At 74.1% G+C, this 94,292-nt stretch carries 98 protein-coding genes, 1 tRNA gene, 1 pseudogene and 1 riboswitch (1 of these 101 only partly in view); of the genes and pseudogenes, 48 read left to right on the top strand and 52 right to left on the bottom strand.

Translation table 11 applies throughout. From position 1 onward, the window contains the following. Positions 1–1,055 (top strand): ATP-binding protein (locus ACFPK1_RS20770; RefSeq protein WP_378022840.1); only part of this gene is annotated, 1,055 nt, incomplete at its 5' end. Positions 1,056–1,131: 76 nt separating this feature from the next. On the opposite strand, the gene ACFPK1_RS20765 is transcribed toward ACFPK1_RS20770, so the two are convergent. The 3 genes from ACFPK1_RS20765 to ACFPK1_RS20755 are packed head-to-tail and all read right to left on the bottom strand — an operon-like array spanning position 1,132 to position 3,214. After that, positions 1,132–1,626: a DnaJ family domain-containing protein gene (locus tag ACFPK1_RS20765; protein ID WP_378022839.1), complete on the bottom strand. Its 495-nt coding sequence runs from the start codon at positions 1,624–1,626 to the stop codon at positions 1,132–1,134. After that, positions 1,626–2,294 (bottom strand): 4'-phosphopantetheinyl transferase family protein, encoded by a 669-nt coding sequence (locus ACFPK1_RS20760; RefSeq protein ID WP_378022838.1) that lies wholly within the window; start codon positions 2,292–2,294, stop codon positions 1,626–1,628. Before ACFPK1_RS20760 ends, ACFPK1_RS20765 begins: the two co-directional genes overlap by 1 nt. Before the next feature lie 8 nt (positions 2,295–2,302). Further along, the gene (locus ACFPK1_RS20755) at positions 2,303–3,214 is read right to left on the bottom strand and encodes a metallophosphoesterase family protein (protein ID WP_378022837.1); all 912 of its coding nucleotides are present in this window, start codon (positions 3,212–3,214) and stop codon (positions 2,303–2,305) included. A 99-nt stretch (positions 3,215–3,313) separates the two neighbouring features. Here ACFPK1_RS20755 and ACFPK1_RS20750 point away from each other — a divergent pair, with 99 nt between their 5' ends. The 4 genes from ACFPK1_RS20750 (at position 3,314) to ACFPK1_RS20735 (ending at position 6,151) form a co-directional block, all read left to right on the top strand. Continuing rightward, positions 3,314–4,564 (top strand): adenylate/guanylate cyclase domain-containing protein, encoded by a 1,251-nt coding sequence (locus ACFPK1_RS20750; protein ID WP_378022836.1) that lies wholly within the window; start codon positions 3,314–3,316, stop codon positions 4,562–4,564. 67 nt (positions 4,565–4,631) lie between these two features. Next, the gene (locus tag ACFPK1_RS20745; protein WP_378022835.1) at positions 4,632–5,090 is read left to right on the top strand and encodes a hypothetical protein; all 459 of its coding nucleotides are present in this window, start codon (positions 4,632–4,634) and stop codon (positions 5,088–5,090) included. Positions 5,091–5,093: 3 nt separating this feature from the next. Beyond that, positions 5,094–5,621 carry a hypothetical protein gene (locus ACFPK1_RS20740; RefSeq protein WP_378022834.1) on the top strand — a complete coding sequence of 176 codons (528 nt, stop codon included), beginning with the start codon at positions 5,094–5,096 and terminating at the stop codon, positions 5,619–5,621. After that, the gene (locus tag ACFPK1_RS20735; protein ID WP_378022833.1) at positions 5,567–6,151 is read left to right on the top strand and encodes a hypothetical protein; all 585 of its coding nucleotides are present in this window, start codon (positions 5,567–5,569) and stop codon (positions 6,149–6,151) included. The genes ACFPK1_RS20740 and ACFPK1_RS20735 overlap by 55 nt, the downstream gene beginning before the upstream one ends. Before the next feature lie 186 nt (positions 6,152–6,337). Here the strand turns inward: ACFPK1_RS20735 and ACFPK1_RS20730 are convergent, their stop codons facing one another. Then, positions 6,338–6,559 (bottom strand): hypothetical protein, encoded by a 222-nt coding sequence (locus ACFPK1_RS20730; RefSeq protein WP_378022832.1) that lies wholly within the window; start codon positions 6,557–6,559, stop codon positions 6,338–6,340. Between the two features lie 60 nt (positions 6,560–6,619). Further along, positions 6,620–6,692 (bottom strand) — tRNA-Asn (locus ACFPK1_RS20725). A gap of 118 nt (positions 6,693–6,810) precedes the next feature. Between ACFPK1_RS20725 and ACFPK1_RS20720 the strand changes: the two genes are divergently transcribed. Beyond that, complete coding sequence (locus ACFPK1_RS20720; protein WP_378022831.1) at positions 6,811–7,086, top strand: hypothetical protein; 276 nt, start codon at positions 6,811–6,813, stop codon at positions 7,084–7,086. Here ACFPK1_RS20720 and ACFPK1_RS20715 read toward each other — a convergent pair whose 3' ends face one another. Genes ACFPK1_RS20715 through dnaG form a run of 3 tightly spaced genes read right to left on the bottom strand, consistent with a single transcriptional unit; the run spans position 7,087 to position 10,300 of the window. Then, positions 7,087–7,857, bottom strand: a complete 771-nt coding sequence (locus tag ACFPK1_RS20715) for a trans-aconitate 2-methyltransferase (protein WP_378022830.1) — start codon at positions 7,855–7,857, stop codon at positions 7,087–7,089. Beyond that, positions 7,854–8,399 (bottom strand): hypothetical protein, encoded by a 546-nt coding sequence (locus ACFPK1_RS20710; RefSeq protein ID WP_378022829.1) that lies wholly within the window; start codon positions 8,397–8,399, stop codon positions 7,854–7,856. Before ACFPK1_RS20710 ends, ACFPK1_RS20715 begins: the two co-directional genes overlap by 4 nt. Next, on the bottom strand, positions 8,396–10,300 hold the full coding sequence (dnaG, locus tag ACFPK1_RS20705) for a DNA primase (RefSeq protein WP_378022828.1): 1,905 nt from the start codon (positions 10,298–10,300) through the stop codon (positions 8,396–8,398). Before dnaG ends, ACFPK1_RS20710 begins: the two co-directional genes overlap by 4 nt. Before the next feature lie 103 nt (positions 10,301–10,403). Here dnaG and ACFPK1_RS20700 point away from each other — a divergent pair, with 103 nt between their 5' ends. The 3 genes from ACFPK1_RS20700 (at position 10,404) to ACFPK1_RS20690 (ending at position 11,802) form a co-directional block, all read left to right on the top strand. Continuing rightward, positions 10,404–11,195, top strand: coding sequence for an SDR family NAD(P)-dependent oxidoreductase (locus ACFPK1_RS20700; protein ID WP_378022827.1), 792 nt, complete (start codon positions 10,404–10,406; stop codon positions 11,193–11,195). Positions 11,196–11,235: 40 nt separating this feature from the next. Continuing rightward, complete coding sequence (locus ACFPK1_RS20695; protein WP_378022826.1) at positions 11,236–11,556, top strand: DUF6247 family protein; 321 nt, start codon at positions 11,236–11,238, stop codon at positions 11,554–11,556. A gap of 78 nt (positions 11,557–11,634) precedes the next feature. Further along, complete coding sequence (locus ACFPK1_RS20690) at positions 11,635–11,802, top strand: hypothetical protein (RefSeq protein ID WP_378022825.1); 168 nt, start codon at positions 11,635–11,637, stop codon at positions 11,800–11,802. 221 nt (positions 11,803–12,023) lie between these two features. Here the strand turns inward: ACFPK1_RS20690 and ACFPK1_RS20685 are convergent, their stop codons facing one another. The 6 genes from ACFPK1_RS20685 to ACFPK1_RS20660 form a co-directional block, all read right to left on the bottom strand. Continuing rightward, positions 12,024–12,359 carry a thioesterase family protein gene (locus ACFPK1_RS20685; RefSeq protein ID WP_378022824.1) on the bottom strand — a complete coding sequence of 112 codons (336 nt, stop codon included), beginning with the start codon at positions 12,357–12,359 and terminating at the stop codon, positions 12,024–12,026. Then, on the bottom strand, positions 12,356–13,693 hold the full coding sequence (locus ACFPK1_RS20680; protein ID WP_378022823.1) for an MFS transporter: 1,338 nt from the start codon (positions 13,691–13,693) through the stop codon (positions 12,356–12,358). The genes ACFPK1_RS20685 and ACFPK1_RS20680 overlap by 4 nt, the downstream gene beginning before the upstream one ends. A gap of 84 nt (positions 13,694–13,777) precedes the next feature. Beyond that, positions 13,778–15,430, bottom strand: coding sequence for a GMC family oxidoreductase (locus tag ACFPK1_RS20675; RefSeq protein WP_378022822.1), 1,653 nt, complete (start codon positions 15,428–15,430; stop codon positions 13,778–13,780). Between the two features lie 7 nt (positions 15,431–15,437). After that, positions 15,438–16,079, bottom strand: a complete 642-nt coding sequence (locus tag ACFPK1_RS20670) for a gluconate 2-dehydrogenase subunit 3 family protein (protein ID WP_378022821.1) — start codon at positions 16,077–16,079, stop codon at positions 15,438–15,440. Positions 16,080–16,170: 91 nt separating this feature from the next. After that, a complete protein-coding gene (locus ACFPK1_RS20665) occupies positions 16,171–17,571 on the bottom strand; it encodes a phenylacetate--CoA ligase family protein (RefSeq protein ID WP_378022820.1) in 1,401 nt (466 codons plus the stop codon). A gap of 1 nt (position 17,572) precedes the next feature. Continuing rightward, positions 17,573–19,300, bottom strand: a complete 1,728-nt coding sequence (locus tag ACFPK1_RS20660) for a thiamine pyrophosphate-binding protein (RefSeq protein ID WP_378022819.1) — start codon at positions 19,298–19,300, stop codon at positions 17,573–17,575. A 268-nt stretch (positions 19,301–19,568) separates the two neighbouring features. On the opposite strand from ACFPK1_RS20660, the gene ACFPK1_RS20655 reads away from it, so the two are divergent. From ACFPK1_RS20655 to ACFPK1_RS20640, 4 genes are all read left to right on the top strand, one after another. Then, the gene (locus tag ACFPK1_RS20655) at positions 19,569–20,252 is read left to right on the top strand and encodes a GntR family transcriptional regulator (RefSeq protein ID WP_378022818.1); all 684 of its coding nucleotides are present in this window, start codon (positions 19,569–19,571) and stop codon (positions 20,250–20,252) included. Between the two features lie 86 nt (positions 20,253–20,338). Then, the gene (locus ACFPK1_RS20650) at positions 20,339–21,103 is read left to right on the top strand and encodes a CPBP family intramembrane glutamic endopeptidase (RefSeq protein ID WP_378022817.1); all 765 of its coding nucleotides are present in this window, start codon (positions 20,339–20,341) and stop codon (positions 21,101–21,103) included. 1 nt (position 21,104) lies between these two features. After that, complete coding sequence (locus tag ACFPK1_RS20645) at positions 21,105–21,587, top strand: hypothetical protein (RefSeq protein WP_378022816.1); 483 nt, start codon at positions 21,105–21,107, stop codon at positions 21,585–21,587. Positions 21,588–21,604: 17 nt separating this feature from the next. Then, positions 21,605–23,062 (top strand): FAD-dependent monooxygenase, encoded by a 1,458-nt coding sequence (locus ACFPK1_RS20640; protein ID WP_378022815.1) that lies wholly within the window; start codon positions 21,605–21,607, stop codon positions 23,060–23,062. A 3-nt stretch (positions 23,063–23,065) separates the two neighbouring features. On the opposite strand, the gene ACFPK1_RS20635 is transcribed toward ACFPK1_RS20640, so the two are convergent. From ACFPK1_RS20635 to ACFPK1_RS20610, 6 genes and pseudogenes are all read right to left on the bottom strand, one after another. Next, on the bottom strand, positions 23,066–23,581 hold the full coding sequence (locus ACFPK1_RS20635; protein ID WP_378022814.1) for a gamma carbonic anhydrase family protein: 516 nt from the start codon (positions 23,579–23,581) through the stop codon (positions 23,066–23,068). An 18-nt stretch (positions 23,582–23,599) separates the two neighbouring features. Then, positions 23,600–24,860, bottom strand: a pseudogene (locus ACFPK1_RS20630) (deoxyguanosinetriphosphate triphosphohydrolase). Next, entirely contained in the window at positions 24,857–25,513 is a 657-nt protein-coding gene (locus tag ACFPK1_RS20625; protein WP_378022813.1) for a YdcF family protein, read from the bottom strand. Before ACFPK1_RS20625 ends, ACFPK1_RS20630 begins: the two are co-directional and overlap by 4 nt. Further along, entirely contained in the window at positions 25,510–26,508 is a 999-nt protein-coding gene (locus tag ACFPK1_RS20620; RefSeq protein ID WP_378022812.1) for an XdhC family protein, read from the bottom strand. Before ACFPK1_RS20620 ends, ACFPK1_RS20625 begins: the two co-directional genes overlap by 4 nt. Before the next feature lie 197 nt (positions 26,509–26,705). Continuing rightward, positions 26,706–28,133, bottom strand: coding sequence for a glycine--tRNA ligase (locus ACFPK1_RS20615; RefSeq protein ID WP_378022811.1), 1,428 nt, complete (start codon positions 28,131–28,133; stop codon positions 26,706–26,708). A gap of 106 nt (positions 28,134–28,239) precedes the next feature. Next, positions 28,240–28,572 carry an antibiotic biosynthesis monooxygenase gene (locus ACFPK1_RS20610; RefSeq protein ID WP_378022810.1) on the bottom strand — a complete coding sequence of 111 codons (333 nt, stop codon included), beginning with the start codon at positions 28,570–28,572 and terminating at the stop codon, positions 28,240–28,242. Positions 28,573–28,677: 105 nt separating this feature from the next. On the opposite strand from ACFPK1_RS20610, the gene ACFPK1_RS20605 reads away from it, so the two are divergent. From ACFPK1_RS20605 to ACFPK1_RS20595, 3 genes are all read left to right on the top strand, one after another. Continuing rightward, positions 28,678–28,983, top strand: coding sequence for a DUF6703 family protein (locus ACFPK1_RS20605; protein WP_378022809.1), 306 nt, complete (start codon positions 28,678–28,680; stop codon positions 28,981–28,983). Between the two features lie 68 nt (positions 28,984–29,051). Beyond that, positions 29,052–29,363, top strand: a complete 312-nt coding sequence (locus ACFPK1_RS20600) for an ArsR/SmtB family transcription factor (RefSeq protein ID WP_378022850.1) — start codon at positions 29,052–29,054, stop codon at positions 29,361–29,363. Continuing rightward, on the top strand, positions 29,360–29,779 hold the full coding sequence (locus ACFPK1_RS20595) for a Fur family transcriptional regulator (RefSeq protein WP_378022808.1): 420 nt from the start codon (positions 29,360–29,362) through the stop codon (positions 29,777–29,779). Before ACFPK1_RS20600 ends, ACFPK1_RS20595 begins: the two co-directional genes overlap by 4 nt. Before the next feature lie 71 nt (positions 29,780–29,850). Here the strand turns inward: ACFPK1_RS20595 and ACFPK1_RS20590 are convergent, their stop codons facing one another. From ACFPK1_RS20590 to ACFPK1_RS20560, 7 genes are all read right to left on the bottom strand, one after another. After that, positions 29,851–31,788 carry a BCCT family transporter gene (locus tag ACFPK1_RS20590; protein WP_378022807.1) on the bottom strand — a complete coding sequence of 646 codons (1,938 nt, stop codon included), beginning with the start codon at positions 31,786–31,788 and terminating at the stop codon, positions 29,851–29,853. A gap of 134 nt (positions 31,789–31,922) precedes the next feature. Beyond that, on the bottom strand, positions 31,923–32,675 hold the full coding sequence (locus ACFPK1_RS20585) for a TIGR03943 family putative permease subunit (RefSeq protein ID WP_378022806.1): 753 nt from the start codon (positions 32,673–32,675) through the stop codon (positions 31,923–31,925). Beyond that, complete coding sequence (locus ACFPK1_RS20580; RefSeq protein WP_378022805.1) at positions 32,672–33,667, bottom strand: permease; 996 nt, start codon at positions 33,665–33,667, stop codon at positions 32,672–32,674. The genes ACFPK1_RS20585 and ACFPK1_RS20580 overlap by 4 nt, the downstream gene beginning before the upstream one ends. A 101-nt stretch (positions 33,668–33,768) precedes the next feature. After that, positions 33,769–34,179: a hypothetical protein gene (locus tag ACFPK1_RS20575; protein ID WP_378022804.1), complete on the bottom strand. Its 411-nt coding sequence runs from the start codon at positions 34,177–34,179 to the stop codon at positions 33,769–33,771. Beyond that, a complete protein-coding gene (locus ACFPK1_RS20570) occupies positions 34,176–34,955 on the bottom strand; it encodes an isoprenyl transferase (protein WP_378022849.1) in 780 nt (259 codons plus the stop codon). Before ACFPK1_RS20570 ends, ACFPK1_RS20575 begins: the two co-directional genes overlap by 4 nt. A gap of 71 nt (positions 34,956–35,026) precedes the next feature. Then, complete coding sequence (gene recO, locus ACFPK1_RS20565; RefSeq protein WP_378022803.1) at positions 35,027–35,893, bottom strand: DNA repair protein RecO; 867 nt, start codon at positions 35,891–35,893, stop codon at positions 35,027–35,029. Positions 35,894–35,911: 18 nt separating this feature from the next. After that, positions 35,912–36,676: an SDR family NAD(P)-dependent oxidoreductase gene (locus ACFPK1_RS20560; RefSeq protein WP_378022802.1), complete on the bottom strand. Its 765-nt coding sequence runs from the start codon at positions 36,674–36,676 to the stop codon at positions 35,912–35,914. 25 nt (positions 36,677–36,701) lie between these two features. Here ACFPK1_RS20560 and ACFPK1_RS20555 point away from each other — a divergent pair, with 25 nt between their 5' ends. Then, on the top strand, positions 36,702–37,064 hold the full coding sequence (locus tag ACFPK1_RS20555; RefSeq protein WP_378022801.1) for a nuclear transport factor 2-like protein: 363 nt from the start codon (positions 36,702–36,704) through the stop codon (positions 37,062–37,064). 11 nt (positions 37,065–37,075) lie between these two features. On the opposite strand, the gene era is transcribed toward ACFPK1_RS20555, so the two are convergent. The 11 genes from era to hemW form a co-directional block, all read right to left on the bottom strand. Continuing rightward, positions 37,076–37,969: a GTPase Era gene (gene era / locus ACFPK1_RS20550; RefSeq protein WP_378022800.1), complete on the bottom strand. Its 894-nt coding sequence runs from the start codon at positions 37,967–37,969 to the stop codon at positions 37,076–37,078. Further along, a complete protein-coding gene (lhgO, locus tag ACFPK1_RS20545) occupies positions 37,962–39,215 on the bottom strand; it encodes an L-2-hydroxyglutarate oxidase (protein WP_378022799.1) in 1,254 nt (417 codons plus the stop codon). The genes era and lhgO overlap by 8 nt, the downstream gene beginning before the upstream one ends. After that, on the bottom strand, positions 39,212–39,595 hold the full coding sequence (locus ACFPK1_RS20540; RefSeq protein ID WP_378022798.1) for a cytidine deaminase: 384 nt from the start codon (positions 39,593–39,595) through the stop codon (positions 39,212–39,214). Before ACFPK1_RS20540 ends, lhgO begins: the two co-directional genes overlap by 4 nt. Continuing rightward, positions 39,588–41,021: a hemolysin family protein gene (locus tag ACFPK1_RS20535; RefSeq protein ID WP_378022797.1), complete on the bottom strand. Its 1,434-nt coding sequence runs from the start codon at positions 41,019–41,021 to the stop codon at positions 39,588–39,590. The genes ACFPK1_RS20540 and ACFPK1_RS20535 overlap by 8 nt, the downstream gene beginning before the upstream one ends. Further along, on the bottom strand, positions 41,018–41,566 hold the full coding sequence (gene ybeY / locus ACFPK1_RS20530; protein ID WP_378022796.1) for an rRNA maturation RNase YbeY: 549 nt from the start codon (positions 41,564–41,566) through the stop codon (positions 41,018–41,020). Before ybeY ends, ACFPK1_RS20535 begins: the two co-directional genes overlap by 4 nt. Before the next feature lie 26 nt (positions 41,567–41,592). Beyond that, positions 41,593–42,651, bottom strand: a complete 1,059-nt coding sequence (locus tag ACFPK1_RS20525) for a PhoH family protein (RefSeq protein WP_378022795.1) — start codon at positions 42,649–42,651, stop codon at positions 41,593–41,595. A 92-nt stretch (positions 42,652–42,743) separates the two neighbouring features. After that, entirely contained in the window at positions 42,744–43,631 is an 888-nt protein-coding gene (locus tag ACFPK1_RS20520) for an alpha/beta hydrolase family protein (RefSeq protein WP_378022794.1), read from the bottom strand. Positions 43,632–43,648: 17 nt separating this feature from the next. After that, positions 43,649–44,404: a 16S rRNA (uracil(1498)-N(3))-methyltransferase gene (locus tag ACFPK1_RS20515; RefSeq protein ID WP_378022793.1), complete on the bottom strand. Its 756-nt coding sequence runs from the start codon at positions 44,402–44,404 to the stop codon at positions 43,649–43,651. Further along, a complete protein-coding gene (gene dnaJ / locus ACFPK1_RS20510) occupies positions 44,401–45,558 on the bottom strand; it encodes a molecular chaperone DnaJ (protein ID WP_378022792.1) in 1,158 nt (385 codons plus the stop codon). The genes ACFPK1_RS20515 and dnaJ overlap by 4 nt, the downstream gene beginning before the upstream one ends. Positions 45,559–45,610: 52 nt before the next feature. Beyond that, a complete protein-coding gene (gene hrcA / locus ACFPK1_RS20505; protein WP_378022791.1) occupies positions 45,611–46,630 on the bottom strand; it encodes a heat-inducible transcriptional repressor HrcA in 1,020 nt (339 codons plus the stop codon). A 389-nt stretch (positions 46,631–47,019) separates the two neighbouring features. Next, the gene (gene hemW, locus ACFPK1_RS20500) at positions 47,020–48,255 is read right to left on the bottom strand and encodes a radical SAM family heme chaperone HemW (protein ID WP_378022790.1); all 1,236 of its coding nucleotides are present in this window, start codon (positions 48,253–48,255) and stop codon (positions 47,020–47,022) included. An 87-nt stretch (positions 48,256–48,342) separates the two neighbouring features. On the opposite strand from hemW, the gene ACFPK1_RS20495 reads away from it, so the two are divergent. The 9 genes from ACFPK1_RS20495 to ACFPK1_RS20455 all read left to right on the top strand — a co-directional run bounded on the left by ACFPK1_RS20495 (position 48,343) and on the right by ACFPK1_RS20455 (position 57,146). Next, on the top strand, positions 48,343–49,377 hold the full coding sequence (locus ACFPK1_RS20495) for a hypothetical protein (RefSeq protein ID WP_378022789.1): 1,035 nt from the start codon (positions 48,343–48,345) through the stop codon (positions 49,375–49,377). A gap of 200 nt (positions 49,378–49,577) precedes the next feature. Further along, complete coding sequence (locus ACFPK1_RS20490; RefSeq protein ID WP_378022788.1) at positions 49,578–50,885, top strand: MFS transporter; 1,308 nt, start codon at positions 49,578–49,580, stop codon at positions 50,883–50,885. Positions 50,886–50,893: 8 nt separating this feature from the next. Beyond that, positions 50,894–52,045 carry an LLM class flavin-dependent oxidoreductase gene (locus tag ACFPK1_RS20485; protein WP_378022787.1) on the top strand — a complete coding sequence of 384 codons (1,152 nt, stop codon included), beginning with the start codon at positions 50,894–50,896 and terminating at the stop codon, positions 52,043–52,045. A gap of 49 nt (positions 52,046–52,094) precedes the next feature. Continuing rightward, on the top strand, positions 52,095–52,175 hold the full coding sequence (locus tag ACFPK1_RS20480; RefSeq protein WP_378022848.1) for a putative leader peptide: 81 nt from the start codon (positions 52,095–52,097) through the stop codon (positions 52,173–52,175). A 110-nt stretch (positions 52,176–52,285) separates the two neighbouring features. Next, positions 52,286–54,067 carry a nitrite/sulfite reductase gene (locus ACFPK1_RS20475; RefSeq protein WP_378022786.1) on the top strand — a complete coding sequence of 594 codons (1,782 nt, stop codon included), beginning with the start codon at positions 52,286–52,288 and terminating at the stop codon, positions 54,065–54,067. Further along, positions 54,064–54,204, top strand: a complete 141-nt coding sequence (locus ACFPK1_RS20470) for an Insertion element protein (protein ID WP_378022785.1) — start codon at positions 54,064–54,066, stop codon at positions 54,202–54,204. The genes ACFPK1_RS20475 and ACFPK1_RS20470 overlap by 4 nt, the downstream gene beginning before the upstream one ends. Further along, complete coding sequence (locus tag ACFPK1_RS20465; RefSeq protein ID WP_378022784.1) at positions 54,201–54,962, top strand: phosphoadenylyl-sulfate reductase; 762 nt, start codon at positions 54,201–54,203, stop codon at positions 54,960–54,962. Before ACFPK1_RS20470 ends, ACFPK1_RS20465 begins: the two co-directional genes overlap by 4 nt. Beyond that, positions 54,959–55,870: a sulfate adenylyltransferase subunit CysD gene (cysD, locus tag ACFPK1_RS20460; protein ID WP_378022783.1), complete on the top strand. Its 912-nt coding sequence runs from the start codon at positions 54,959–54,961 to the stop codon at positions 55,868–55,870. Before ACFPK1_RS20465 ends, cysD begins: the two co-directional genes overlap by 4 nt. Before the next feature lies 1 nt (position 55,871). Next, positions 55,872–57,146: a sulfate adenylyltransferase subunit 1 gene (locus ACFPK1_RS20455; RefSeq protein WP_378022782.1), complete on the top strand. Its 1,275-nt coding sequence runs from the start codon at positions 55,872–55,874 to the stop codon at positions 57,144–57,146. A gap of 52 nt (positions 57,147–57,198) precedes the next feature. Here the strand turns inward: ACFPK1_RS20455 and ACFPK1_RS20450 are convergent, their stop codons facing one another. Further along, the gene (locus ACFPK1_RS20450) at positions 57,199–57,687 is read right to left on the bottom strand and encodes a beta-class carbonic anhydrase (RefSeq protein ID WP_378022781.1); all 489 of its coding nucleotides are present in this window, start codon (positions 57,685–57,687) and stop codon (positions 57,199–57,201) included. Between the two features lie 216 nt (positions 57,688–57,903). Further along, positions 57,904–58,689, bottom strand: a complete 786-nt coding sequence (map, locus tag ACFPK1_RS20445; protein ID WP_378022780.1) for a type I methionyl aminopeptidase — start codon at positions 58,687–58,689, stop codon at positions 57,904–57,906. Positions 58,690–58,738: 49 nt separating this feature from the next. On the opposite strand from map, the gene ACFPK1_RS20440 reads away from it, so the two are divergent. The 4 genes from ACFPK1_RS20440 to ACFPK1_RS20425 all read left to right on the top strand — a co-directional run bounded on the left by ACFPK1_RS20440 (position 58,739) and on the right by ACFPK1_RS20425 (position 63,081). After that, positions 58,739–59,008: a helix-turn-helix domain-containing protein gene (locus ACFPK1_RS20440; protein ID WP_378022779.1), complete on the top strand. Its 270-nt coding sequence runs from the start codon at positions 58,739–58,741 to the stop codon at positions 59,006–59,008. 185 nt (positions 59,009–59,193) lie between these two features. Further along, entirely contained in the window at positions 59,194–60,495 is a 1,302-nt protein-coding gene (locus tag ACFPK1_RS20435; RefSeq protein WP_378022778.1) for an MFS transporter, read from the top strand. 10 nt (positions 60,496–60,505) lie between these two features. After that, positions 60,506–61,888 (top strand): LLM class flavin-dependent oxidoreductase, encoded by a 1,383-nt coding sequence (locus tag ACFPK1_RS20430; protein ID WP_378022777.1) that lies wholly within the window; start codon positions 60,506–60,508, stop codon positions 61,886–61,888. Continuing rightward, positions 61,885–63,081, top strand: coding sequence for an acyl-CoA dehydrogenase family protein (locus ACFPK1_RS20425; RefSeq protein ID WP_378022776.1), 1,197 nt, complete (start codon positions 61,885–61,887; stop codon positions 63,079–63,081). Before ACFPK1_RS20430 ends, ACFPK1_RS20425 begins: the two co-directional genes overlap by 4 nt. Before the next feature lie 36 nt (positions 63,082–63,117). Here ACFPK1_RS20425 and ACFPK1_RS20420 read toward each other — a convergent pair whose 3' ends face one another. Both ACFPK1_RS20420 and ACFPK1_RS20415 read right to left on the bottom strand, forming a co-directional pair. Then, positions 63,118–63,459: a cupin domain-containing protein gene (locus ACFPK1_RS20420; protein WP_378022775.1), complete on the bottom strand. Its 342-nt coding sequence runs from the start codon at positions 63,457–63,459 to the stop codon at positions 63,118–63,120. Positions 63,460–63,586: 127 nt separating this feature from the next. Next, entirely contained in the window at positions 63,587–64,297 is a 711-nt protein-coding gene (locus tag ACFPK1_RS20415) for a hypothetical protein (protein WP_378022774.1), read from the bottom strand. A 129-nt stretch (positions 64,298–64,426) separates the two neighbouring features. Between ACFPK1_RS20415 and ACFPK1_RS20410 the strand changes: the two genes are divergently transcribed. From ACFPK1_RS20410 to ACFPK1_RS20390, 5 genes are all read left to right on the top strand, one after another. Continuing rightward, positions 64,427–65,080, top strand: a complete 654-nt coding sequence (locus ACFPK1_RS20410) for a nitroreductase family protein (protein WP_378022773.1) — start codon at positions 64,427–64,429, stop codon at positions 65,078–65,080. Between the two features lie 237 nt (positions 65,081–65,317). After that, positions 65,318–66,019 (top strand): GNAT family N-acetyltransferase, encoded by a 702-nt coding sequence (locus ACFPK1_RS20405; protein ID WP_378022772.1) that lies wholly within the window; start codon positions 65,318–65,320, stop codon positions 66,017–66,019. 13 nt (positions 66,020–66,032) lie between these two features. Further along, positions 66,033–67,184 carry an LLM class flavin-dependent oxidoreductase gene (locus tag ACFPK1_RS20400; protein ID WP_378022771.1) on the top strand — a complete coding sequence of 384 codons (1,152 nt, stop codon included), beginning with the start codon at positions 66,033–66,035 and terminating at the stop codon, positions 67,182–67,184. Between the two features lie 10 nt (positions 67,185–67,194). Continuing rightward, entirely contained in the window at positions 67,195–68,580 is a 1,386-nt protein-coding gene (locus ACFPK1_RS20395) for an NtaA/DmoA family FMN-dependent monooxygenase (RefSeq protein ID WP_378022770.1), read from the top strand. A 75-nt stretch (positions 68,581–68,655) separates the two neighbouring features. Next, positions 68,656–69,936, top strand: coding sequence for a flavin-containing monooxygenase (locus ACFPK1_RS20390; RefSeq protein ID WP_378022769.1), 1,281 nt, complete (start codon positions 68,656–68,658; stop codon positions 69,934–69,936). On the opposite strand, the gene ACFPK1_RS20385 is transcribed toward ACFPK1_RS20390, so the two are convergent. After that, positions 69,923–70,480: an OsmC family protein gene (locus ACFPK1_RS20385; RefSeq protein ID WP_378022768.1), complete on the bottom strand. Its 558-nt coding sequence runs from the start codon at positions 70,478–70,480 to the stop codon at positions 69,923–69,925. The genes ACFPK1_RS20390 and ACFPK1_RS20385 overlap by 14 nt on opposite strands. 437 nt (positions 70,481–70,917) lie before the next feature. Between ACFPK1_RS20385 and ACFPK1_RS20380 the strand changes: the two genes are divergently transcribed. The 8 genes from ACFPK1_RS20380 (at position 70,918) to ACFPK1_RS20345 (ending at position 78,700) form a co-directional block, all read left to right on the top strand. Further along, the gene (locus ACFPK1_RS20380) at positions 70,918–72,873 is read left to right on the top strand and encodes a primary-amine oxidase (protein ID WP_378022767.1); all 1,956 of its coding nucleotides are present in this window, start codon (positions 70,918–70,920) and stop codon (positions 72,871–72,873) included. A 267-nt stretch (positions 72,874–73,140) separates the two neighbouring features. Next, complete coding sequence (locus tag ACFPK1_RS20375) at positions 73,141–73,479, top strand: hypothetical protein (RefSeq protein WP_378022766.1); 339 nt, start codon at positions 73,141–73,143, stop codon at positions 73,477–73,479. A gap of 13 nt (positions 73,480–73,492) precedes the next feature. Then, complete coding sequence (locus tag ACFPK1_RS20370) at positions 73,493–74,695, top strand: trans-sulfuration enzyme family protein (protein ID WP_378022765.1); 1,203 nt, start codon at positions 73,493–73,495, stop codon at positions 74,693–74,695. A 208-nt stretch (positions 74,696–74,903) separates the two neighbouring features. Next, a complete protein-coding gene (locus ACFPK1_RS20365) occupies positions 74,904–75,377 on the top strand; it encodes an OsmC family protein (RefSeq protein WP_378022764.1) in 474 nt (157 codons plus the stop codon). Between the two features lie 284 nt (positions 75,378–75,661). Next, positions 75,662–76,405 carry a dienelactone hydrolase family protein gene (locus ACFPK1_RS20360; RefSeq protein WP_378022763.1) on the top strand — a complete coding sequence of 248 codons (744 nt, stop codon included), beginning with the start codon at positions 75,662–75,664 and terminating at the stop codon, positions 76,403–76,405. A gap of 9 nt (positions 76,406–76,414) precedes the next feature. Continuing rightward, on the top strand, positions 76,415–76,474 hold the full coding sequence (locus ACFPK1_RS20355) for a putative leader peptide (protein ID WP_373695201.1): 60 nt from the start codon (positions 76,415–76,417) through the stop codon (positions 76,472–76,474). A gap of 47 nt (positions 76,475–76,521) precedes the next feature. Beyond that, positions 76,522–77,652 (top strand): LLM class flavin-dependent oxidoreductase, encoded by a 1,131-nt coding sequence (locus ACFPK1_RS20350; RefSeq protein WP_378022762.1) that lies wholly within the window; start codon positions 76,522–76,524, stop codon positions 77,650–77,652. A 43-nt stretch (positions 77,653–77,695) separates the two neighbouring features. After that, positions 77,696–78,700: a zinc-binding alcohol dehydrogenase family protein gene (locus ACFPK1_RS20345; RefSeq protein ID WP_378022847.1), complete on the top strand. Its 1,005-nt coding sequence runs from the start codon at positions 77,696–77,698 to the stop codon at positions 78,698–78,700. 75 nt (positions 78,701–78,775) lie between these two features. On the opposite strand, the gene ACFPK1_RS20340 is transcribed toward ACFPK1_RS20345, so the two are convergent. Together ACFPK1_RS20340 and ACFPK1_RS20335 are read right to left on the bottom strand one after the other, a co-directional pair. After that, positions 78,776–80,002 carry an acyl-CoA dehydrogenase family protein gene (locus ACFPK1_RS20340; protein WP_378022761.1) on the bottom strand — a complete coding sequence of 409 codons (1,227 nt, stop codon included), beginning with the start codon at positions 80,000–80,002 and terminating at the stop codon, positions 78,776–78,778. A 118-nt stretch (positions 80,003–80,120) separates the two neighbouring features. After that, positions 80,121–80,348: a hypothetical protein gene (locus ACFPK1_RS20335; protein ID WP_378022760.1), complete on the bottom strand. Its 228-nt coding sequence runs from the start codon at positions 80,346–80,348 to the stop codon at positions 80,121–80,123. A 359-nt stretch (positions 80,349–80,707) separates the two neighbouring features. Here ACFPK1_RS20335 and ACFPK1_RS20330 point away from each other — a divergent pair, with 359 nt between their 5' ends. Further along, positions 80,708–81,490: an enoyl-CoA hydratase-related protein gene (locus tag ACFPK1_RS20330; RefSeq protein ID WP_378022759.1), complete on the top strand. Its 783-nt coding sequence runs from the start codon at positions 80,708–80,710 to the stop codon at positions 81,488–81,490. A gap of 287 nt (positions 81,491–81,777) precedes the next feature. Here ACFPK1_RS20330 and ACFPK1_RS20325 read toward each other — a convergent pair whose 3' ends face one another. Then, positions 81,778–82,020 (bottom strand): hypothetical protein, encoded by a 243-nt coding sequence (locus tag ACFPK1_RS20325; RefSeq protein ID WP_378022758.1) that lies wholly within the window; start codon positions 82,018–82,020, stop codon positions 81,778–81,780. A gap of 35 nt (positions 82,021–82,055) precedes the next feature. Next, positions 82,056–82,799, bottom strand: coding sequence for an alpha/beta fold hydrolase (locus tag ACFPK1_RS20320; protein ID WP_378022757.1), 744 nt, complete (start codon positions 82,797–82,799; stop codon positions 82,056–82,058). 105 nt (positions 82,800–82,904) lie between these two features. Between ACFPK1_RS20320 and ACFPK1_RS20315 the strand changes: the two genes are divergently transcribed. Next, positions 82,905–83,870: a quinone oxidoreductase family protein gene (locus ACFPK1_RS20315; protein ID WP_378022756.1), complete on the top strand. Its 966-nt coding sequence runs from the start codon at positions 82,905–82,907 to the stop codon at positions 83,868–83,870. Positions 83,871–83,912: 42 nt separating this feature from the next. Here ACFPK1_RS20315 and ACFPK1_RS20310 read toward each other — a convergent pair whose 3' ends face one another. Both ACFPK1_RS20310 and ACFPK1_RS20305 read right to left on the bottom strand, forming a co-directional pair. Further along, positions 83,913–84,749, bottom strand: a complete 837-nt coding sequence (locus ACFPK1_RS20310; protein ID WP_378022755.1) for an alpha/beta fold hydrolase — start codon at positions 84,747–84,749, stop codon at positions 83,913–83,915. Further along, entirely contained in the window at positions 84,746–86,713 is a 1,968-nt protein-coding gene (locus ACFPK1_RS20305; RefSeq protein ID WP_378022754.1) for an FAD/NAD(P)-binding protein, read from the bottom strand. Before ACFPK1_RS20305 ends, ACFPK1_RS20310 begins: the two co-directional genes overlap by 4 nt. Before the next feature lie 125 nt (positions 86,714–86,838). Between ACFPK1_RS20305 and ACFPK1_RS20300 the strand changes: the two genes are divergently transcribed. Then, positions 86,839–87,525 (top strand): gamma-glutamyl-gamma-aminobutyrate hydrolase family protein, encoded by a 687-nt coding sequence (locus ACFPK1_RS20300; RefSeq protein WP_378022753.1) that lies wholly within the window; start codon positions 86,839–86,841, stop codon positions 87,523–87,525. Positions 87,526–87,589: 64 nt separating this feature from the next. Here ACFPK1_RS20300 and ACFPK1_RS20295 read toward each other — a convergent pair whose 3' ends face one another. Both ACFPK1_RS20295 and lepA read right to left on the bottom strand, forming a co-directional pair. Next, positions 87,590–89,482: a DEAD/DEAH box helicase gene (locus ACFPK1_RS20295; RefSeq protein WP_378022752.1), complete on the bottom strand. Its 1,893-nt coding sequence runs from the start codon at positions 89,480–89,482 to the stop codon at positions 87,590–87,592. A gap of 232 nt (positions 89,483–89,714) precedes the next feature. Beyond that, a complete protein-coding gene (gene lepA, locus ACFPK1_RS20290) occupies positions 89,715–91,628 on the bottom strand; it encodes a translation elongation factor 4 (RefSeq protein WP_378022751.1) in 1,914 nt (637 codons plus the stop codon). A gap of 171 nt (positions 91,629–91,799) precedes the next feature. Here lepA and rpsT point away from each other — a divergent pair, with 171 nt between their 5' ends. Continuing rightward, positions 91,800–92,093, top strand: coding sequence for a 30S ribosomal protein S20 (gene rpsT / locus ACFPK1_RS20285; RefSeq protein ID WP_378022750.1), 294 nt, complete (start codon positions 91,800–91,802; stop codon positions 92,091–92,093). A gap of 142 nt (positions 92,094–92,235) precedes the next feature. Here the strand turns inward: rpsT and holA are convergent, their stop codons facing one another. Further along, entirely contained in the window at positions 92,236–93,282 is a 1,047-nt protein-coding gene (holA, locus tag ACFPK1_RS20280; RefSeq protein WP_378022749.1) for a DNA polymerase III subunit delta, read from the bottom strand. Positions 93,283–93,436: 154 nt separating this feature from the next. Then, positions 93,437–93,548: riboswitch (SAM riboswitch) on the top strand. 11 nt (positions 93,549–93,559) lie between these two features. On the opposite strand from holA, the gene thrC reads away from it, so the two are divergent. Next, positions 93,560–94,292: the 5' portion of a threonine synthase gene (thrC, locus tag ACFPK1_RS20275; RefSeq protein WP_378022748.1), read on the top strand. The gene runs 530 nt beyond the window's last position; the window shows 733 of its 1,263 coding nt (coding positions 1–733); it begins with the start codon at positions 93,560–93,562; the stop codon falls past the right edge of the window.

Here is a 94,292-nt window from a genome sequence, read left to right as displayed (position 1 = left end):
CGCGCGAGGCCGCCGACGGGGCGGCCCGGCGCGCCGACGAGGCCGCCGCGGCGCGCCGCGCCGCCGAGGACGCGGTGCACGACGCCGACACCCGGGCCGCGGTGGTCGCCGTGCGCGCCGCCGACGCCCGCCACGCCCGCGCCCGCCGTGCCGAGGAGCTGGCCGCAGCTCGCGAGGCCGAGCCCGACGCCGACCTCGCCGCCGCCGAGGACGAGCGGCTGGCCCGGGCCCGCGACGCGGAGCGCGAGCACGAGGCGATGGCGGCGGCGCTCGCCGACGACGACCCCGACACCGTCGAGGCGCGCGTCGTCAACGCCCGCGCCGTCGACGAGCGGCTCGCCGGCGAGGCCGCGCGCCTGGAGCGCGAGCACGCCGAGACCACCGGGCGCCTGCAGGCCGCCGGCCTCGAGGGCTGGCACGACCAGCACGCCGCCGCGGCCACCGAGCTCGAGTCGGCCGTCCGCGACCACGACGCCGTCGCCCGGCGCGCCGCCGCCGCGCAGCGCCTGCACGACACGCTCGCCCGCCACCGCGAGCGCGTGCGCCGGTCCTACGTCGCGCCGTTCCGCACGCAGGTCGAGCGGCTGGCGCGCATCGTGTTCGGGGCCTCGCTGTCGCTCGAGATCGACGAGGACCTGCGGATCACCCACCGCACGCTCGACGGCACCACGGTGGCGTTCGCGGCGCTGTCGAGCGGCGCCCAGGAGCAGCTGGGGCTGTGCGCGCGGCTGGCCTGCGCGGCGCTCGTCGACCCGGCCGACGGGGTGCCGGTGGTCATCGACGACGCGCTCGGCCACACCGACCCCGAGCGCCTCTCCCGCCTCGGCGCCGTGTTCACCACGGCCACCGCGGCGGACGGCGCCGCCCAGGTGATCGTGCTGACCTGCACTCCCGAGCGCTACCACGGCATCGGCGCCGCGACGGTCGTCCCGCTGGCCCCGTCACGCCGCCCCGGCGAGCGCGACCACGAGGCGCCCGCGGCCCCGGGGGACGACACCCCGCTCCGGGCGCCGGGCACGGTCGTCGACCTGCCCCGCGCCCCGCGGGCCGGCTGACGCGCACTGACCCGCGCTGATCACGAGCACCTCGTCCACCCCCCGCGGCGCCCCGCGGTGCCCCACCTACTCCTGATCAGGAGCCGCGCCGCCGTCGCCACCACGCCCGCCACCGCGAGCGACGGTCGTCGGGCGCGGGCAGCTCCACCGGCGGCGACGCGCGGTGCGCCGCGCCGCGCTCGTCCCGCCATCGCGCCACGACGTCGTCGGCGCGCGGCATCGACACCGAGACCTGCGGGCCGTCGGGAAACCGCAGCCACTGGGCGACGCGGGCGGCCAGGGCGGCGACGGTGTCGCGGACCTCGCGCTCGGTCTCCATGTCGCGGACGGTCTCGGGCAGTCGGTCGATCTCGCGGCGCAGGCGCAGCGGGGTCGGGAGGAGCACGTCGTTCGGGATGCCCTCGCGGTCGAGGTAGGAGCGCAGCCACCAGTTCTCGTCGTCCGGCCGGTTCAGTCCGCGCAGGGGCTTGCCGGCGCCGCGCAGCCCGTCGAACTTGCCCTCGTCCTGCGCGTCACGGATCCGCTGCTCGACGATCGACTCGTAGCTCTCCCACCACGCCTCGCCCGGCATCAGGCACCCCGCGCCGGCAGCGCGATCGCGGTGATCACCAGGCCGTCGCGCACCACCCAGCGCCCCCGGAACCCGGTGACCTCGGCCCCGTCCACCGTCGGCCCGGGGACGCGCAGCGACGCCCGGAAGGTCCCGTCGAGGGCGGGCACGAGCTCGGCCTCCTCGAAGCCCAGCCAGGTGCGGGTCAGCGGGAACCACGCCTTGTAGACGCTCTCCTTGGCGCTGAACAGGATCTTGTCCCAGTGCACGTCGGGTGCGGTCGCGGCCAGCGACGCGAGCGCCGCCCGCTCCCCCGCGTCCGACACCGCCCCGAGGACGCCGTCGGGCAGCGCGACGTGCGGCTCGGCGTCGAGGCCCACGGTGCGGACGGCGTCGCGCCACGCCACCGCCGCCGCGCGGAAGCCGGCGCAGTGGGTGATCGCGCCGACGACGCCGTCGGGCCACACCGGCGCGCGGCGCTCCCCCACCGGCACGGCCACGGCCGGCGCGCCGAGCCGGGCCAGCGCGTCGCGCGCGCACCCGCGCGTCGTCGTGAACTCCGCGCGCCGCGACGCCACCGCCTTCGCCACCGCGGGCTCCTCCTCGGGGGCGAGCACGGCGTGCGGGTCGTCGTCGGTGCGCGCCGCGGTGACGACCGCGCCGGGCAGGACGCCGTCGAGGGGGGCCACGCCGGTGGTCACGTCCGGGCCCGCTGCGCGCGCTGCTCCGCCGCCCACGCGGTGAACGGATCGGGACCGTCGCCGCCGGGCCCCGGAAGGATCTCGCGCAGCGCGCCGCGGACGAGGCCGTGGCGCTGCCACTCGCGGGGGTAGCCCACCGAGACCTCCTCGCAGCGCACGCCGTCCTCGACCGTGGTGCGGGGGATGTGGAGGTGTCCGTAGACGACGACCGCGGCGTCGTGGCGCACGTGCCAGTCGGCGGTCGCGGTGGTGCCGCACCAGAGCGCGAACTCCGGATGGCGCAGGATGCGCGTCGGGTGCGGGGTCAGCGGCCAGTGGTTGACCAGCACGGTCGGCAGGCCCGCCGGGCGCTCGGCGAGGCGGGCCTCGGTGCGGGCGAGGCGGTCGGCGCACCACGCGGCCGGGCCGGGGAACGGGTCGGAGGACATGAGGACCTCGTCGGTGCACACCACGCCGGCCTCGCGGGCGGCCTCGAGCGCGGCCTCGTCCGACCAGTCGGCCGGGATCGAGGGCGGCCGCACGCTGTAGTCGTAGAGCACGAACATCGGGCACACGAGGGCCGGGCCGCCGGCTCCCTCCCACACCGGCCACGGGTCCTCCGGGGTCAGCACGCCGAGACCCCGCGCCACGGCGACGAGGTGGTCGTAGCGGGCGGGCCCGACGAGGTCGACCTCGTCGCCCGGCGGGGTCCACAGCTCGTGGTTGCCCGGCACCCAGATGACCGTCGCGAAATGCTCGGCCAGGATCTCCAGCGCCCACGCGACGGTGGCGACGCGGTCGCCGACGTCGCCCGCGACGATCAGCCAGTCGTCGGGGTGGGTCGGGTGCAGCTCGCGGACCAGGTCCTCGTTCTCCGAGCGGTTGACGTGCAGGTCGCTCGTGGCCAGCAGGCGCGGGCCGCCAGTCATGGATCCTCCCGTGTCTCCCGACCCGCCACGGTACGCAAGACCGGTCCCCGGGGCCGGTCACGAGATGTCGGCGGCGCACCCCTTTGGCACCATGAGGCCGTGCCGCCGCGACCCCGCACATCCCTGCCCCTCCCGGCGCGGATCCGGTCGGTGATGGCGGAGGGCGACTACGAGCGCGAGGGTCTGCTCGACGGGCTGACCGGCGACGCGCGCCGCACCCGGGTCTCGGTCCTCGAGTCGCTGGCCGCGGACGGTGTCGACTTCGACGCCATGCGCGACGCGATCGCGCGCGACCGGCTCGGCCTGCTCCTGCTCGAGCGCACCCTGCGTCCCGAGGACGGCCACTCGCTCACCGACGTGTGCCGGGTCGCCGACATCGACGTCGAGGTCGTGCGCCGCTGGTTCCAGGCCCTCGGGCGCCCCCTCGCGCCCGATCCCGACGATCCGATCTACACCGACGAGGACGTCGAGATCGCCGAGCGGATCCACCGCTACCGCAGCCTCGGGTTCTCCGACGAGGAGATGATGCCGGTCGTCCGGGCCGTGGGGCGCGGCGTGCTGAACATCGCCGACGCGCTCGGCGGGCTGCTGGGCGAGGCGCTGCTGCGGCCCGGCGGGCCGGAACCGGAGATGGCCCTGCGCTACGCCACCGAGGCGCGCCGGATCGTCGAGGACGACTCGCTGCACCTGGTGCACCTCGTGGCCGCCGCGCTCGCGGACCGCATCCGCTCGCACGCGCTGGCCGTCGAGGAGTCGAGCGCGGGCCGGCTGCGCGGCGCGCAGGAGGTCACCGTCTGCTTCGCCGACCTCGTCGGGTTCACCGACCTCGGTGAGTCGGTCTCGGCGGTCGAGCTCAGCGAGGTCGCCGAGATGCTCTCCGCCTGCGCCACCGAGGTGTCCGCGTGGCCGGTGCGCCTGGCCAAGACGATCGGCGACGCGGTCATGCTCGTCTCGCCCGACCCCACCCTGCTGGTCACGGCCGCGCTCGACCTCGTCGACACCTGGTCGAAGGAGGGCGACGGCCGCCCGGCCCTGCGCGTCGGGGTGGCCAAGGGCGTCGGGGTGCCGCACGCGGGCGATTGGTTCGGTCCGCCGGTCAACCTCGCCAGCCGCGTCACCGAGACCGCACGTCCGGACCACGTGACCATCACGGCCGCGGTCCGCGACGCGGTCGTCGCCGCGTCACCGGACGACCCGCCGTTCCACTTCCGCGCCGCGGCGCCGCGCAAGTTCAAGGGTGTCCGCGGAGCGCAGCGCCTGTATCGCGTGCAGCGTCGCCCGACCGGGGCTCCCGGCAGCGCCGCGCCCATCGATGCGGTGAATGAGCGGGACGAGCCGATTACCAGCTAGGCCGAACGGAGTACTCCGGTACCGAGGGTCGGAGCAATGGCCGACCATCGGAGAAGGAGTGTTCGCCGTGGAAACGAAGACCAAGAGGCGTCTCGGCGCCATCGGTGGCGGGATCGCGCTGGCCTGCGTCGCCGGGATCGCGCTCGCCGCCTACCTCTCGACCGGTGCCGGCACGGCGGAGGGGTCCTCGACCACCGCCGTCAACTCCACGATCACGCCGGAGAACGGGGCGACCGGCCTCTACCCGGGGGCGACGACCACCACGACCGTCACGGTCAACAACCCGAACCAGTACCCCGTGGTCGTCGCGTCCATCTCGCCCGGGACCTCCAACGCGACCGCCGGCAACTGCCCGGCCGGCACCGTGACCACCGCCGGTCTGACCAACCCGGCCGGCACCATCCCCCCGGGCGGCACCGGGAGCTACACGCTCACCGCGAAGATGATCGGCAACCCGGACAACGCCTGCCAGGGCCAGAGCTTCACGCTGCCGCTGACGGCGAGCCTGGCCTCCGCGGCCGGCTGAGCCGTGGCCGGACGACGCGCCCGCTGGTCGTCGCAGCGACGACTGTCCTGGCGGTGGTGGGCCCGGCGCCTGCCGGCGGTCGGCGTCACCGGTGTCGTCGTCGCCGTGCTGCTGGGCGCCGGGCTCGCCTCGGCGGCCTGGTTGTCCAGCGGCGGCGGCACCGGCTCCGCCCGGGGTGGGCAGGCCCTGCCCCCGACGACGACCGTCGTCGCCGGGTCGGCGATCACCACGGGCCTGCTCCACCCCGGGACCAGCGGCGACGTGAAGATCACCGTCAACAACCCGAACGTCTACCGCGTCACGGTGACCTCGGTGAGCCCCAACGGCGCGCCGACGGCGGCCGGTGGCACGGGCACCTGCACCACCACCGGCGTGACGCTGGCCGCGGTGACGCCCGGCGCCGCGGTCCCCGCCAACGGTTCGGCGACGCTGACCCTCGCGGGTGCGGCGTCGATGAGCAACGCCTCGGAGAACGGATGCCAGAACGCGACCTTCACCATCCCCGTGACCGTCGCGATCACCAGCGCCTGAGGCGGCCCGGCCGCGCGACCGTCGCGACGCTGGTCGCCACGCTGCTGCTCGCCGGCGGCGGGGTGGCGACCGCGGCCTGGCTGTCCACCGGCCCCGGCGCGGCCACCGCGAGGGCGGGCCAGCTCGCCACCCCGACCGGCGTCACGATCGGCGCCATCACCTGCACGACCAGCGGCCTGACGACGACCGCGACCATCCCCGTCACGTGGAACGCGGTCGACGGGGCGTCGCAGTACACGGTGGAGTCGGGGCGCGCGCTGAACCTCGTGCAGGCCGACAAGAAGACCGTCACCGGCACCTCGACCACGCTCACCACGTCGACGCTGCTGCTCAACATCTACGTGCGCGTCACGGCGACCGCCGGGAACTGGACCGGCACGCCCAGCGCGACCGTCGCCAAGCCCGTGACGTGCCCGGCCGCCGGCACGAGCCCGCGGACCGCCTCGACGACGAGCACGACCCCGCCGCCGAGCACCACCCCGACGACCACCACCAGCGAGCCCACTCCGACCTCGACGACCCCGCGCTGAGCGGGTCGCGATGATGGTGGGCCGGGGGCCCGCTCCCCAGCTGCCTGGTCCGGCCCACCACCTCGCCGTCGGCGCCCCCGGGCACCGGTTCACCGGGACTCCTCACCGGTGTGCCGCAGAGCGTGCCCGGACGACCGTGGCGGCACCAGGGGTCCACGCCGAGGTTCACTCGACTCGGGTACGGGTTCACTCGACGTGGGGAAGATCGCGGCGCTGTTCCGTGGCTCGCCGACCCCACGCCGTGACCATCGGTGACGTCGCGAGGTCGGGCAGGCGACCGGCCCGGAGGTTCTCGAGGTGACGATCGACGTCGTCGGACGACGCGTCGAAGAGCTCGGCCAGCGCCGCGAGACGGCTCCCCGCCTCGGCCTGCCGGTTGTCGAGGAGATAGCCGTCGCCGGACGTCACGGCCGGATTCTGCCCCACACGCAGAAAACCCCAGGTCAGCGTGCTGACCTGGGGCTTCGGCTCCTCCGACTGGACTCGAACCAGTAACCCTTCGATTAACAGTCGAATGCTCTGCCGATTGAGCTACGGAGGACCGCTGTGTCCGGGACGGCTCGCGTTCGGACGGGTACCACGCTACCTCACGGGCCCCACCGCCCCTCCGCACGGGGTGGGGCAGGATGGGCGTCAGGAGACGTCGGGGAGGAGAACGCATGAAGATCATTCCGTTCCTGCTGGGTGCCGGCGTGGGGTACGTCCTCGGGGCGCGGGCCGGACGCGAGCGCTACGAGCAGATCGCGCGGGCCTACCGCCAGGTGGCCGATCACCCGAGCGTGCAGGGCGCCGCCGGCGTCGCCCGCGCGAAGGCCGGCGAGGCCGTGCAGACGGGCGTGGCGATGGCCAAGGAGAAGGTCGCGCCGACGGGCCCGTCCGAGGGCGGGCAGCCCTCCGCGCCCGGCCGGGCCGCCGCCAACGGGAGCGGGCGCTGACTAGGCGCCCAGCACCGCGAACACCCGGCGGAAGCCGAACCACGTGACGCCGGCGGCGTCGGGCGGGTAGGCGTCGCGCAGGCGGGGCGCGAGCTCCGCGCGCAGGCGCTCCCACCCGCCGTCGTCGAGCACGTCGCGCACCGGCCGCAGCGTGGTGCCCGCGATCCAGTCGCCCACCGGGTCGTCCCCGGTCAGCGGGTGCAGGTAGGTCGTCTCCCAGCAGTCGACGATCCCGCCGGGGCGGGCGCCCGCCAGCAGGCGGGCGTACTCCTCGGGCGTGCCGACCCCGTAGGCGGGCAGGCCGTCGGGGACGAGGTCGGCCCACGCGGGGCTCGCCAGGAGGTCCCGCGCGACGACGTGCGAGGGCGATCGCTCGTTGCCCGGCACCTGCACCGCGAGCCAGCCGCCGGCCGGTAGTCCGGCCGCCCAGCGGGCCAGGAGCTCGCGGTGCTCGGGCACCCAGTGCAGCACCGCGTTGCCGACGACGACGTCGGTCTCGGCATCGGGCGCGAAGTCGCGGACGTCGGCCTGCTCGGCGTCGACGCCGAGCTCGCGCGCCGCCGCCACCATGTCCGGGGACGCGTCGGCGGCCCGGATCCGCGCGTCCGGCCAGCGCTGCGCGAGCACCCCGGTGAGGTGCCCGGGCCCGCAGCCGAGGTCGACGACCTCGCGGGGGGCCGTCGCGCCGACCCGGCCGACGAGGTCGAGGAACGGGCGCGCGCGGTGGTCGTCGTGGCGCCGGTAGAGCTCCGGGTCCCAGGTGAGGGTCACCGGGCGTCCCGCAGCTTCTCCCCCACCCCCGCGGCGACGGTGCGCACGACCTCGGGATCGGTGCCGGGGTCGGGGCGCACGTGCAGCACGATCCCGGCGCCGGGCACGCGGCGCTGCACGAACCAGGCCCCGCCGTCGCCGAGGTCGTGGTGCTGGCTGTCCTTGACCGCCGCGGTGACCCGGTGGTGCACGGTCTCGGGCACCCGGCCCGGCTCGGTGAGCGGCACGCGCCGCGGCGTCCGGTCGGCGAGCACGACCACCCCGCCCGCCAGCTCCTCGACCTCGTCGGCCTCGACGACCACGATCGCGCCCGAGGCCCACGTCGCCTTGGTGACGAGGTGCCACGCGACGCGGCGCGCGCCCTCCCCCGAGGCGGCGGGCGGCAGCCAGAGCCCCAGGTCGGTGGCCAGCACGATCGACCCGCGCGGCCCGCGGGCGTCGGCGATCACCCGCTCGCCCTCGTCGAGCGTGCCCGCGAAGCCCTCGGGGATCGGCTCGCGCCCGGTGAGCAGGGCGGACAGCCGGTCGAACACCCCGCTCACAGCGACACCGCGCCCGTCGCCTGGCCGCGCAGCGCCTTCTTGTACTGCTCGAGGGCGACCAGGTCGCCGTAGAGCTCGTGGTACTCGTCGGCGTCGCTGATCGGCGACAGGCGCTGCAGCCGCGACTTGATCTCCGAGACCTGGCGCTCGACCAGCGTGCCCTGCAGCGCGCTCATCATCGAGGTGATGTAACGGTGCTCGTCGGTCTCGCGGGTCTGCAGCGGCTCGACGGCGAGCTCGTGGACCAGCGTCCGGTAGCCGCCGGGGACCTCGCGGCCGACGGCGTCGATCCACGCCGAGCCGGACCACCCCGCCGACGTGCCCCCGGCGGCGAGCACCGCCCGGTGCACCGCCAGGTAGGCCTCGTTGGTGAACGCGTCCTCGGGCAGCGAGTCGTACATCGGCCCGGCGAGCGCCGGCGCCTGCAGCGCGGCCTTGAGCACCTCGCGCTGCACGCGCAGCCGTGGGTCGTCGCGCGCCGGCAGCGCGGGGCCGTCGGTGCCGCGCTGCGCGCCGTTCGTCGCCGGGGCGCGTCGCCGGTCGCGGCGGGCGGGCGCGTCGGCCGGGGCGCCCGCGGTTTCGCGCACCCGGCGCACCACCTGGGCCTCGTCGGTCCAGCCGACCCAGCCCGCGAGCCGGCGCGCGTAGCCGTCGCGCAGGTCCTCGCGCCGGATGCGGGCCACCTCGGGGACGGCACGCTGCAGCGCGGCCACCTGGCCCTCGACGGTGCCGAGGTCGTGCTCGTCGAGGATCGCCCGGATGATGAACGAGAACAGCGGCGCGCGCTGGGCCACGAGGTCGCGCAGCGCCACCTCGCCGCGGGCCTGCCGCAGGTCGCAGGGGTCCATGGCGTCGGGCGCGACGGCGATGTAGGTCTGGGTGGCGAACTGCTGGTCGCCCTCGAACGCCTTGCGCGCCGCGGCCTGCCCGGCCGCGTCACCGTCGAAGACGTAGATGACCTCGCCGCGGTCGAACGAGTCGTCCATGAGCAGCCGGCGCAGCACCGCGACGTGGTCGTCGCCGAACGCCGTCCCGCAGCTCGCGACCGCCGTCGTCACCCCGGCCAGGTGCATGGCCATGACGTCGGTGTAGCCCTCGACGATCACCGCCTGGCGCGTCTTCGCGATCTCCCGCTTGGCCTTCTCGAGCCCGAACAGCACCTTGGACTTGTGGTAGACGGGCGTCTCGGGGGTGTTGAGGTACTTGGCCTCGATGCGGTCGTCGTCGAACAGCCGCCGCGCGCCGAAGCCGACGACGTCGCCACCGAGGTCGCGGATCGGCCAGAGCAGCCGGCGGTGGAAGCGGTCCATGTACCCGCGCTGGCCGGGCCGCGACAGCCCCGCCTTCTCGAGCTCCTCGAGCGTGTAGCCCTGGGCGAGCAGGTGCTTGGTGAGCTTGTCCCAGCCCGACGGGGCGAACCCGCAGCCGAAGTCCTGCGCCGCGGCCTGGTCGAACCCGCGCTCGGCGAGGAACTCCCGTGCGCGCTGCGCCTCCCCCGGGGCCCGCAGCTGCTCGGCGTAGAACTCGGCGGCCAGCTTGTTGGCGGCCAGCAGCCGGGCGCGGGTGCCGCGGTCGCGCTGGACGCTCGCTCCGCCGCCCTCGTAGGTCAGCCGGTAGCCGATGCGGTCGGCGAGCTTCTCCACGGCCTCGACGAAGCCCAGCTGCTCGATCTTCATGATGAAGTCGATGACGCTGCCGCCCTCGCCGCAGCCGAAGCAGTGGAAGGTGCCGTGGGTGGGGCGCACGTTGAACGACGGCGTCTTCTCGTCGTGGAACGGGCAGAGCCCCTTCACAGACCCCGCGCTCGCACGGCGCAGCGCGACGTACTCGCCGATGACCTCGTCGACCCGGTTGCGGTCACGCACCTCCGCGATGTCCGCGTCCCGGATGCGCCCCGCCATGCCCCCGAGTGTAGGGACCCGCTCCGGGAAGTTCGGGCCGCATCGGCCGGTTGCTCCCCCAGCACGTCAGCACCACCGTCGCAGCGACGCAGGAGGCACCACCATGCAGCTCGACCTGTCCGGACGGACCGCCCTGGTCACGGGGTCGACCGGGGGCATCGGCCGGGCGATCGCCGTCGACCTCGCCCGCGCCGGCGCCCGGGTGGTCGTCAACGGCCGCGGCCGGGAGCGGGTCGACGAGGCCGTCGCAGGGGTCCGCGAGGAGACCGGCGGCGAGGTCGTCGGGGTCGCCGCCGACGTCGCGACCGCCGAGGGCGCCGAGGCCCTCGCGGCCGCCGAGCCCGCCGTGGACGTGCTGGTCAACAACCTGGGCATCTTCGGCGCGCAGCCCGCCCTCGCGATCTCCGACGACGACTGGCGGCGGTACTTCGAGGTCAACGTGCTGGCCGCGACCCGGCTCATCCGGACCTACCTGCCGGGCATGACCGCCCGCGGCTGGGGCCGGGTGCTCGACATCGCCAGCGACTCCGCCGTCGTCATCCCCGCCGAGATGATCCACTACGGGATGTCGAAGACGGCCCTGCTCGCGGTGTCGCGCGGGTTCGCCAAGGAGGCCGCGGGCACCGGCGTCACCGTCAACTCCGTGATCGCCGGCCCCACCCACACCGGCGGCGTCGAGGGGTTCGTGCGCGAGCTCGTCGGCGACGACCTGCCGTGGGACGAGGCGCAGCGCGAGTTCATGATCAACTATCGCCCGCAGTCGCTGCTGCAGCGGCTCATCGAGCCCGAGGAGATCGCCCACCTCGTGACGTACCTGGCCTCGCCGCTGGCCTCGGCCACCACGGGGGCGGCCGTGCGCGTCGACGGCGGTTACGTGGACTCGATCGTTCCGTGAGCCGGCACCCGTCGTCGGTGACGTTCGCTACCGTCGGGACATGACGAGCTCGGCGCCGGTGGGGCCCACGGAGCACCCCCTGCTCCCCGGCGCCTCGCCGGCCACGATCCGGTCGTTCCTGGTGCCCGAGGACCGGCCGACCTTCATGGCGGCCTACGAGGCCGCGCTGGACGAGGCCCGGCGAACGCTGGACCTCTCGCCGGTCCTCGAGCTCGTCGAGGACTGGCGCCGTGTCGCGCTCGTCCAGGCGGATCCGGTGCGCTTCCGTCGCGCGGTCCACCGTGCCGCCGAGATCGCCACCGGCGAGCCGGCGACCGCCGACGAACCGTTCGAGGTGACCCGCTCCAGGGCCGGGCTCTAGACCTGGTGTACGAGGTCGACCCGCTGGACGAGGCGGTCGGCACCCTGCCCGAGGAGCTCTCGGCGGAATTCCCTCGAGGTGCGGACGGCCCTCGAGCGCTCCCCGTGGACGGTCGGCCGGCCCTGGGTGGCGACCAACCCGACCGGCCTGCGCACCCTGACGTTCGGAGCCGGACGTGCCGTGCTCGTCTTCGGGATCATCGACCGCGAACGTCGTGTCTTCCTCGTCAGCCTGGTGATCGCGTGACACACCGGTCGCGCGAGCACCACGCCCCGGATGCGCCTGACGGATCGAGGTAGCCGATGCGGCGAACCGCGAAGCCACAGCACGGCCGTCGCGGGTCGTCCGCGGCCGGGTCGGGACGAGCGACTCTCCGGTGAGCATGCTTCGGTTCCCGAAGCGTCTCCACCAGGGCGAGGACGTCCTCGGTCAGCGTCACGACCTCGCGTCCCGGCCGCGGGAACGCCTCAGTGGAACGTCGCCCGGTCCACGACGACCCGGTCGATCTCGCCGTCGGCGACGTAGTGGCCGTCGCCGTCGATGGCGCTGACGTCGAAGGTGAGCCGGTCGCCGTCGGTGGTCAGGGTGGCGTAGACGTCGACGGTGCCGCCCACCGGCGTGGGCCGGCGGTGCCGCACCCGGATCGCGGCACCCACCGTGGTCTGCCCGTCCGCGAGGCGGGCGGCGGCCTCGGCCACCGTGGCCGCCTCGAGCCAGGCGATCAGCCGCGGCGTGCCCAGCACGGGGACGTCGCCGCTGCCCAGGGCCTGCGCGGTGTCGTCGTCGGTGACCTCGTACCTCATCGCGGCGATGGTAGGTCCTCCCCGGGGGTGCGCGCGGCGGCCGCACGGTCGTCGACCGAACGCGGGACGAGCAGGACGAGCAGACCGCCGACGAGCAGCACGGCGCCGAAGGGGTAGAGGCTGGACGCCGTCGACCCGGTGAGGTCGGAGAGCCAGCCGACGAGCGAGGTCGCGACCGCACCGCCGATGTTGCCGACGGAGTTGACCAGCGCGATGCCCGCGGCCGCCCCGGCGCCGGAGAGCAGCGCGGACGGGATGCTCCAGAACGCGGCCTGGGCGGTGGAGACGCCGGCGGCCACGAGCACCATGGCGCCGACCGCGAGCGCGGTGTTCTGCAGGAACACCGCCGTCAGCACGAGCCCCAGCGCCGTGACCAGGCACGGGATGAAGGTGTGCCACCGCCGCTCGCCGGTGCGGTCGCCGTGCGACGACCACGCGACCATCGCCACGACGGCGACGAGGTAGGGCACGGCGGTGAGCAGGCCGATCGTCAGGGGGTCGTCGACGCCGCTGTTCTTGATGATCGTCGGCAGCCAGAAGCTGACGAGGTAGATCCCCAGCGCGATGGTGAAGTAGATGCCGCAGAGCAGCCACACCCGCCCGCTGGTGAGCGCGTCGCGGATGCTCCCGTGCCCGCCCTCGCGGGCGGCCTCCTCGGCGGCGAGGTCGGCGTGGACGACCGCCTTCTCCTCGGCGGAGAGCCAGCGGGCGTCGTCGACGGTGTTGTCGAGCCACCGCAGCACCAGCAGGCCGAGCACCAGCGACGGCACGGCCTCGATGAGGAACATCCACTGCCAGCCGCCGAGGCCCGCGACCTCGTCGAACGCGCCGAGGATCCAGCCCGACAGCGGGCCGCCGACGATGGTCGCGACGGGGATCGCGGCGAGGAAGATCGCGGTGACGCGACCGCGGCGCTGAGCGGGGAACCAGTAGGTGAGGTAGAGCAGGATGCCGGGGATGAAGCCGGCCTCGGCGACGCCCAGCAGGAACCGCAGGATGTAGAACATCGTCGCGGAGCTCGTGAACGCGGTGGCGCCGGAGATGAGGGCCCAGGTCACCATGATCCGGGCGATCCACCACTTCGCCCCGACCTTGTGCAGCAGCAGGTTGCTCGGCACCTCGAACACGATGTAGCCGACGAAGAAGATGCCCGCACCGATGCCGTAGACGGTGTCGGAGAACGCGAGGTCGTCCTGCAGCTGCAGTTTCGCGAACCCGACGTTCACACGGTCCAGGTAGGCCGCGGCGTAGCAGACGAACAGGAAGGGCACGAGCCGGCGCGTGATCCGTGAATAGACGCGCTCGGTCCCCGTCCCGGGGGAAGTCGTGGTCATGACGGGTCTCCGGAGGGGCCTGCGGCCCACGTGAGTGATTCGGGTCGCCAGGGCGACCCGAATCACTCACGTGGCCGGAGGCCATCACATGGTCGGGGCGTCGGCGTTGCTCGGCGTCGTCCGCTGCGCGGTGATGTGGTCGACGTTGCGCAGGATGTACTCGCCGGTGCGCTGCGAGAGCGCGCCGATCGTCGAGGTCGGGTTGACCGCGGCGCCCGTGGTCAGCGTGCTGCCGTCGACGACGAACAGGTTCGGCACGTCCCACGTCTGGCACCACTTGTTGAGCACCGAGTCGTCGGGGGTGTTGCCCATCCGGCAGGTGCCCATGAGGTGCCAGCCCGGCGGCGGGTAGAGCACGCCGGTGTCGTTGGTCTCGGTCGCCCCGACCGCCCGCGTGGCCTCGAAGATCTTGTCGATGCCGTACTCCGCGAGCGCGATGTCGTTGGGGTGCAGCGCGTAGTCCACGTGCGCGGCCGGCAGCCCCGAGGAGTCCTTGACGTCGGGGTCGAGCGTGACCCGGTTCGTCTCCACCGGCAGGTCCTCGCCGAACATGAAGACCATGAGGTGGTTGGCGAAGTGCCCGTCGAAGAACTCACGGTGCTTCTCGCCCCACGGCGCCGTGTACCCGGTGTGCGTCCCCATCGCGGCGTAGGCCGGCCCGAAACTGCGCGCGACCTGCATGCCGAAACCGTTGACGAATCCCCGGCTGACGTCGGTGTGGTAGAACTCGTGCGAATACAGGGGGGCGCCGAACGAGCCCTTGAAGCCCTCGATCGGCTCGTCGAACCACGAATCGCAGAACGCGAACACGTGGTGCATCAGATACTTGCCGACGATGCCGTTCGAGTTCGCCAGCCCGTCGGGGTGGCCCTTCTGCGCGCTCTGCAGCAGCAGGCGCGGCGACCCGATCCCGTTCGCCGCCAGCACGACGATCTTCGCGCGGATCTCGTGGCGCTGCCCGGTCACGCGGTCGAGATACGTGGCGCCGGTGGCCCTGCCGCCGTCGGCGTTGATCGTCTCGACGCGGGCGTTGGTGCGCAGGTCGGCGCCGTGGCGGATCGCGTAGGGCCAGTGGGCGTTGGCCGGGGTGGACAGCGAGCCCGTCGGGCTGCCCGAGAGCTCGTTGCCCATGGCCTGGTCGGCCTCGCGGTTCTCCCGCGGCACGGTGATGATCGCGTTGTCGGACGGCCACCAGTGCCAGCCCAGGTCCTTCGACGCCTTGGCGTACTTCAGCCCGAGCTTGCCGGGCAGCACCTCGGGGTCGCGGACGGCCTGCTTGCGGTCCGGGTAGGACGGGTCGCCGATGCGCCCGGAGATGCCGTAGATCTCGTCGTTCTCGTCGTAGAACGGTGCGAGGTCCTCGTAGGAGATCGGCCAGTCGATCGTGCCCTCGAGGCCGTGCTCGGTGCCCTTGCGGAAGTCGACCGGCTTGTAGCGGGGCCAGTGGCCCGCGTAGTGCACGGTCGAGCCGCCGACGTTGTTCATCATGTAGGGCGTCGTGGTGCCGGTGACCGGATAGTCCTCGGGCAGCTGGCGCACGTTGGGGTCGTAGGCCCACCCGCGCTGCTTCTCCAGCTCCCACTCGTCGTGGTAGTGCGGGTGCTCGCCGGGCTTGACCCACGGGCCCTGCTCGAGGCAGGTCACCTTGACGCCGGCCTTCGCCAGCTTGAGCGCGATGCCGGCCCCGCCCGGGCCCGCCCCGATGATCAGGACGTCGGTCTCCTCGTATGCAGCCATCGTTGCCTCACTTCGTCCAGGACAGCTGGGACAGGTCGACGCGCACGACGTCGTCGGTCTCGAGGTAGGAGCCGTTCTCCTGCGCCTGCGTCAGCAGCTCCTCGTCCCAGGGCTCCGTGGTCTGCAGGTAGCCGTAGGGCAGCGGGGGGCCGTGGTAGTCGCGGCCGGCCGGGAGGTTCCGGTTGATCGCGAGCGTCACGACCGGGCGTGAGTAGTAGCCGTAGTAGACGAGGGCCCGCAGCTGCTCGAACAGCGGGTCCTCGGCCTTCTCGAGCTCGGTGATCGCCGCGGTCCGGTCGGCGACGGAGCCGTCGACGAAGCCCTGCCCGAGCCGGTCGAGTCCGGCCTTGAACTCGTCCTCGGTCGCGAACGGGAAGTGCTTGTTGCGGTAGCCGCTCGGCGTCACGTAGCGGCCGACGAACGTCACGAGGTCCTGCTCGCTCGCCGTCGGCCAGTCGGGGTGCGGCGGGATGAGCGTGTCGGCGGCCGCGTCGATCACCGCCGCCTGGGTGGCGTCGAAGACCACCGGGTTCTGCAGGCCGCCCAGGCGTGGGCGGCCCGTCTCGAAGTAGCCGCCCGCCTCCCCCGGCGTGGCCGTCGTCTCCGGAGCGCCGAACGGTGCCGGCTTCTCCCCGAGGGCGTTGTTCACGAGGTACTCCCCTCTCCGCTGAAGGTTGCGTCCGTGTGGGTGACGTGAGTGCTTTCCGGCGCTATAGCGCCGGAAAGTGCTCACATGGGGGTCAGCGCTTGGTGTGCTCGCGCTCGTCGACGACGCGGCGGGACTTGTGCTCCGCGCGCTCGAGGGTGTTCGCGTCGACGGACTCGAAGGTCACGCGGACGCCGAGGAAGGACTGCAGACCGGACCCGGCGCGCTGCTCGAACTCGGAGCGCCGGCCCTCGGGCAGCGTGGTCTCCGCGCGGACGATCATCTCGTCCATCGAGCCCGTGCGGCGCACGACGATCTGGTGCTCGCCGCCGTAGTCCGCGACGCCGCGCAGGTAGTTGTCGACCTCCGTCGGGTACACGTTCTCCCCGCGGATGTGGATCATGTCGTCGATCCGGCCGTACACGCCGTCGGGCAGCTTGGGGTAGGTGCGCCCGCAGGGGTTGTCCTCCATCACCCAGCGGGTGAGGTCGTTGGACGCCAGCCGGATCATGGGCTGCGACGTGCGCTCGAGGTGGGTGTAGACCGGCGTGCCCTCGCCGCCGTAGGGCACGGTGCGGAAGGTGCCCGGGTCGCAGACCTCGTGCCAGACGATGTCCTGCCAGAGCAGCATCCCGTCGGGCGTGCCCGCCGTCGCCGACGCCGACATGAACGGCGTCATCTCGGCCATCGTCCCGCAGTCGATCACCGTGGCGCCGAAGGCGTCCTCGATCGCCTTGCGCACGGTCGGCACCGAGGCGCCCGGCTCGCCCGAGAAGAACATGACCTTCAGCCCGAACTCGCGCGGGTCGATCTTCTCCTTCTCGGCGACCTCCGCGAGGCGCAGCGCGTAGGACGGCGTCGCGTAGAAGCCGGCCGGCTTCAGGCGGGCCAGCCAGGTCACCGCGCGCGAGGTCATGCCCTGCGCGCCGGCCCCGAACGGCAGGACGCGGCAGCGCAGCCGCTCGGCCGCGGTCATCGCGCCCCACGAGCCCAGGTAGAGGCTGAACAGCGCCGCGACGAACACGGTGTCGCCGGGGCGCAGGCCCATGCCCCACAGGATGCGCGCCTGGTTGTCGGCGATGACCTCCCAGTCGCGGCGGCCCAGCGCGAACGCGGTGGGCGCGCCGGTGGTGCCCGAGGTCCCGTGGATGTGGTGGACCTCGGAGGGATCGCAGCACAGGTAGTCGCCGAACGGCGGGTGGTTCGCCTGCGACTCCCGCATCTCCTGCTTGGTGACCACGGGGACCTGCTCGAACGCCTCGAACGACGTGATGTCCGCCGGCTCCAGCCCCGCGGCGTCCCACTTGTCCTTGTAGAACGACGACGTCGTGGAGGCGTACTCCATGACCTCGCGCAGGCGCACGAGGACCGCGGCGTTGCGCTCCTCGGGGTCCATCGTCTCGCGGTGCGGGAACCAGTACGGCGAGTCCGGGTCGGGCAGGTAGCTCTGGTCGTAGCGGGTCGGGAACGCCCACTCCTCCATCCGCGCGCTCATCTCAGGCCTTCCTGCGCTCGATCTCGGCGTCGTTCCAGGGGGTGAGGGCCTGGTAGTCGGGCACGAAGCCCAGGCCCTTGTCGGCGTCGGGCGAGGGCGCGTCGCGGCTGGTCACCACGTCGACGACGGCCGGCGCGTTCGCCAGCGCCCGGCGCAGGGCGTCGGGCAGATCGGCGGGGTCGGTGACACGCTCGCCGTGGGCGCCGAGGCTGCGGCCCAGCGCGGCGTAGTCGGAGAACGCGAGCTCGGTGCCGACAACGAGCCCGTAGTTCTCCTGCTGGTCGTAGCGCTCGATGTTCCACGCGGCGTTGTTGGAGACGATCACGACGATCTTCGCGTCGTGCCGCACCGCGGTGTCGATGTCGGTGGCCGAGATGCCGAACGCGCCGTCGCCGGTGACGGTGACGACCGGACGGCCCGGGTCGGCCAGCGCCGCGGCGATCGCGAACGGGGTGCCGACGCCGAGGCAGCCGAAGGCCCCGGGGTCGAGGTAGCGCGCGCAGCGGGTGATGCCCAGGCGCGCGAACGAGAGCAGGTCGCCGCCGTCGGCGATCATCACCGTCTCGCCGAGGTTCAGGGCGGCGCCGTCCAGCGCGTCGAGCGCGGCGAAGATGCGGTTGGGGTGCATCAGGCCGTCGGCACCGGCGGGCGCCTCGGCCATCGCCGCCTTGTACTCCGCGCTGCGCTTCTCGTGCTTGGCGCGCAGCTCGTCGCGCCAGCTCGTGTCGGGCTCGTGCCCGTCGAGCGCGGCGGTCAGCGCGGCCAGCGCCGCCGCCGGGTCGGCGAGGATCTCCACCTCGCCGCGCCGGTTGTCGATCAGCTCGCTGGCGGTGTCGGCGATGCGCACGACGGTGGCGTGCCGGAACACCGCCGGCGAGCCGAACCCGAGCTGGTAGTCGAGCTGGCGCCCGACGGTGATCAGCAGGTCGCAGTCGCGCATGACCGCCGAGCGCGCCGAGCCGACGCCCGCGGGGTGGTCGGCGGGCACGAGCCCGCGCGACTCCTGGGTGTCCAGGTACGCCGCACCGCTGGCGTCGAGGAACCCCACGAGGTCGCGGCCGTCGGTGACCCGCGCACCGCGCCCGGAGATCACGGCGGGCTTGCGCGCGTGGCGCACCAGCTCGGCGACGGCGGTGACGTCGTCGGGGTGCGGCTGCGGACGCCGGCGGGGCTTGGCGCGCAGGTGCTCGTCGGTGATGAGCGCCGGCGGCACCTCCTGGCGCAGGACGTCGGTGGGGATCTCGACGTACACGGGACCCGGCTCACCGCGGTCCCCCGACGCGCGGGCCCAGGCCTCGTCGAGCTCGCGCAGCACCTGGTCGTGCTGGCGCAGGGTGCGCGACAGCCGCGTGACCGGCGCGAGGATCTCGGTGTGCGGGATGTCCTGCAGCGGGCCCATGTTGGCCTGCGGGCGGGGCGGGCAGCCGCCGAAGACCAGCAGCGGGACGCGGCTGATCGAGGCGTTGGCGACGGCCGTGACGGTGTTGGTGACGCCCGGGCCCGCCGTCACCAGGGCCACGGCGGTCTCGCCCGTCAGCTCCGAGTGGGCGTGCGCCATGTGCACCGCCGAGCCCTCGTCCCGGACGTCGACGATCTCGACCCCGAGCCGTGCGAGCTGGTCCCACACCGGCTGGATGTGGCCGCCCTGCAGCCCGAACACGCGCCGGACCCCGTGATCGCGGAAGAACCGCGCCACCAGGTCGGCGACGGGCGCTGACCCCTCGGCCATCCGTCCTCCTCCTCGTCGTCCAGCAGTTCGGACACGGACCGGTGGCGTGGAACCGGAGATGCGGGGCACTCCGGTGATGCACACCACGTGATGCGGCCCACTCCCACCGTGGCGCATTCTGAATTCAGAAGTCAATAGCCAGCCCGCGATCCGCCTCTCGCGCAACGGCTAGGCTGGGAGCCCGACACGTCCCTGCCGCCGGATCTCCGAGGAGGCCGTCCGTGCCGCTCGCGGAGCCGAGCCAGGAGCCCGTCGGGAGGCGATGGCCATGACCGCGCTCCCGACCCCGCCGTCCCGGACCGAGCAGGTGTTCGACGCGATCGTCGACGACATCTGCACCGGCCGGCTCACCCCCGGCACCCCCCTGCGCCAGGAGCAGCTCGCCGAGCGCTTCAACGTGTCCCGCCAGCCCGTGCAGCAGGCGCTGCTGCTGCTGCGCAACCAGGGGCTCGTGCGCGAGTTCGGCCGCCGGGGCCTCGAGGTCGCGCCGCTCGACCGCGAGTTCGTCAGCCACCTCTACGACCTGCGCGAGCTCCTCGACGGCTACGCCGCCCGGCTGGCCGCCGAGCGGCGCACCGAGGCGTGGCTGGAGGACATCTCCAGCATCGTGCGGATGGGCGAGCAGGCGTTCGCCGAGCGCGCGTTCGCGCGGATGATCTCGGCGGACCTGGAGTTCCACCGCGGCGTCGTCGAGGCCTCGGGCAACCCCCTGCTCGTCGAGAGCACCGCGGTGATGTGGCGCAACGTCCAGCGCGTCATGGGCGAGGTCCTGCTCCAGGGTGGGTCGCCGGCCTGGGTGTGGGAGGACCACGCCGCGATCCTCGACGCGATCACCCGCGGCGACGCCGCCCACGCCGAGGAGCTCGCCCGCCGCCACGCCGCACACGGCGAGCAGCTGATCCTCGACGCGATGGGGCCCGCGGACGACGACGACCGGGCCGCCGACGGGTAGGACGGTCATCCCGCAGGGGTGATGCGGGCGTCCGGTTCGGACGCCAAGGTCGCCGGGGTCCGATTCCGCCGGCCCCGAGGTGCGCCATGGTCACGACGGGCGCCCCGCCGGTCCCCGGCGCGCCGGTGCGCGGCGCCGCGGCGTGGCTGCGGTTCCTCGCCGGCTTCGCGGTGCTCTGGGCGGTGCTCCAGGGCCTCGCGGCCCTCGACCCGATAGCGCGCTGGGGCCTCGCCGTCCTCGCGGCGGTGCTCGTCGTCGGGCTCGTCGTCGAGCGGGTGCTGCACGGGGTGCCGCCCCGGCGCGCCCGGCGCAGCCTCGGGTTCGGCCGGCCGGCGGCCCGCAGCCTGGTGCTCGCCGCGGTCGTGTCCGGCCTGGTCCTGCTCGTCCTCCCCGCCGCCGAGGCGCTCGGGCTCGGGCCGATCACCCTGCGGCCGGGCTGGCCCCTGCTGCTCGTCGGGGTGTTTGCGCTGCACGGGCTCGCGGAGGAGCTGGTCTGGCGGGGCTACGCGTTCCGGCGGCTGCGCGCGGGCCGCTCGTTCCCCCGCGCGGCGGCGTGGACGATGCCGCTGGTCGCGGTCACGCACGTGCCGATCCTCGTGACGTCCGGGGTGGCGGTGGGGCTCGGGGCGATGGCGGTCGCGGCCACGACCTCCGTGCCCTTCGCGTACCTCTTCGAGACCGGGCGCGGCACGCTCTGGGGCCCGGCGCTGCTGCACACCGCGATCGACGCGTTCAAGCTCGTCGAGATCCCCGTCGCCGCGGTGCCGGCGTTCTCGATGCTGCTGGTGGGGGTGTCGATCCTCGTCCCGCTGCTCGCCCTCGCCGTGCCGCGGCGCGTCCTGGAGCGCTGACGTGCTCGCCGCGATCGGCCTGCTGGCCGCCGTCGTCGCCACGGCCCTCTGGTCGGGCCTGCTGCTGATGCTGACCACCGTCCTGCACCCGCTGTACACCGGGCTGGACGCGTCCGGTTACGCCCGCGGGATGCAGCGCTTCCTGCCGATCGCCCAGCGCTCGCCGACCAACTACGGCCTCGTCATCGCCATGGTCGTCGCCCCGGTGGTCGCCCTCGTGGGCCTGTGGGGCGAACCGGACGGGACCCCGTTCCTGCTGACCACCCTCGGGCTCGCCGTCATCGTCGCCGGCCCGCTGCTCACCTCGCGCTTCGGCGCCGAGCCGAACTACGCGGTGATCCTCGCCTGGGCCCCCGACGCACCGCCCAACGACTGGCGGCAGGTCCGGGCGCGCTGGCTGCGCCTCAACTGGATCCGCGCCGCGGCCACCTGGGGGGCGCTGGTCCTCTTCGTCGCCGCGACGTGGCTGTACCTCGACCCCTGACCCGACGGAGACCCCCCATGGAGACGGATGTCCTCGTGATCGGCGCCGGCCCGACCGGCCTCATGCTCGCCGCCGAGCTCGCCCTCGCCGGGGTGCGGTGCCGGGTGCTGGAGCGCCGCGCGGAGACGTCCAACCTCACCCGGGCGTTCGCCGTGCACGCCCGGACCCTCGAGCTGCTCGACGCGCGCGGGCTGGCCGACCAGCTGCTCCCCCGCGGCGTCCCGGTCCGCGAGATCGCGCCGGCCCCCGGGGCCACCGTCGACCTCGGCGAGCTCGACTCGCGCTTCCCGATGATCCTCATCGCCCCGCAGAGCGGCACCGAGCGCATCCTGGAGGCCCGCGCGGGCGAGCTCGGCGTGCCGATCGTCCGCGGCGCCGAGGTGACGGGCCTGCGGCAGGACGCCGACCGGGTGGTCGTCGACCTCGCGGACGGCGGCGAGGAGTCCGCGCGCTGGGTCGTCGGGTGCGACGGCGCGCACAGCGCCGTGCGCCGGCTGCTCGGCGTGCCCTTCACCGGCGCCGAGTACGCGACGCACATCCTGCTCGCCGACGTCCGGCTCACCACCCCGCCGCAGGAGGCGATGTTCGCCGAGACCGGCCCGTCGGGCGCGGTGATCGTCGTGCCGTTCGGCGACGGCTGGTTCCGGGCGATCGCCTGGGACCGCGAGCGCGAGCAGGTGCCCCTCGACGTGCCCCTGCCGATCGAGGAGATGCGCGACGCCTTCGGGCGGATCGCCGGGACCGACTTCGGGATGGCCGAGCAGCGCTGGAGCACACGGTTCCTCTCCGAGCGCCGCCAGGCCGCGCGCTACCGGGTCGGGCGGGTGCTGCTCGCCGGCGACGCCGCCCACGTGCACTCCCCGCTCGGCGGGCAGGGCATGAACACCGGCATCGGCGACGCCATGAACCTGGGCTGGAAGCTGGGGGCCGCCGTGCGCGGGACGGCGCCGCCGTGGCTGGTCGACACCTACGCCACCGAGCGCCACCGGGTCGGGGCCCAGGTGCTCGCGCTGACCGACACCTTCAACAACCTCGTGCTCGGCTACTCGCCGGTCCGCCGGTTCTTCCAGCGCCGGGCCGTGCGGCTGATCGTGCGCCTGGGTCCGGCGCGGAGGCTGATGGTGGGCCGCCTGTCCGGGATCGGGATCGCCTACCCGGGCGGCCACGGCACCCACCCCTGGACCGGGCGGCGCGCCCCGGACGTCGCCTGCGGAGCGCAGCGGCTCTACGAGGTGCTGCGCGACGGGCGCTTCGTCCTCGTCGACGCCACGGCCGCCGGCGCGCTCGCCGAGGAGATCGCCCCGTCCCTGCCGGTCACGACGGTGCGGGCGCGGCCGGCGCCGGAGCGCCCCGACGCGATGCTCGTGCGTCCCGACGGCTACGTCGCCTGGGCCGGCGACGACGAGTCCGACATCGCGTCGCGCCTGCGCACCGGGGTGGCGCGCTGGTGCGGCACCCCGGCGCGCGTGGCCTGAGAGTCAGGCCGTCGCGTCCCGGTGGACCCCGAGCAGGTAGCGGTAGGTGGCGGCGCTGGCGGCGATCATGGCGCGCTCGTCGTCGGTGACCTCCCGCCGGACCTTGCCCGGGACACCGGCGACGAGCGAGCCCGGCGGCACCGTCACGCCCTGCGAGATCACCGCGCCCGCGGCGACGACCGAGCCGCGGCCGACCGTCGCGCCGTTCATGACCACCGCGCCCATCCCGATGAGGCAGTCGTCCTCGACGGTGCAGCCGTGCACGACCGCCCGGTGGCCCACGGTGACGTTGCTGCCGATCGAGGCGGGGAAGCCGGGGTCGGCGTGGACGACGGTGCCGTCCTGGACGCTCGTGCCCTCCCCCACGGTCACCGACTCCATGTCGGCGCGGACGACCGCCGTGTACCAGACACCGGTGTCGGTCCCGATCGTCACGCGGCCCGCGACGACCGCGCCGGGCGCGATCCACGCGCCGTCGGCGATCTCCGGCGTGTGCCCGAGGACGGTGATCAGCTGCACTCCTGGCTCTCCTCCGGGTCAGCCGGCGACCTGGTGCGTCGCCCGCAGCCGCGCGCACCACCGTTCGGCGCCGGCGTCGGTGAGCACCGCGACCTGGTCCACGACCACCCGCAGCCGCGCGGCGTCGTCGGCAGCAGCCTCCCACGCGGGCACGAAGGCCGGGTCGAGGGCTCCGGGGGCGCCCGCGACCAGGCGCTCGACGAGCTCGGTGACGAGGTCGCGCTGCCGGGACTGCACCGCGAGGCGCGCCGGGTCGCTCATGACCCAGCGCAGCGCCGCGGCCTTGAGCACCGCCACCTCGGCCCCGACGCCCGCCGGGACGACGAGGTCGGCGTCGTGCCCGACGGGGACCACGTCGCCGAGGGCGTCGCGGGTGGCGTCGACGGTGGTGGTCACGAAGCGCCCGACGAGCTCGCTGGTCAGCTGCTTGAGCGCGGCGGTGGCGGCGAGCGAGCCGTCGTGGGCGCCCGTGGGCCGCGGCGGCGCGCACCGCCGGCAGCTCGGCGAGCACCCCGGCGGCGTCCTCGAGCTCCGCGCGCGGGGCGTCGGAGAAGGCGTCGGCGGCCAGGGTCGCGAGCGCGGCGCGCTCGGCGGGGCGCGCCAGCCAGGCCAGCACGATGCGCCCGGCGAGGATGCCGTCCTCGAGGTCGTGCACCGAGTAGGCGACGTCGTCGGCCCAGTCCATGATCTGCGCCTCGACGCAGCGCCGGTCCGGTGGCGCGCCCTCGCGCACCCAGCGGAACACCGGCAGGTCGTCGGCGTAGACCCCGAATTTGCGCCGGCCCTCGCGCCGCGGCCACGGGTACTTCAGGCAGGCGTCGAGCACCCCGCGCGTGAGGTTGAGCCCGCGGCAGTCGTCGTCGTCCAGCACCTTGGGCTCGAGCCGGGTGAGGATCCGCAGCGTCTGGGCGTTGCCCTCGAACCCGCCGCAGTCGCCCGCGAGCGCGTGCAGCGCCCGCTCGCCGTTGTGGCCGAACGGCGGGTGGCCGATGTCGTGGGCGAGCCCGGCGGTGTCGACGACGTCGGGGTCGGCCCCCAGGTCCTCGGCCATCCCGCGGCCGATCTGGGCGACCTCGAGCGAGTGGGTCAGGCGGGTGCGGGGCACGCCGGTGACCTCGGCGTCCTCGTCCGGGCCGACGACCTGGGTCTTGCCGGCGAGACGGCGCAGGGCCGCGGAGTGCAGCACCCGGCCGCGGTCGCGCGCGAACGGCGAGCGCAGGTCACGGCCCGGCTTCGGGGCCTCGGCGAACAGCCGCGCCGCCCGCGCGTCCACGGTCAGCCGAGCCCGGGGTCGGAGAAGTCCGACGACCCGTGCGTGAGGTGGTAGTAGATCAGCGCGCCGGTCTCGCGGACGATGTAGCGCAGCTGGGTCTCGCGGGTCTGCACCACGGGGCCGCGCTTGGTCGGCGACGTCGTGGCGTCGAGGCCCACGTCGTCGGCCATCGTGCGGGAGCGCAGCGAGTGCCACGGGTCGCTGACCAGCACCGCCGAGGACCACCCGCGCTGCTCGGCGACGGCGGCGACGGCCTCGAAGCTCTCGTAGGTGTCGCGGCCCTCGTCCACCGGCAGCAGGGCCTGGCCCGGCACGCCGTTCTCGACCAGCCACTGCTCGCCGGCCTGGGCCTCGGTGAACGCGTCGCCGGCCGCGGCGCCGCCCACGGTGATGATGCGCGGGGCCACGCCCTCCTCGTACAGCTCGAGGGCGTGCTGCAGGCGCGCGCGGAACACCGGGGACGGCTCGCCGTCGTACTGCGCGGCGCCGAGCACGACGATCATGTCAACGGGCTGACGCTCGTCGACCCGGCCCAGCTGCCACACCCGGAACGCGGTGCCGCCGACCAGCAGGAGCGCGACGACGACCGCGCCCACCACCACCCGCGGCGCCCAGGCGGCCGCCGCGCGGGCGGTGCTCGGGGACGTGGGAGCGCTCATGCCCCGATCGGCCCCGCGGCGCGGCCGAGCGCCGACGGGTCGCGCCCGCTGCGCACGGCGAGGACCTCGCCGACGATCGAGACGGCGGTCTCCGCGGGCGTGCGGGCGCCGAGGTCGAGGCCGACCGGGCCGTGGACGCGCGCCAGCTGCTCCTCGGTGACCCCGGCGGCGAGCAGGCGCTCGCGGCGCGCCGCCTGGGTGCGCCGGGAGCCCAGCGCGCCGAGGAACCCGCGGCCCTCGATGCCCGTGCGCAGGACGGCGTCGAACGCCGGGTCGTGGTCGAGCAGCACGAGGACGTCGGCGTCGGTGAACCCGGCGACCGCGGCGTCGGCCTCGGCGACGGTGTCGGCGCGCCGCGACCCCCACCCGAGCACACCGGCCTGCGCGGCCAGCGCTTCGGCGATCGCCCCGCCGCCGACCACGGTGATCGTCGGCACGGGCACCCACAGGTCGACCAGGACGTCGGCGCCCGCCTCGAGCGTCACGCGCTCCGTGGCGGTGGCGCCCCGCCGCAGCAGGCCGCGGACGTGCGAGGCGGCGGCCGCGTCGACCGCCGCGAAGCCCAGGGAGCCCTCGACGGTGTCGAGCTCGTCCCCGGTGATCGCCAGCGACGCGGACCCGTCGGCACGCGTGACGAGCGCCGCCGGCACCCCCGCCGCGAACGCCTGCGCCAGCGCCCGGGCCGGCGCCGCGTCGAGGGGGTGGCCCAGGAGCGTCGCCCCGCCGGCGCACGCGAGCCCCGCGGCGACGGCGGCGTCCTCGGCGACGTGGGCCTCGATCGTCTCCGGGCGCGTCCGGGCGTCCTGGGCGAGGGCCGACGCGCGCTCGTCGAGCGCGCCGCGCAGCAGGTCGCCACCGAGCGTCCCGTCGGCGCTCGCGACCAGCAACTGGCCGGGTTCGACCGTGCCGAACCCGTGCCGATCGAGCACGCGGACCACCGCCCGCGCCTCGTCACCGCGCGCCAGGACCGCCGCCACCGCCGCCAGGTCGCTCACGCCGTCCAGGGTAGGCGAGGCCCCCGACCACCCCGGGTCGCCGGGCCCGGGGTTCCGCAGCGAACGCGCTGTTCGCTGCTTCTACGCGCGCGAAGTCCCCGCTCGCGAACGGAGGAGGCCCGCTTCGCGGTCGCGAACGGGGAGTTCGAACGCCTAGAAGCAGCGAGATACCCGTTCGCTGCGCGAGACCCCGGGCCTCAGCAGCCGACCAGGCGGGCGGCGAGGTAGGACTCGAGCTGGTCGAGGGCCACGCGCTCCTGGGTCATCGCGTCGCGGTGCCGGACGGTGGCCGCCTGGTCGTTGAGCGAGTCGAAGTCGACCGTGACGCAGAACGGGGTGCCGATCTCGTCCTGGCGGCGGTAGCGGCGGCCGATGGCGCCGGCGTCGTCGAACTCGACGTTCCAGTGCTTGCGCAGGGTGGCCGCGACGTCGCGGGCGACCGGCGAGAGGTCGGCGTTGCGCGAGAGCGGCAGCACCGCCGCCTTCACCGGCGCGAGGCGCGGGTCGAGACGCAGCACCGTGCGCTTGTCGACGCCGCCCTTGGCGTTCGGGGCCTCGTCCTCGGTGTAGGCCTCGAGCAGGAACGCCATCATGGGGCGGCCGACGCCCGCGGCGGGCTCGATAACGTAGGGGCGGTAGCGGGAGTCGGTGGCCTGGTCGTAGTAGCTCAGATCGACGCCGCTGTGGTTGGTGTGCGTCGTGAGGTCGAAGTCGGTGCGGTTCGCGATGCCCTCGAGCTCGCCCCACTCCTGGCCGGCGTTGAACTGGAAGCGGTACTCCACGTCCACCGTGCGCTTGGAGTAGTGGGAGAGCTTCTCCTTCGGGTGCTCGTAGTGCCGCAGGTTGTCCGCGGCGATGCCCAGGTCGGTGTACCAGCGGGTGCGCTCGTCGATCCAGTACTGGTGCCACTGCTCGTCGGAGCCCGGCTCGACGAAGAACTCCATCTCCATCTGCTCGAACTCGCGCGTGCGGAAGATGAAGTTGCCCGGCGTGATCTCGTTGCGGAAGCTCTTGCCGATCTGGCCGATGCCGAACGGCGGCTTCTTGCGCGCGGCGGACATGACGTTGGCGAAGTTGACGAAGATGCCCTGGGCGGTCTCGGGCCGCAGGTAGTGCAGGCCCTCCTCGGACTCCACCGGGCCGAGGTAGGTCTTGAGCATCATGTTGAACTCGCGCGGCGCGGTGTACTCGCCGCGCACGCCGCAGTTCGGGCACGGCACCGTCGAGAGGTCGTAGCCGACCTTGCCCTCGGCGTCGACCGACTCCAGCGACGGGCCGCCGGTGCGCTCGGCGAAGTCCTCGGCGAGCTGGTCGGCGCGGAAGCGCCGGTGGCAGTTGGTGCACTCCACCAGCGGGTCGGTGAACACGTCGACATGGCCCGAGGCGACCCACACCTGCCGCGGCAGGATGACGCTCGAGTCGAGGCCGACGACGTCCTCGCGGCCCGTGACCATCGACTTCCACCACTGGCGCTTGATGTTGTCCTTGAGCTCGACACCGAGCGGGCCGTAGTCCCACGCCGAGCGGGTACCGCCGTAGATCTCACCGGACGGGAAGACGAAGCCGCGGCGCTTGCAGAGGTTGACCACGGTCTCGATACGGGCGCTGCCGGTGGGGGTGGGCACGGTGGTACTCCGGGAATCGCAGGGGGATCGCACGGTCGCGCTGGTGCACCCAGCGTAGCGAGCGGGCCGCCGGCGGCCGTCCACCGGCGCCCGACCCGTCGGGGCCTCAGCGGTCGGTGAGCAGGCTCGGGTGCTCGGTGACGCCCTCGGGGCCCGCGACGAGGGCGCGCTCGTGCGCGGCGGGCTCGTCGGTGCGGGCCTCGGAGAGCAGCGGGACCACGTGCTCGCGCACGTCGAAGGGCTGCAGCGCGCGGCGGTAGGCGGTCACGGAGTCGAAGCGGGCGACCAGTACCCAGCTCCCCGGCTCCTCGATCGCCCGCCCGAGGTCGACGCCCTCGCAGCCCGGTTGCGCGGCGAGCAGCGCGACCGCCCGGCGGGCCCGCGCGAGGAACGCGGACGTCTCCGCGGCGGCCGGTGCGAAACGGCAGACCAGCAGCATCCCGGGCGTCCTCCCCCGTGCGTCGACAACGGATACCATTATCGGGAGATGGCGCACCGGGCTGCAGGCCCGGGGCAGCGGGAGGCCGACAGCCGGGAGGCAGCCGTGAGCGGTCGGGGACCGGGAGGGGCGCGCTCGCCCTTCACGGGACGGCGCGGCCGGGCGGTGCCCGGCGACGGGCCCCTGTCGCGGGTGCCCGCGGTGGCCGTGTTCGCCGTGGTGGTCGTCGTCTTCGCGGTGGGCGTGATCGTCGGGGGCGTCGTCGGCGCCGTCCTGCTCGGCGCGCTGGCGCTCGGGGTCGCCGGGCTGCTGGCCGCGACGTGGCCGCGCCTCGGGGCCGGGGAGAGGACGGTGCGCGTGCTCGTCCTCGTGGTGCTCGTCGCGATCGCGGTCGGGCTGGTGCTGCGGTGAGCGCGCCCCAGGTCGGCCGCAGCGCGGTGTCGCCGCCCGCGCACGTCCACGACGAGACCGCGGCCGACCTGCCGGCGCCCGGCCCGGAGACCCCCGGCTCGGCGGCGCTCGTCGCGGCGGGCGACCTGCTGCGCGCACTGGCCGCGCCGGTGCGGATCGCCATCGTGCTGCAGCTGCGCAACTCGCCGCGCTGCGTCCACGAGCTGGTCGACGCCCTCGCGGTGACCCAGCCGCTGATCAGCCAGCACCTGCGCGTGCTCAAGGCCGCCGGCGTGGTGCGCGGCGACCGACGGGGTCGCGAGGTCGTCTACCGCCTGGTGGACGATCACCTCGCACACATCGTCGTCGACGCGGTCGCGCACGTGGAGGAGGAGTCGTGACGGCTTCCGGCTCGCGCACACCCTCGGTGCCCGGGCTGCGCGCGACCAAGCAGCGCGCCGCGATCGCCGGGCTCCTCGACGAGCTGCGCGACTTCCGCTCCGCGCAGGAGATCCACGAAGAGCTGCGCCGCCGCGGCGAGGGCATCGGGCTGACCACCGTCTACCGGACGCTGCAGGCCCTCGCCGACGCCGACGAGATCGACGTCCTGCGCACGGGCACCGGCGAGGCGTCGTACCGCCGGTGCTCGGAGCACCATCACCACCACCTGGTCTGCCGCGTCTGCGGCAAGACCGTCGAGGTCGAGGGCCCCGCCGTCGAGCACTGGGCCGACCGCGTCGCCGCCCAGCACGGCTTCGCCGAGATCTCGCACACGGTGGAGATCCTCGGCATCTGCGCCGCCTGCCGCGCGGGCTGACGGCGGCGCGCCCGGACACGCCGGGAGCCGGGCCCCCGGTGGGGGACCCGGCTCGCGGGATCAGCGCTGAGCTACTCGCGGTCGGCCGACGGACGTCCGGCCGCCTCCGCCCGCGCGCCGGGACCGGTGTCGACGATCTCGGTGCCGGCCGGGTCGTCGTCCTTGGGCACGGAGCGCGCCCGGGCCTTGGCGCGGGCCTCCTCCGGGTCCGCGGGCACGACCGGGGTCTCCCCCGTCGAGAACGGGTCCTGCACGCCGTAGACCTCGGCGTACGTCGGGCCGCCCGACTCCCCGGCAGCCCGCTGGCGTGCCTTCGTGGTGGGGAAGGCCTGCACGTTCAGGTAGAAGTCCTCGCCGTGCTTGTCGGTGCCGTGGTCGATGGCCTGCTCCATGACCTCGAGGCCCTTGCGCTCGCGCAGGATCACGGGGTCGTGGTTGAGGTCGCGCATGAACGCGACGCAGAGGAACACCATGATCACGACGAACGGGGCCGCGACCAGGATGGTGAGGCTCTGCAGGCCGGACAGGGCGTCCTCGCCGCCGACCAGCAGCATGATGATCGCGACGGCGCCCATCACGGAGCCCCAGAAGATCACGACCCAGCGGGACGGCTCGTCGGTGCCGCGCTGCGACAGCGTGCCGGTGACGATCGACGCGGCGTCGGCACCGGAGACGAAGAAGATCGCCACGAGCACCATCACCAGAAGGCCCGTGAACGTGGCCCAGGGGTAGGCCTGGAGCACGGCGAACAGCTGGGTCTCGGTGTCGGCCGCCGCCGGGTTCAGACCCGCCTGCTGCTGGCTGATCGCGGTGCCGCCGAAGATCGAGAACCAGACGAGGCTGACGAGGCTCGGCACGAGGATCACGCCGCCGACGAACTGGCGGATCGTGCGGCCCCGGCTGATCTTCGCCAGGAACATGCCGACGAAGGGCGTCCAGGAGATCCACCACGCCCAGTAGAAGACCGTCCACGAGCTCAGCCACTCGAGCATGGCCTCGCCGCCGGTGGCCTCGGTGCGCCCGACCATCTCGGCCCAGTCACCGATGTACGCGCCGACCGCGGTGGGCAGCAGATCGAGGATGATCACCGTCGGGCCGACGACGAACACGAACAGCGCCAGGATGCCGGCGAGCACCATGTTGATGTTCGACAGCCACTGGATGCCCTTGGCGACGCCGGACACGGCCGAGAGCACGAACGCCGCGGTGAGCACGATGATCAGCGGCACGAGGACCTCGTTGCCCGCCCCGGGCAGGAAGCCCGTGGCGTCGAGGCCGCCGCCGATCTGCAGCGCGCCGAGTCCCAGCGAGGCCGCGGAGCCGAAGATGGTGGCGAAGATGGCGATGATGTCGATGACCCGGCCGACGGCGCCGTTGGCCGCCTTCTCGCCGATGAGCGGGATGAACGCCGAGCTGATCAGCTGGCGGCGGCCCTTGCGGAACGTCGAGTACGCGATGGCCAGGCCGACCACGGCGTAGATCGCCCACGGGTGCAGGGTCCAGTGGAACAGCGACGTGGCCATCGCCGTGTTCAGCGCGCCCACCTGGTCGCCGGGCATGACCGAGCCGGGCGGCGGCTCGGTGAAGAACGACAGCGGCTCGGCGACGCCGTAGAACATCAGCCCGATGCCCATGCCGGCGCTGAACATCATCGCGATCCAGGAGACCGTCCTGAACTCGGGCTGCTCGTCGTCACGCCCCAGCCGGATGCGGCCGAAGCGGCTGAACGCCAGCCACAGCGCGAAGACCACGAAGCCGGTGGCGGCGAGGATGAAACCCCAGCCACCGCCGCGGATGACGCCGCTGAGCATGGCGCTCGAGACGTTGCTGAGGCTCTCGGTGCCGATGACGCCCCAGGCCACGAAGATCACGGCCAGCGCGGCCCCGACACCGAAGACGACCCAGTCGGTGCCGTGCTTGCGGTCCGCGGCGCTCGTGGCGGGGACGTCCGGCTCACCACCGGACGATCCGGCCGGCTGTCCCGGCGGTGATGAGAGATCTTGTGTCATGGCGAGTCGCGCCTCCCAAAGGCCTCGAGAGACGCCCCTCCTCTCCGGATCGTCAGCGGTGGCCGAGTGTACGTCTGGTTGCGGCGTGTTCCTCCCGCTTTCGGCCCTTTGCTGTCGGTGCGCCGCGTGTCGGGTCAGTATTCGTACACCGGTTCGGGTGTGGCAACCAGCGACGACGATGTCACCGTCAGTGTCGGCACGTGGGCGTCGGCCGCCGTCCCCGTCCCGGCGACGACCCGCCCGCGCACCGTCACCCAGCGATCGCCCCCGTCGACGGCCGGGCCCACGTCGCGCAGGTGCCCCAGCGGGTCCGCGAGGTGGACCCGCACGGTCGACGCGTCGGCCGCGCAACAGGTGATCACGAGCCGCGCGAGGTCGACCGGGGCGGCCCCCGGTGGCGCGTCCCGGGCGGGCACGAGGAAGCCCGTGACCGTGACGTCGCGGCTGGTCAGCGGGCCGTCGGGGTCCGCCGCGGCGCGCGACACGACGTCGAGCAGCCCGAGGGTCGGCGCGTCGCCCGCCGGCAGCGGGTCGCCGGTGACCTCCGCGACCGGAGCCGCGCGGGAACCGACCCCGCCGACGGCCGCCGAGCCCAGCGCCGGCGGCACGACGAGCAGCAGGGCGAGCACCGGCAGCACGAGCATCCACGCCGCCGGCCCGGCGTGGCCGTCGTGCCCGTGGTCGTGCCCGTGGCCGTCGGCGGTCGCCCGTCCCCGCAGGTCGCGCACGATCGCCACCACGGCGACGGCGACGAGCACGACGCCGGCGGCGAGCACCGGGACCGCCGACCAGGGACGCACGTAGCGCAGGTAGGACCCGTCGAGGACGATCTTGACGAGCACCCCGCCGACCAGCACCAGCAGCACGTGCTGGGTGTCGCGGCTCATCGCGCGCCCCCGAGCACGAGCAGCCCCGCACCCACCGCGCACGTCACCGCGACCGCGAACGTCAGCGGGGCGAACCGCGCCGCGAAGGCCCGCCCGAACGTGCCCGCCTGCAGCGCGACGAGCTTGACGTCGACGGCGGGCCCGACGACGAGGAACACCAGGCGGGGCAGCAGCGGCAGCGTCGAGAGCGACGCCGCCACGAAGGCGTCGGCCTCGCTGCACAGCGCCAGCAGCACGGCGAGCAGCGCCATCACCGCGCAGGCGAGCATCAGGTGCCCGGCCAGCCCGTCGAGCCACGAGGAGGGCACGACCACCGTCATCACCGCGGCGGCGAGGCCCCCGACGACGAGGAACCCGCCGGCGTCGACCACGTCGTGGCGCACGGTCTCGGTGAACACCGCCCACCGCGGCGTGCCGTCGTCCGGCGGCGGCCGGCGCACCCGCGCGGCGATCCACTCCGCGCGCCCGTACCGCGTCCACAGCCAGCCGACGCCGACCGCCGTGGCCGCCGATCCGAGGAGGCGGGCACCGACCATCTCGGGGTGATCGGGGAACGCGACCGCCGTCGACACCAGCACCACGGGGTTGATCGCCGGCGCGGCCAGCAGGAAGGCGAGCGCCGCGGCCTCGGGCACGCCCTGCGCGACGAGGCGGCGGGCCACCGGCACCGAGGCGCACTCGCACCCCGGCAGCACCAGCCCGGCGGCGCCGGCGACGGGCACGGCGAGCGCCGGGCGCGCGGGCAGCACGCGGCGCAGCACGGCCGGCGAGACCCACGCCGCGAGCGCCCCGGAGAGCAGCGTGCCCAGCACCAGGAAGGGCAGCGCCTGCACGCAGACGGCGACGAACACGGTGGCCGCCGTGCGCACGAGGCCGACGTCGAGCAGGCGCACCAGCGGGCCCTGCAGCGCCGTGGCCACGAGGAGCACCCCGCACAGCACGACGAGCGACGCCGAGCCGCGCGTGGTCGTGGTCGGTCGCGGGGAGCTCACGGGGCGTGATGCTTCCAGCCGTCCCGATCGGTGCCGAGGAGCCGTCGGAGATGCTGTGGAGGCGAACGGCCGATGGGGACGGCGGACGGCGGAGCGGGCGCTCAGGCCTCCGGGACGAGGTCCTCCCGGACCTGCGCCGCCGTCGACACGACGAGCATGAGCAGCGTGCCCAGCGGCCCGACCGCGAGGCCCTCGGCGGGGAACGCGTAGCGCAGGGTCACGTCCCACCCCTGCTCGGTGGCGACCGCACCGAGCGTCCCGAACAGCCCCTGACCGGCCCGCTCGGCGACCCGCCGCGGCGTCTCGGGGTCCGCGAGGTCCCACGCGACGACGCAGGTCAGGCTCAGGACGGCGAGCCCCTCGACCAGCTCGACGCCCTGGATCGCGCACGGCACGCCGGCATGGCGGAAGGACAGCGCGCCGTCGTCGTCCACGTGCACGTCGACGAACTGCTCCATCGCCTCCCGCGCGGTGATCAGCAGTCCGGCGGTGGTGGCGGCCTCACGGCTCACGAGGTACCGGTCCCTTCCGAGCGGTCCATCGCGCCGCCGTAGCGACGGTCGCGCCGGGCGTAGATCTCGCACGCCTCCCAGAGGTGGCGGCGGTCGAAGTCGGGGAAGAGCGTGTCGAGGAAGACCATCTCGGCGTACGCCGACTGCCAGAGCAGGAAGTTCGACGTCCGCTGCTCCCCCGAGCTGCGCAGGAACAGGTCGACGTCGGGCATGTCGGGCTCGTCGAGGTGACGCGCGAGCGCCTTCTCGTCGATGCGCTCGGGGTCGATCTCGCCGCGGGCCGCACGGCGCGCGAGCTCCTTCGCGGCGCCGACGATCTCGGCGCGTCCGCCGTAGTTCACGCACATGGTGAGGGTGACGACGTCGTTGTCGCGGGTGAGCTCCTCGGCGGCCTCGAGCTCCTTGATCACGCTGCGCCACAGCCGCGGCCGCTGCCCCGACCAGCGCACCCGCACGCCCATGGCGTGCATCTCGTCGCGGCGCCGCCGGATCACGTCGCGGTTGAACCCGAGCAGGAAGCGCACCTCGTCGGGACTGCGCCGCCAGTTCTCCGTGGAAAACGCGTAGGCCGAGATCCACTTGACGCCGATGTCGATGCAGCCGCGGACGACGTCGAGCAGCTGTCCCTCGCCCTGGCGGTGGCCCTCGATGCGCGGCAGGCCCCGCTGGTTGGCCCAGCGCCCGTTGCCGTCCATGACCAGCGCGACGTGATTGGGCACCAGCTCGCGGGGGATGTCGGGCGGGGTGGCGCCGCTGGGATGCGGCGTCGGCGGCATCACCGTCGGGTCGTCGCGGCCCCGCAGCCGGCGGCCGGACGTGCGGCCGCGGTCGGGGCGCAGGCGGGGGCTCACAGCGTCACTCCCGGATCCGAGCGAAGGGCACCCTCGGTCGGCTCGTCGGGGCGAAGGTGCCCTTCGCTCGACTCGTCGGCGATCTCCACGTCACCCGGCGCGGCGAGGTCGACGCGCGGGACGCCGCCGCGGCGGTCGACCAGCGGCAGCGAGCGCAGGGTCCGCTCGAGGTGCCACTGCAGGTGGGCGGCGACGAGGCCGGCGGTGTCGCGGCGGGCGGCGGTGTCGGTGCCCTCGGCGGTGCCCCAGTCGCCGCCCCGCAGGGCCTCGAGCAGGCGCCAGGTCTCCTCGGACGGGACGATCGCCCCCGACGGGCGGCAGTGGTCGCACACCGCGCCGCCGGCCGGCACCGAGAAGCGGCGGTGGTACGGCGCGCCCTCGACGCCGCAGCGCGCACACTCGGTGATCGCCGGCGCCCAGCCCGCGATCACCATGGCGCGCAGCAGGAAGGCGTCGAGCACGAGGTAGGGGTCGCGGGTGCCGCCGGCGAGCCCGCGCAGGGCACCGACGAGCAGCAGGAACAGCTCGCGCGCCGGCTCGCCCTCCTCCGAGGTCAGCCGGTCGGCGGTCTCGAGCAGCGCGCAGCCCGCGGTGTACCGCGGGTAGTCGCCGGTCAGCCCGCCGCCGAAGGCGTCGACGGTCTGGACCTGGGTGACGATGTCGAGGCTGCGCCCGGTGTGCAGCTGCAGGTCCACGTGGCCGAACGGCTCCAGCCGCGCGCCGAACCGCGAGCTCGTGCGCCGCACGCCCTTGGCGACCGCGCGGACCTTGCCGTGGCGGTGGGTCAGGAACGTGACGATCCGGTCGGCCTCGCCGAGCTTCTGCAGCCGCAGCACCACCCCGGTGTCGCGATAGAAGCCCACGGCCTCATGGTCGCACCCCTAGGGCGCGGGTGCGTTCACCACGGGCCGCAGATCGGGGTAGTTGGTGATCTCCCAGCCGCCGTCGACGACGAGGCTCGTGCCGTTGACGTACGACGCGTCCTCGCCGGCGAGGAACAGCGCCGGCCCGGCGATCTCGTCGGGGTCCCCCGCGCGGGCGGCGACGATCCGCGTCAGGAAGTCCTTCTCGATCGGCCCGCCGTCCATGAAGCCCGCCGTCAGCGGCGTGCGGATGAGTCCGGGGAGGATCGCGTTGACCCGGATGCCGCGGTCGCCGAGCTCCAGCGCGGCGTTCTTCGTGAACATCTCGACGCCCGCCTTCGCCGCGGCGTACGACGACGCGCCGTAGAGCGGGACGTGGGCGTTGAGCGAGGAGATGTTGACGATCGCGCTGCCCGGCGCCATCACCCGCGCCTCGTGCCGGGTGCTGAGGTAGACCCCGCGCAGGACGAGGTCGACCGTCCAGCGCCAGTCCTCCTCGTCGCCGTCGACGACCGTGCCGAACCGGGCCGAGCCGGCGACGTTGAACGCGGCGTCGAGGCGCCCGAACCGCTCGACGGTGTGGGCGACCGCGCCCGCCACCTGCGTGGAGTCGGTGACGTCGGCGACGACCGTCTCCGCGCCCTGCTGCCGGCCGAGGCCGACCTCGTCGATGTCGAGGAGGACCACCGACGCGCCCTCCGCCACCAGCCTCGCCCCGATCGCGGCGCCGATGCCCGACGCGCCGCCGGTCACCAGGGCGACCTTGTCCCGGTATCGCTGCATGCTGCGAACGTAGGACGATCAGGCCATGAGCGGAATCGAACGGCGCGTCCTCGACGCCCTGGCCGACACGTCCTCCGCGGAGCCCGAGGGCCTGTTCGCGCCCGGCGCGGTCACCTGGCACTCCTTCGACGAGGTCGAGGCGCCGACGATCCCGGACACCTTCGCGACCCTGCGCGCCATCCGCGAGAAGGTCCCCGACTTCACGATGACCGACGTGCGCACCGGCGACGGCTTCGCGCAGTACGTGATCGTCGGGACCCTGCCGGACGGGTCGGCGCTGCGGGCGCCCGCGGCGCTGGCGATCCACGTCGAGGGCGGGCTCGTCACCCGGATCGAGGAGTACGTCGACACCGGGCAACTGGCGGGGCTGTTCGCACTCCTCGCGTGAGGTGGGGGCTTCTAGAAGCCGAGGCGCCGGAGCTGGCGGGGGTCGCGCTGCCAGTCCTTCGCGACCTTGACGAACAGGTCCAGGTGGACCTTCTCGCCGAGCAGGGCCTCGATCTGGCGGCGGGCCTCGGTGCCGACCTGCTTGAGGCGCGCGCCGCCCTTGCCGATCACGATCGACTTCTGGCTGTCGCGCTCGACGAAGATCTCCGCGCGGACGGTGAGCACCTTGCCCGGCGTCATCTCCTCGACCACCACCGCCAGCGAGTGCGGGAGCTCGTCGCGCACGCCCTCGAGCGCGGCCTCCCGCACGAACTCGGCGATCAGCGTCGTCTCGGGCTCGTCGGAGAGCTCGCCGTCGGGGTAGAGCGGCGGGCCGGGGGGCATGCGCGCGAGCAGGAGGTCCGCCAGCAGCGAGACCTGGTGCCCCTGCGACGCGGACACCGGGACGATCTCGGCGAACTCGGCGAGCTGTTCGAGCGCGAGCAGCCGCTCCGCGATCACCTCAGGGCGCACGAGGTCGGTCTTGGTCAGGATCCCGATCAGCGGGGTCGTCGCGGTCACCTTCGCCAGCTCCGCGGCGATGAACCGGTCGCCGGGCCCGATCTGCTGGTCGGCGGGCACGCAGAACCCGATGACGTCGACCTCGGCCCACGTCGTGTGCACGACGTCGTTGAGCCGCTCCCCCAGCAGCGTGCGCGGGCGGTGCAGGCCGGGGGTGTCGACGAGGACGAGCTGGCCGTCGTCGCGGTGCACCACGCCGCGGATCGCGTGGCGGGTGGTCTGGGGCCGCGACGACGTGATCGCGACCTTCTGCCCGACCAGCGCGTTGGTCAGCGTCGACTTGCCCACGTTGGGCCGGCCGACGAAGCACGCGAACCCCGAGCGGAAACCGTCCTCGTCAGGCAACGGACTTCCCCTCCAGCCGCGCCACGATCTCGCGCCCGATCGGCAGCGCCGCGGTCGCCGCCGGCGACGGGGCGTTGAGCACGTGCAGCACGCTCGGCCCGTCGGCCGGGGCGCCGTCCTGCACGAACAGGAAGTCGTCGACCAGCGACCCGTCGGGCCGGATCGCCTGGGCGCGGACCCCGGCCCGGCGGGCGACGTCGTGCGGCGTGCGCAGGTCGTCGGCGGTGACGCCGGGCAGCATCCGGGCCACCGCCGCGGCCATCGCGGGGCGCGACAGCGAGCGGTGCATCTCGCCCAGCCCGTAGCGCCACTGCTTGCCGGCGAGCGTGAGGAACCCGGGGTCGGTGAGCGTGCCGGCGAGCTCGCGCACGCGCAGCGTCCGCCAGTCGTAGCCCTCGCGGGCCAGGGCGAGCACGGCGTTCGGGCCCACGTGCACCGAGCCGTCGACGCCGCGGGTGGCGTGCACGCCGAGGAACGGGAAGGCCGGGTCGGGCACCGGGTAGACGAGCCCGCGCACGCTCTCGCCGATCGGGCCGACGAGGTCGGAGTACTCGCCGCGGAACGGCACGATGCGCACGCCGGGGTCGAAGCCCGACGCGCGGGCGATCTCGTCGGAGCGCAGGCCCGCGCACACCACGACCTGGCCGGCGAGCAGGTCGCCGCGGTCGGTGTGCACGACGACGTCGTCGCGCCGGCGTGCCACCGAGCGCACCGCGCGGCCGGTGTGCAGGACCGCGCCGCGCTGCGCGGCCAGGTCGGCGAGGCGCCGGGTGATCGCGCCGTAGTCGCAGATCCCCGTCGAGGGCACCCAGAGCCCGGCGATCGCGGCGACGGCGGGCTCGCGCTCGCGGACCCCGGCCTCGTCGAGCTCGTGCACCTCGACCCCGTTGGCCCGCCCGCGGCGGACCAGCTCGGCCATGCGCGGCAGCTCGTCGGCCTCGGTGGCCACGACGACCTTGCCGCACTCCTGCCAGGGCAGGTCGTGCTCGGCGCAGAACGCCTTGGTCTCCGCGCAGCCCTCGACGGCCAGGCGGGCCTTCAGCGAGCCGGGCGCGTAGTACAACCCGGAGTGGATGACGTTGGAGTTGCGGCCGGTCTGGTGCGTGCCCGCGGTGTGCTCGCGCTCGACGAGGGCGACCGAGGTGTGCCCCGCGGCGAGCAGCTCGTGCAGCACCGCGAACCCGACGATCCCCCCGCCCACCACCACGACGTCGTGGCGCGGGCTGGGCGCGGCCGGGAGCGTCACGACGCCACCCGGTGCACCGACGCCGCGTCGGGACCGGCGACGAGCACCGTCGCGCCCGCGGTGACCTCGGCGACGGCCGCGAGGCCCGGGTCGTCGAACCCGCCGTCCAGGTCGTCCACGCCGACGACGGCGGCGGCCTCGAGCCCGGGCGCACCGGCCGCCACGGCCGCCGCGACCGCGGCCTGCAGCGCGGTCAGCGACAGCGAGGGCAGGCCCACGGTGCACGCCGCGTACGTACGGCCGTCGCTGTCGCGCACCGCGGCGCCGTGGGCGGCTCCGGTGCGGGCCCGTGCCGAGCGGGCGAGCGTCACGATCTTGGCGTCCTCGGCGTCGAGGGCGTCGGGGGCCACGGGCTCCGTGAGCGCGGCAGCGTCAGCCACGGTCGTCCTTTCCGTCGCGGGCGCCGGTCTGGGCCAGGTCGCCCTCGGTGCGCCGCGCATCGTCGCCTGTCGTCGCCCGGTCGTCCTCGGCGGGGGCGGGCTCGGCCTCCTCGCCGGGCTGGCGCCACACCAGCAGGCTGCGGATCCGCATCCGTCCGCGGCCGTCCTCGCCGCCCTCGGCCCGCAGGCGCAAGCCGGAGATCTCGGCCTCGGCGCCGGGCAGCGGGACGCGCCCGAGGCGCTGGGCCAGCAGCCCGCCGACGGTGTCGACGTCCTCGACGTCGAACTCGACGCCGGTGGCCTCCTCGAGGTCCTCCACCGGCAGGCGGGCGGCCACCCGCCACGTCGCGGCGTCGAGGTGCTCGAGCGGGCGGTGCTCGGCGGCGTCGTACTCGTCGGTGATCTCGCCGACGATCTCCTCGAGCAGGTCCTCGATGGTCACCAGCCCCGCGGTGCCGCCGTACTCGTCGACGACCAGCGCCATGTGGTTGCGGTCGCGCTGCATGTCGCGCAGCAGGGCGTCGGCGCGCTTGGAGTCGGGCACGAACTGCGCCGGGCGCATCAGCTCGCCGACCGCCCCCGACCGGTCCGGCGGCGTCAACCCCGATGGTCCAGCTCCGCTGCGCTGCGTGTCCCCCTCGTCGACCGAGCGCCGCACCAGGTCCTTGAGGTAGACCACGCCCACGGTGTCGTCGACGTTCTCGCCGATCACCGGGATGCGCGAGTAGCCGCTGCGCAGCGCGAGGGCCAGCGCCTGGCGCACCGTCTTCTCGCGCTCGATCCACACCATCTCGGTGCGCGGCACCATGACCTCGAGGACGCGGGTGTCGCCGAGGTCGAACACCGACTGGATCATCGCCCGCTCGTCGTCGTCGACGAGCCCGCCGCGCTCGGCCATGTCGACCAGCTCGCGCAGCTCGACCTCCGAGGAGAACGGGCCCTCGCGGAACCCGACCCCGGGCGTGATCGCGTTGCCGACGACGATGAGCAGCGAGGCCAGCGGGCCGAGCAGCCGCGCCAGCACGCGCACCGGGCCGGCCACCGAGAGCGCCAGCCCGTAGGGATGCTGGCGCCCCAGCGTGCGCGGCCCCACGCCGATGAGCACGTACGACACGAGCACCACGACCAGCGCGGCGACCAGCAGCGCGAGCCAGTCCGGCCCGATGAGCTGCAGGGCCACGAACGCCCCCAGCACCGACGCGGATGCCTCGCACGCCAGCCGCAGCAGCATGAGCAGGTTGAGGTGGCGCGGACGGTCGGCGACGACGGCCGCCAGCGACTTGGCCCCGCCGGCGCCCTCGCGGACCAGACCGTCGACCCGGGCGCGCGACACCGACGAGATCGCCGCGTCGGCCGCCGCGAACACGCCCGCGAGGGGGACGAGGAGGATCGCGGCGACGAGCTGGCCGACGAGCCCGGGGGTCACTGCGGGGCGCTCCCCGGTTCGTCCAGCCCGACCGTGCCGAGCAGCCGGTCGTCCTTGGCGCGGTCGCGTGCGGTGCGCGCCGCGGCGGCGCGCCGGGACCGCCAGTCGGCGAGCAGCTCGGCCTGCAGCCCGAACATCTGGCGCTCCTCGTCGGGCTCGGCGTGGTCGTAGCCGAGCAGGTGCAGCACGCCGTGCACGGTCAGCAGGTGCAGCTCGTCGTCGAGGCCGTGCCCGGCGGCGGCCGCCTGGTCGGCCGCGAACGCGGGGCACAGCACGATGTCGCCGAGCAGGGCGGGCCCCGACGACGGCGCGTCCGGCCGCCGCGCCGAGTCGTACTCGTCCATGGGGAACGACATGACGTCGGTGGGCCCGGGCTCGTCGAGCCAGCGCTCGTGCAGCTCGGCCATCGGCTCCAGCTCGATGAGCATGATCGACAGCTCGGCGAGCGGGCTCACGCCCATGCGGTCGAGGGCGTAGCGGGCGACCTCGACGATCGGGCCCTCCGCCACCTCGACGCCGGACTCGTTGGCGATCTCGATGCTCATGGGGTTCCCGTCGATATCCGGAGAGTTCATCGACCTCGTCGCTCGCGGTTGCGCGGCCCCACCGGCGGGCCGGTGCGCGGGGCGCTCGACACGGCCTGGGGGCGTCGCTGCTGGGCCGCGTCGTAGCGGCCGTACGCGTCGATGATGTCGGCGACGAGGCGGTGGCGCACGACGTCGTGCGAGGTCAGCTCCGCGAACTCGACGTCGTCGACGCCGTCGAGGATCTCGCGGACCACCCGCAGGCCCGACGTCGAGCCACCCGGCAGGTCGACCTGGGTGACGTCGCCCGTGACCACCATCTTCGAGTTGAAGCCCAGGCGGGTGAGGAACATCTTCATCTGTTCCGGCGTCGTGTTCTGGGCCTCGTCGAGGATGATGAAGGCGTCGTTCAAGGACCGGCCGCGCATGTAGGCCAGAGGGGCGATCTCGATGGTCCCCGCGGCCATGAGCTTGGGCACCGCGTCGGTGTCGAGCATGTCGTGCAGCGCGTCGTAGAGCGGCCGCAGGTACGGGTCGATCTTCTCCGAGAGCGTGCCGGGCAGGAACCCGAGCCGCTCGCCGGCCTCGACCGCCGGCCGGGTCAGGATGATCCGGTTGACCTGCTTGGCCTGCAGCGCCTGGACGGCCTTCGCCATCGCCAGGTAGGTCTTGCCGGTGCCCGCCGGGCCGATGCCGAAGACGATGGTGTTGACGTCGATCGCGTCGACGTAGCGCTTCTGGTTGAGCGTCTTGGGCCGGACGGTGCGCCCGCGGCGGGACACGATGTCGAGGCTGAGCACCTCGGCGGGCGAGGTGCCGCCGCCGTCGCCGTCCTCGTCGTCGTCCTGCAGCATGCGCACCGAGCGCCGCACCGCGTCGGGGTCGATCTGCTGGCCGCGGCTGGCGAGCACCACCAGCTCGGCGAACACCCGCTCGGCGAACGCCACGTCCGCGGGATCGCCGGAGAGGGTGAGCTCGTTGCCGCGGACGTGGACGTCGGCGGCCAGCAGGCTCTCGGCCTCGCGAAGGTTCTCGTCGCGCTTGCCCAGGAGCGCCAGGAGCGCCGCCTCGGGCACCACGATCCGGGAGGTTCCGTCACCGGTCACGTGCTGAACTGTCCTGCTTCCTGCTCGACATCGGGGCCGTCCGTCCCCCTCACATCGATCCTAGCCCCCACACGCGGGTGGTCGGGTGCCGCTCACAGCAGACCCTCGACCTCCTCGCGCACCGCGGCCCACGCTTGCTGGGCGGGGTCGATGACCGCGAAGTGGTCGGCCCCGGGCAGCACCCGCAGGCGGGCGTCCCCGCGGGCGGCGCCGGCCGCGGCGACGTAGCGCTGCGACTGGTCGAGCGGCACGACGGTGTCGGCGTCGCCGTGCACGCAGACCACGGGGGCGGGCGCGGGCACGAGCGCGGCGGGCGAGGCCAGCGCGTAACGGTCGGCGACGGCCTCCGGGGGCCCGCCGAGCAGGTCGACGACGGCCCCGCCGCCGAGGTTCGCGGCCGCGCCGGCGACGAGGTCGAGCACCCCGGCCTGGCTCACGGTGCCCACCGGGGTGACCCGCGGGTCCGCGCCGGGACGCCCGGTGTCGAGGCGCTCGCGGCTCGCGGCCCAGCCGACGAGCTGGCCGCCCGCGGAGTGCCCGAGGAACACCACGCGCTCGAGGTCGAGGCGCCCGTCGGCGGCCTTCTGCACGCTGTCGGGCAGCAGGTCGACGGCGGCGGCGACGTCGGTGAACGTCGTCGGCCAGCCCCCGCCCGCGCCGACGCGGCGGTACTCGACGTTCCACGCCGCGATGCCGCGGTTGGTGAGGTCGACCGCGAGCGGCGTGCCCAGCTCGAGCCCGTACGCGGCGCGCCAGTAGCCGCCGTGCACCACGACCACCACCGGGACCCGCTGCCCGCCGGGCGGCAGGTGCAGCACCCCGTACTGCGCGGGGTCGGGGCCGTAGGGCAGCGACCGCGGCGACGGGGTGCCGGGCTGGGTCGGCGGGACGGTGACGTCGCCGACGGGGGTGGGGACGCGGGCGCACGCGGCGACGCCCGCGAGCCCGACGATGCCCCCCAGCAGCGATCGGCGCGCCATCCTCGAACTGCTGGCCGTCACCCCCATCGTCCGGTCCGCGCGCCCAGCGCCCCCAGCGCCACGGCGGCGGCGGTCGAGGTCCGCAGGACGCCCGGGCCCATGCGCACCTCGCGCGCCCCCGCGCCGGCGAGCAGGGCGCGCTCGTCGTCGGTCACGCCGCCCTCGGGGCCCACGACCAGCACCAGCTCGCCGCGCTCGGGCAGCGCCACGCCCGCAAGCGACTCGGCGGCGGTGGCCTCGAGGACCAGCACCGCGTCGGCGTCGCGCGCGGCGAGGTCGCGGGTGGTGGCGGGCGGCGCGACGTCGGGCACCCGGGCCCGGCGCGCCTGCTTGGCCGCCTCGCGGGCGGTCGCCCGCCAGCGCGCGAGGGCCTTCTCGCCGCGCACCCCGTCGTCCCAGCGCGCCACGCACCGGTCGGCGCGCCACGGCAGGATCGCGTCGACGCCGGCCTCGGTGGCCAGCTCGACGGCGAGCTCGGCGCGATCGCCCTTGACCAGGGCCTGCGCGAGCGTGATGCGCAGGGGCGGCTCGTCCTCCGCGCGCCGTTCCAGCACGCTCGTGGTCACCCGGCTCCTGCCCACCTCGGTGACCCGTGCCCGGGCCCGCGTGCCGGCGCCGTCGCCGAGCAGCACGACCTCGCCGGGGCGCACCCGGCGCACGTCGGCGGCGTGGCGTCCCTCGGCGCCCTCGAGCAGCACCTCGCCGCCCTCGGGCACCGTCTCGACCCAGAACAGCGCGGGCCGCGACCAGGCCTCGGAGACCGCGTGCGTCACCGCGCGCGGCCGCCCGAGCGCCGGCGCCCGAACAGGCCGTTGCGGTGCGCCGCGAGGTCGGGACGCTCCTCGCCGCGCAGCTCCGCGAGCTCGCGCAGGAGCTCGGTCTGGCGGGCGTCGAGGCGGTCGGGGACGTTGACGTCGAGGTGGACCAGCAGGTCGCCGCGCCCGTCGGTGCGCCCGGTGGAGCGCAGGCGCGGCATCCCGCGGCCCCGCAGCGTCAGCGTGGTGTTCGGCTGCGTGCCCGGCTCGATGGTCAGCTCCTCCTCGCCCTCGAGGGTGCGCTGCGGGAGCGTGGTGCCCAGGGCGGCCGCGGTCATCGGCAGGCCGACGTGGCAGTGGAGGTCGACGCCGTCGCGGGTGAAGTACTCGTGGCGCTCCTCGGAGACCTCGATGTAGAGGTCACCGGCCGGCCCGCCGCCGGGGCCGACCTCGCCTTGGTTGGCCATCCGGATGCGCATGCCGTCGCCGACACCCGCCGGCACCTGCACGGTGACGGTGCGCCGCGAGCGCACGCGCCCGTCGCCGCCGCACTGCGCGCAGGGGCTCGGGATGATCTCGCCGGTGCCGCGGCAGACCGGGCAGGCGCGGGCGGTGACGACCTGGCCGATGAACGAGCGCTGCACGTTCTGGATCTCGCCGCGCCCGTCGCAGGTGTCGCAGGTCTCGGTGCGCGTGCCCGGCTCGGCGCCGCCGCCGTGGCACTTCTCGCAGAGCACGGCGGTGTCGACGGTGAGGTCGCGCGCGACGCCCGTCGCGCACTCCTCGAGGGTGAGGTCGATGCGGATCAGCGCGTCCTCGCCCGGCTGCACGCGGCTGCGCGGCCCGCGCCCGCCGCCGGCGCCCGCCGCACCGAAGAACGCGTCCATGATGTCGCCGAGGCCGCCGAACCCGGCCGCGGAGAAGCCGCCGGCCCCGCCGCCGCCTCCGCCGCGGCTCTCCAGCGGGTCGCCGCCGAGGTCGACGATGCGCCGCTTCTGCGGGTCGGTCAGGACCTCGTAGGCGTTCTTGACGTCCTGGAAGCGCGCCTGGGTCTCGGCGTCGGGGTTGACGTCGGGGTGCAGCTCGCGGGCGAGTTTGCGGTAGGCCCGCTTGATCTCGCTCTCGTCCGCTTCCCGGGACACACCCAGGATTCCGTAGTAGTCCTTCGCCACGCTGGTCCTCGTCCGTCCTTCTCATCCGTGCCGGCACTGCCCGCAGCGGTGCTCAGCGTCCCCCGACGATCTCACCGACGTAGCGGGCCACCGCACGCACCGCCGCGATCGCGCTCGGGTAGTCCATCCGCGTCGGTCCGACGACACCCATGCCACCCAGAGCGGTTGTCCCCGCTCCGTACCCGATCGACACCGTGGAGGCACTCCACAGGTCCTCGGACTCGTTCTCCTCGCCGATCCGGACGGTGACCGTCTCGGGGTCGCTCGCCGAGGTGAGCAGGCGCAGCACCACCACCTGCTCCTCCAGCGCCTCCAGCATGCCGCGCAGCGCCGTGGCGTCCGTGCCCGCCCGGGTGAGGTTGGCCGTGCCGCCGAGCACGAGCCGCTCCTCGGGACGCTCCAGCAGCGCCTCGATGAGCACCGCGGCCACGCTGAGCAGCGGCGAGCGCAGCCCGGCCGGGGCGTCGTCGGGGAGCTCGGACATCCGCGCCGACGCCGTCGCCAGCGGCTGCCCGACCAGCGCGTTGTTGAGCAGCGCACGCAGCCGCGAGACGTCGTCCTCGTCGAGGACGTCGCCGAGGTCGACCACGCGCTGGTCGACCCGCCCGGTGTCGGTGATCAGCACGAGCATCAGCCGCGCCGGCGTCAGCCGCACGACCTCGAGGTGGCGCACCGTCGAGCGGGTCAGCGTCGGGTACTGGATGACCGCGACCTGGCGGGTGAGCTGGGCGAGCAGCCGCACGCTGCGCCGCAGGACGTCGTCGAGGTCGACCGCGCCCTCGAGGAAGGTCGTGATCGCCCGGCGCTCCGCGGCCGAGAGCGGCTTGACCTGGTGCAACCGGTCGACGAAGAGCCGGTAGCCCTTGTCGGTGGGCACCCGCCCGGCGCTGGTGTGGGGCTGGGCGATGTAGCCGTCCTCCTCGAGCGCCGCCATGTCGTTGCGCACCGTGGCGCTCGAGACGCCGAGGTTGTGGCGCTCCACGAGGGCCTTGGACCCGACGGGCTCGTTGGTGGCCACGAAGTCCGCGACGATCGCGCGCAGGACGGCGACGCGGCGCTCCTCGGCGTTCACCGCGCCCACCTCCTCGTCCTGCCGTCGGCCCTCGGGTCCGACCGTCCATGGTAGGCGAGGCGGGCCCGGCCGTCCGGGGGACGGCGACACCCGGGGTCAACAAGGTGGCGCCCCGCGGGCTCAGGTCAGGAGCGGCCGGCGAGGATCCCCTCGACGCTGCGGACGACGACGCGCGCGACGTCGGTGCGGGCGCGGTCGGCGCGCGGGTCCTCCCCGGCCCGGCGCCACCGGGCGAGGGCCTCGAGGGCGAGCCCGCGGACGTCGTCGGGCGCCGCGTCGGGCGGCGCCCCGAGCCGCGCTGGGCCGCTGAGGCACGCCGGCTCGGGGTACTGGCTGGTATCGCTCGACAGGCGAGAGATACCAGCCGGTAACCGCCGGCGCGCGAGCTCTCAACCCCCCGCCAACGAGATCGCCACGCCGTCGGCGAGCAGGCGCCCGCGGCGGGTGAGGACGGCGCGGCCGTCGGCCCAGCGCGCGGGGTCGAGCAGGCCGTCGTGGGCCGCCGCGTCGCCGGCGTCGCGCCCGACGGGGTCGAGGGCGGACGCGGAGAGGCCGTCGACCGTCCGCAGCTCCAGGAGCACCTGCTCGAGGTGCGCCTCGTCCGGCGTCACGCGCTCGCGGGCCTCGGCGGGCGAGCGCCCCGCGGCCAGCGCCGCCGAGTAGCGGGCGGGGTGGCGGACGTTCCACCAGCGCGTGCCCCCGACGTGCGAGTGCGCGCCCGGTCCGGCGCCCCACCAGTCGCCGCCGCCCCAGTAGCCCAGGTTGTGCCGGCACCGCGCGTCCGCCGAGCGCGCCCAGTTCGACACCTCGTACCAGCCGAACCCGGCTGCCGAGAGCACGTCGTCGACGATCTCGTAGCGGTCGGCGAGCACGTCGTCGTCGGGCATCGGCACCTCGCCGCGCGCGATCCGCCGTGCCAGCGCCGTGCCCTCCTCGATGATCAGCCCGTACGCCGAGACGTGGTCGGCGCCCGAGGCGAGGACGGCGTCGAGCGAGCGGCGCAGGTCGTCGTCGGTCTCGGTCGGCGTGCCGTAGATGAGGTCGAGGTTGACGTGCGCGAGCCCGGCCGCGTGGGCGTCGGCCGCGACACACACCGCCGCCCCCGGTGTGTGGCGGCGGTCGAGGACGGCGAGCACGTGGTCGACGTCGGACTGCATGCCCAGCGACAGGCGCGTGTAGCCGGCGCCGGCGATGGCCGCGAGCAGCTCGGGGGTCGTCGACTCGGGGTTGGCCTCGGTGGTCACCTCGGCGCCCGGGCGCAGCCCGAACGACGCGCGCACGGCGTCGAGCACGGCGACCAGGCCCTCCGCGCCGAGCAGGGACGGGGTGCCGCCGCCGAGGAAGACGGTGTCGGCCGGAGGCGGCGCACCGAGCACGGCGGCCGCGAGGTCGAGCTCGCGGCGCAGGCCCTCGAGCCACGACGCCGGCGAGGCGGGGTCGTCGGAGCCGGTCAGTCCCAGGTCGGAGGCGGTGTAGGTGTTGAAGTCGCAGTAGCCGCAGCGGGTCGCGCAGAACGGGACGTGCACGTACACCCCGAACGGTCGCGTGCCGAGGCCGGCGAGCGACGCCGCGGGCAGGGCGCCGTCGGCGGGCGCCGGCTCGCCGGACGGGGGGACGGAGGGCACCGGTCCATTCTGCGCCCGCCCGTCGAGTAGTCCGGCCGCCGTATTTGAGTAGTTCTCCCCGACGGCCGACTCGCTAGCGTCACGACCATGACCAGGGGGTTGCGCACGGCGCTGACCTGCACCGTCGCCCTCATGACCCTCGGGGCCCTGGTGGCGTGCGGCGTGGCACCGCCGCGGACGGCCGCCGGGCCGCCACCGGCCGGCGGCCCCCTGTTCGCCGGCCCGCAGCCGTGGACCGCCGACGTCTCGGGCGCCCCCGCCTCCGAGCGCAGCCCCGCGATCCTCGCCGCCCTGAACGACGCCGGCGGCTGGGGCAACGGCGACGTGTTCCAGGTCGACTTCGCCATGCCCGTGCACACCGCCGGCCCCGACACCCCGCGCATGACGGTGACCGGCCGCGAGGACTACTGCTACAGCGGGCCCGACTGCGACCCGGTGCCCGCGGAGATGCCGGTGCCCGCCGGCGCGGTGATGGAGGGCTCGCAGGACCTGACGTGCGACGCCGCGGCGCAGGACTGCCACCTGCTGGTCGCCGACCCCACCGCCCGGCGGCTCTACGAGATCTACCAGGGCACGCGGGCCGGCGACGGGCTCACCGCGGGCGGCTTCTTCGTCTGGGATCTCGACCGCGCCTACACCGACGAGCTGCGCGGGCCCCAGTGCACCAGCGCCGACGCCGCCGGCTTCCCGATCGCCGCGCTGACCCCCACCGCCGACGAGGTCGCGTCCGGCCGCATCGACCACGCGCTGCGCTTCATCCTGCCCAACGACCGTATGAAGGCCGACGTCTACGTCCCGCCGGCGACGCACGCGGGCGGGCCGGAGAGCACGAACCCCGACGCCCCGCCCTACGGCGTGCACCTGCGGCTGCGGCCCGACACCGACATGACGGCCTACACCGAGGAGGAGCGCGTCGTCCTCGCGGCCCTGCAGCGCCACGGCATGTACCTCTCCGACGGCGGCGAGATCGCGCTGACGTTCGCCGACGACCGGTCGAGCACGGCGAAGTGGGCGGAGCTCGGGATCGACGCGCAGTCGTTCGCCGATCTCCCGGTCGCCGCCTTCGAGGTGATCGACCACGGGCCGGAGGTGCCGGTCACCTACGAGTGCGCCCGCAACTGAGCGGGGACAACCCCTCTGCGGCGAAGGTCACGGGCCGCGCGCTCCGGGTGGAGCCGGTCGGTCGGGGATGGCACGGTCTGTCCGTGCGCGCTGACCGTCTGCTGCTCGTGGCCCGGCGCCACGTGGACCTCGGACGGCTCGAGAGCGCCCTCTGCCCGGCGTGCTGAGGCCCCCGCCCGCACCCGTCGCAGAGGACACGCATGACCACGGCCACCACGCCTGCGCTCGACCAGCAGGACTCCACCAGCCCGCGCACCGTCCTGATCGCGAGCCTCATCGGCACGACGATCGAGTGGTACGACTTCTTCCTGTTCGCCACGGCCGCGGGGATCGTCTTCCCGCAGCTGTTCTACGGCGACGGTGACCCGACGGTCGCGACGCTGCTCTCGTTCGCGACGTTCGCGATCGGTTTCGTCGCCCGCCCGATCGGCGGGCTGATCTTCGGCCACATCGGCGACCGCGTCGGCCGGCGCGAGACGCTGATCGTGACGATGGCCCTGACCGGTCTCGCGACCGCGGGCATCGGGTTCCTGCCCACCTACGCCGCGATCGGCGTCGCCGCCCCGATCCTGCTCGTGCTGCTGCGGATCATCCAGGGCGTCGCGATCGGCGGCGAGTGGGGCGGCGCGGTGCTCATGGCCGTCGAGTACGCCCCGAACGGCAAGCGGGGCCTCTACGGCTCCACCCCGCAGATCGGGCTGGGCCTCGGGCTCGCGCTCGGCACCGGCGTGTTCGCGCTGCTCGGCCTGGTCATGGACGACGCCGCCTTCCTCTCCTGGGGCTGGCGCGTCGCCTTCATCGCGAGCCTCCTGCTCGTCGGCGTCGGGCTGGTCGTGCGCCTCGCGGTGATGGAGACGCCGGCCTTCCGCCGCATGCAGGCCGCGGCGGAGACCTCGCGCGTCCCGGCGGTCGACGTCCTGCGCGACCCGCCGTCGCGCCGCAACCTCGGCTGGACCCTGCTCGCCCGCTGGGCCGAGGGCGCCTCGTTCAACACCTGGGGCGTGTTCGTCCTGACCTACGCCGTCGCCACGCTGGGGATGCCGCGCACCGAGGTCCTGGTCGCCGTGACGATCGCCGCGGTCGCGAGCGCGATCGTCGTGCCGGTGGCCGGCGCCTGGGGCGACCGGATCGGGCGCGGCCGGGTGTTCGCGGTCGGGTGCGTGGTGCTCGTCGTCGGCGTCTTCCCGGCCTTCGCCCTCATCGGCACGGGGTCGATCGTCTGGCTCGGCATCGCCCTGGTCGTGATGCTCGGGCTGTCGTACGGGCTGACGAGCGGGGCCGAGTCGACGCTGTTCGCCGAGGTCTTCCCCACCCGCACCCGCTACACGGGCATGTCGCTGGCCTTCCAGGGCGGCGGCATCTACGCCTCGGGGCTCACGCCCCTGATCCTCACCTCGCTGCTCGCGCTCGGCGGCGGCACGCCCTGGCTCGCCGCGGGCTACCTCGCGCTCGCCGGGGTCGTGAGCACCGTCGCCGCGCTGCGGGCCACGCCCCTCGAGACGCTCTAGGACACCCCATGTCGATCACCGCCCACTGGTTCCTGCCCACCTACGGCGACTCCCGCGGGCTCGTCGGCGGCGGCCACGGCGTGGCCACCCGGGCCGCCGACGCCGTCCGGCCCGCCGAGATCGGCTACCTGGCCCAGATCGCCCGCGCCGCCGAGACCGTCGGCTTCGAGGGCGCGCTCACCCCCACCGGCGCCTGGTGCGAGGACGCCTGGCTGACCACGGCGATGCTCGTCGCCGAGTCCGACCGGCTGAAGTTCCTCGTCGCCTTCCGGCCCGGGGTCATCTCCCCCACCCTGGCCGCGCAGCAGGCCGCGACCTTCCAGCGCCACTCGCAGGGCCGCCTGCTGCTCAACGTCGTCACCGGCGGCGAGCCCTCCGAGCAGCGTGCCTACGGCGACTTCCTGTGCAAGGACGACCGCTACGTGCGCACCGGCGAGTTCCTCGAGGTGTGCCGGCGGCTGTGGGCCGGCGAGACGGTGACGCTGCACGGCGAGCAGATCCAGGTCGAGTCCGCGGCGCTCACCCGCGTGCCCGACCCGGTGCCGCCGGTCTACTTCGGCGGCTCGTCGCCCCGGGCCGGCGAGGTCGCCGCCCAGCACGTCGACGTGTACCTGACCTGGGGCGAGCCGCCCGCGCAGGTCCGCGAGAAGGTCGAGTGGATCCGCGGGCTCGCGGCCGCGCAGGGCCGCGAGGTGCGCTTCGGCATCCGCCTGCACGTCATCGCCCGCGACACGTCCGACGCCGCGTGGGCCCAGGCCGAGAAGTACCTGGAGGGCATCCCGGACTCGATGATCGAGGAGGTCCAGGCGGGCCTGTCGCAGAGCGAGTCCGAGGGCCAGAAGCGCATGCGCGCGCTGCACTCCGGGGGGACGAAGACCGCCGCCGACCTGGAGGTCGCGCCGAACCTGTGGGCCGGCGTCGGGCTGGTGCGCGGCGGGGCGGGCACCGCGCTCGTCGGCAGCCACACCGAGGTCGCCGACCGCATCGCGGAGTACCACGACCTCGGGATCACCGAGTTCGTCCTCTCGGGCCACCCGCACCTCGAGGAGGCCTACTGGGTCGGCGAGGGCGTCCTGCCCGAGCTGGGCCGGCGCGGTCTGTGGGAGCACCCGGCGGGTGCGCGGGAGGCGGCGCCGGCCGCGATCCCGTTCGCCCAGTAGCTGAACGTCACGTGGAAAAAGCCGCCCTGCTCATGGCAGGGTTGTGGGCATGTCTGCGCCCGGCGACCTCCTCGTGAGTCGACGTCACGTCGACCTGGAGCGCCAGTCCAGCGCACTCTGCCGCGCCTGACGAGCGCGAGCCCCCGCCACCACGCCCGAGCGGACCCCGCGCGCCACCACCACGAGGCCCGTCCTCGTCGTGCTCGCGCGCGTCCGTGCACCACCCCGGAGGAACCCCGCATGGCCGCTAGTCCCGGCGCCCCGTCGTCCGAGAACGCCGCGACCTCGGAGGAGTCGTACGCGGAGACCACTCCCCTGCGCCACCCCGGGGCCACCGAGGACGTGCCACCGAAGCCGAGGCCCGCGCGGGCGCGCAAGGGCAAGGCCGAGGGCCAGTGGGCCCTGGGCTACCGCGAGCCGCTGAACAAGAACGAGCAGTCCAAGAAGGACGACAACCCGCTGAACGTGCGGGCGCGGATCGAGAACATCTACGCCCACCGCGGCTTCGACTCGATCGACCCGGCCGACCTGCGCGGCCGTTTCCGCTGGATGGGGCTCTACACCCAGCGCGCCGAGGGCTTCCCGGGCACCGACACCGGCCACGTCGACGAGGAGCTCCTCGACGCCCCGCACTTCATGATGCGCGTGCGCGTCGACGGCGGCGGACTGACCACCGAGCAGCTGCGGGTCATCGGCGAGATCTCCCAGACCTTCGCCCGCGACACCGCCGACGTCACCGACCGCGAGAACATCCAGCTGCACTGGATCCGCGTCGAGGACGTGCCCGAGATCTGGCGCCGGCTGGAGGCCGTGAACCTCTCCACCACCGAGGCGTGCGGCGACTGCCCCCGCGTCGTGCTCGGCTCCCCGGTGGCCGGGATCAGCAAGGACGAGATCATCGACGGCTCCCCGGCCATCGAGGAGATCGTCGAGCGGTTCATCGGCGACAAGTCGCTGTCCAACCTGCCCCGCAAGTACAAGACCGCGATCTCCGGCCAGCAGGACATCGCCCACGAGGTCAACGACATCAGCTTCGTCGGGGTCGTCCACCCCGATCACGGGCCGGGCTTCGACCTGCACGTCGGCGGCGGGCTCTCGACCAACCCGAAGCTCGCGGTGCGGCTCGGCGCGTGGGTGCCGCTGGACGAGGTGCCCGACGTGTGGCACGGCGTCACCAAGGTGTTCCGCGACTACGGCTACCGCCGCCTGCGCACCCGCGCGCGCCTGAAGTTCCTCATCGCCGACTGGGGCCCCGAGAAGTTCCGCCAGGTCCTCGAGGACGAGTACCTCGAGCGCAAGCTGATCGACGGTCCGCCGCCCGAGGACATCGCCGGCACGATCGACCACGTCGGCGTGCACGACCAGGTCGACGGCAACCACTACGTCGGCGTCGCCCCGCCGGCCGGGCGCACCAGCGGCTCCACGCTCGTCGGGGTCGCCAAGGCCGCCGAGGAGGCCGGTTCCGGGCGGGTCCGGCTCACGCCGTACCAGAAGATCGTGGTGCTGGACGTGCCGCCGGCGAAGCTCGACGGCCTCACCACGGCCCTCGACCACCTCGGCCTGCCGGCCCGCCCGACGCCGTGGCGCCGGGCGACGATGGCGTGCACCGGCCTCGAGTTCTGCAAGCTCGCCTTCGTCGACACCAAGAACCGCGCGGGCGAGCTCGTCGAGGAGCTCGACCGGCGCCTCGCCGACGTGCAGGACAGCCTCGAGCACCCGGTGTCGATCCACCTCAACGGCTGCCCGAACTCCTGCGCGCGGGTGCAGGTCGCCGACATCGGGCTCAAGGGCCAGATCGTCAACGACGCCGAGGGCAACCCGGCCGCGGGGTTCCAGGTGCACCTCGGCGGCGGCCTCGGACTCGACGCCGGCTTCGGGCGCAAGCTGCGCGGGCACAAGGTCCTCTCGGCCGACCTCGGCGACTACGTCGAGCGCCTCGTGCGCAACTACGCCGAGCACAAGGAGACGGGCGAGCGGTTCGCCCAGTGGGTGGTCCGCGCGGAAGAAGCGCAGCTCTCATGAGGTTGGCGGTGCAGTACTGCCCGTACTGCGGCGAGCAGGACCTGCGTCCCCGCGAGGAGCCCGCGGGCGCGTGGGAGTGCGCGGACTGCCGCAGCACCTTCGTCATCACACCCGTCCACCAGGAGGCTCGGCGATGACCAGCACGGACACGCAGCGCAGCGGAGCTGGACCATCGGGCGCCGAACCGCGTGAGGATCTCCGGACCGCCGCCCTCGCCGCCGGCGAGCGTTTCGCCGCCCTCGAGGGCGAGCTCGGGCACGAGGAGCTGACCCGCGAGATCCTCGCCTGGGCCGCCGAGACCTACGGCGCGGACCTCATCGTCGCCTCGAACATGCAGGACGCGGTGCTGGTCGAGCTCGGCGCGGCCGCGCGGCCCGGCGTCGACGTGCTGTTCCTCGAGACCGGCTACCACTTCGCCGAGACCCTCGGCACCCGCGACGCGGTCGCGCAGGTCTACGGCGTGCGGATCGTCCAGGCCGAGCCCGAGCTGACGGTGGCCGAGCAGGACGCGCAGTACGGCAAGGACCTCTTCGCGACCGACCCGGGCGCCTGCTGCGGCATGCGCAAGGTCGAGCCGCTGAAGAAGACCCTCGCGAACTACGACGCCTGGGTCACCGGCGTGCGCCGCGTCGAGGCCCCGACCCGCGCCACCACGCCGCTGGTCACCTGGGACGAGCGCCACGGGCTCGTCAAGATCAACCCGATCGCGCACTGGAGCGACGAGCAGATGGACGCCTACATCCGCGAGCACGCGGTGCTGGTCAACCCGCTGGTGGACGCCGGCTACCCGTCGATCGGGTGCGCGCCGTGCACGGCCAAGCCGGCCCCGGGCGCCGACCCTCGCAGCGGGCGCTGGGCGGGCTTCTCCAAGACCGAGTGCGGGCTGCACGGATGACCGCCGCGACCGACGCCCCGGTGGACCAGCTGGACGCCCTCGAGTCCGAGGCCATCCACGTCATGCGCGAGGTCGCCGGCGAGTTCGACCGCCCGGTGATCCTCTTCTCCGGCGGCAAGGACTCGATGCTGCTGGTGCACCTCGCCGCCAAGGCGTTCTGGCCCGCGCCGATCCCGTTCCCGGTGCTGCACGTCGACACCGGGCACAACTTCGACGAGGTCATCGACTTCCGCGACCGCGTCGTCGAGCGCTACGGCCTCGAGCTCGAGGTCGCGAGCGTGCAGGACTACATCGACGACGGGCGCCTCTCCGAGCGCGCCGACGGCACCCGCAACCCGCTGCAGACCACGCCGCTGCTCGACGCCATCGCCGAGCACCGCCACGACGCCGTCTTCGGCGGCGGGCGCCGGGACGAGGAGCGCGCGCGGGCCAAGGAGCGGGTGTTCAGCCTGCGCACGGCGTTCGGGGCGTGGGAGCCGTCGCGCCAGCGCCCGGAGCTGTGGAACCTCTACAACGGGCGCCACAAGCCGGGCGAGCACGTGCGCGTGTTCCCGCTGTCGAACTTCACCGAGCTCGACGTGTGGCGCTACATCGCCCGCGAGGGGGTCGAGCTGCCGTCGATCTACTACGCGCACACCCGCGACGTGTTCTCCCGCGACGGCATGTGGCTCACCAGCGGGCCGTGGGGCGGGCCGCGCGACGGCGAGGAGGTCGTCACGAAGACGGTGCGCTACCGCACCGTCGGCGACGGCTCCTGCACCGGCGCGGTCGAGTCCAGCGCGGCGACGCTCGACGAGGTGCTCGCCGAGGTGCGCGAGAGCCGGCTGACCGAACGTGGTGCGACGCGGGCCGACGACCGTCTCTCGGAGGCCGCCATGGAGGACCGGAAGCGAGAGGGCTACTTCTGAGATGACCGACCTTCTGCGTCTCGCCACCGCCGGATCCGTCGACGACGGCAAGTCGACGCTGGTCGGACGGCTGCTCTACGACACCAAGTCGGTGCTCGCCGACCAGATGGAGGCCGTCGAGCGGGCGACGCAGGGTGGCGGCGACCCCGACCTCTCGCTGCTGGTCGACGGCCTGCGCTCGGAGCGCGAGCAGGGCATCACCATCGACGTCGCCTACCGCTACTTCGCGACGCCGCAGCGGTCGTTCGTGCTGGCCGACACCCCCGGCCACGTGCAGTACACCCGCAACACCGTCACCGGCGCCTCCACCGCGCAGCTGGCGATCCTGCTGGTCGACGCCCGCCACGGCGTCGTCGAGCAGACCCGGCGCCACGTCGCGGTGATGGGCCTGCTGCGCGTGCCGCGGCTGGTGCTCGCGGTGAACAAGATGGACCTCGTCGACCACGACGAGAACACGTTCTGGCGCATCGCCAAGGAGTTCACCGGGCTCACCGACGCGCTGGGCTACGCCGAGTCCGACGTCGTCGCGATCCCGCTGTCGGCGAAGAAGGGCGACAACGTCGTCCTCGCCTCGGCGAACACGCCCTGGTACGAGGGCCCGACGCTGCTCGAGCACCTCGAGTCCGTGCCGGTCGAGGGCGCCGACCACACCGCGGCGTTCCGCTTCCCGGTGCAGTACGTGGTGCGGCCCCGCACCGAGTCGCACCCCGACTACCGCGGCTACGCGGGGCTCGTCGCGGCCGGCACGGTCCGCGTGGGCGACGAGGTGGACGTGCTGCCCGACGGCCAGCGCACCCGCGTCGAGGGCATCGACACCGCCGACGGCGAGCTCGAGGCCGCCCACGACGGGCAGAGCGTGGTGCTGCGCCTCGCCGACGACCTCGGCGTCGCCCGCGGCGCGATCCTCGCCGCGCCGGGCGCCCCCGAGCCCGTCACCGAGTTCGACGCGACGGTGGCCTGGCTGCACGAGAAGCCGCTGCGCCCCGGCGCGCGGCTGCTGCTCAAGCACGGCACCCGCACCGTGCAGGCCATCGTCGGCGCCGTGACCCACCGGCTCGACACCGAGGACCTCTCGGTCGTCGAGGACCCCGGCGAGCTGGGCATCAACGACATGGGCCAGGTGTCGCTGACGGTGTCGGAGGCGCTGCCGCTCGACCAGTACGACGACGTCGCCGCCACCGGGTCGTTCCTGCTCATCGACCCACAGGCCGGCGACACGCTCGCGGCGGGCCTCGTCGGGCGCCCGCTGGTGGCCCGGCCGCTCGAGATGCGCTGACCTACGTGAGCACTTTCCGGGCCCATAGGCCCGGAAAGTGCTCACATGGGCGTCAGCTCACCTCGGTCAGCTTCCCGGTCGCGACGTCGAGCACGAACCCGCGCACCGAGCCCTTGTTCTTGACGAACGGGCTGTCGGTGATGCGCTTGATCGAGTCGCGGACGTCGGCCTCGAGGTCGGGGAACGCGTTGGCCGACCACGACGGGCGCTGCCCGGCCTCCTTCTCGAGGATGTCGGCGAACTGCTCGTCGGTGAACGTCACCATGCCGCAGTCGGTGTGGTGGATCAGCACGATCTCCTCGGTGCCGAGGAGGTGCTGGCTGATGGCGAGCGAGCGGATCGTGTCGTCGGTGACGACGCCGCCGGCGTTGCGGATGACGTGCGAGTCACCCTCGTGCAGGCCGAGCGCGCCGTAGGGGTTGACGCGCGCGTCCATGCAGGCCACGACGGCGGTCTTGCGCGCCGGCGGAAGGGGCAGCTCGCCGGGGAAGGTGGCGGCGTAGGTCTCGTTGTTCTTCAGGTAGTCGTCGGTGACGGACATGGCGGGCCTCCGCGGGATCGATCCGGCTGTGGGCACGACGATCCGGCCGCGCGAGCGGATCAGGACGTGCGACACGACCCCGGGGCGCTCACGCGGCCCGGCGACACCACTGGTCGAAGGCGTGCACGCGCCGGCTCGGCCAGAACGGCTCGAGGGCGCGGTGACTCATGCGCACATCTCACCGCAGGCATCCGTTCGGCCGCAACGAGGGCCGCTCTACACGAGTGCGAGCTCGCTCTCCCGGCGAGTCAGGACGCGCGGCCCGTCCTCGGTGATCGCGACGGTGTGCTCGCTGTGGGTGGTCCGCGAGCCGTCGGCGGAGCGGATCGTCCAGCCGTCGGGATCGAAGACGATCTTGCCGGTGGTGCGCGCGAACCACGGCTCGAGGGCGAGGGTGAGCCCGGGGCGCAGGCGCATCCCGCGCCCGGCGCGGCCGTCGTTCGGGATGTGGAGGTCCTCGTGCATGGTGCGGCCGATCCCGTGCCCGCCGAACTCGAGGTTCACCGGGTAGCCGTGGCGGGCGGCGACCGCACCGATCGCGGCGGAGACGTCGCCGATCTTGCCGCCCGGCTGCGCGGCGGCGATGGCGGCCTCGAGGGCCTCCTCGCCGGCACGCACCAGGCGCTGGTCGTCCTCGCGGGGCGTGCCGACGATGACGGTGCGGGCGGAGTCGGCGGCCCATCCGCCGACCAGCACGGCGAGGTCCATGCTCAGGACGTCGCCGTCGCGCAGGACGTAGTCGTGGGGCAGGCCGTGCAGCACCGCGTCGTTCACCGACAGGCACACGACGTTGCGGAACGGGCCGCGGCCGAAGGAGGGCGCGTAGTCCCAGTAGCAGGACTCGGCGCCGTGCTCGCGGATCAGGCCGCGGGCGTGCTGCTCCAGCTCGAGCAGGTTGACCCCGACGACGGCCCGCTCCCCCAGCTCCGTCAGCACGTGGGCGACAAACCGGCCGGCCTCGTGCATCCGGTCGATCTCGGCGGGGGTCTTCAACTCGATCATCGACGCACTCTCTCCGCGGGATAACTATCCCGGTATTAGTATCACGGTCATGGTGCGCGTGCCGCTGACGGCGGAGGAGCACGAGCGTGGGCAGCGGCTCGGCGAGGTCCTGCGTGCGGCGCGGGGTCCGCGCAGCATGACCTCGGTGGCGGCCGCGGTCGGGATGTCGCCGGAGACCTTGCGCAAGATCGAGACCGGGCGTGTCCCGACGCCGGCGTTCTTCACCGTGATCGCGCTGTGCGCCGAGCTCGGGCTCGGACTCGACGACCTCGCCGCGCACTGCGCCGGGCCGGACCCGGCCTCGTCGCGCAGCGCCTGAGCCACCGCGATGTGTGGCGACCACGTCACGTCGCGTTGACCGCCACGGGCGGGGGCTGCTGGACTCCGCCGGTGCCGCGTTGCCTGCTCACCCGCCGCCGGCACCTGGATCTCGGGCGCGTGAACGCCCAGGGCTGTCGGCGCTGACCCTCGTCAGCGCCCGCCCTCTCCCCCCGGGAATCCTCCATGAGCACCAGCACGCCCACCGTCGCCGCGCCCGCCCGCACCCCGCGCCGGGTCGCCCTCGCCAGCGCCATCGGCACCACCATCGAGTGGTACGACTTCTACCTCTACGCCACCGCCACCGCGCTGGTGTTCAACCAGCTGTTCTTCCCCTCGATCAGCCCCACCGCGGGCACGCTCGCGGCCTTCGCGACGTACGCCGCGGGCTTCGGCGCACGGCCGATCGGCGCGGTGATCGCCGGCCATCTCGGTGACCGCCTCGGACGCCGCACGGTGCTGGTCGGCGCGCTGGTGCTGATGGGCGTCGCGACGACGCTCATCGGCGTCCTGCCGACGTTCGCGTCGATCGGGGTCATGGCCCCGGTGCTGCTCGTGGTGCTGCGCATCCTGCAGGGCCTCGCCGTCGGCGGCGAGTGGGCCGGCGCCGCGATCCTGGCCGTCGAGCACGCGCCGCCGCGCCGTCGCGGGTTCTTCGGCAGCTTCACCCAGCTCGGCTCGCCCGCCGGGATGCTGCTCGCCACCGGCCTGTTCTTCCTCGTGCGCACGGCGGTCGGCGACGAGGCGTTCGTCGACTTCTGGTGGCGGCTGCCGTTCCTCGCCAGCGCCGTGCTCGTGATCGTCGGGCTGGTGATCCGCCTGCGCATCTCCGATGCGCCGGAGTTCACCGCGCTGCGCGAGCAGGGCAAGGTCTCGCGGCTGCCCGTGGTCGAGGTGTTCCGCGCGGCGCCGCGCGAGGTCCTGCTGACCACCGGCCTGCGGCTCTCGCAGATCGCGCTGTTCGTGCTGATCACGACCTACGGGCTGACCTACATCGCGAGCGAGATCGGTCGCGGCAGCAGCGCCGGGCTGCTCGCGGTGGTGATCTCGTCGGCGTTGGGCCTGGCGACGACGCCGCTGTGGGCGATCCTCTCCGACCGCATCGGGCGCCGGAAGCCGTACCTGTTCGGCGCGGTCGGCGGCACGGTGACGCTGCTGCTGTTCTTCCTCGCCGTCGGCACCGGGTCGACGTGGCTGGTCGTGCTGGCCGTGGTCCTCGCGATCAACGTCACCCACGACGCGATGTACGGGCCGCAGGCGGCGTGGTTCGCGGAGCTGTTCGACGTGCGGGTGCGCTACAGCGGCGCGTCGCTGGGCTACGGGATCGGCTCGGTGATCGGCGGCGGTTTCGCGCCGCTGGTGGCCGCGGCCGTCGTCGGCGCCACCGGGTCGTTCTGGCTCGTCGTGGTGATCTTCGCGGGCGTGTCCGTGCTGACCATCCTGTCCGCGGTGCTCGCCCGCGAGACCGCGTTCGACGACGCGGTCTAGAAAGGACGCCGTGCCCCCCGACAAGCGGAGAATCCACCTCAACGCCTTCGCCATGAACTGTGCCGGTCACCAGTCGGCGGGCCTGTGGCGTCACCCCGACGACCAGGGGTACCGCTACACCGACCTCGACCACTGGATCTCCCTCGCCCGGACGCTGGAGGACGCGGGGTTCGACGCGCTGTTCCTCGCCGACGTGCTGGGGATCTACGACGTGCACGGCGGCTCGCGCGACGCCGCCGTGCGCGCCGGGGCGCAGGTGCCGCTGGGCGACCCGATGCTGCTCGTGCCCGCGCTGGCGGCGGCGACGTCGCGGCTGGGGTTCGGGGTGACGGTGTCGGTGAGCTACGAGCACCCCTACGCGCTGGCGCGCCGGTTCACCACGCTCGACCACCTGACGAAGGGCCGGGTCGCGTGGAACGTCGTCACCGGCTACCTGTCCAGCGCCGCGGCGAACCTCGGGCTCGGCGAGCAGCTCCCCCACGACGAGCGCTACGCCATGGCCGAGGAGTACCTCGAGGTCTGCTACAAGCTCTGGGAGACCTCCTGGGACGAGGACGCCGTGGTGCGTGACGTCGAGCGCGGCGTCTACACCGACCCGGCGAAGGTGCACGACGTCGCCCACCACGGCACCTGGTTCGACGTGCCCGGGCCGTTCCTGTGCGAGCCCTCGCCGCAGCGCACCCCGGCGATCTTCCAGGCGGGCGCCTCGTCGCGGGGCAAGGCGTTCGCCGGCAAGCACGCCGAGGCGGTGTTCGTGTCGGGGCCGTCGACCGGCGTCGTCGCGAAGTCGGTGGCGGGCATCCGGGCAGCGGTGGCCGAGGCGGGCCGTGACCCGGAGTCGGTGACGGTCTTCGTGCAGCTGGCGCCGGTGGTGGCGCCGACATCCTCCGAGGCGCACGAGCTCTACGGGTCCTACCTCGCCGCCGCGTCCCGCGAGGGCGCGATGGCCCTCTTCGGCGGCTGGACCGGGCTCGACCTGTCCGACGTCCCGCCCGACGAGCCGCTGCGCCACGTCCACACCGACGCCGGGCAGACCGCCCTCGCCTCGTTCACCACCGACGACCCGGACCGCGAGTGGACGATCGACGAGATCGCCGCGCACATCGCCGTCGGCGGCCGCGGCCCGGTCGCGGTGGGGTCGCCGACCGAGGTCGCCGACGAGATGGAGCGCTGGATCGACGAGACCGGCGCCGACGGCTTCAACCTCGCCTACGCGGTCACGCCGGGCACGTTCGAGCAGGTCGCCGAGCTCGTCGTCCCCGAGCTGCGCCGGCGCGGGCGGATGCCGGCCACCCCGCCGGCCGGGACCCTGCGCGAGGTCCTGGGCGGCAAGGGCCCGCGCGCCGACGCGAGCCACCCGGCGGGGGCGCTGCGGGCCTCCCGGATCTCGTGAGCCCGGCCTCGCGGACCGCCGCCGAGCCCGGGGTCGCCGCGCTGCTCGCGGAGATCGCGGCGGGCGCGGCCGAGCGGGAACGTCTCGATGTCTCGCCGTTCGAGCAGGTGGCGGCGGTCGCGGCCGCCGGGCTGGGCGCGCTGTCGCTGCCGGTGGACGAGGGCGGGCGCGGCGCGTCGGTGCGCGAGGTGCTGGCGTTCGTCGTCGACCTCGCCGAGGCCGACCCGATCGTCGCCCACGTCCTGCGCACCCACTACAGCCAGGTGCTGGGGTTCCTGCGCCAGCCCGACCCCGACGTGCGCCGGCGGTGGGTCGACGAGGTCCGCGCGGGGAAGGTCTTCGGGAACGCGATCAGCGAGACCGGACCGTCCGCGGCGGGCGGGCACGAGTTCGACACCCGGCTCGACGAGGTCGACGGGCGCCTGGTGCTGAACGGCACGAAGTACTACAGCACCGGGACCCTCTACGCGGACTGGATCGCGGTCGCGGCGCGGGTCCCCGAGGACCGCGTCGCCACGGTGATGGTCCCGGCCGACCGCGCGGGCGTCGACGTCGTCGACGACTGGGACGGCATGGGCCAGGGCCGCACGGGCACGGGGACCACGCGCTTCACCGACGTGGCCGTCGAGCCGGGCGACGTGCTCGGCGCGCGGCCGCGCCTCGAGCCGCGCCCACCCGGCGACGTGGCGTTCCTGCAGCTCTACCTGCACGCGCTGGTGGCGGGCATCCTGCGGTCGGTCGCGACCGACGCGGCGGGTGTGGTCCGCTCCCGGAGCCGCACCTTCGAGCACGCTCCGGTGCCGCAGGCCGTCGACGACCCGATCCTGCAGGAGACCGTGGGCCGGCTGTCGGCGACGGCGTGGGTCGCGCAGTCGACGGTGCTCACCGCGGCGGACGCGATCGACGCGGTCATGGAGGCGTGGGCGAAAGGCGAACCGACCGACGAGCTGCTGCTCGCCGCGTCGCTGGCGCACGTGTCGGTGAAGGTGCACCTGGACCGGGTGGGGCTCGAGGCGGCGACGGCGCTGTTCGACGTCGGCGGCGCGTCGGCGTCCAGCCGCGCCCGCAACCTCGACCGGCACTGGCGCAACATCCGCACGATCACGCTGCACAACCCGGCGAGCTACAAGGCCGCCGCGATCGGGCGCCACCTCGTCTCCGGTGACCCGCTCCCGGTCAACGGCTACTTCTGATGTGAGCGGTTTCTGCCCTGGAGGGGCAGGAACCGCTCACGTCCGGCCGTTGAGCTTCGCGACGGTCAGCAGGACGACCGCGTCCTCCACGGCCTCGAGGCGGTGTCGGGCGTCGGGCACGACGAGCAGGTCGCCGCGGCGCCCGTCCCACGAGTCCTTCTCGGACACGAGGCGCACCCGGCCGTGCAGCACGACCAGCGTCGCCTCGCCGGGGTTCTCGTGCTCGCCGAGCTCGCGGCCGCCGGTCAGCGCGATGACGGTCTGGCGCATGACGTTGCCGTGCCCGCCCACCACCGTGTGGGCGGCGCGGCCGGCGCTGCTGTTCCGGGCGGCGGTGAGCTGCTGGCGGGCGCAGGCGTCGAGCGAGAGCTTGAGCATGGTCGTCCCCGTCCGTGCCGTGGTGGTGGACGACCATGGTCGCGCACACCACGGGTCGCCCCGTTCCGGCGAACGGCCTATGTGAGCGAACTTCGGGGCTATGGCCCCGAAGTTCGCTCACGTGGTCCTAGTGGCGCAGCGCCTCGAGCAGGGCCTCGGTCGGCGCCTGGACCGGGAGGAACGCCGACTGCACGAGCATCAGCCGGGGCCGGCAGGCCCCGACGAACGCGGGCAGGTCCTCGGTGAGCACGTGCTCGGGGGCGACGGCGACGTCCGACAGGGTCAGCGAGGACGAGGCGGTCGCGTTCATCGCGAGCAGGTGCGGCGGCGGGTGCACGGTGACCCCGGGCGAGTCGACGTCGATCGCCACGACCGCGCGGCCGTCCCCCACCCGGACCGGGACGACGAGCAGCGTGCCCGGGAAGAGGTTCGACGCCCAGCTCACCGGGCCGTCGACACGCAGCCCCGCCCCGTCCCTGCGCGCCACGAGCGGCACCGGCCCGAACCCGGCGAGCTCGCGCCGCGCCGGCGCGAGCCCCGTCGAGCCGAAGCGCTCGGCGCGCGCCAGGGCCCCGAGGTCGTCGGCGCGGGTGTGCGCCAGGTAGTCGATCACCATGCGGTGCGCCCACACCGAGAACGCCGTCGCGAGGCACCGCGCGCCGAGCTCCTCGACCAGCGATACGACGTCCGGGAGCTCGCCGGCGCGCTCGGGCCCGGTGCCGAGCGCCAGCAGGTCGAGCGTGGCGAGCTCGCGCAGCGCCGGGCGCACGTCGTCGTCGCCGCGGTCGAGCGCGGGTGCGCGCTGCTCGACGCGCTCCAGCAGCACATCGATCTCCACGCCACCCACCATCCCCGCGGACCCCGATCGAGCACCCAGAGAGCGCCGTCACACCCGGTTCGTCCGGCACCACGCCGCCGGGGTCGTGCCTACGGTGCCCGTGTCATGTCGATCGACGGAGGAGGACCCGTGCCGGAGAACGTCGACCTGCTCGAGGGACTGCGCACGACCCCGGCGCGGCGCTACCTCGCGGAGACCCCGATCCCCGACGACCTGCTGTGGGAGCTGCTCGACACCGCCGTCCGGGGACCCTCGGGCGGCAACCGCCAGACCTGGGGCTGGGTCGTCGTCACCGACCCGGCGGTGAAGGCCCGCATCGCCGAGCACTACCGGCAGGGCTGGGAGACGGTCTACGGGGTGCACCGCGAGGAGCTGCTCGATCCGGCCCGCGACGGCGCCGCCGACGGCCTGAGCCCCGCGTCCTTCCGCGCGGCCGACCACCTCGCGTACCACCTGGCCGAGGCGCCCGTGTTCGTGGTGCCGGTGCTCCGGAACGGCGCGGACTCGACCGACAAGCGGTTCGGCGCGTCGATCTACGGGGCGGTCCAGCAGCTGCTGCTGGCCGCGCGCGCGTACGGCATCGGGGGGGTGCTCACCTCGCTGCACCTGATCTCCGGCGAGCGGGAGGTCGACGAGCTGCTCGGGCTGCCGGAGGACGCCGCAACGATGGGCCTCGTGCCGCTCGGCTACCCGGTGCGCGGGCGATGGTCGACGCCGCGCCGCCAGCCCGTCGAGCAGGTCGTGCACTGGGAGCGGTGGGGCGAGCACCGCGCGCGGGACTGAGCCGGTCACCCCGACCTCCCCGCTACGTCGCCGCCCGTATCGGCTCCGCACCGAGGGGCTCGCGCACCCCTGTTCGAGAAGCCGATCGCGGTCAGCCCGCCGATGCCGAGCCGGCGCTGCAGCCGGCCCTCCTCGGCGCCGACGTCGGTGTCGCGGTCATCGCGCCCCGGTCCCCGATCGTCGTGCGTGCCAACCCTGCGCCGGAATGGCCGTCCGGACCCGGCGGTTGTGCCCGGTGTGGCATCCGCATCTCCCGGGCCGCTCGACGAGCCGGTCCGGACGTCCCTGCTGGGCGCTCACGCGCACCTCGCGCAGGGCCTCGGGGACGCGCTGCGCTACGACCCCGACGTCGCGCCGTTCCTCGCCGAGCCGCACTCCGCCGCGGAGTGGGACGACGTCGCCGCGCTGGTCGGACCCGGTGGGCACACGGTCGTCCCGGCGTTCGGGACCCTGGAGCCCGTCGGCCTCGAGGTGATGCGCGCCATGGCGGGCGTCCAGCTCGTCGGCGAGGCGGTCCCGGGCCGCCACGACCCCGACCTCGTGCGCCTCGGCCCCGCGGACGTCCCCGCCATGAGCGAGCTGGTCGCGCGCACGAAGCCCGGCCCGTTCCTGCCGCGGACGATCGCGATGGGCACCTACCTGGGCGTCGTCGAGGACGGCACCCTCGTGGCCATGGCCGGTGAGCGTCTCCACCCGCCCGGGTACACCGAGATCAGCGCGGTCTGCACCGACGAGGCCCACCGCGGCCGGGGGCTGGCCACGCGCCTCGTGCTGGCGATGGCCGCCGTCGTGCGGGACCGCGGCGAGGTCCCGTTCCTGCACGCCGCGGCGACCAACACGACCGCGATCCGGCTCTACACCGCACTCGGCTTCCGGTTGCGCGCCCGCCCCGACTTCACGGCCCTGACGGTCCCGAGCGACGTCCCCGCGCGGGCCTGACGACAGGAGGACCATGTCACTGCACCTCGCGGTCGCCCTCGACGGCACCGGCTGGCACCCCGCGTCGTGGCGCGAGCCCGGCGCCCGTGCCGACGAGCTGTTCACCGCCGGCTTCTGGGTCGACCAGGTCCGCGAGGCCGAGGCGGGCCTGCTCGACCTCGTGACGTTCGAGGACTCCTTCGCCCTCGACACCGACCGCGCCGACCGCGCGCAGGGCCGCCTCGACGCCCAGCTCGTCGCCCTGCGCGTCGGCCCCGTGACCAGCCACATCGGCCTGGTGCCGACGGTCGTCACCACCCACACCGAGCCGTTCCACGTCTCCACCGAGATCGCGACGCTCGACTACGTGACCACCGGGCGCGCCGGGGTGCGCGTGCGGGTGTCGTCGCGCGAGGACGAGTACGCGCTGTTCGGGCGCCGCGAGTACGGCACCGAGAGCCGCGAGAGCCTGTTCGACGAGGCCGCCGACCACATCGAGGTCCAGCGGCGGCTCTGGGACTCGTGGGAGGACGACGCCGAGATCCGCGACGCCGCGACCGGCCGCTTCGTCGACCGCGACAAGCTGCACTACATCGACTTCGCCGGCGAGCACTTCTCGGTGCGCGGGCCCTCGATCACGCCGCGCCCGCCGCAGGGCCAGCCGCTGGTGAGCGCGCTCGCGCACGTCGACGTCGCCTACCGCCTGGCCGCGCGCGGCGCCGACCTGGTGTTCGTGACGCCGGGCGGCGTGGGGCGCGACGGCCCGACCGGCGACGCCGAGGCGATCCTGCGCCAGGTGCGCGCGGAGGAGGCGGCGGTGGGGCGCACCGGCGACCCGCTGCACGTCCTGGGCGACCTGCTCGTCGTCCTGGACGACAGCGCCGACGCCGCCCGCAAGCGCCTCGCCCGCCTCGACGCGACCGACAGCCGCGAGCTGCGCAGCGACGCGCGCATCCTCACCGGCACGGTCGGCGACGTCGCCGACGTGCTCGAGTCCTGGCACGGCGCCGGGCTCTCCGGTGCCCGGCTGCGGCCCGCCGTCACCGCCCACGACCTGCCCCGCATCACCCGCGAGCTCGCCCCCGAGCTGGCGCGACGGGGCCTGTTCCGGACCGCCTACGACGCCGACACGCTGCGGGGCCACTTCGGCCTCGCGCGTCCCGCCGACCGCTACGCGCGAGTCTGAGGAGCGACCAGTGCCGAAGAAGCAGATCCACCTCGCCGCCCACTTCCCGGGCGTCAACAACACGACGGTCTGGAGCGACCCGGCCTCGGGCAGCCACATCGAGTTCGAGTCGTTCCGGCACTTCGCGCAGACCGCGGAGCGCGCCAAGTTCGACTTCCTCTTCCTCGCCGAGGGCCTGCGACTGCGCGAGCAGGGCGGGCGCATCTACGACCTCGACGTGATGGGACGCCCCGACAACGTCGCGATCCTGCAGGCCCTGGCCGCGGTCACCGACCACATCGGGCTGGCCGGCACCGTCAACTCGACGTTCAACGAGCCGCTCGACGTCGCCCGCAAGCTCGCGACGCTCGACCACCTCTCCGGCGGGCGCGCGGCGTGGAACGTCGTGACGAGCTGGGACGAGTTCACCGGCGAGAACTTCCGCCGCGGCGGCTACCTGCCCAAGGACAAGCGCTACCTGCGCGCCCAGGAGATGCTCGCGACCGCGCAGGCGCTGTGGGACTCGTGGCCCGCCGACGAGGTCGTCGCCGACGCCGCGTCCGGGCGGTTCCTGCGCCACGGCGACGCCGGGCGGTTCGCGATCCGCTCCGACCAGTTCGACATCTCCGGGCGCTTCCCGGTGCCACGCAGCCCGCAGGGCCGCCCGGTGATCATCCAGGCCGGCGACTCCGAGGAGGGGCGCGAGTTCGCCGCCTCCAGCGCCGACGCGATCTTCACCCGGCACGCGGAGCTGGAGGCCGGCCAGGAGTTCTACGCCGACGTGAAGGCGCGGCTGGCGAAGTTCGGCCGCCGCCCCGAGGACCTCAAGATCCTGCCGGCGGCGACGTTCGTGCTGGGTGACACCGAGGAGGAGGCGGCGGAGAACGCGCGCCAGGTGCAGTACCAGCAGGTCGGGCCGGCGACGGCGATCGCGTTCGCGGAGCAGGTCTGGAACCGCGACCTCTCCGACGTCGACCCCGACGGCCCGGTGCCCTCGTTCGACCCGAAGACCGACGACGACGTCGACTCGGGCGGCCACATCTCGAAGGGCCGGGCGAGCGTGCGGATGTACCGCGACCCGGTGGCGACCGCGCGCGAGTGGCGCGAGCTCGGCGAGCGCGAGGGCCTGTCGCTGCGCGAGGTCGTCATCGCCAAGAACGGCCGGCACACGTTCGTCGGCACCCCGCAGCGCGTCGCGGACACGATCGACGAGTTCGTGCAGTCCGACGCGTCGGACGGCTTCGTCCTCGTCCCGCACATCACCCCGGGCGGCATGGACGTGTTCGCCGACCAGGTGGTGCCGCTGCTGCAGGAGAAGGGCTCGTTCCGCACCGAGTACGAGGGCACGACGCTGCGCGAGCACCTCGGCCTGCAGCCCTCCCCCACCACCGTCGCCGCGGTCAGCGTCGAGGCGTGACCGACGTCCCATGTGAGCGAACTTTGGGGCTATAGCCCCGAAGTTCGCTCACGTGGCGGGGCTAGGTTGGGCGACGTGCACGTCACCACCGTCATCATCGGCGCAGGCCACGCGGGCCTCGCGATGAGCCGGCAGCTCAGCTCCCGCTCCATCGACCACGTCGTGCTCGAGCGCGGCGAGGTCGCGAACTCCTGGCGCACCGAGCGCTGGGACTCGCTGCGCCTGCTCACGCCGACGTGGCACGTCACGCTGCCCGGCGCCGACGCCGTCGCCGGCGCCGACCCGGATGGCTTCCTGACCGTGCCGGAGCTGGTCGCGCACCTCGACCGCTACGCCGCGGCGGTCGACGCGCCCGTGCACACCGGCACCACCGTCACGCGCGTCGCCGCGACCGAGGCGGGCTACGAGGTCACCACCGACCGCGGCACCTGGACCTGCGCGAGCGTCGTCCTCGCCGGCGGCGCCAACAACGTCGCGGCCCTGCCCGCCGCGGCGCACGGGGTGCCCGACGACGTCGTCTCGATCAGCACCGCCCGTTACCGCTCGCCCGCCGACGTGCCCGAGGGCGGCGTGCTGGTGGTGGGCGCGTCGGCCAGCGGTGTGCAGCTCGCCGACGAGCTCGCGCGCAGCGGGCGCCGCGTCACGATCGCGACCGGCGAGCACGTGCGCATGCCGCGCACCTACCGCGGCCGCGACGCCTTCTGGTGGATGGAGCGCGCCGGCGTCCTCGACGAGCGGTACGACGAGGTCGACGACATCATCCGCGCGCGGCACACCCCGTCACCCCAGCTCGTCGGCAGCCCGGGCCACGCCGACATCGACCTGGGCACGCTGCAGGCGCGCGGGGTGGAGGTCGTCGGCAAGCTCGGGCGCCTGCGCGACGGCGTCGCCCAGTTCTCCGGCGGGCTCGCCAACACCGTCCGGCTCGCCGACCTCAAGCTCATCCGGCTCCTCGACCGCTACGACACGTGGGCGCACGAGCAGGGCCACGACGGACTGGGCGAGCCGCACCGCCCCGACCCCACCGTCGTCGGCGCGTCACCCCGGATCGAGATCGACCTGCACCGCGAGGGCATCCGGACCGTGCTCTGGGCCACCGGCTACCGCCCCGACCACTCCTGGCTCGCGCTCCCGGTGCTCGACCACAAGGGCCGGCTGCGCCACGACGGCGGTGTGGTCACCGGCGCCCCGGGCGTCTACGTGCTGGGGACGAGCCTGCTGCGCCGCCGTCGCTCGACGTACATCGGCGGTGCCGACCAGGACACCGCCGAGCTGGCCGCCCACCTTGCGGACCACCTCGCGGGCCGGTCGACACCGCCGAGCAGTGTCGTCGGAGAGCCGGTCAGCCCACGCTGACGTTCACGTTCGTCGGGTTGGCCAGCGCGTCGAACACCGCGGAGCGCTTCTGCGACTGGGCGACGAGCGCGGCGATGTCCTCCGGGCTCGCGTCCGCGTCGATGTCGAAGTGCACGGTGACGTCGTTGAAGCCGTTGCGGACCTCGGGGTCGCCGCCGAGGATGCCGAGCACGTTGTGGTTGCCCTCGACGGTGGCCTTGACCGAGTGCAGCTGGATGCCGCGGTTCTGCGCCACCGCCGCGACGCCCGCGGTGAGGCAGCCGGCGAGGCCGGCGAGCACGGTCTCCACCGGGGTGGGCCCGCGGTCCTCGGAGGCGAAGACCTCCGGGTGGTCACCCTCGAGCACGAAGGCCTGCTTGTGCTGCTGGGCGGCGCCCAGGCCCGAGAAGTGCTCGATGGTCTGCTGCGAGTAGGTGCCGTCCTTCCACTCCGAGCTCACCTTCCAGACGAACTCGGCGGCCTCCGGCGCCTCCTTGAGCGCGTCGCGCGCCTGCAGCAGGGCCTCGCTGTTGACGTTGTTGTTCACGGTCGGGCTAGCGGTCATCGGGTGCTCCAGAGGTGTGCTTCGTGATCGAGAAAGAGCCCGGTCGCGCTCGTCGCGCCGCGGACCGGGACCAGGGAAGAGGGCTCAGCGACCGGGGCGACAGCCCATGGCGGAGACGCGGCACAGGTCGACATGACGTCGACGCACCAGCACCCCCCGACCGCTCACACCAGCAGTTCCTAGCGGAACCGTCGCCGCAGGCCAAGGGCCTACGGGCGGGTTCCGACGACCGGTGCGACGGCGATCACCCACGGCCCCGGATCACTCACGCAGCGGTGCCCACCCGGCCTGCCGACCACCCCGCTCGCGAGCCGGGCGCCGTCGCTCCGTCGGTGATCGGGCGTGGGCGAGCTGCCCCTTGAGGGCCCGACGGCCCGCGGTGTACGCAGGGACGAATCCGACACCCCCGGCCCCGACATCGACGAGGAGACCGCGCCGTGACCGCACTCGAGGAGCCCACGACCGTCGAGACCGGCCGGGGCCGCGTCCACCCGCTCGAACCGCTGTCCGGCGACGAGATCCGCGAGGCCACCCGCCTGCTGCGCGACGGTCGCGGGCTGGCCGACACCGCCCGGTTCGTCTTCGTGACCCTGCACGAGCCGAGCAAGGAGGCCCTGGCCGGCCGGGGCCGCCTCGCCCGCGAGGCCGAGATCGTGCTCTACGAGCGGTCCGAGCGGATGGTCTACGAGGCCGTCGTGTCGCTGACCGACGGCGAGGTCGTGGCGTTCGAGGCCCGGCCCGGCGTCCAGTCGCCGGTCACCGCCGAGGAGTTCTTCGCCTGCGAGGACATCGTGCGCGCCGATCCGCGCTGGCAGGAGGCGATGCGCCTGCGCGGCGTCACCGACCTCGACCTCGCCATGGTGGACCCGTGGGCCTCGAGCTGGACCGGCCCCGAGGACGACCCCGCACGCCGGCGCATCCTGCGCCCGCTGACCTGGATGCGCGCCGCGCCCGGCGAGCACGGCTACGCCCGGCCCGTCGAGGGCCTGATCGTGACCGTCGACCTCGACGCGCGCGAGGTCGTCGACGTCACCGACCACGGCGTCGTCCCGTTCCCGCCGAAGCCGGGCAACTACGAGCAGCCCTTCATCCACGACCCGGACAACGTGCCGCGGGTGGACGCGCTGCGCGAGGGCATCAAGCCCCTCGACGTCGTGCAGCCCGAGGGCCCGAGCTTCACCGTCGACGGCCACGCGGTCAGCTGGCAGCGCTGGCACCTGCGCATCGGCTTCTCCCCGCGGGAGGGCGTGATCCTGCACGAGGTCACCTGGGACGACCGCGGCCGCGTCCGGCCCGTCCTGAACCGGGCGTCGCTGGTCGAGATGTACGTCCCCTACGGCGACCCGGCCCCCACGCACCGGTTCAAGAACGTCTTCGACCAGGGCGAGTACGGCGTGGGCTGGCTGGCCAACTCGCTGCGGCTCGGCTGCGACTGCCTCGGCCACATCCACTACTTCGACGGCGTGGTCAACGACCAGGACGGCGAGCCGGTGGTCATCGAGAACGCGATCTGCATGCACGAGGAGGACGTCGGGATCGCGTGGAAGCACACCGACTTCCGCACCGGCGCCGTCGAGGTCCGCCGCCGGCGCCGGCTCGTGATCTCCTCGATCGTCACCGTCGGCAACTACGAGTACGGCTACTTCTGGTACCTCTACGACGACGGCGTCCTCGAGTACGAGGTCAAGCTGACCGGGGTCATCTCCACCGCGGCGATCGCGCCCGGTGAGACGCCGACGCACGGCTCGCTGGTGGCGCCCGGGCTCTACGGCCCGAACCACCAGCACTTCTTCTGCGTCCGCCTCGACATGGCCGTCGACGGGCCGCGGAACACGGTGGTCGAGCTCGACTCGGTGCCCAGCCCGCCCGGGCCCGCCAACCCGCACGGCAACGCGTGGGAGGTCCGGCGCACCCCGATCACGTCGGAGTCGATGGGCGGGCGCGACGTCGCCCCGCAGCACGCGCGGACGTGGCGGATCGAGAACCCGGAGGCGACGTCGTCGGTCGGCGGGCCGACCGGCTACCAGCTGATGCCGGGCGCGACGGTGCCCCCGATGTTCCCGTCCGACGCGCTGTTCGCGCCGCGCTCGGGGTTCACCGAGCACGCGGTGTGGGTGACGGCCTACGACCCCACCCAGCGCTTCGCCGCCGGCGACTACCCGCTCCAGCAGCCGCGCAGCACCGGGCTGCCGACCTTCCTCGACGGGGACCGTCCGCTCGAGGGCGCCGACGTCGTCGTCTGGTACACGATGGGCGCCCACCACGTCGTGCGGCCCGAGGACTGGCCGGTGATGCCGGTGTCGACCATCGGGTTCATGCTGCGCCCGAGCGGCTTCTTCGACGGGAACCCGGTGCTCGACGTCCCGCCGAGCTCCAACGGCCACGGCGGCTGAGGCTCGGCCGACCGGAGTATGTGAGCGAAATTCGGGGCTATAGCCCCGAATTTCGCTCACATGGGCGCCGAGCGTGACAGGCTCCCCGGTGTGAACGGAACCGGACCGGGCGTGCTGCTGGTCCGTCGTTTCTGGGTCGACCTCCTGCGGGCGGTCACCAGCGGCTGTCGTCGCTCCGCGCGCCGCTGACCCCTTCACCCCCGGGCGCGGCACGGTGCTGCGCCCCGACGGCCCGCCGTGCTGCGCTCCGCACTCCCCGGAGCCGTCATGACCGCCGTCCCGTCCGACCCGCCCGTCCTGCGCGCCGCCCCGACCCACCGCGGCCGCAGCATCGCCGCCGCCGCCCGGCGCCCCCGCACCACCCAGCTCCTGCAGGCCGTCGAGTCCGCGATCACGCGCCTCGACGGGCTGGCCGGCGCGTTCGACCACGCCACCCGCAGCGCCCTCGACCGGCGCCTGCGCGAGGCGCTGACCCGGCACATCGCGCGCACCGGCGAGAACGGCCCGGCCGTGCCCGCCGTCCGCGTGGCGTGCGCGCACCTCGCCGCGGGCGACCTCGAGTGGGCCTACCTCTCGCTGCTGACCGCCCGCGACCAGCTGGAGTGACACGATCGCCGGCGTGAGCCGCCCCGACAAGGAACGCCCCGACTCGCTCTCGTTCGCGACGCAGGCGGTGCACGCCGGCAACGCCGTCGACGCGGGCAGCGGCGCGATCCGCACGCCGCTGGTGTTGGCGAACTCCTATGCGCTGCCCGAGGACCCCGAGGACCTGTCGTGGTCGGGGTTCGACGTCCCGCTCTACACGCGCAACACCGGGGCCAACCAGCGCGCGCTGCAGGAGAAGCTCGCGCTGCTCGAGCAGGGTGAGGACGCCGTCGTGCTCGCGACCGGCGTCGCCGCGCTGCACGGGGTGTTCTTCACGTTCCTGCGCTCCGGCGAGCACGCCGTCGTCTCCGACGTCACCTACGAGGCGTCCTACCGGCTGTTCGCGGAGATCCTCCCGCAGCGCTACGGCGTGCAGGCCACGTTCGTCGACACCAGCGACCCCGAGGCCGTGCGCGCGGCGATGCGCCCGAACACCAGGCTCGTGCACACCGAGGTGATCGCCAACCCCACGACGCGGGTCTGCGACATCGCCGCGGTCGCCGCGGTCGCGCACGAGGGCGGCGCGCTGCTGTCGGTGGACTCCACGTTCACCCCGCCCCCGCTCTACCGGCCGCTCGCCGACGGCGCGGACCTCGTGGTGCACTCGCTGACCAAGGTCATCAACGGGCACGGCGACGCGATGGGCGGGGTGATCGTCGGCGCGAGGGAGCACATCGACGCGATCCGGGCCGAGGCGATGGTCGACGTCGGCGGGGTCGTGTCGCCGTTCAACGCCTGGCTGATCTCCCGGGGCGCGATCACCCTGCCGCTGCGTCTGCGCCAGCACGTCTCCTCGGCGCAGCGGGTCGCGGAGTTCCTCGCCGGCCACCCGGCGGTCGCGTACGTGACCTACCCGGGGCTGCCCGGCCACCCCCAGCACGCGCTGGCCGAGCGCCAGTTCGGCGGGTGGGGGCACGGGTGGATGATGGCCTTCGCGCTCGACGGGGACGCCGCGCTGCAGAACCGCTTCGTCGCCGACCTGCGCGTCGTCACCTCGGCGGTGTCGCTGGGCCACGACGAGAGCCTCATCGTGCACGTCGGGCCCACCGGAGCCCGCACCGCGTACTGGCCCGAGGAATTCCGCCGCTACGGGCACCTGCGCTTCTCGGTGGGCCTCGAGGACCCCGACGACCTGATCGCCGACCTCGCGGCCGCGCTGGACACCGTGCGTGCGTGATCGTGCGCTCTCCGGACTGGTCCGGTTGCGCGCCATCGGGTAGGAACGTGATCGTGAGCCGCTTGGTGCGACGTCTGCACGTCGACCTCTGCCGGCTCGCGACGACCACCTGTCGTCGCGGCTGATCCCGCTCACGCCCTCCCTTCTCCAGCACGCCCGGGCCGTCGCGCGCCCGGGGTGCTCCCCCACGCCTGAGAAAGGCCCACCCATGGCCATCAAGCCCAAGGAGACCGTCGTCCCGTTCGCCGTCCACGGCGAGGGCACCGGCGTCGCGCAGACGCTCACCGCCGGCGGTCACGTCTTCACCACCGACGCCTACCCCGCGTTCGGCGGCGCCGACGAGGCCCCCAGCCCGCTCTTCTACGCCCTCGGCTCGCTGACCTCGTGCAACCAGGTCACCGCCTCCCTCGTCGCCAAGGACCTCGGCATCCGCCTGGGCGCCTGGACCTTCGACATCCAGGGTGACCTCGACACCGCCGTGCTCGTCGGCGGCGCCGAGGGCAACGCCAACTTCGACAAGGTCGCGGTCCGCGCCACCGTCGAGACCGACGCCAGCGAGGAGCAGTTCGCCACGCTCATCTCGGAGACCGAGCGCCGCTGCCCCGTGACGCAGCTCTTCCAGCGCTCGGGCCTGGAGTTCGTCAACGACTGGACGCGCGCGGAGCTCCCGGCCGCCGTCTGAGCATCACGAGCGCGCCGTTCGCTGCCGTGCGGTGTGGGCAGCGAACGGCGCGCTCGCTCCTCCCCGGAGGGGGAGCCCAGGGGTCCGTGCGGTCCCTCACCGAGGAGAGGACCCCACGGCGAGCCACACAACGCGCGGTGCCCGGTGGGGTCAAGGCGACGTGACGGGCGCCGCTCGACCGCCGCCTCCGCCCGCGCCCGGCGGTGGTCGCCCGGTTGCCGGGACGCGTCCGCCGCCCGCGAACACCGGCCCGACGCGCGGTCGCGGTCCCTAACGTCCCGAGCATGACGGTGACGACGCGCTCGGTCTCCTACCCGGCCGACGGGCTGACGATGGTCGGCCGCCTCGCGCTCCCGGCCGGCGACGGGCGGCGCCCGGCGGTGCTGATCGGGCCGGAGGGGCCGGGCCTGAACGACTTCCAGCGCCGCCGCGCCGACGCCCTCGCCGAGCTCGGGTACGTCGCGCTCGCCTTCGACATCCACGGCGGGCGGTGGTTCCGCGACCCGCAGGAGATGCTGGCGCGCGTCATGCCGCTGCTCGGCGACCCCGAGCGGATGCGCGGCATCGGGCACGCGGCCCTGGACGTCCTGCTCGCCGAACCCCGCACCGACCCGGACCGGATCGCCGCGATCGGTTACGGCACCGGCGGCGCGATCGGGCTGGAGCTGGGGCGCGCCGGGGTGGCGCTGCGCGCCATCGCCACGGTCAACGGCCTCATCACGGGCCGGCCCGGCGAGGCGGCGAACATCCGCTGCCCGGTGTGGGCCGGCGTCGGCTCGGAGGACCCGATCCAGCCGCCCGCGCAGCGCGACGCGTTCGCCGCCGAGATGCAGTCCGCGGGCGTCGACTGGCGCCTCGTGGTCTACGGCGGCGCGCAGCACGCGTTCCACCACCCGCCGGTCGACGAGGACCAGGAGGTGCTCCCCGGCGTCGGGTACCACGCCCGGCACGCGGCGCGGGCGTGGGACGACGTCGTCGGGCTGCTCGCCGAGTGCCTGCCGCTGGAGGTCTCGCCGACGCGCGCCTAGCGTGGAGGCGTGGTCCTCCTGGTGTCGCGCCGCCACGTCGATCTCGGTCGCCTGGCATCGGCGCTCTGAGACGACGGCTCGTCCCGCCGTCACCCCTCACCCCAGGAGCCACCGCCATGCCCGTCGAGTTCCTCGGCATCGCCGCCACCAACGACGGATCCGAGATCACCCCGCGCTCGGGTCCCGCGTTCGACCCCGACTACACCCTGCGCCTCGCCCGCGCCCACCGCGACAACGGCTGGGACCGCGTGCTCACCGCCTACTCGTCGGGCAGCCCCGACCCGGCGCAGGCCGCGACCTACATCCTCGACCACGTCGACGACCTGCAGCTGCTCGTCGCGCACCGCCCGAACCTGTCGATCCCCACGTTCGCGGCGAAGACGTTCGCGACGATGGACCTCATCGGCGGCGGGCGGGTCACCGTGCACGTCATCACCGGCGGCAACCAGCACGAGCAGGCGCGCGAGGGCGACCGCCTGAGCAAGGACGCCCGGTACGGGCGCACCCGCGAGTACATGCAGATCCTCAAGCGGGCCTGGACCGAGACGACGCCGTGGGACTTCGCCGGCGAGCACTACGCCTTCGAGGACTTCGCGCTCGACGTGCGCCCCGCGCAGCAGCCCCGCCTCCGGCTGTCGTTCGGGGGCTCGTCGGACGCCGCCTACGCGGTGGGCGGTGCGGAGGCCGACATCTACGCGCTGTGGGGCGAGCCGCTCGCCGACACCGCGCAGCAGATCGCCACGGTGCACGCGGCCGCCCGGGCGGCGGGGCGTACCGAGATGCCGCGCATCCAGGTCGCGTTCCGCCCGATCCTCGGGGCCACCGAGGAGGCGGCCTGGGAGAAGGCGTACGCCACCGTCGCGCGTATCGAGGAGCGCACGCAGGGCGGCACGCAGCCGCTGACCAACCGCCACCGCCTGACCGACCCGGAGAACGCCGGCTCGCAGCGCCTGCTCGCGGTGGCCGAGCGCGGCGAGCGCTTCGACCGCGCGCTGTGGACCCCCACGGCGAAGGCCACCGGCGGCGGGGGCAACTCGAACGCCCTGGTCGGCACCCCCGAGACCGTCGCGGCGGCCCTGCTCGACTACTGGGACATCGGCGTCGACATCCTCTCGGCGCGCGGCTACGACCTGCTCGCCGACGCCGAGGAGTTCGGCCGCGAGGTGATCCCGCTGGTGCGCGCGGGCGTCGCGCAGCGCGAGGCCGAGGGCCGGCCGCGCGGTGTCCACACCCTCTCCGCGGCGTAGCGACGGCGGCCCGGCACGCGGCAGGATCATGGCCGTGGCGAGGATGCGTGCCGTCGTGCTCAGCGGACCGGGTGACCTCAAGGCGCTGCAGATCAAGGAGCTGCTCGTCCCCGAGCCGGAGCCGGGCCAGGTGCTGATCGCGGTGAAGGCGTTCGGGGTCAACCGCTCCGAGCTGCACACCCGCCTCGGGCTCGCGGAGGGCGTCACGTTCCCCCGCGTGCCCGGGATCGAGGCGACCGGGGTGGTCGCGGTCTGCCCGGGCGGGGAGTTCAGCCCGGGCCAGCAGGTGGTCACGATGATGGGCGGGATGGGCCGCACCTTCGACGGCGGCTACGCGGAGTACACCTGCGTGCCCGCGACGCAGGTCATCCCGTTCACCAGCGACCTCGACTGGCCGACGCTCGGCGCCGTCCCGGAGATGCTGCAGACCGCGTACGGCGCCCTCACCGACGGGCTCGACGTGCAGGCCGGCCAGACGCTGCTGATCCGGGGCGGGACGTCGTCGGTGGGCCTCGCGGCCGCGGTGCTCGCGAAGGCCCGCGGGCTGACCGTCGTCGCCACCACCCGCACCGGGGCGAAGATCGCGCGGCTGCGGGCCGTGGGGGTCGACCACGTGCTGATCGACGACGGCGAGGTCGCCCGCCAGGTGCACGACGCGCTGGGTGGCGGGGTGGACGCCGCGCTCGAGCTCGTCGGCACCCCGACGCTGCCCGACACGCTGCGCGCCACCCGGCGCCACGGCGTCGTGTGCTTCGCCGGGATGCTGTCGAACGAGTGGACGGTGCCGGACTTCTACCCGATCGACTACCTGCCCCGCGGCGTGCGGCTCACCGCGTACGGGGGCGACGCCGCCGACCTCCCCGCCGACGTGCTGCAGGGGTTCCTCGACGACGTCGCCGCGGGCCGCGCGAGCGTCCCGCTCGGCCAGGTCTTCCCGATCGAGCGCATCCGCGACGCCCACTCCGTCATGGAGGCCGACCGCGCCACGGGGAAGATCGTCGTGCTCCCCCGCCCCCTGCGCTGGCGCCCGCCGGCCTCGCGGAGGTGACCCCGGGTCGGAACGAACGCGCCGTTCGCTGCTTCTAGCGCAGCGAACGGCGCGTTCGCTCGTTCCCGGGACCCGTCAGCTGTACCAGGTCGGCGGGGGCAGTTCGTCGACGAGCACCCAGCGCCCCACCTCGCGGCGCTTGTAGGCGACGGGGTCGTGCAGGGTGTGGGTCCGCACGTTGCGCCAGAACCGGTCGAACGCGAGCGTCGACGTCGTCGCCCGCGCCCCGAGCACCTCGAACACCCGGCTGGTGATCTCCAGCGCGACGTCGGTGGCCCGTGCCTTCACCGCCGCGACCCGCACCTCGTGCTCGCCGCGGGCCCACTCGGTGACGGCGTCGGGGTCGCGGTGGATCGGCAGCGCCTCGAGCGCGACGGCGTCCGCCAGCGCCTCGACCGCCCAGAGCTTGGCGGTCAGGTCGCCGTAGGTGTCGACGACGTACGGCTCGTCGACCGCCCGGTCGAGGCCGCTGTGCAGCCACGCCCGCGTCGTCGTCCGCGTGTACTCCGCCGCCTCGTCGAGCGCCCCGCGGGCGATCCCGAGGTAGAAGGCCACGAACACCAGCTGGATCACCGGGACGTTGAGCGTGTTGTAGACCCGCGGGGTGAACACCTTGTCGCGGAACCCCGCCGCGGCCGCCCACGGCACCCGCACGCCGTCGAGGGTCACGCTGCCCGACTCGGTGAGCCGCTGGCCGATGTTGTCCCAGTCGTCGTGGAACGTGATGGCCGGCTGGTCCGACGGCACGATCGCGAAGACGTGCGTGTCGGTGCCCTCCACGACCCCCTCGAGGACCGTCACGTCCGAGACCCTGCTGCCGGTGGAGAACGACTTGTGGCCGGTGTAGACGATCTCGTCGCCCTCGTCGCGGATGACGACGTCGGTGTCGCGCGGGTTGACCGCGCCGCCGAAGAACCACCGCTGCCGGGTGGCCTCGGCCTCGACCTGCTCGATCTGCTCGGGCGTGCCGACCAGGCGCGCGGCCCAGAACCACAGCAGGTGGTAGCCCAGGAGCTGGCCGATGGAGCCGTCGCCGGCGGCCACCTCCCGGATGACGCGGTAGGCCAGCGGCCACTCCTGCCCGCCGCCCCCGTGCTCGACGGGGCCGAGCAGCGTGACGAGCCCGGACTCCTTGAGCAGGGCGACCTCGGCGTGCGGGGTCTCCCCCGCGGCGTCGCGCGCGGCGGCGTCGGCCGCGAGCAGCCCGCGCACGAGGCGGGCCCGGTCGAGCCACTCCGCCTCGGTGCGCGGCGTGGGCAGGGTGGCGAAGTCGGTGGCGGGTCGGGACAACGTGCTGGTCATGGGTCTCCTCGTGCGGGGAAGGGTCAGGTCGGCGAGGAGGTCCGACAGCCCTGCGAGCTCACCCGCGCATGGTCGATGTGCCGGCGCCGCACGAGCGGCACCGATGGGAAGCGCCGCATCAGCGCCGCGCGGGCAGCGGGTGGCGGCGGAGGTCGTCGCGCAGGCGCGCGAGCGTCGTCGCGACCTCGGCGGCGATGCGCTCGGCGTCGCGGTCCCAGTTGTCGGTGCCGGCGTGGTCGCTCGTCACCTCACGGCGGACCAGCGCGTCCAGGTCGGTGAGGAGCTCGGCGACGGCGGCGCCCCTCGGACTGAATCTGCGGCTGGATCGGGGGATGACGGTGGCCATGCGGGGTTCCTCCGGTGGATCTCGCCCGGGACGGCGGCCGCGGTCGGCGAGGAGAAGTGGACGAGGGCGAGCAGCGGCGCCTGGCGACAGAAGTCGTCGAGGAGGGCTGCCGCGCGCTGCGCGAGGGTCATGTCGTGCTCCGACGGTGCGTGAGGTCGTCACGCCCGGGACGGGTCCTCGGGCGTGCTCAGCAGGTCAGGAGCGACAGATGGCCGCGGAGGTCCGGCACAGGTCGACATGACGGCGCCACGCGTGCCACACGGTGGTCGGCGCCTCGGTCACGGGCCGAACGGTACGCACCGGGCCGCGCCGCGCGCCACCACCGAGTGAGCGACGCCGCCTCTGCCACAGTGACGGCCATGGACTCCGACACCGGTGAACTCGTGCACCTCGCCGTGGCGGGCGGCACCGCGACGATCACGCTCGACTCGCCCCGCAACCGCAACGCGCTCTCCGCCCAGGTGCGCCGCGAGCTGTCGGCGCACCTCGACGCGGCCGTCGACGATCCGTCCGTGCGCGTGATCGTGCTGACGCACACGGGGCCGGTGTTCTGCTCGGGCATGGACCTGCGCGAGTCGCGCGGCGCCGGCTCGTCCGACCAGGGCGTCAACGAGTTCCCGGCGATCCTCACCGCGCTCTGGTACTCCGACAAGCCCGTGGTCGCGCGCCTGGCCGGCCCGGCCCGCGCGGGCGGGGTCGGCCTCGTCTCGGCCTGCGACATCGCCGTCGCCGCGCGGGAGGCGACGTTCGCGTTCAGCGAGGTGCGCATCGGCGTCGTCCCCGCGGTGATCTCCGCGACCGTGCTCCCCCGGCTGCTCCCCCGCGCCGCGCACGAGCTGATGCTCACCGGCGAGACCTTCGACGCCGACCGCGCCGCCGCCGTCGGGCTGATCAACAGCGCCGTCGACGCCGACGGGCTCGACGCCGAGGTCGCCCGGTACACCGACATGCTCGCCCGCGGCGGGCCGAACGCCCTCGCCGCCACCAAGGCGATGCTGCGCCGCGACCGGGGCGAGCAGCTCGCGCAGGACCTCGAGGCGATGCTCGCCCTCTCCTCGGAGTTCTTCGCCTCCGACGAGGGTCAGGAGGGCATGGCGGCGTTCGCCGAGAAGCGCGCGCCCTCGTGGGTGCCGGGGAGCTGACCCGCCGGGAATCCACCGATCGTGATCTCCGCGCGCCTTCAGAACCGGACGATTCGGCCGATGTCGGGGACAGGGTGTCGGGTCGGCCGGGGGAGCACGGGATGGCGATGACGACGGTGCGCGGGCGCGGCCTGACGCGTCTGCTCGCGGAGATGGTGACGGGCCGGTCGTCGTGCGCGTGGTGCGCCTCGTCCGGGGTCAGGCGAGGTTCACGACGATCACGAGGACGAGCAGGGCGATCAGGGTCGCGGTGACCCAGAGCCGGGCGGCGCGCCGGTCCATGGTGCTCAGGCCTCCGGCGAGGTCGACGCCCGGTCCTGATCCCGGTCCTGCTCGCGCCGTGCGGCCCGGCGCTCGGCGGCCTCGAGGCGGGCGGCCACGGAGCGCTCGACGACCGTGTCGATGACGGCCGCCGCGCCCCAGCACACGGGGCCCACGACGGCCACGACGAGGACGACCTGGACGGCGAAGTCGAGCTGCGTCAGCCACAGCTCGATGCCGTCCCACCAGGTCGCGACGGCACGCAGCACGCTCACAGACGGTACGCCGGTGGGCACGCCGCCCGTCACCGCCCCAGGAAGTCCTCCAGCAGCGGGGCGACGATGCCGACCCGTCCGACGACCTCGCTGTGCTTCGTGCGGGGCAGGACGGCCAGGGCGGCGTCCGGGATCGCGTCGGCCATCGCGACCGCGTGGTCGACGCGCACGAAGTCGTGGTCGCCGATCATCACCAGCGTCGGGGCGGTGATCTCGGCGAGCTGCTCGGGCTTCCAGTTCTCCTCGGCGGTGACGATCGGGTCGAGCTTCGTGACCACCTGCTCGAAGGTGCTGATCCCGTACCGCTCGTACTCGGCGACCATCGCGGCGAAGTCGGCCTCGCTCGGCATGCGCGTCGAGGTGGCGTAGGTCGACGGGTCGTGGATCTCGGCGTGGTAGCCGTCCTTGCGGGTGTGCACGGCCGCGAGCACGAGGCGGTCCACGCGCGCGGGGTGGCGGACCGCCGTCTCGAGGGCGACCAGGCCGCCCCAGCTGAACCCGAGGACGTCGGCCCGCTCGAGGCCGAGGTGGTCGAGCACCCCGACGACGTCGTCGGCCATGCGCGCCAGGGTGATCTCGCGGTCCTCGGGGTCGGCGGTGCGCCCGTGGCCCTGGAGCTCGATCGGGATGACCCGGCGGTGCGGGGTGAGCAGGGGCATCAGGGCGCCGAAGCTCAGGGCCGGCGTCTGGGCGCCGCCGTGCAGCAGCACCAGCGGCGCGCCGGTGCCGTGGTCCTCGAAGGAGACGTCGATGCCGGGCAGGGAGGCGTACATGAGGGGGATCCTCCGGTCGGGGGTCGGTGCCGTCACCGGTGGAACCGCGCGACGGGCCCGAACTCATCGGGCGTTCGCCGACGAGTCCCGGATAGGTTGCGGGGCATGTTCGCGGTCTACGCCTCCGAGCCCAACGCCGACGACCCCCTCGCCGCCCTCGTGGTGGGCGAGCGGCCCGACCCCGAGGTGCCCGAGGGCTGGGTGCGGGTGAAGGTCGAGGCGGCGAGCCTCAACATGCACGACCTGTGGACGCTGCGCGGCGTCGGCATCAAGGAAGACCAGTTCCCGATGATCCTGGGCTGCGACGGCGCCGGGACGCTCGACGACGGGACGCCGGTCGTCCTGCACTCGCTCATGGGCGACCCGGACTGGAAGGACGACGAGACCCTCGACCCGCAGCGCAAGATGCTCACCGAGTGGGCGCAGGGCAGCTTCGCCGACTACGTCGTCGTGCCGAAGCGCAACGCGCTGCCGCGCCCGGAGGGCATGACGGCCACGGCCGGCGCGGTCATGGGCACCGCCTGGCTCACCGCGTACCGGATGCTGTTCACCAAGTCCGGGCTGCGCGGCGGCCAGACGATGCTCGTGCAGGGCGCCTCCGGCGGTGTGTCGACGGCGCTGATCCAGCTCGGGCGCGCGGCGGGCATGCAGGTGTGGGTCACCGGCCGCAGCGACGAGAAGCGCGAGCTGGCCCTGCGCCTCGGCGCCCACCAGGTGTTCGAGTCGAACGGCAAGCTGCCCGGCAAGGTCCAGGCGGTGTTCGAGACCGTCGGTGAGGCGACCTGGAAGCACTCGGTGCGCGCGCTGGTGCCCGGCGGGACGATCGTCTGCTCGGGCGCGACGTCGGGCAACCAGCCGCCCGCCGAGCTCGCCCAGATGTTCTTCCTGCAGAAGAACCTCGTCGGCTCGACGATGGGCACGCTCTCCGAGCTGCGCGACCTGCTCGACTTCGTCGCCGCCACCGGCATCGCACCGGAGATCGGCCAGGAGCTGCCGATGACCGACGCGGAGACCGGCTTCCGCTCGATGCTCGACGGCGTCACGGCCGGCAAGATCGTCTTCACCCGTTAGTCCCATGTGAGCGAACTTCGGGGCTATAGCCCCGAAGTTCGCTCACGTGTCCAGGAACCGCAGCAGGGCGTCGGTGACCGCGCCGGGCTGACGGGCGGGGAGCCAGTGGTCGCCGCCGGGCACCGGGACGTAGGTGAACGGGCCGTCGAGGTAGCGCGCCGAGCCGGTCATCTGCGCCTCGCCCAGCGCGACGTCGGCCGTGCCCAGCATGCCGAGCACCGGGATCGTCAGGCGCGGCAGCCCGAGCGGCGCCTCGTCGGCGAAGGTCCGCGGGTCGACGGTCGCGCGGTACCAGTTCAGCCCCGCGGTCAGCGCGCCCGGCCGGGCGAGGTCGGCGATGTGGGTGCGCGTCAGCTCATCGTCGACGCCCCGGTGCAGCCAGCGCCGCAGCAGCGCCCAGTCGTCGGCGGGCAGGGCCTCCTCGGCCACCCCCGGGAACTGGAACCACAGCATGTACCAGGACAGCGCGCGCTGCTCGAGGCCCGCGGCGCGGAACGCCTCGGGGTGCCCGACGGACAGGGCCGCGTAGCGCGTGACCCGGTCGCTGCGCATGGCCAGCGCCCAGCCGACGACCGAGCCGAAGTCGTGCCCGGCCACGGCGGCCCGCTCGACCCCGCGCTCGTCGAGGAGCGCGAGCACGTCGGCCACCGAGTGGCGGAGGCGGTAGGCGGCGACGTCGTCGGGCCGGTCGCTGTCGCCGAAGCCCCGCAGGTCCGGCGCGATCACCCGGTACCCGGCCGCCACGAGCGCGTCGATCTGGGGGCGCCACAGCGTCGCGCGGTCGGGGAACCCGTGCAGCAGGACCACGGCGGGGCCCTCCCCCGCGTCGATCACCGACAGCGTGATGTCGGGGAGGTCGACGCGCACGGGAGCCGTCACGCCGAGAGCCGTCCCGCCGCCGGTGCCGCCTCCGCGAGCACGGTGAGCGCGGCGCGGGCGAGCGCGTCGTTGGCCCGGAAGCTCAGCGCGTTGGTGTTCGGGCGCGTGAAGGCGCCGGGGAGCCGGACGTTGGTGTGCGGCCCGATCGCGAAACGGCAGGGGTCGGGGCGGCCCTGCGCGTCGACGAGCCGGAAGTCCGACGTGCGCACCCGCACCAGGCCGGTGTTGTGCAGGGTCACCGACGCCCCGGAGTGCGCGACCGCGGCGTCGGCGGCGTGCACGGCCGGCCCGGCGTCGCCGTCGGTGTGCTCCTCGCGCAGGGTCTCCTCGTCGAGCAGGCCCTCGGCGTGCAGCCCGGCGAGCATCGGGTCGTCGCTGCGGCTCACGCTCGGCGACGACAGGCGCGCCTCGACGAAGGTCCGCGCGGTCACCGCGATGCGGTCGAGCGAGGCGCTGGTGGCCCGGAAGCCCCCGTCGACGGGGGTGACCTGCAGCCCGGCGCCGAGGAACACGACGTACCCGGCGCGCGAGAGCGCGAGCAGCTGGCGCAGGCGCGGGCCGGGCGGGCCGCTGGCCAGCGAGCTGAAGAAGTTCTGCCACCACGCGAGGTCCTGGGCACGCGAGCGCGGCGTCAGCGCCGGCGTGCCCGCGAGCTCCGCGACCTGCGCGAACGCCGACAGCAGGCCCACGAACGCCCCGAGCTCGGCGGTGTAGCGGTCGTCGACGTGACGCTCGAGGTCGTCGAGGACGTAGGCGCGCAGGCGCTCCTGCAGGCTCGCGAGGTCGGGCGCGCAGACGTCCTCGAGGGGCCGGTCGATGCGCTCGAAGTCGAGGCGGTCGCTCGGGTCGGGCACGAAGCCCGCGACCAGCTCGTACATCGCCGGCGTGTACCAGTCGAGCGCGGCGTAGCGCAGCGCGAAGTCGTCCCACACGCCCCGCACGCGGTCGGGGTGGCCCGCGAAGAGCTCGTGGTAGTACGCCCAACCGACCTCCTTGGCCATGAGCGGCCACACGTCGCGCCGCAGGTCGACGTCCCCCCGGCGGACGAATGCGGCGATCTCGTCGGGCCCCAGGAACCGGGGCAGCGGCGGGCGCGGTCCGCGCAGCGCGTACTCGGTCTTGGCGTGGTACGGCACGCCGCGCCCGGAGCCGACGTGCACGACGGGCTCCTGCCCGGAGGGCTCGTAGTCGAGCGTGCCGTCGCCGCGGTCGTGGAACACCCCGCCGCGGCCCTCGAAGAGCAGGACCACGAGGTCGATGAACGCCAGTCCCATGCCCCGCGCGATCACCGTCTCCCCCGCCGGGATGCGGTCGAGGTCGGAGTCGGTGGTCTGCTCGGGCGGGAAGTAGAGCAGCCCGTGCTCGCGGGCGTGCGCGGCCAGCGCGGCCTCGGCCTCGGTGGGCGCGGCGTCGAGGTGGCCCGAGGCGAGGACGAGCACGTCGGCGCGCAGCTCGCCGCCGCCGTCGAGCAGCACCGTGTCCGGCGCGCCGCGGCGCAGCCCGACCGCGCGGGTGCGGTGGCGGTGCACGCGCACCTGGGGCGGCAGGGTCGCGAGCACGCGCCGCAGCACGAAGTCCAGGTAGTGGCTCTGCAGGCGCCGCGTCGCGAACGTGGCCGGCCCGAGGGCGCGCAGCTCGTCGCCGACCGGGCCGTCGGGGACCTCCTCGCCCTCGAGGTCGCCGTCGCGGACCGCCACCGCCCAGTCGTAGAGCGACGGGCCGGGCACGATCGGGCCCTCGCAGCGCACGCTGTCGTCGGTGAACATCGTGACGTCGGCGGCCATCGAGTTCATCCACAAGAGCGCCGACTGGTCCTCGCGCCAGATGCGGCCGGCGCCGTCCGGGTAGGGGTCGACGAGGTGCACGTCCAGGTCGTCGACGAACTCGGGCGCGCTCGCCGCGAGGCGTTCGAGGACACCGGTCCCGCGCGGCCCGCCCCCGACGATCACCACCGACCGTGGCATCTGCACCCTCCGCCGTCCGCTCGACCATCCACCGTAGGCGGGGCCCACCGGCCCGGCCACCGATCGGCGGCGTCGGGTGACGTACGGCCCAGTGGCGGCTCGGCCCGATGGGAGGCTCGGTGGCGATGCCTCCTCCCCTGATCGCCGTGACCGGCCGGCGTCGCAGCGCCGCGGGCCTGCACAGCGGCCCGCCGGCGCTCGACGCGCTGGAGATCGACGCCTACTTCACCGGCTACGCCACCCACGTCGCCGCGGCCGGCGGCCTGCCGCTGCACGTGCCGCGCGACACCGACGCGGGAGCGGTGATGGACCGCGCGGACGCCCTCCTGCTGACCGGCGGCAACGACGTCGACCCGGCGCGCTACGGCGCCGTTCCCGACGCGCACACCTCCGCGCTCGAGCCCGCCCGCGACGCCGCCGAGGTCGCGCTGCTCGCCGCCGCGCGCGAGCGCGGGTGCCCGGTGCTGGCGATCTGTCGCGGCATCCAGCTGGTCAACGTCGCGTGGGGCGGGACGCTGCACCTCCACCTGCCCGAGCACGCGGACACCCGCTGGCACGACGTCACCCTCGCCCCGGGCAGCGTCCTCGCCGGGCTGCACGGCACCGCGGCGCGCGTGAACAGCCTGCACCACCAGGGCGTCGACCGCGTCGCGTCCGGGCTGGCGGTCACCGCGACGGCACCCGACGGGCAGGTCGAGGGGCTGGAGGCGGACGGACTCGTGGCGGTGCAGTGGCACCCCGAGCAGCTCGACGACGTGCCGCAGCCCGAGTTCCGGTGGCTGGTGGGTGCCGCACGACCGGGGCCGCCCTGACCCCGCACGCACGACCGCGCCCGCCCGTGCGGGTGCACGGACGGGCGCGGGGGTGTGCTGCGGTCTAGCGCGGACGGCGCTGCGGGCGGCCGGGGCCGCGGCCGCTGCGCGCGGACGCCGCCTCGTCCCCGGACGCGCGGCGCAGGCCCATCGGGCGACCGGCGACGCGGGCGCGCTGCAGGCGCTTGACGACCGGGCCGGGCACGTCGGCGGGCAGCTCGACCAGCGTGTGGTCGGTGCGGATGTCGATGTGCCCGATGTGCGCCGAGTCGAGCCCCGCCTCGTTGGCGATGGCCCCGACGATGGCGCCCGGCCGCACGCGCTGGTTGTGGCCGACGTCGATGCGGTAGGTGTCGGTGCCCGAGCCGACGCTCCACTCGGGCGCCTTGCCGCGTCCCTGCCCACGCTCGGGCTTCGGGCCGCGCTTGTCGGTCCGCTCGCCGCGCGGCGGCGGGGCGGGCAGGTCCTCGACCAGCAGCGGCTTGTCGCCCTGGACCATCTTGGCCAGCGCGGCGGCCAGCTCCAGGGGGTCGGCGCCCGTCTCGGCGACGTAGTCGCCGACGATGCCGCGGAAGACGTCCATCGGGTCGCCGTCGGCGACGGTGCCGTCGAGGGTGCCGGTGATGCGCTCGGCGAACCGGCGCTTGCGCACCGCGTTCACCTCGTCGGTGCCCGGCACCGACATCTCCTCGGCCTTCTGCTTGGTGACGCCCTCGATCATCCGCATGGTGCGGATCTGGCCGCGGGTGACGAACGAGATCGCCTCGCCGCTGCGCCCGGCCCGCCCGGTGCGCCCGATGCGGTGCACGTAGGACTCGGGGTCGGTGGGCAGGTCGTGGTTGACGACCAGCGAGATGCGGTCGACGTCGAGGCCGCGGGCGGCGACGTCGGTGGCGACCAGCACGTCGATCTTGCCGGCGCGCAGGTCGCCGATCGTCTTCTCGCGCTGGGGCTGCGAGAGGTCACCCGAGATCGCCACGGCGGCGAAGCCGCGGCGGTTGAGAGCGTCGGTGACATCGGTGGTGTTCTGGCGGGTGCGCACGAACACCAGGCAGGCGTCGAAATCCTCGACCTGCAGGATGCGGGCGAGCGCGTCGGCCTTCTGCCGCTCGGGCAGCACGACGTAGCGCTGACGGGTGTTGACGCCGGTCTGCGTCTTCGACTTGATCGAGACCTCGGCCGGCGCGTTCAGGTGCCGCCGCGAGACCTCGCGGATGGCGCCCGGCATGGTCGCCGAGAACAGCGCCACCTGCCGGTCGGGGGGCAGCAGGTCGAAGATGTGCTCGACCTCTTCGAGGAAGCCCATCTGCAGCATCTCGTCCGCCTCGTCGAGCACGAAGTGCGCGACGTCGGTGAGGTCGAGCGTGCCCTTCTCGAGGTGGTCGGAGATCCGGCCGGGGGTGCCGACGACGATCTGGCCGCCGCGGCGCAGCCCGTGCAGCTGCGGGCCGTAGGGCGCGCCGCCGTAGAGCTGGACGACGTTCAGGCCGGGGACGCCGGCCCCGAGGCGCTCGATCGCCTCGGCGACCTGGATCGCCAGCTCGCGGGTCGGGGTCAGTACGAGTGCCTGCACCGACCGCTGCGCCGGGTCGATCGCCGAGAGCATCGGCAGCGCGAACGCGGCGGTCTTGCCGGTGCCGGTCTGCGCGAGGCCCAGGACGTCGCGCCCCGACAGCAGCAGCGGGATGGTCTCGGCCTGGATCGGCGTCGGGGTGTCGAACCCGGACTCGACCAAGGTGAGGAGCAGACGCTCGGCGACGCCGAGCGCGGCGAAGCCCGCGGCCGGGGTCTCCTGCTCGGGGTCCTCGGTCGCGTCGGTGTCGGTGTCCTCGGCGTCGGTGGCGACGTCCTCGAGGTCGTGCTGGTCCTCCGCGTCGGAGGAGGGGGAGATCACGTCGACGAGCTCGACGCCGTGATCGGAGAAATCTGAGTCGGACAGGACAGCAGCGTTGGTCACGTAGATCTTTCAGGAGAGGGAACTCGGACACGAGAGCTGTCCGCGGACCCGGTCACACTGAGAGGTCCCACCCAGGCCGACAGCTCGGCGTTGGTAACCAGTCTACGCGAGTGGATATTTCCGACCTGCCGGCCCGTCCACGGTCCGCCGGTGTCGGTCAGGACACGCTGAGCACCGCGTGCGTCCCGGCGGCGCCGTCGGCGGAACCCACCCGCCCGCGGCCCACCGGGACCTACTTCTTGGCCTTGTTCTTCTCGACCGCGTTCTGGTCGGTCGACAGCGCCGCGACGAAGGCCTCCTGCGGGACGTCGACGCGCCCGATGGTCTTCATCCGCTTCTTGCCCTCCTTCTGCTTCTCGAGCAGCTTGCGCTTGCGGGTGATGTCCCCGCCGTAGCACTTGGAGAGCACGTCCTTGCGGATCGCGCGGATGGTCTCGCGGGCGATGATCCGCGAGCCGATGGCGGCCTGGATCGGCACCTCGAACTGCTGGCGCGGGATGAGCTCGCGCAGCTTGCCGGCCATGTCGTTGCCGTAGGCGTAGGCGGCGTCCTTGTGCACGATCGCCGAGAACGCGTCGACGGGCTCGCCCTGCAGCAGGATGTCGACCTTCACCAGGTCGGCGGCCTGCTCGCCCGCGGGCTCGTAGTTGAGCGAAGCGTAGCCGCGGGTGCGCGACTTCAGGACGTCGAAGAAGTCGAAGATGATCTCGGCGAGCGGCATCGTGTAGCGCAGTTCGACGCGGCTGTCGGACAGGTAGTCCATGCCCTCGAGCGACCCGCGCCGCGACTGGCAGAGCTCCATGATCGGGCCCACGAAGTCCGACGGGGCGAGCACCGAGACCTTCGTGATGGGCTCGTAGATCGTCGAGACCTTGCCCTCGGGCCACTCGGCGGGGTTGGTGACCTCCACCTCGCCGCCGTCGTCGAGCTCGACGCGGTAGACGGTGTTGGGGGCCGTGGAGATCAGGTCCAGGCCGTACTCGCGCTCGAGGCGGTCGCGGGTGATCTCGAGGTGCAGCAGGCCGAGGAAGCCGCAGCGGAACCCGAAGCCCAGCGCGGCCGAGGTCTCGGGCTCGTAGGACAGGGCGGCGTCGTTGAGGCGCAGGCGGTCGAGCGCGTCGCGCAGCAGCGGGTAGTCCGAGCCGTCGATCGGATAGAGGCCGGAGTAGACCATCGGCTGCGGGTCGCGGTAGCCGCCGAGCGGCTCGGTGGCGCCCTTGCGCTCCCAGGTCACGGTGTCGCCGACCCGGGACTGGCGGACGTCCTTCACGCCGGTCATCAGGTAGCCGACCTCGCCGACGCCCAGGCCCTGGCAGGGCTTCTGGTCCGGCGAGATGATCCCGACCTCGAGCAGCTCGTGCACCGCGTTCGTCGACATCATGCGGATGCGCTCGCGCGGGGTGATCCGGCCGTCGACGACGCGGATGTAGGTGACGACGCCGCGGTAGGTGTCGTAGACCGAGTCGAAGATCATCGCGCGGGCCGGCGCGTCGGCGTCGCCCACCGGGGCGGGGACGCGGCGCACGACCTCGTCGAGGACGGCCTCGACGCCGTCGCCGGTCTTGGCCGAGATGCGCAGGACCTCGTCGGGCTCGCAGCCGATGAGGTGGGCGATCTCCTCGGCGTAGCGCTCCGGCTCGGCGGCCGGCAGGTCGATCTTGTTGAGTACCGGGATGATCTCGAGGTCGTGCTCCATGGCCAGGTACAGGTTGGCCAGGGTCTGCGCCTCGATGCCCTGCGCGGCGTCGACCAGCAGGATCGCGCCCTCGCAGGCGGCCAGCGAGCGGCTGACCTCGTAGGTGAAGTCGACGTGGCCCGGGGTGTCGATGAGGTGCAGGACGTGGTCGCGCATCTCGCCGTCGGGGCCCGCCGCGTACCAGGGCAGGCGCACGTTCTGGGCCTTGATCGTGATGCCGCGCTCGCGCTCGATGTCCATGCGGTCGAGGTACTGCGCGCGGTACGCCCGGTCCCCCAGCACACCGGTCATCTGCAGCATCCGGTCGGCCAGCGTCGACTTGCCGTGGTCGATGTGGGCGATGATGCAGAAGTTGCGGATCTGCGCGGGCGGCGTGAACGTCTCGTCCGCGAAGCCCTTGGTGCCCGGCCGTCCAGGGGTGCTGGCGGACTGCTGGGTGGTCTGGCTCAACGGGTTCCTCACGTTCTGGGTCGGCCGGCTCCCCACCATCGTCCCATGAGGCCCGCCCGCGTTCCGCGCGCAGCGGTGTTGCTAACCTTGTGGACACGTGTGAGGCGGTCGAGCGCCCCCGCGCGCTCCCGTGACGCCAGACAGCACCGACAGACGAGGTTCGAAGACTCCGTGGCGAACATCAAGCAGCAGGTCAAGCGCATCCGCAAGAGCGAAGAGGCGCGCCAGCGCAACAAGGCGGTGAAGTCGCGCATCAAGACCGCGATCCGCCGCTATCGCGAGGCCGTCGAGTCCGGCGACCAGGAGCAGGCCACCACCCGCCAGCGCGACGCGGCCCGCCTGCTCGACAAGGCCGTCAGCAAGGGCGTCATCCACAAGAACCAGGCGGCGAACAAGAAGTCGCGCATGGCCCACCGCGCCGAGCGCTTCACCGTCGATGCCAAGGCGGGCAAGACCCCGGCCTGACCGGCACCGCACTCCCGACGGCCCGTCCCCGCACCGCGGGGGCGGGCCGTTCGGCGTGTCGGGGGGTGTGTCGCGGTGTCAGCGGCGGCGCGTCGCTGACACCCAGCGTCCGTATTCTTCCGTCGATCATGGACGGACGGCGTCAGCGCCGGGCGTTCCCCCGCGCCGCGACGACGGCCTCGACGGCGTACTCGAGCGCGTAGGACGGGTCGGCGGCGGCGCCCTTGACGTTCGCGTTGAGGTCGGCCACCACGCCCATGGCGCGCGTGAGCCCCTCCCCCGACCAGCCGCGGCCGTTCTGCTGGCCGCGCTTCACCTTCCAGGGCGGCATCCTCAGCGAGGACGCGAGGCTGTAGGGGTCACCGCGCCCGGCGGCCGTCACCCGGGCCGCGGTGCGCACGCCGTCGGCGATCGCGTCGGCGACCACGACGTGGGGCACGCCGGTGTCGAGCGCCCAGCGCAGCGCCTCGAGCGCGCCCGCGCGGTCGCCGGTCATCGCGCGGTCGGCCACCGCGAACCCGGTGACCTCGGCGCGGCCCCGGTGGAACCGCCGCACGGCGTCGGCGTCGACGTTGCCGCCCGCATCGGAGGAGAGCTGGGAAGCGGCGGCGGCGAGCTCGCGCAGGTCGGAGCCGACGGCGTCCATGAGCAGGCCGAGCGCCTCACCGGTGATCTTGCCCCCGGCCTGGCGGACCTCGGCGCGCACGAAGTCGGCGCGCTGGTCGTCGGACAGGGCCGACGCCGACGCCTCGGTGGCCCCCGTCGCGCGCAGGCCCTCGAGCAGCGCGTCGCCCTTCGCGCCGCCGCCCTTCGCCGGCTTCGCGGCCCCGCGGCCGGCCGGGCGGCGCCCCTTCGCGCCCTTGGGCGGGCCGCGGTGCACGACGACGAGCGTGACGCCCTCGCTGGGCGCCTTCGCGTACTCGAGCAGCAGGGTGGTGACCTCGGCGCCCGCGTCGTGGCCGTTCTCCACCACGACCACCCGCGACTCGGCGAACAGCGACGGGCTGACCAGCTCGCCCAGCACCCCGGCGGTCAGCTCGCCGGCCGGGAGCCTGCTGACCTCGACCGCCGGGTCGGCCTCGCGGGCCGCCGCGATCGCCCGCACCACCGCCCGCTCGACCAGCAGCCCCTCGTCGCCGACGACGAGGTGTACCGGCGCGGGGGCCTCGGGCGCGCTGGTCGGGCTCACGGCGTCATCGTTCCACGGCCCGCCGACAGCCCGGGCGCGCCTCGATCGGCGTGCGTGAGGCGCGTCTCGGCGTGCCGGTCCTCGGTGGTCGGTCCGCGCCGGGTCCCGTAGTGTTCTCCGCCGGATGCCCCAGGGGCGCCCCACAACTGAACACGGCTCATCCAGAGGGGTAGAGGGACCGGCCCGACGACACCCCGGCAACCGGCGTCAGCTCATCGCTGGCGATCACGGTGCCAATTCCGACCCGTTCGCGGGGAAGATGAGGAGGATTCCTTCCATGACGCTGACCGCCCAGCCCACGAGTACCACCGGGCTCGACCTCGGTCCCGCTGCTGCACTCGCCTGCCGCGCCTGCGGCCACCGTCTCGATCTCGCCGCCGAGTTCGCCTGTCCGCAGTGCTTCGGCCCGCTGGAGATCGCCTACGACTTCGGCCGCGTGACCCGCGAGGACATCGAGCGCGGCCCGCGCAGCATCTGGCGCTACAAGTCGCTGCTGCCGGTGCCCAGCACGGTCGAGGCCTACCCGAACACCGACCCGGGGCTGACCCGCCTGCTGCGCGCCGACCGGCTCGGCGCCGAGCTCGGCATCCGCAACCTGTGGATCAAGGACGACACCGGCAACCCGACACACTCCTTCAAGGACCGGGTCGTCGCCGTCGCCCTCGCGGCGGCCCGCGAGCTCGGCTTCACCGTGCTGGCCTGCCCGTCCACCGGCAACCTCGCCAACGCCACGGCCGCCGCGGCCGCCCGCGCCGGCTGGGACTCGATCGTGCTGATCCCCGCCTCCCTCGAGCGCGCCAAGATCCTCATGACCGCGGTGTACGACACGAACCTGCTCGCCTGCGAGGGCACCTACGACGACGTCAACCGCCTCGCTACGGAGCTCGCCTTCGAGCAGGAGGACTGGGCGTTCGTCAACGTCAACGTGCGCCCGTACTACGCGGAGGGCTCCAAGACCCTCGGCTACGAGGTCGCCGAGCAGCTCGGCTGGCGCATCCCCGCCCAGACCG

It is taken from the genome of Actinomycetospora rhizophila (genome assembly GCF_042657905.1).
Classification (GTDB): domain Bacteria; phylum Actinomycetota; class Actinomycetes; order Mycobacteriales; family Pseudonocardiaceae; genus Actinomycetospora; species Actinomycetospora rhizophila.
This window is presented reverse-complemented; position numbering and strand designations above follow the sequence as displayed.

Coding starts and splice junctions, on each gene's coding strand:
- ACFPK1_RS20765 (WP_378022839.1), bottom strand. CDS start 1,626: ATGCCGGGCGAGGCGTGGTGGGAGAGCTACGAGTCGATCGTCGAGCAG.
- ACFPK1_RS20755 (WP_378022837.1), bottom strand. CDS start 3,214: ATGACTGGCGGCCCGCGCCTGCTGGCCACGAGCGACCTGCACGTCAAC.
- ACFPK1_RS20735 (WP_378022833.1), top strand. CDS start 5,567: ATGCCAGAACGCGACCTTCACCATCCCCGTGACCGTCGCGATCACCAG.
- ACFPK1_RS20720 (WP_378022831.1), top strand. CDS start 6,811: ATGAAGATCATTCCGTTCCTGCTGGGTGCCGGCGTGGGGTACGTCCTC.
- dnaG (WP_378022828.1), bottom strand. CDS start 10,300: ATGGCGGGGCGCATCCGGGACGCGGACATCGCGGAGGTGCGTGACCGC.
- ACFPK1_RS20700 (WP_378022827.1), top strand. CDS start 10,404: ATGCAGCTCGACCTGTCCGGACGGACCGCCCTGGTCACGGGGTCGACC.
- ACFPK1_RS20695 (WP_378022826.1), top strand. CDS start 11,236: ATGACGAGCTCGGCGCCGGTGGGGCCCACGGAGCACCCCCTGCTCCCC.
- ACFPK1_RS20685 (WP_378022824.1), bottom strand. CDS start 12,359: ATGAGGTACGAGGTCACCGACGACGACACCGCGCAGGCCCTGGGCAGC.
- ACFPK1_RS20680 (WP_378022823.1), bottom strand. CDS start 13,693: ATGACCACGACTTCCCCCGGGACGGGGACCGAGCGCGTCTATTCACGG.
- ACFPK1_RS20675 (WP_378022822.1), bottom strand. CDS start 15,430: ATGGCTGCATACGAGGAGACCGACGTCCTGATCATCGGGGCGGGCCCG.
- ACFPK1_RS20665 (WP_378022820.1), bottom strand. CDS start 17,571: ATGAGCGCGCGGATGGAGGAGTGGGCGTTCCCGACCCGCTACGACCAG.
- ACFPK1_RS20660 (WP_378022819.1), bottom strand. CDS start 19,300: ATGGCCGAGGGGTCAGCGCCCGTCGCCGACCTGGTGGCGCGGTTCTTC.
- ACFPK1_RS20655 (WP_378022818.1), top strand. CDS start 19,569: ATGACCGCGCTCCCGACCCCGCCGTCCCGGACCGAGCAGGTGTTCGAC.
- ACFPK1_RS20650 (WP_378022817.1), top strand. CDS start 20,339: ATGGTCACGACGGGCGCCCCGCCGGTCCCCGGCGCGCCGGTGCGCGGC.
- ACFPK1_RS20640 (WP_378022815.1), top strand. CDS start 21,605: ATGGAGACGGATGTCCTCGTGATCGGCGCCGGCCCGACCGGCCTCATG.
- ACFPK1_RS20625 (WP_378022813.1), bottom strand. CDS start 25,513: ATGAGCGCTCCCACGTCCCCGAGCACCGCCCGCGCGGCGGCCGCCTGG.
- ACFPK1_RS20610 (WP_378022810.1), bottom strand. CDS start 28,572: ATGCTGCTGGTCTGCCGTTTCGCACCGGCCGCCGCGGAGACGTCCGCG.
- ACFPK1_RS20590 (WP_378022807.1), bottom strand. CDS start 31,788: ATGACACAAGATCTCTCATCACCGCCGGGACAGCCGGCCGGATCGTCC.
- ACFPK1_RS20585 (WP_378022806.1), bottom strand. CDS start 32,675: ATGAGCCGCGACACCCAGCACGTGCTGCTGGTGCTGGTCGGCGGGGTG.
- ACFPK1_RS20570 (WP_378022849.1), bottom strand. CDS start 34,955: ATGCCGCCGACGCCGCATCCCAGCGGCGCCACCCCGCCCGACATCCCC.
- ACFPK1_RS20560 (WP_378022802.1), bottom strand. CDS start 36,676: ATGCAGCGATACCGGGACAAGGTCGCCCTGGTGACCGGCGGCGCGTCG.
- ACFPK1_RS20555 (WP_378022801.1), top strand. CDS start 36,702: ATGAGCGGAATCGAACGGCGCGTCCTCGACGCCCTGGCCGACACGTCC.
- ybeY (WP_378022796.1), bottom strand. CDS start 41,566: ATGAGCATCGAGATCGCCAACGAGTCCGGCGTCGAGGTGGCGGAGGGC.
- ACFPK1_RS20520 (WP_378022794.1), bottom strand. CDS start 43,631: ATGGCGCGCCGATCGCTGCTGGGGGGCATCGTCGGGCTCGCGGGCGTC.
- ACFPK1_RS20495 (WP_378022789.1), top strand. CDS start 48,343: ATGACCAGGGGGTTGCGCACGGCGCTGACCTGCACCGTCGCCCTCATG.
- ACFPK1_RS20490 (WP_378022788.1), top strand. CDS start 49,578: ATGACCACGGCCACCACGCCTGCGCTCGACCAGCAGGACTCCACCAGC.
- ACFPK1_RS20485 (WP_378022787.1), top strand. CDS start 50,894: ATGTCGATCACCGCCCACTGGTTCCTGCCCACCTACGGCGACTCCCGC.
- ACFPK1_RS20480 (WP_378022848.1), top strand. CDS start 52,095: ATGTCTGCGCCCGGCGACCTCCTCGTGAGTCGACGTCACGTCGACCTG.
- ACFPK1_RS20475 (WP_378022786.1), top strand. CDS start 52,286: ATGGCCGCTAGTCCCGGCGCCCCGTCGTCCGAGAACGCCGCGACCTCG.
- ACFPK1_RS20470 (WP_378022785.1), top strand. CDS start 54,064: ATGAGGTTGGCGGTGCAGTACTGCCCGTACTGCGGCGAGCAGGACCTG.
- ACFPK1_RS20465 (WP_378022784.1), top strand. CDS start 54,201: ATGACCAGCACGGACACGCAGCGCAGCGGAGCTGGACCATCGGGCGCC.
- cysD (WP_378022783.1), top strand. CDS start 54,959: ATGACCGCCGCGACCGACGCCCCGGTGGACCAGCTGGACGCCCTCGAG.
- ACFPK1_RS20455 (WP_378022782.1), top strand. CDS start 55,872: ATGACCGACCTTCTGCGTCTCGCCACCGCCGGATCCGTCGACGACGGC.
- ACFPK1_RS20450 (WP_378022781.1), bottom strand. CDS start 57,687: ATGTCCGTCACCGACGACTACCTGAAGAACAACGAGACCTACGCCGCC.
- map (WP_378022780.1), bottom strand. CDS start 58,689: ATGATCGAGTTGAAGACCCCCGCCGAGATCGACCGGATGCACGAGGCC.
- ACFPK1_RS20440 (WP_378022779.1), top strand. CDS start 58,739: ATGGTGCGCGTGCCGCTGACGGCGGAGGAGCACGAGCGTGGGCAGCGG.
- ACFPK1_RS20435 (WP_378022778.1), top strand. CDS start 59,194: ATGAGCACCAGCACGCCCACCGTCGCCGCGCCCGCCCGCACCCCGCGC.
- ACFPK1_RS20420 (WP_378022775.1), bottom strand. CDS start 63,459: ATGCTCAAGCTCTCGCTCGACGCCTGCGCCCGCCAGCAGCTCACCGCC.
- ACFPK1_RS20400 (WP_378022771.1), top strand. CDS start 66,033: ATGTCACTGCACCTCGCGGTCGCCCTCGACGGCACCGGCTGGCACCCC.
- ACFPK1_RS20385 (WP_378022768.1), bottom strand. CDS start 70,480: ATGACCGCTAGCCCGACCGTGAACAACAACGTCAACAGCGAGGCCCTG.
- ACFPK1_RS20375 (WP_378022766.1), top strand. CDS start 73,141: ATGACCGCCGTCCCGTCCGACCCGCCCGTCCTGCGCGCCGCCCCGACC.
- ACFPK1_RS20365 (WP_378022764.1), top strand. CDS start 74,904: ATGGCCATCAAGCCCAAGGAGACCGTCGTCCCGTTCGCCGTCCACGGC.
- ACFPK1_RS20360 (WP_378022763.1), top strand. CDS start 75,662: ATGACGGTGACGACGCGCTCGGTCTCCTACCCGGCCGACGGGCTGACG.
- ACFPK1_RS20350 (WP_378022762.1), top strand. CDS start 76,522: ATGCCCGTCGAGTTCCTCGGCATCGCCGCCACCAACGACGGATCCGAG.
- ACFPK1_RS20345 (WP_378022847.1), top strand. CDS start 77,696: ATGCGTGCCGTCGTGCTCAGCGGACCGGGTGACCTCAAGGCGCTGCAG.
- ACFPK1_RS20340 (WP_378022761.1), bottom strand. CDS start 80,002: ATGACCAGCACGTTGTCCCGACCCGCCACCGACTTCGCCACCCTGCCC.
- ACFPK1_RS20335 (WP_378022760.1), bottom strand. CDS start 80,348: ATGGCCACCGTCATCCCCCGATCCAGCCGCAGATTCAGTCCGAGGGGC.
- ACFPK1_RS20330 (WP_378022759.1), top strand. CDS start 80,708: ATGGACTCCGACACCGGTGAACTCGTGCACCTCGCCGTGGCGGGCGGC.
- ACFPK1_RS20320 (WP_378022757.1), bottom strand. CDS start 82,799: ATGTACGCCTCCCTGCCCGGCATCGACGTCTCCTTCGAGGACCACGGC.
- ACFPK1_RS20315 (WP_378022756.1), top strand. CDS start 82,905: ATGTTCGCGGTCTACGCCTCCGAGCCCAACGCCGACGACCCCCTCGCC.
- ACFPK1_RS20305 (WP_378022754.1), bottom strand. CDS start 86,713: ATGCCACGGTCGGTGGTGATCGTCGGGGGCGGGCCGCGCGGGACCGGT.
- ACFPK1_RS20300 (WP_378022753.1), top strand. CDS start 86,839: ATGCCTCCTCCCCTGATCGCCGTGACCGGCCGGCGTCGCAGCGCCGCG.